Genomic DNA, 115343 nt, shown 5'->3' on the forward strand with positions numbered 1-115343 from the left:
GGAGTCGACCCGAGTCGAGAACCGTGCCGGATCCGAAGACCCTGCCGTCGTCGACTCCGCTGATCGCGATGGCCGCCGCGGTCACGATGTCGACGGGATTGCTGACGAACAGCAGTACCGCGTCCGGAGATTCCGCCAGTAGCCGGGGAGTCACCGACTGCGTGATCGCGACGTTCGCGGCGGCGAGATCGAGCCGGGACTGGCCGGGCTGCTGTTTTGCACCCGCCGTGATGACGACGAGGTCGGACTTGGCGGTCACCGCGATTTCGTCGCTGCCTTCGATACGGCACGCCGGGGTGAACTGGGTGCCGTGGTTGAGGTCGAGCACCTCGGCGCGCACCCGTTGGGCATTGGTGTCGAACAGGGCGATCGTATTCGCGGTTCCGCGGAGCAGGCACGCGTACGCCACGGCGGCGCCGACACTGCCCGCCCCGACGATGGAGATCTTTGCCGTACCGATCCGGGGCCCGCTCCGCACTGTCGCCATGAGCCGATCATCGCCCCATTGCCACCGCCGCGCCAGTCGGCCGGCCGGGAGCCCAGCGGGGGCGCCGGTGAGTCGTTAGCCTCGGGACATGAGCGCACGACCGTTCGACGCCGTTCTCTTCGACTTCTCCGGCACACTGTTCCGGCTCGAAGAGGACGAGAGCTGGATGGCCGGAATCACCGATGGGCGGGGCCACGCGTTCGATGTGAGCCGGCAGGCCGAACTGATGCGGCGGCTGACCGCGCCCACGGGGCAGCCGGTCGAGATGGATGCCGAGGAACATCACGCGTGGACCAACCGCGACCGCGACCCGAAGTGGCATCGGGAGGCGTATCTGACGGTGCTGTGCCGGTCCGGCGTCGAAGATCCGGACCAGGCGGAAAGGTTGTACGGCAAGGTGGTGGACCCGTCGAGCTGGACGGTCTACCCGGACACGGTGCCGGTGATCGAGGCACTGGCCGGCGACGACATCGAGGTCGGGGTGCTCAGCAACATCGCCTTCGATATCCGGCCCGCGTTCGCCGAACTCGGCATCGACGACAAGGTCTCGGTGTTCGCGCTGTCCTTCGAGATCGGTGCGGTCAAACCGGAACCCGAAATCTTCCGCTATGCCGTCGAAGCGCTCGGGGTCGAACCCCACCGCACGCTGATGATCGGCGACAGCGCCGCAGCGGACGGTGCAGCCGTGGAGATCGGGTGCGCCTTCCAGCTCGTCGAGCCGCTCCCGACCACGGAGCGACCCGACGGGCTGTGGCAGGCGTTGGAGGCTGCCGGAGTTACGTTGTCGGAACCAGGCGCAGGGATATCGAATTGATGCAGTAGCGCTGGTCGGTGGGCGTGGGATAACCCTCGCCCTCGAAAACGTGGCCGAGGTGGCTGCGGCACGACGCGCACACCACTTCCACCCGGCGCATCCCGAGCGAGTCGTCGGCCCGCAGGATCACGGCGTCGGAATCGGCGGGGTCGAAGAACGACGGCCAACCGCAGTGCGACGGGAACTTCTCGCTGCTGCGGAACAGTTCGGCGCCGCACGCCCGGCACTCGTAGACACCTTCGGTCTCGGTATCGGTGTACTCGCCGGTGAAGGGTCGTTCCGTGCCGGCCTGACGCAGCACCGCGTACTCGGCGGGCGTGAGCTTGTCGCGCCACTCGTCCTCGCTGAGCACGACCTTGGGTGCGGGTTCGGATCGGGGAGTGGAAGTCATGTCCTCACGCTAGTCGCGCTCCGGGACCGCCGCCACGACCGGCCCTCCCGACGACACGGGAATGCGCCCCGACCTCACGCTGGTGCGGGTGTCTCCTCGGTCTTCGTGGCGGGCGGCAGCAGGTGCGACGGCTCGATGCCGTCGGACAGCCGTCCTTCCCGTCGCGCCGCGAGGTAGCGATCGAGCAGGACGGCGAAGATCACGATGATGAGCAGCGACCACCCGAAGGTCGTCTTCATGTACTCGGCGGCGCGGCCCGCTTCGACCCAGCGTCCCGACAACCAGGAGTCGTAGCTCATGAAGCCGTACACCGCCAGCCACGCCGGCCAGTTCCGCATCACGGAGTTGGGCAGCAGCACCGTCATGAGCAGCGGGAACAGCATCATCGAGTAGTACATCTGGCCGAGCGAGCCGAGCAGGAACGACGCGCTCAGCAGCACACCGGTGGAGGTGCACACGAAGAACACTTCGTCGTCGCGGCAGTACCGGTAGAGCAGCCAGAGCGAGACCGCCACGAGAACGGCGAGGACGCCGCGCAGACCCAGGATCAGCCAGCCGGGCAGCCCGAAGTACATCCCGTTGCCGACGATCGCGCTGTTGAAGTAGTCGCGCGACTCGAGCAAATACGGCACGGTGTGTTCGACGAATTGCCACGCGTCGACCGACAACGGCCACGCGATGATGTTGAGCAGAATCGGGACACCGGCGGCAGGGATGAACACTTTCCACTGCCCTCGCACCAACGGAAGGAACAGCAGCGGCGCGAGGATCGGTTTGACCGCGAACGTGAGTCCCAGCATCACGCCCGCCCACAGATCTCGCCGTTTGAGCAGGAGCACGAGGAAGGCGACTTCTCCCAGCAGCACCAGTCCGTTGATATTGGTGAAGACCAGAGTGTTCGTCACGGTCTCGGAGGCGAACGCACCCAGCACGAGTATCGGGGCGATGGGGGAGTCGAGCCGCAAACCGAACATGCGCAGCAGCAGATACAGCGCGATCAGGATGGCGATGGCATTCGCGAGGATGAACAACCACCGCGAACGCTCGGGGTCGATCACGGCGATGGGGGAGATCAGCAGGGTCCCGGACGGCGGATACAGATAGTGCGGGTCGACCCATTGGAAGTTCGCGGTGTAGACGGGTTGCCGGTTGAGGAACGCGAGCGCCGCGTTGTACACGGGGGTGAAGTCATCGGTCCGGAAACCGTTGACCGCTTTGATCACCACCCGGTGCAGAACGGTCAATACGGCCAGAGGCCACACCACGGCCTTGACCACATCTGCCGTGGTACGGGCCGTCCGAGGTTCGAGACTGCTGAGGAACACTACGGCACGGTACCTTGCCCGAGATCGAGACCGTGCACGTCCCCCGAGCGGCGCTTCGGGTGTCACGCCGGGCAGAGGCTGCCGTTCGGGGGCAGTTCTCCCGTGCCGAGGTATCGCTCCACACGTCCTTGAATGCACGTCGAATGCAGCGAGGCCGAGTAGCCGGCGCCCTGCCACGACACCGTCGACCACGCGATCGCGCCGGCTGTGAGTGCTCCGGTGACCGACTCGACTCCCGCGCTGCCGACGATCGGATCCGCGGCACCGCCCAGGACGAGGACTGGCGTGTCGAGGGCTGCGGGCAGAGGCGGGGCAGGCAGTGTGGGCCACGAGGCGCAGGCCGTGGTCGCCGCGGCCGCGTCCGCACCGAACAGCGGGTACAGGCTTTCCCACGTGCGCTGGAGATCGGCCGCCCGCGTCGGGGTCGGCCAGCGCTGCCCGTCACTGCACCGCGACACGAACTGGCCGTCCGATCCGAGCATCTGCTCGGCGGTGCCGACCATATCGAGCAGCGGCAGCACGTCACCGTCCCGCGCGGCGGCGAGCGCGTCCGACAGTTCGCGGATCCGGCTCTGAAGATCGCCGCGAGGTGTACCCAGATATGCGGTGACAACCGTGAGCAGCGAATTCGAGGACACCGGTGCCAGCGCACCGCTCGCTGCCTCGGCGTGGAGGTCTTCGAGTGCCTGCCGCGGGTCGTCGCCGAGTGAGCACTCGAGTGCTGCGCACTGTCGCGAGAACGCGTCGACGGCGGATTCGGCGCCCCGGGCGCGCGATTCGGCCATTTGTTCCGCATCCCCGGATGCGGCCACAGGGGAGTCGAGTACGAGACGGCCCACCGCGCCCGGATACGCCGCGGCGTATGCGAGTGCGACCGTCGCACCGTTCCCGATGCCCAGCAGGCCGAGGCGGTCCACATTCCAGGCCTGACGGAGCCGGTCCAGATCGCCGGCGGCGTGCGAGGCGCTGAACATCAACTCCTGGGGCTGGAGGTAATCCGTGCAGGAGATCGTCGCCTGGCGGCCGAGTTCCGCGACTCGCTCCGGCGCGGATCCGCTGCGGCCGAACTGCCCGAGATCGCCGAGCGCACGACGATCGGCGCCGAATACACAGTCGATCGCCAGCGACATCCCGATGCCGCGACGGTCGACCGCGACGATCGGGCGGGTGGAAAGGACGCCGGAGAGCGGTCCGGTCGCGAGGGCCGCGAGTGCGCGCGTCGACGGCATGTCGCTGCCGGTCGTGAGGACCACCGGCGCTACGTCGGACGGGGTATCGGGCAATTGCGCGCGGAGCACGGCCAGCGGGAACGTGCCGGGGACGGATCCGGACGTGTCGATCGGTGTGGCGACTTCGGCGCATTCGAGTCGCAGCCCCGAGGGCCCCGACGGAAGGGAGAAGGAGGACACGGTGTCGGCGGTGCAGTCACGCCATGCCAGATCGGACTGCGGAACGGGAAGTTCGGGAGCGGCCGCTTCGTCTTCTCGAGTGGTGGGTTCGCCGGCTCCGACGCCTTCACGCACCACGGCGACGTCCGGCCGGACCGACGGTCCTGCGCCACACGCGGCGACCACCGCAACCACTGCGATCCATCCCACCGCGAGCACACCGGTTCTGCGCATGGGGACAGCCTGCCAGGTTGCGCCGCCGGGGTCGTGCACAGGTATCACCGTGTGCCGTCGGCGCGGTGACTGCTGTGCACCGGAGGAGACCCGTTTCGGGGGTGTCCGCATTGTCCCCCGGTGCTGTGAATACTTTGTGAACGGCTTGTGAAGTAGGTCGCATTCCGCCTCCGCAGCTCTGTTGCCTCATGAGGCGGCCTTAGGCTGAGTGAATGCACGAACGCCTCGTCGACCGCAATCCGGTGGTACCCGCAGATCAGTTGGTGGGACAGCTGGTACCGCCCGCGATGTTCGACGAGGTGAGTTTCGCGTCGTACATCCCGGATCCTGCCGAGCCGAGCCAGGCCGCAGCGGTGAAGGCGGCCGAGGAGTTCGTCGGCAAGGTCTCGAAGATCCGGGGTGGCAAACGAGGTCTGTTCGGCCGCAAGGCGCCCGCCCAGGGTGCCGGTCTCTACCTCGACGGTGGCTTCGGTGTGGGTAAGACCCACCTGCTCGCCTCGATCTTCCACAGCGCGCCCGCACCGAAGGCCTTCGGCACGTTCGTCGAGCTGACCCATGTGGTCGGCGCGCTCGGATTCAACAAGGCCGTCGAGGAACTGTCGAATCACAGTGTGCTGTGCATCGACGAGTTCGAACTCGACGATCCGGGCGACACAATGCTCATCTCGCGGCTGCTCACGGAGTTGTCGGCCCGGGGCGTCTCGATCGTCGCCACCTCGAACACTCTGCCCGGGCAGCTCGGCGAGGGCCGGTTCGCCGCCCAGGACTTCCTGCGTGAAATCAAGAAGCTCGCGTCGATCTTCGAGACGATCCGCGTCGACGGGCCCGACTACCGGCACCGCGACCTGCCGCCGGCACCCGAGCCCATCGGTTCGGAGGAGCTCATCGAGCGCGCCGACCAGGTGGCCGGCGCGACTCTCGACGACTTCGACGAACTGTGCGATCACCTGAGCACCTTGCATCCCTCGCGATACGGCAAGCTCGTCGAGGGAGTGCCCGCGGTGTTCATCAACGGAGTGCATCCCGCGCGCGACCAGTCGGTCGCCTTGCGTCTGGTGGTCTTCGCAGACCGCCTCTACGACGCGAGCATCCCGGTGACGGTTGCCGGGGCACGGCTCGACGAGATCTTCACGCCCGAGATGCTCGCCGGCGGCTACCGCAAGAAGTATCTGCGTGCCACCTCGCGCCTGCTCGCGCTGTCTCGTTTCGAGGTCGCAGCGGGCTGAGCGGTCGCATCGAGCTGACCGGCGGCACGGTCACAACACGCGCTGCATGAGGAAGTCGTCGTGTGTCTGTGAGCCCACGACGAAGGTGCGTGTCCCGACCACCTCGAAGCCGTGTTTGGCGTAGAACCGGCGGGCGCGTTCGTTCTCCTGGTTGACCCCCAGCCACAGCCCGGCGCGTTTGCGCTCCACCGCGCGTTCGACGATTGCCTCCATCAGCGCCGCGGAAACTCCTGCGCCGTGATGCCCCGGAAGTACGTACAGCTTGCTGACCTCGATGGCGGGCAGTGCGGTGATCGTCTCGGGTACCGCGTCCGGCACGGTGTTCCCGGTCGTCGACTCCGTCGCGCTGTCACCGGTGGCGTCGGCTGAGCCGTCGCTGTAGGGATCCACCGCCATCAGGTAACCGACGATCTCGTCGCCGACGCTCGCCTTCAATACGATGCGCTGCGGATCGGCGAGGTACCGGCTGAAGTTCTCCGCGCTCAGGGTCTCGTCGACGAATGCCGCGATGTCCTGGGATCCGGCCCCGGGAGGGCACGCGAGGGGGAAAGTGGCCGCAGCGACTCCGGCGATGGTCTCGGCATCCCAGATTCCTGCCGGACCTACGGAGACAGCTTCTTCGAGTGACGACGTGGACATGGATCCAGTGAAGCACCGAGCCGTCGGGCCGGGAAGTTCCGGGTGGAGAAATGGCTGGACCCCAGCCTTGGATGGGGGGTCATGGCTGGGGTCCAATACCATCGGGGGGGATGGCATGTTCCACGCTACCCGAGGGTTTTCCGCACTTCCACGTGCAGCGGTCACGTTTCCATCACATCGTGCACAACTCATTGTTGCGGAATGTTCACAAACGCTTTAGGGTCGGCGGTTATGAAGCGCGTACTCGTAGTTCGCCGCCGTAGCGGGGTCTGATTCGGACCGACCCCTCGCTGCGGGTCTTCGAGCTACGCGTCGGTCCTTCCTTCTCGCGGAAGACCCCACGAAATGAACGCCTTCACTGCACTTCTCCCCTCCGGTTTCGATTCTTCGGCCACCGCGTCGGATTCGTCCCGTCGAGCCACTTTCCGTGCCGCAACCGCGTGCACCACCGCCAGCGCTGCACCCCTCGATCCTTTCGCAGCGCGTTACGGACGCTCCCTTCCGCTCCCGCTGCGCTCCGAAGCAGCCGGAATGTCGTGGCCCGAGTTCCTCGCCGTGTACGCCGACCAGCGCGGTCCGCTCCGTCTGGGTGACTGGTCCGCCACGAGGCTGCCCGCCGGACGGGCGGCGTTCGAAGCGACCATCTCGGTGGGAGACACCGTCCATACGGCTGCCGCCCTCGCGTGCGGTCCGGTGGCAGCGATGACCGCGATGTTGCATGACCTCGGTTTCGGCCTCGAAATCCACTCGTTCCACCGGCACGATCTGGGCGATACCCACGTGACGTTCCTGCACTGCGGTTCCGGCGAGCACCGGACGTGGGTGATGGGCACGGGGGAGACCGGCGCCGAGTCGACGCTGCGCGCGATGATCGCCGGCATCAACCGGATCCATACGTCGGCGCGGAGCGGTGCAGCGGCGAGCGGAACCGCCCACCGATAGCGAATACGACGAAGGCCCCCTTCGAAATGAAGGGGGCCTTCGTCGTTTCTGGTGCGCGATACTGGGATTGAACCAGTGACCTCTTCCGTGTCAGGGAAGCGCTCTCCCGCTGAGCTAATCGCGCCGGCTGTTGGGGCCGGAATGGAGCGGATGACGGGATTCGAACCCGCGACCCTCACCTTGGCAAGGTGATGCGCTACCAGCTGCGCTACATCCGCATACACGTTGACTGTACATCTAACACGATTCGACCCACGTGCTGGTCGAACCTGGTGCGCGATACTGGGATTGAACCAGTGACCTCTTCCGTGTCAGGGAAGCGCTCTCCCGCTGAGCTAATCGCGCGAGGTGGAGACGGGAATCGAACCCGTGTGCACGGCTTTGCAGGCCGTTGCCTCACCACTCGGCCACTCCACCATAAAAGGTCGAGTCCAACCTCTCGAGCGGATGACGGGATTCGAACCCGCGACCCTCACCTTGGCAAGGTGATGCGCTACCAGCTGCGCTACATCCGCATTCGCACCGTTCGGCGTCTTGCTCTCCGTGGCGCGCTCCAGAACAGTAACCGACCACCGTCGAAACTTACAAATCTGCAGGTCGCGCCACGGAAAGGCGCTTCAGGGGTGTTCGGGTCGGTGGGAACGCAACGGACTGGCGGCCTACCGGAACCAAGTTCGTAGCGCCGGACGTCCTTTGGTGGGGGAGAGGCGGGCCCGAACGGGTTCGTTGGTGTGGGGAGACGGGCGCTCCCACAAGAGGGGCGTGATTCGGGGAGGGTCCGCACGGCTTGCCTCCCTTGTTGTGCGTGCCCACTGCTGTGTGGTGTCCATGCGTCTTGGCGCTCGTGTGGAGACTCGACTCCCTCCCGGTGCGACGGTTGCCTGGAGGGGGCCATCCTGCGTCGCCGGGAGGACTCTTGTTGTGACCGATGCACGGCTGTGACCTGCTGATTCGTGTTCGGGACGAGAGAGTGTTAATGTTCCTTTCCGTTCGAGCCGCAGCGATGCGGCCCGGTCCCGTGGCTCAGTGGAAGAGCGTCCCGTTCACACCGGGAAGGTCGCTGGTTCGATCCCAGCCGGGACCACCGAAAGTTTGCTGGTCAACGCCCTTTATTGCGTTCCTACTTAGCTGCCGTGCGGAATACGTGCAGAATCACTTGCCGGAACAGCGCCGCGACTAGGTAATTCGCTCCGGATGAAACCGTGAGCAAGGCCACATCTCGGCCGTCGATTCCCCGAGGCTGTAGGCCGTACGCTCACGTTCCGTGAGCAACTCGGAAGATGCTTCGCTGGACGCTGCCGCCCGCGCCAAGGGATTGGTGCTCGCCTGGAGTAATGGCAACGGCACACGTCAGGCGGAATACGTCCTGTGGAAGGGGAACCGCCGTCCGGACGAGCTGGTCCTCGTCGCGTCCTATATGAGCGAGGACGAGGTTCGCCGCCACGTGGATGAGTACGCCCCTGAAGCCTAGCGGCCGCAAGATGCGCCACCCAGCCTTGTTCATCGAGTAGCGGCGCCCAATCGCGGTCTGTAGTGCGGTCCTCAGGTCCCTGTGAAGGCGCCTGCGAGCGTCGTGAAGCCGCAATTGGACTAATGACGCTTGTAGAGGATGCACCGCAGGATGGCCCGTGACGGTTAACCAGCCGAAGGCGGAGGGCCTCCCCACTCTAAGGGGAATGTCAGGCAGGTGCCTTTCGGGCTTACAAGGCTCCTCTGGGACGTTAGGAATCATCCGTAGGGGTCGATGACCGCCGCACGTACGGGGTGTCGTTCGTGGCGATGTGTGGTGGCTGGTGGCGTACCCGCCGTGGCGTACCCGCCGTCGACGCGTAGCGGATCTTCGAGGGGCACACGCCGCATGGCGCTACGGACGACTTGGCGGAGGATCACCAAAGAACCCTGAATTGCTACAATTAGGGGTACATAGTCGAGGAACCCATCACACTACTGCCTAGGTGACTAGCGGAAACGCCACGTGGCCGCCGAAGGGTGTCGGGGTCGGGCGCTAATCTGATCCCGTGAGCGAATGGACTATCCACAACGGCAACGCCCTCGATGTCTACTCAACTTGGGATACGCCCAACACGATTGTGAGCGACGGGGCCTACGGCGTTGGGGGTTTCCACGGCGATCCGAGAACCCCAGAAGACCTTGGGGAGTGGTATCGCGACCACATCAAAGCTTGGAGTGCGCGCGCCAGCCTTGGCACGACGTTGTGGTTCTGGAATACCGAAGTCGGTTGGGCAAATGTTCACCCGGTCCTGGTTGAGAACGGCTGGCAGTACGAATTCTGCAATACGTGGAATAAGGGTGTCGGACAGATTGCCGGCAACGTAAACAGCCGAACGATCCGCCGGTTTCCAGTCGTCACAGAGGTGTGCGTGTTTTACACCCGCACTCCCCAGCTTCCCGAACGACCAGGCTCCGATCACATTATCCACATGAAGCAATGGCTTCGCGACGAGTGGCGCCGGACCGGGTTGCCCCAAAAGAAGGCGAATGAAGCATGTGGGGTCAAAGATGCCGCGACTCGCAAGTATTTTGACCAGGGATGGCTGTGGTATTGGCCACCAGTCGATGTGATGATGAAACTCGTCGCGTTCGCCAATGAACACGGCAAACCAGATGGGGCGCCGTACTACAGTTTTGACGGCATCCGACCCGTCACCGCCGAGGAATGGGCGAGTACGCGAAGCCCCTGGAATTATGAACACGGCGTCACCAATGTCTGGGACCACCCGTCGCTGCGCGGTTCCGAACGCTACCGCGGAAACATGGAGCGTTCCGCTCCGAGAACGTATAAGCCCACTGCCATGAGCGCGAGCCACCTCAATCAGAAGCCACTCGCGCTCATGGAGCGAATCATCAAAGCCTCAACGAACCCGGGCAATGTTGTATGGGAGCCGTTTGGCGGACTTTGTACCGCGTCCCTTGCGGCAGTCAACCTTGGTCGCCGAGCTTTCGCATCCGAAGTTGATGAAGGATTCCACGCCCTTGCTACTGAGCGCCTGGAGACTCAACAGCGACTTCTGTTTTAGGCTCTGCCCGGAGCATGTCACCGTAGAGGTTCACGATAACTTCCTCCGCAGCGATACGTGCGGAGTCATTCTTCAGGTCGTTGAGATCCCTGAAGATTCTTTTCCACTGCGTAAAGGTCTTACCTAGGTAGCGCTCGCTTAAGATCGCCGCCTTGAATCTCTCAACATCTGGATTCGCAACCCTGTCGATCTTCGCGAAATTTGTGTCCAGTCGGTATGTGAGCTTGTTCATCAGATCGAGCGCTTGGGCCTGACTCGCTGGCGTATGAGGTTCATCGCGCACCGGGCTCGCCTCAAGCTCTCGACGTATGCGCTCCAACACCACGGGGTCGCTATCGGATATTTGAAGTTTGTACCCATTGACGTTGCTCTGTTGAAGGTTGGCCGTACGGGCGGTCGTATCCTGTGGTTCGATCGTCAAATACTCCGGAGGCTTGTGGTAATGGCGATCGCGGCTCGCAGCGAGCTCGCTACCTGAAACATTCAAGACTCCGAGAATCTTTGGCTTTCCGAAGATCAAATGACTCATGCACCAGGCTACGATGACGACATTGACATTTTTGCCCGTAAGAAGATTCTGCGACTCCTTGAAACGGCCAGTGATTTCCGTGCTGAGCACATACCAGGCCTTGATCTCGAAGCCAGTATGAGTATCACCCTGGCCTTGGTGTCGGAGTATCGCGTCAGGGAATCCTGGGTCCTGGCGATGCCAGGAGAAACCATCGGGACTTCCCTGGTCAAGGACTTCAACTATGCGCTGCTCCATCAAGTTGCCAACCATCGGACTCAGCTTGCTCACAATCTTCGCAAGGAAGGGCGCTTCCTCCGTTCTGACGCTCTTCACATCAATCGCGTCGACATCTTCTCCGGCGAGGTCAAGGAGCTGCTGGGCCGCGCGATCCTGTTCGTTCGCATAGGCATCGTTTATCTGCACCGCCAAAACGTACCGGTTGGCTTTGTATGAACGGTGTACGGCTCGCCATCGTCGAACGGGCGTCTCACTTCGGGAACGGCGTGTAGATCAATGATGCGAGGCCGGATTCGACGGAGAGCCAGCCGTGCAATTCCAGGTGCCTCAGGACGCGCCGTGTCTGACGCTCGGAGAGTCCCGCCCAGCGCGCCAGCACCCCCTGGCGCTCCGGCGCGAACCGGTCCGGAATCTCACACGTACGGTTGTCCGCGCGCCTCAGCAACGCGTGCATGACCGCCCGCTCTCCAGGCTTGAGCGGAGATTGCTCGACAAGCCTCTCGGCTGCGTTGCGCGTCATTCCGGGGTGTCGCACGACGCCGATATCGTCAGGTGCAGCGCGCAGTCCGGCAGCTGGGCCGACGTCGCCGGGGATGCTCCCCCCGGCGGCGTCTCTCGTTGCAGTCACGATCTTGTCCTGTTCCCGGCGGCTGTCCCCCGCGCAGATATCTCGCGGCCTCCCGAGAGGTGGGGTTATCAGCGGACGGGACGCATCACCGCGTCGACGTCCGTGATACGGAGTCGGATCGCGTTCCGGACTCGGAACGCGGGTAGGTCGCCGGACCGAATGAGCCGTCGAATGGTGTCCGTCGAAACCCCGAGGTGATCGGCGGCCTCGGCGATGGACACATAGCGGCGGGCGGTGGAGTGGGAGGACGTTCGGCGGGCCATGGGAGTGCTCCTTTGTCGGCTGCGATAAGCAGGTTGGAGCCAGCATGAGCTAGTGGGGTGCAACGGCTTGGGGCGGCGAGAGGTGCTGACACGGCGAAGTCGGTGTCAGTGCAGTGTCGGGAGCGGGTTGCCATCGCTGGGCGGTCCGTCGTCCGACGTGTGATATAAACACTGCCGCAACAAGTTTGGTGCTACAGCGCAGCGCCTTGGTATCACGCGCGGGCATCTTGTGCGCCTCGTCGGAAGCGGATACGCACCTTCACGCTCCAGTTGAGGAACACCACCCGAATCAGGAATCAGGAAAGTTGCGACATCTGTTCGGCGATCTGCTCGGCACGGCCCGCTGCGAGCCGCTGGTACCGCATTGCGGCGGCTGCCGTCTTATGTCCCAGGCGGTCCTGCACCTCGCGCAGCGTGCCGCCCGCCTGCGCAGCCATCGTGCCGCCGAAATGCCGTAGCTCGTGCATCCGCAATCCTGGCCGTCCTATCGCGGCACAAGCGGCGTTCCACCGCTTCCGGTAGGACCACTCCGGCAGATGCTCCCCAGTCCGTGGATCGGGGAACAGAAGGGCGTTCTGTGCCTTTCCGGTATACGTGTCCAGGTGCTCAGCGACGGCCTCCCGGATGTGCGGGGGAATCACGACCTGCCGCACGGATCCGGCTTTGGGGCGCGCTACGACGGTGGTCCCGTTTCGGGTCGTGACGGCCCGGGAGACGGACAGAACAGCGCGGTCGGGGGACACGTCGCGGCGGCGCAGTTCGAACGTCTCCGACCGCCTGAGGCCGCACCAGGCAGTGATCAGTACCGACAGGGCGAGTTCGGGTGGCATGGCGGCGCTCAGGGCGGCGACCTCGGCGGGCGAGGGCATGCTGGCGTCGTGTGCGGGGGAGAGTCTCGTCGCTGCCTTGATCCGGCAGGGGTTGGACGGAATGAAGTCGTCCTCGACGGCCACGTTCAGCACCATTCGCAGAACTTCGTACGCCCGGACGCGCGCGGTGGGAATCGCTGGCGCGTCTGCGTGGCGCACACCGCGAACGATGCCCCACCAGGCCCGCACGAGCGCGGGGGTGATCTGGTCTAGGGGGACGGCGCCGAAGGTCGGCTCCAGATGTTCCCGAAGCAGGTAGCGGTAACTGTCCTTCGTCCGTGGCGCGAGGTCGCGTTCGTCGATCACTTGGGCGGCGTACTTCCCGAATGTGGGCGGGCGGTGTGCGGCAGCGGCCTCGGCGACAGCGGCGCGCTCGGCGGGCGGAGTCCAGGCTCCGAGGTCGATCAGTTTGCGCTCGGAGTCGATCCACGCGACGGCCGCGTCGTGGGTGTGAAATGTGCCACATGGTGCTTTGTGAATCTTGAGGTCGGGTCCGGTGTAGTTCGCCTGGAACCGACCGGACGGGAGTTTCCTGATTGCGCCGAACCCACGGCGTGTTCGGTGCGTGGGCATCTTCTTCGATGTCATGGCGACCTCGGTTCGTGCTGAATCCGTGCAGAATGGCAGCCCGGTCGTGCATATCCCAGCGTACTCTGGCGCACGTGGGGAGCGGAAGAAAAAGCAGGTCAGAGCGGCATACTCCAAGGCTGGATGCGATTCCCGTACTGTGGTTCCCGCTGGTTCGATCCCAGCCGGGACCACTCTTTTCCGGATTCCGCCCACGACATCTTCGGTGGGTTTCACATCCTCACCTCGCACCGCCGCTTCGATCGGCCAGTGCCCTCTGCATCATCGCTCATCCGTCTTCCCCGCCCGGTTCGTTCGGTCGGGGCGGTCGTGTTGCTTCGTATCCATCCTGGTTCCCGTGCGTCCGTTCACGCCGGTTTCCTTCACGGCATGCCGGCCGGCACCGAGGCGAGAAATCTCCCAGTGAGACTCTCCGGATCTGCGGCGACCTGCGCGGGGGTGCCCGTAGCGACGATTCGACCGCCGGCAGTGCCTCCGCCGGGACCGAGATCGATGATGTGGTCGGCATTGGCGATCATGTCGAGATCGTGTTCGATGACGATCACTGTCGCGCCGGTGGCGAGCAGTCGGTCGAGGACCCCCAGGAGCGTCCGGATATCGAGAGGGTGGAGCCCGACGGAGGGCTCGTCGAAGACGAACAGGGTGCCGGTATGGGTGCGGCCCAACTCGGCGGCGAGTTTCAACCGCTGTGCCTCACCGCCGGAGAGCGCGGGGGTGTCCTCCCCGAGGGTGAGGTAGCCCAGGCCGAGGTCGATCAGGGTCTGCAACCGTTTCCGTACGCGGGGAGGCCCCTCGAGCAGTCGCGCCGCGTCGGCCACCGTCGTGCCGAGCAGTTCGGGCAGGGCGATCTCTCCGTCCGTGGTGGCGAGGCGGATCCGGGTCGCGTCCGGCCCGTACCGGCTGCCGCCGCAGTCGGGGCAGGGGATGTCGACGTCGGGCAGGAACTGCACGTCGAGCACGATCTGCCCGGTGCCGTCGCAACGCGGGCACTTGAGCGAGCCCGTGTTGTAGGAGAAGTCCCCGGCTCCGAGTCCCCGTTCCTGTGCGGCGGGAGTGCGGGCGTAGGTGCGCCGGAGGTCGTCGAGGACGCCGCTGTAGGTAGCCACGGTGGAGCGCACGTTCGTGCCGATCGGGGTGGCGTCGACCACGTCTGCGCGGGTCATTCCGGCGGCGTCCAGGGACGCCACGTGCGCGGGCAGGGGCTCACCCCGGTGCGCGGCGGTCAGGGCGGGGACCAGGCTGTCGAGGACGAGGGTGGTCTTCCCCGATCCCGACATCCCGGTGACGGCGGTCAGCCGTCCCTTGGGAATCGAGACGTCGAGGGCGTGGACCGTGTGGATCGGGGTCGTCGCGAGCCGGATCGCTCCGTTGGCGAACACCTCGGATTCGGCGGCGCGGTCGCGCACGACGACCGGTTCGCTGCCGGTGAGAAAGCCGCCGATCAGCGACGCCGGGTTCTGCCGGACGTCCTCGAGGGTGCCCTGAGCGAGCACCGTGCCACCGCTCGAGCCCGAACCCGGGCCGATCTCGATCATCCAGTCGGCCTCGCGCAGCACCTGCACGTCGTGGTCCACGAGCGCCACGGAGTTGCCGTCGGCGAGTAGATCGCGCATGACGCTGATCAGGCCTTCGATGTTGGCCGGGTGCAGGCCGATGGACGGCTCGTCGAGAACGTACAGAACCCCGGTGGTCCGGTTGCGTACCGCGCGGGCGAGTTGCACGCGCTGCCGCTCGCCGGTGGACAGTGTGGCGCCGGCGCGGTCGAGGCTGAGGTAGCCGAGTCCGAGTTCCACGAGCCTGCGGCCCATCTCGGTGAACTGCCCGGTGATCATCTCGGCCATCTGCCGCATGTCCGCGGGGAGAGTGGCCGGCACGTGTGGCACCCACGCCATGGTGTCGGCGAGCGTGAGGGCGCTGACCTCTGCCAGGTTCAGCCCGTCCACCCGGGTTCCGAGCGCGGCGTCGGACAGGCGGGTCCCGCGACATGCCGGGCAGGTGTGCGCCGTGATGAACCGGTCCACGCGGGCGAGGCCCTTCTCGCTGCTCGCGTTCTTCATCGCCTCGCGGACGGCTTGGCGGGCGCTGCGGTAGGTGAAGTTCAGATCGAACAGCTTCCCCGACTTCGACGGCACCCGGATCCGGCGTTTTTCCGACGGGCCGTCCAGCACGATCTCCCGCTCCCGGGCGCTCAGTTCGGCGTAGGGCACGTCGGTGCGGACGCCGAATTCCGCGACGACCTGCGGCATGACCGCGAGGCCGAACATCCCCCACGGCGCGACCGCGCCGGCCTCGATCGTCTTCGAGGGGTCCGGGATCAACGCAGCGTCGTCGATGTCGCGCACCACTCCCGTGCCCGCGCAGATGGGGCATGCGCCGTCGGAATTGAATGCGAGCGACTCGGCGCCCGGGGGACGGAACACCGCGCCGCATTCCGGGCAGACGAGTTCTCTGTCCGCGGCCACGTCGATGGTCGGCTCCAGGCGGTGCCCGTTGGGGCACAGGTGCGAACCGAGCCGGGAGAACATCACCCGCAGCACGTTCAGCAACTCGGTCGAGGTCCCGAACGTCGAGCGCACGCCGGGAACCCCGGGACGCTGGCGTAACGCCAGCGCCGCCGGGACGTGCCGCACGGAATCGACCGCGGCCCGTGCCGCGTGCGACATGCGTCGGCGCGTGTACGTCGACAGGGCCTCGATATAGCGGCGCGAACCCTCGGCGTAGAGCACGCCCATCGCGAGTGAGGACTTGCCGGAACCCGACACGCCCGCGACAGCGACCAGTTGCTGCAGGGGAACGTCGATGTCGATGTCCTTCAGGTTGTGCACGCGTGCGCCGCGCACCTCGATCGCGGGAGGCGTCGCGGAAACTGCCGGCGTGACGGGGATGTTCGTCAACAAGTCCTCCTGGCGATACCTGCGAAAGGGCCCGGAGCCCGAACACCGGGGTGGTGGCAGCGACGCCGGATGCTGCCCTGATCGCTTTCATCATCTCGCCGCGCACTACTTCCGCGTCTGTTTCGGACTCGGCCGGTGTTCGAGAGCCCGGTGCGAGTCCGCGCGGACAGTGACGAAGGGCACCCCCTCGGTGGTGCCCTGTTCGTATTGTTGCGTGTAACAGTTGGGCATGATGCGGCCGATGGTGCTGGAGGGTGCTTACTTTCCATGCTTGTCGGCGGAGTCCCGCTTTCGCGGCCACCGGCGCCCGCACGAGCGTTTGATGGCAGGATTGACCTCGTCCCAGGAGGGGGTGCTCCCTAGATGAGTGTTGCGGACGGTGAATGGCCGGTCGTCGGGGCCACCGGTGCCAGGTTCGGCTCGGCTCGGTCCCGGCAGCGCCGGAACAGGACCGGCGCCGAACTCGCTCAGCGCGGTCGGCCGGCGGACGTACCGGATCCGGGTGAGGTTTCCGGACCGGTCGAGGTGGGGGACGGTATTCCTGCCGCGCGATCGGCAGTGTCCGGTGGCAACAGGGGATCCGAGATCGATGTGGGAAACGAGGACATGGACCAGCCAGAGACGTCGTCGTTCGTGCGGCCGTTCGTGCGGATCGGCGGACGCACCCGTGCAGAGGTCGAGCTTCCGCTCGAAGCGCTCGTGTCCGCGGTGCCCTCCGCGCAGGGAAGCGAACGAGGATTCGCACTCCAGGAGCACCGGACGGTACTGGACCTGTGCGCGCAGCCACGCTCCATCATGGAGGTGGCAGCCCTCGCCGGGATCCCGCTCGGAGTCGCGCGGGTCCTCGTGGGCGATCTCGCCGCAACAGGAGAACTCACGGTGCATCGCACGGTCGATCAGGTGGGCCCCAATGTCGATCTGCTCGAGCGCGTACTCGTCGGCCTGCACGGGATCTGACGTTCGTCGCTCCGGGGGCGTCCGCGGTCCGTGACGCCCTGTGTTCGTCGGCGGAGTGAATGTCGATAGCATGTAGGGGTTGCCGTCGCGCACGTCTTCGCGCGGGCGACACCCTGTATCAGGCATCGAGCCGAGGAGTTCACCACCGTGACCACGCCCGCATCCGCGAAATCAGCCACGCTCGTCCGGGTGCCGGCTGGAACCAGTGCGGGCGCCGCCGTACGTGAGGCGGGATTGCCGCTCAAGGGACCCGACATGGTGGTCGTCGTCCGCGACGCCGACGGTGCACTGCGCGATCTCGCGTGGGTGCCGGACCAGGACGTCGAGGTCGAAGCCGTCGGCGCGGACACCGAAGACGGACGCAGCGTCATCCGGCACTCCGCAGCCCACGTCCTCGCGCAGGCCGTCCAGCAGGAGTTCCCGGAGGCGAAACTCGGCATCGGACCGCCCATCAAGGACGGCTTCTACTACGACTTCAAGGTCGATCGCCCCTTCACGCCCGAGGATCTCGCCAAGCTCGAGAAGCGCATGAAGAAGATCGTCAAGGACGCGCAGCGCTTCTCCCGTCGCGTCGTTGCCGACATCGCCGACGCCCGTGAAGAACTCGCCGACGAGCCTTTCAAGCTCGAACTCATCGACGACAAGTCCGGAATCGACGATCCCGAGATCATGGAGGTCGGCGGTAACGAGCTGACGATCTACGACAACCTCAACCCGCGCACCGGCGAACTCGTCTGGAAGGACCTCTGCCGGGGTCCGCATCTGCCGACCACCAAGTACATCCCGGCGTTCAAGCTCACCCGCAGTTCCGCCGCGTACTGGCGCGGCGACCAGGACAACGCCGACCTGCAGCGCATCTACGGCACCGCGTGGGAATCCACCGAAGCCCTCGACCGGCACCTCGAACTGCTCGCCGAGGCAGAACGGCGCGACCACCGCAAGCTCGGCGCCGAATTGGACCTGTTCTCGTTCCCCGACGAACTCGGTTCGGGCCTGCCCGTGTTCCACCCCAAGGGCGGCATCATCCGGCAGGAAATGGAGAACTACTCCCGCGAACGCCACGTCGCCGCCGGATACGACTTCGTCAACACCCCGCACATCACCAAGGGCCATCTTTTCGAGGTCTCCGGTCACCTCGACTGGTACCGCGACGGCATGTTCCCGGCGATGCACATCGACGAGGAACTCAACGACGACGGCACGATCCGCAAGCCCGGCCAGGACTACTACCTCAAGCCGATGAACTGCCCGATGCACAACCTGGTCTTCCGGTCCCGCGGGCGGTCGTACCGTGAGCTTCCGCTGCGAATGTTCGAGTTCGGCTCCGTATACCGCTACGAGAAGTCGGGCGTCGTCCACGGCCTGACCCGCGTGCGGGGAATGACGCAGGACGACGCGCACATCTTCTGCACGCCGGAGCAGATGCGCGACGAACTCACCACGGTGCTGAACTTCATCCTCGACGTGCTCCGGGACTACGGACTCGACGACTACTACCTCGAGTTGTCGACGAAGAACCCGAAGAAGTTCGTCGGTAGCGACGAGCTGTGGGAGACCGCCACCGACACGCTGCGCGAGGTCGCGGAAGCCTCCGGTCTGCACCTCGTCCCCGATCCGGGCGGCGCCGCGTTCTACGGCCCGAAGATCTCGGTGCAGGTCACCGATGCGCTCGGGCGCAACTGGCAGATGTCCACCATCCAGCTCGACTTCAACCTGCCGGAACGGTTCGAGCTCGAGTACACCGGATCCGACGGCGCCAAGCACCGTCCCGTGATGATCCACCGTGCTCTGTTCGGCTCGATCGAGCGGTTCTTCGGTGTCCTCACCGAGCACTATGCGGGTGCCTTCCCGGCGTGGCTCTCCCCGGTGCAGGTCGTCGGCATCCCCGTCGCCGCCGACTTCGAGGACCACCTCTTCGCCGTCGTCGCCGCGCTGAAGTCCGAGGGCATCCGCGCCGAGGTCGACATCTCGGACGACCGGATGCAGAAGAAGATCCGCACGCACACCACCCAGAAGGTGCCGTTCATGCTCCTCGCCGGGGAGCGCGACGTCGCGGCCGGCGCGGTGAGCTTCCGGTTCCGCGACGGCACCCAGATCAACGGAGTGCCCGTCGACGAGGCCGTGCGGACCGTCGTCGAGTGGGTGCGCCGCCGGGAGAACGCCTCGCCGACGGCCGAGCTGGTGCAGCCGGTCGGGGCGGACGGGCAGCCGTGACCGGCGACCGTACCGACGAGCAGGGTGAGCAGACCGAGCAGGCGTCAGGAGCGGAGGACACCACCGACTCCCTCGTCGACCGCGGAGTAGGCGAGCGCGACCACCTGCAGCGACTGTGGTCTCCGCACCGCATGTCGTACATCACCGAGTCGCCCCGTGCGAGCGGCGAACCGTACGAACCGTTCACCGACATCCCCAAGATGCCGGACGAGGAAGGGCTCGTCGTCGCCCGTGGTGAGCACGTGTACGCGGTGCTCAACCTGTATCCGTACAACCCCGGACACCTGATGGTCGTGCCGTACCGGAGGGTGGCGAACCTCGAGGATCTGACCCCCGAGGAGAGCGCCGAACTGATGGCGTTCGCGCAGCGCGCCCTCCAGGTGATCAAGAAGGTGTCCCGGCCGCACGGCTTCAACGTCGGTCTCAACCTCGGTGCCGCCGCGGGAGGCTCCCTGTCCGAGCACCTGCATCTGCATGTGGTGCCGCGCTGGGGCGGCGACGCCAACTTCATCACCGTGCTCGGCGGTTCCAAGGTGATGGTGCAATTGCTGCGCGACACCCGAGCACTCCTGGCGTCGGCCTGGGACGAGTGAGAAACTCACTCTCACTGCAGGTGCCCGCACCTGTCGGCGGTTGCGTCGACCACCGGCTTCCCGGCCGTGGCAGGATCGTGTCCCGGACACACCGGTCGAATCGAAAAACGGGGGTCGAGCAATGCTGAGCTTCTTCGGGCGCGCGTCGGTGTCGAAGGCCACCGCGCCGCTCGGCAAGGCGTTGATCCGAACCGGACTGACGCCCGATGCCGTCACCGTCATCGGAACGATCGCGACGATCGTCGCGGCGGTCACCCTCTTCCCGATCGGCCAGTTGTTCTGGGGTGCGCTGGCGATCTGGATCTTCGTCATGTTCGACATGCTCGACGGGGCAATGGCGCGCGCACGTGGTGGCGGCACCCGCTTCGGAGCGGTCCTCGACGCGACGTGCGACCGCGTCGCCGACGGCGCGATCTTCGCAGGTCTGGCGTGGTGGGCGGTCTATCACGAGGAAAGCCGCCCGTTGTTCGTGGCGACGCTGATCTGCCTGGTGTGCTCCCAGGTCATCTCCTACGCGAAGGCAAGAGCAGAGGCGAGCGGCCTCTCGGCCGACGGCGGGTTGATCGAACGCCCCGACCGTCTCGTCATCGTCCTCGTCGGTGCGGGATTCACCGGTCTGGGTCTGGACTGGGCGATCCACATCGCCATGTGGCTGCTCGCGGCAGGCTCGGTGATCACGGTCTTCCAGCGTGTTCTCGCGGTCCGCAACTCGCCCAGCGCGCGGGAATTGCTTCCGATAGCTCCCGCGACTTCCGCCGGCCCAGCAGAGTCCACCGGCCCGGAGGACTCCGGCCCTGCGGCGTCCTCCGGCACGGAGGACGACCGATGAGGCTCGCCGATCGCGGCGCGGACCTCGGGTACGCAGCAGGGTGGCGGGTCGTGCGCGCGCTCCCCGAGCGGGTCGCCCAGCGTCTGTTCGACACCGGTGCCGATTACTTCGCGCGCCGCGGTGGGGGACCAGAACAACTGCGCCGCAACCTGGCCCGGGTGCTGGCAACGACTCCGGAGCAGGTGCCGGACGAACTCGTCCGCGCGTCGCTGAGGTCCTATGCCCGCTACTGGCGGGAAGCTTTCCGGTTGCCGTCGATGAATCTCGACGAGATGGCCTCGGCGATCGATCACGTCATCGAAGGACGCGAGCACCTCGACGCAGCGCTCGCCTCGGGGCGAGGCGCGATCCTGGCCCTGCCGCACAGCGGTAACTGGGACCTCGCCGGAGTGTGGTGCGTGCGGCATACCGGGAGCCTGGCGACTGTGGCCGAGCGATTGCGCCCCGAAGCGCTGTACAAACGGTTTGTCGAATACCGCGAGGGGCTGGGCTTCGAAATCTTTCCGCTGACCGGCGGGGAGACTCCGCCGTTCGTCGAACTCGCCGAACGGCTTCGCGAGAACAAGGTGGTCTGCTTGCTCGGCGAACGCGACCTCGCCAGGAAGGGCGTCCCGGTCACCTTCTTCGGCGAACCGACACGGATGCCTGCCGGGCCTGCGAAGCTCGCACTCGACACCGGCGCGGCGTTGCTGCCCGTCCATTGCTGGTTCACCGACGACGGATGGGGATTCCGCGTGCATCCGGAGCTCGACGTGACCGGCGGGGTGGAGGAGGCGACCCAGGCTCTCGCCGACCGGTTCGCCGCCGACATCGCCGACCACCCGGCAGACTGGCACATGCTGCAGCCGTTGTGGCTCGACGACTTGTCCGAGGCTCGCCGCGCCCGAATGGAGGCGTAAGTGAAGATCGGAATGGTCTGCCCCTACTCGTTCGACGTACCCGGAGGCGTGCAGGCGCACGTCGCCGACCTCGCCGAGGTGCTCATCGCACGCGGCCACGACGTCAGCGTCCTCGCGCCGGCATCGGAAGAGACGGTGCTGCCGGACTTCGTGACCTCCGCGGGGCGCGCAGTGGGAATTCCCTACAACGGGTCGGTGGCACGGCTGAGCTTCGGGCCCGTCTCGTACGCGCGAGTGCGGCGCTGGATCAACGAGAACAACTTCGACGTCCTGCACATCCACGAGCCCAACGCACCGAGCCTGTCCATGCTCGCCCTCAAGATCGCGGAGGGCCCGATCGTCGCGACGTTCCACACGTCCACAACCAAATCGCTGGCGCTGAGCGCATTCCAGGGAGTGCTGCAGCCCTACCTCGAGAAGATCACCGGTCGCATCGCCGTGTCCGAACTGGCGCGTCGCTGGCAGGTCAACTCGCTCGGCGCGGACGCGGTGGAGATCCCCAACGGTGTGGACGTCCCGTTCTTCCGGCACACTCCGCCGCTGCCCGGCTACCCGCGCGCGGGCCGAACGGTGCTGTTCCTCGGCAGATACGACGAACCCCGCAAGGGCATGGAAGTGCTTCTCGGAGCCCTTCCCACGCTCGTCGCGCGCTATCCCGACATCGAGATCCTGGTGGTGGGCCGCGGCGACGAGGACAAACTGCGCAAGGACGCCGGGCCGAACGCGCGTCACCTCCGCCTGCTCGGACAGGTCGACGACGACGAGAAGGCCGCCGCGATGCGCGCCGCCGACGTGTACTGCGCCCCGAACCTCGGCGGGGAGAGTTTCGGCATCGTCCTCGTGGAGGCGCTCGCGGCGGGCACCGCTGTCGTCGCCTCCGAACTGGACGCATTCCGTCGTGTGCTGCGCGACGGACGCGCCGGTGTCCTCGTCCCCGTAGGGGATTCGCATGCGCTCGCGCAGGGGATCCTCGAGGTTCTCGACGACGACGCGCGTCGTGACGCACTCGTGGAGGCGGGCTCGGAGATCGTCGGCTGTTACGACTGGCCGGTGGTCGCCGAACAGATCCTGCGCGTCTACGAGACGGTCACGGTCGGCGCCGGACGCGTACGCGAGGTGCGCTCATGACACTCAGTGCACTGACGATCCTCGTTCTCGCCCTCGTGGCGGCGCTCGTTCTGGCCGTGGGGTTTTGGGCGTATTCCGTCGCGAACCGACTCGACCGGCTCCACGTGCGCTCGGACCTGTCGTGGTTCGCGCTCGATGCCGCGCTGGCACGACGCGCCGTGGTGGCGAGGAGTATCGCCGCGTCCATCTCGGCCGCGGAAGGCCGCAGTCTGGCGCATCTCGCCGACGTGGCCGAACGCGCCGATCACACCCACCGGGAAGCCGCGGAGAACGCATTGTCCGCGGCCCTGGCCAAGGTCGACACCGATCGGCTGCGGTCCCCGCTCGTCGCCGAACTCGCCGACGCCGAAGCCCGCGTGCTGATCGCCCGCCGATTCCACAACGACGCGGTGCGCGACACGCTGGCGCTGCGAACCCGTCGCACGGTGCAGTGGCTGCACCTCGGAGGCACGGCCCCGTTGCCGACCTACTTCGAAATCGCCGAGCGCGCGGGCACATCCGTCCCGGTGTCCGCTCAGCCCGCCGCGGTGCGCCCCCAGCCGTCCGAGCCGGCGCCGGTTCCCGACCGCCTGCGTACGTCGGCGCGGGTGGTGCTGCTCGACGAGGCGGGACGGGTGCTGCTCCTGCGTGGACACGACCCGGCGACCCCCGACTCGCATTTCTGGTTCACGGTCGGCGGGGCGGTGGAGCCGGGGGAAAGCCTGCTGGACGCGGCCATTCGGGAAATCACCGAGGAGACCGGACTTCACGTCGAACCCGAGCAGGTGTTCGGCCCCATGTGGCGGCGCGTCGCGGTGTTCCCGTTCGACGGGGAGGTACTCCACTCGGAGGAACTGTTCTTCGCCGTGCAGGTTCCGGCTTTCGAGCCCGGCGCGGACGGTTTCACCGAACTCGAGCGCCGGATGCACCTGGAGCACAGGTGGTTCGACCCGGCCGGCGTGCGCGAACTCGTCCGGGCGGGAGAGTCCGTGTATCCCCAGGACCTGCCGCAGTTGCTCGACGAAGCGCGTGCGGTCGCAGCCCGGCACCGCGAACCGGAAGTGCGCGCCATCCGCTGACGTTCAGGGACGAACGGCAAGGCCAGCGTCCCGTGACTGGCTATGGGCGGCAGGGGTGCCCGTCCATAGACTCGCCGTATCGCGCAGGCCGATTCCGTGCCAATGCGTGTCGATGTCGACCTCTTCGAGGAGTCCCGCAGTGAGCACCCCAGAATCCACCTCCGTCACCGGCACCTCCCGCGTCAAGCGCGGCATGGCCGAAATGCTCAAGGGCGGGGTGATCATGGACGTTGTCACGCCCGAGCAGGCCAAGATCGCGGAGGACGCCGGAGCCGTCGCGGTCATGGCCCTCGAGCGGGTTCCCGCGGACATCCGCTCGCAGGGCGGGGTCTCCCGCATGAGCGACCCCGACATGATCGACGGGATCATCGATGCCGTTTCCATCCCGGTGATGGCCAAGGCGCGAATCGGTCATTTCGTGGAGGCGCAGATCCTGCAGTCCCTCGGAGTCGACTACATCGACGAGTCGGAGGTGCTCACACCGGCCGACTACGCGCACCACATCGACAAGTTCGCTTTCACTGTGCCGTTCGTCTGTGGTGCCACCGACCTCGGCGAGGCATTGCGGCGGATCAACGAGGGTGCCGCCATGATCCGCTCGAAGGGCGAGGCGGGAACGGGCGACGTCTCGAACGCCACCACCCACATGCGGCGGATCCGCCAGGACATCCGGCGGCTCGGCTCCCTTCCCGAAGACGAACTGTTCGTCGCCGCGAAGGAACTACAGGCGCCCTACGATCTCGTCGTCGAGGTTGCGAAGGCAGGAAAGCTGCCGGTCACCCTGTTCACCGCCGGTGGTATCGCCACCCCCGCCGATGCGGCGATGATGATGCAACTCGGCGCGGAGGGCGTCTTCGTCGGGTCCGGCATCTTCAAGTCCGGGAATCCGGCGCAGCGTGCGGCCGCGATCGTCAAGGCCACCACCTTCCACGACGACCCCGATGTGCTGGCGAAGGTGTCGCGCGGCCTCGGCGAGGCGATGGTCGGCATCAACGTCGACGAGATCCCGGAGCCCCATCGGCTTGCCGAACGCGGCTGGTGATCGCCTCCGCCGCGTAGCGTCGCCCGTCCGGACGGCACACAGGGTCCGGCGGCGCGATGCGCGTTATCTGGAGTAGTCCCGCAACGTGAACACGAATCCCACGGCGATCACCGCGACAGCGAGGATGTAGACCACGATCCGGAGCCACACCGGGCCGTAGAAACTCACCGCGATGGCGGCCGCGAGCGCCACGATGATCATCAGGACGCCGTACAGCGGCGTTCGTTGCGGATCGTCGCGGTGATGGCGGTTATGTCCCGGATCGGCCATGGCTGCATTCTGCTCGCTCCGCACGGGGGTCGGCAGCAGAACCGGCCTACCGGTCCAGTTTGTCTAGATCGCTGCGGTGCTGGGGCGGGGTGCGTGGATTGCCATCACCGCGACGTCGTCCTGGACACCGGATCCGAGTTCGCCGAGCAGATTCCGCACCGCGGCGACGGCATCGGTGGCGGTCGTCGGCGCGCTCGCCCGGACGAAGTCGAGAAACAACTCCTCGCCGAATCGGTCCTGGACGGTCTCGGGCACCCGGGCCTCGGTGATTCCGTCGGTGTAGAGCAGCAGCGTGTCACCCGGGTCGAGCCTCACCTGCGCGGTGACGAACCGTGGATCGTCGAGCATGCCGACCGGGTGTCCTCCGACGGTCGGCAGATAATCGGCGGTGCCGTCGGCTCGCATCAGCACGGCCGGAGGGTGGCCCCCCGTCGCCAGCGAGACGACGAAGCTCCCTCGGCGTTCGTCGGGAACGATCGTGCCGAACACTATGGTGCAGAACGGCGCTCGGGGTTCGCCGTCGCGACTTTCGCGTCCGCGTTCCTCCAGGAACGCGGTGTTGAGTGTGGTGAGAACCGCGGTCGGGTCGGGTTCGTGTACCGCAGCGGCCCGCAGTGTGTACCGGACCATCGACGTTGCGACCGCCGCCCGCGACCCCTTGCCGCACACATCGCCCAGGTACAGGCCCCACGAAACGGAGCCCAGTGGGAACAGGTCGTAGAAATCGCCGCCGACCTCGTCCGGCGACGCGATGTGGTAGTGGGCGGCGACCCCCAGTCCGGGTACCTCGGGCAGTGCCGGTGGCAGCAGGGTGGTCTGCAGGACCGCGGTGATGCGCTGAAGTCGTTCGCGTTCCTTGTCGGCTTCACGCCTGGCCCGCAGCAACTCCACTTCGTACGCACGCCGCTCCCGCGCGTCGAACAGCGTCGTCCGGACGAGCACGGGCCGTCCCGACGAGTCCCGCTCGAGGTTCGACGTCACCAGAACGGGAAGTCTCGATCCGCTCGCCGTCGTCAATTCCAGTGCGATGCCGCCGATTTCCCCGTGGAGCAGGAGCAGGGGCGCGAAATGGGTCTCGTGGTAGATGCGTCCACCCACCGACAGCAGGTCGGAGAAGTATCGCCGCCCCACCAGGTCGTCACGCGGGTAGCCCAGCCAGCCCAGAAGTGTGGTGTTGATCTTGACGATCCGCCCGTCGGGCAGGGTCGTCATGTATCCGCACGGAGCGTTCTCGTACAGGCTCTCCGCGCTCTCCGCGAGATTCCCCGCGCTCTCCGCGAGACTCTCCGCGGACGTCGCGGCGAGGGGATCGTCGGGATCAGGTGCGTTCGTCATCCGACACGTGACGTGAACTCGGCGATCGCGGCCGCCGTCTCCTCCGGCGCGCTGAGCTGGGGGCAATGGCCGGTCGCGTCGAGGGTGACGAGTTCGCTGCCTTCGATGCCGGCGTGGACGAACTCTCCGACCTCCCGGGGTGCGATGGCGTCGCGCGAGCACTGCACGATCAGGCTGGGCACCGTGACCGCGCCCAGATCGTCGCGGTTGTCGGACAGGAAGGTCACTCGCGCGAAGACGCGGGCGATCTCGGGGTCGGTCCGGCAGAAGAGGTCGGTGAGTTCGTCGCCGAGAACCGGACGGTCCGGATTCCCCATGATCACCGGGGCCATCGCGCCCGACCAACCCAGGTAGTTCGCTTCCAGGGCCTCGAGGAGTTCGTCGATGTCCGCGGCGCTGAATCCGCCTCGGTATCCCGTTGCCGGGTCGTCGATGAAGCACGGCGACGGCACGAGCAGAACCAGGCCGGCGAAGAGATCGGGCTCGCGCGCGGCGGCCAGGACCCCCATCATGGCGCTGACGGAATGCCCCACGAAGACAACGGGTCCGAGGTCGAGGGCGCGGCACACCTCGAGCACGTCCTCGGCGTAACTGTCCATGGTCGAGTAACGCGACGCGCTCCACGCCGAGGTATCCGAGCGACCCGAACCGACGTGATCGAACCGCACCACCGTGAAGTCCTGTTCGAGGGTGGGGACGACGAGACACCACAGGCTCTGATCGCACCCGAAACCGTGCGCCAGCACGATGACCGGCGCGCCTCGGCGTCCGGTCACGGTGACGTGGTTCCTGCTGAGCGTGCGCACGTCGTTACCCATGTTCCCCTCCCTCGGAGAGAGACTGCCACAGATCGCGTCTCGGCCGGAGCACGCATGTGCGCCGATCGACGGAGTCGACCTGCATCGCCTCGTTCGCCCCCGGCTAGCCTTCAACGGTACGCAGCGGAGAAGGGGCCCACATGGCGAAGATCGAAGACATCCTGGCACTGGAACAGATCGAGAACGACATCTTCCGGGGTATCGCCACCGAGACGTTGCTGCAGCGGACATTCGGCGGTCAGGTGGCCGGTCAATCGCTTGTGTCGGCTGTGCGCACGGTCGACCCGACATTCGGCGTCCATTCTCTGCACGGCTACTTTCTGCGGCCGGGAAACCCCGAGAAGAGCATCGTCTACCAGGTCGAACGCATGCGGGACGGACGCTCGTTCGCCACGCGGCGGGTCACCGCGATCCAGGACGGCAAGGCGATCTTCACCATGTCGGCGTCGTTCCACATCGAGGACCACGGCATCGAGCATCAGGATGCGATGCCGGCGGTGCCGATGCCCGGCGACCTGACCGACGCGATGGATTCGCCCGATCCCGAGTACCGCTGGGTGCACCGCGAATGGTCGGAATGGGAATTCCGGTTCGTGCCGCAGGATCGCATCGTGCGGCGCGACGGGTCGGCGTCCCAGCAGCAGTTGTGGTTCCGATCGCGTCTCCCGCTCCCGGACGACCCGGTTCTGCACGTGTGCACGCTCGCGTACATGAGCGACATGACGTTGCTCGGTTCGTCGATGGTCATCCACCGCGACGAGGACATCCAGGGCGCCTCACTCGACCACGCCATGTGGTTCCTGCGCCCCTTCCGTGCCGACGACTGGCTGCTCTACGACCAGACCTCCCCGGCAGCGGGATTCGGGCGCGCGCTGACACAGGGCAGAATCTTCGACAGCCGTGGGCAATTCGTCGCCGCCGTGGTGCAGGAAGGCCTGAGCCGCACCCCGCGGCCGTAGGCGGCTTCCCACGAGAGGGGACGACATGACCACCACGCCGACCATCGGTGTTCTGGCTCTGCAGGGCGACGTGCGGGAGCATCGCGCGGCACTCGAATCCGCCGGTGCCCGCACGATCGCGCTGCGCCGGGAGAGCGAACTCGACGCCGTCGACGCGGTGGTGATCCCGGGCGGGGAGTCCACGACGATGAGCCGGTTGCTGCGGGTGTTCGACCTGCTCGACCCGCTGCGGTCGCGACTGGCGGCGGGCATGCCCGCGTACGGTTCGTGCGCCGGGATGATCCTGCTCGCTTCCGAGGTGCTCGACACGAGGCCGGACGCCGAGCACCTTGACGCACTCGACATCACGGTGCGCCGCAACGCCTTCGGGCGGCAGGTCGATTCCTTCGAGGAGAACCTCGACATGACGGGCATCGAGGGTGGCCCGGTGCGGGCCGTGTTCATCCGGGCTCCGTGGGTGGAGCGAACCGGACCGGGGGTCGAAGTCCTCGCCACGGTGCCCACCGGACCCGCTGCCGGGCGGGCCGTGGCGGTACGCCAGGGCGCGGTGTTCGCCACGTCGTTCCACCCGGAGGTGGGTGGTGATCTGCGGGTGCACCGGCTCTTCGTCGACGCGGTGCGCGTACACGCGTGATCCGGCAGGTAGAATCGACTCTCCGAACAGTCGGTAGCGATCCGACGTCACCTCGCCGGAAGGGGCTCCAAGCGAATGAGCGGCCACTCCAAATGGGCCACCACCAAGCACAAGAAGGCGGTCATCGACGCCAAGCGCGGGAAGATGTTCGCAAAACTCATCAAGAACATCGAGGTGGCAGCCCGGACGGGTGGTGGTGACCCCGCCGGTAATCCGACGTTGTTCGACGCCATCCAGAAGGCGAAGAAGAGCTCGGTCCCGAACGACAACATCGAGCGTGCCCGTAAGCGCGGCGGCGGCGAAGAAGCCGGCGGCGCCGACTGGCAGACCATCATGTACGAGGGCTACGGCCCCAACGGTGTCGCGGTGCTGATCGAGTGCCTGACCGACAACCGGAACCGCGCCGCGGGCGAGGTCCGTACCGCCATGACCCGCAACGGTGGGAACATGGCCGATCCCGGCTCGGTGGCCTACCTGTTCACCCGTAAGGGTGTCGTCGTGCTCGACAAGGGCGAACATTCCGAGGACGAGATCCTCGAAATCGTGCTCGACGCGGGTGCCGAGGAGATCAACGACCTGGGCGACCAGTTCGAGATCGTCTCCGAAGCCGGCGACCTCATCCCCGTGCGGACCGCGCTGGTGGACGCAGGCGTCGACTACGACTCGGCCGACCCGGATTTCCGTGCGTCCGTCGAGGTGCCCGTCGACGCCGAGGGCGCCCGCAAGGTGTTCAAGCTCGTCGACGCGCTCGAAGACTGCGACGACGTGCAGAACGTCTACACCAACGTCGACGTCTCCGACGAGGTCCTCGCCGAACTCGAGGACTGAACCCGTACGTCCGCCGGCCCGATCGCGTGTCGGACCGGCGGACGTCGGAGCCCTTCCGATACGCTATCGAACAACTGTTCGTAGTGCGTGAGGGGTATGACGGGTGCGTGTGATGGGTGTCGACCCGGGGCTGACGAGGTGCGGATTCGGGGTCGTGGACACAGGCCGGGGCCGCGAGGTCACCGCCGTGGCCGTCGACGTGATCCGGACCCCCACCGACCTCGACCTCGCCGCACGCTTGCTGCAGATCTCCGACGCGGCCGAAACCTGGCTCGACCGGTACCGGCCCGAGGTCGTCGCCGTCGAACGGGTCTTCTCCCAGAACAATGTGCGTACGGCGATGGGCACGGCGCAGGCCGGGGGAGTGGTCGCACTCTCGGCGGCGCGACGCGGAATACCCGTCATGTTCCACACGCCCAGCCAGGTGAAGTCCGCGGTCACCGGCAACGGCGGAGCCGACAAGAAACAGGTGACCGCGATGGTCACCCGGATTCTCGGACTGGCGCAGGCACCCAAACCCGCCGACGCCGCCGACGCCCTGGCCCTGGCGATCTGCCATTGCTGGCGAGCACCGATGATGGCTCGGATGGCCGCGGCGGAAGCGGCTGCGGCAGAACAGAAACGACGTTACGAGGCACGGTTGCGGGAGCAGACCGCAGCCCGGAAGGCAGGAACACGGTGATCTCCTCCGTCCGCGGCGAGGTCCTCGAGATCGCACTCGACCACGTCGTCATCGAGTCCGCGGGGCTGGGCTATCGCGTCAACGCGACGCCCGCGACCCTCGCGACCATGCGACGAGGCGAGCACACGCGACTGATGACCGCGATGATCGTGCGGGAAGACTCTATGACACTGTTCGGATTCGCCGATCCCGATGCACGCGATCTGTTCGGGCTCCTGCTGACGGTGTCCGGTGTGGGTCCCCGGCTGGCGATGGCGACCCTCGCCGTCCTCGAACCCGATGCGCTGCGCGCGGCGCTCTCCGAGGGCAACACCGCCGCGCTCACCCGCGTTCCCGGCATCGGCAAACGCGGCGCGGAACGGATGATCGTCGAACTGCGCGACAAGGTCGCGGCATTCGGCGGCAACGGCACCGCGCAGTTGTCCACGGTGCCGGCTTCGCCGATGCGCGAGCAGGTCGTCGAAGCGCTCGTCGGACTCGGTTTCCCGCTCAAGCAGGCGGAGCAGTCCACCGACACGGTGCTGACCGACACGCCGGACGCCGATACGCCGACCGCGCTGCGGGCGGCCCTGTCGCTGTTGGGTAAGTCGCGGTGACCGGCGACGACCTCGCCGACGAGGGCACGCCGTACGACGATCCGCACGACTCTCCCGTCACCGCCGCATTCACCGCTCCCGACGGGGACATCGAAGCGAGCCTGCGCCCCAAGAGCCTCGACGACTTCATCGGGCAGCCCAGAGTGCGCGAACAACTCCAACTCGTGCTGCGGGGCGCGACCATGCGTGGCGGCACGCCCGACCACATCCTGCTGTCGGGCCCACCCGGGCTGGGCAAGACGTCCATGGCGATGATCATCGCCGCGGAACTGGGATCGTCGCTGCGGCTGACCTCGGGGCCGGCTCTCGAGCGTGCGGGCGACCTCGCCGCGATGCTGTCGAACCTCGTCGAGGGCGACGTCCTGTTCATCGACGAGATCCACCGGATCGCGCGCCCCGCCGAGGAGATGCTCTACCTCGCCATGGAGGACTTCCGGGTCGACGTCGTCGTGGGCAAGGGGCCCGGAGCCACCTCCATTCCGCTCGAGGTCGCCCCGTTCACCCTCGTCGGCGCGACGACCCGCTCCGGCGCCCTCACCGGTCCGTTGCGCGACCGGTTCGGGTTCACCGCCCACATGGATTTCTACGAACCCGCCGAGTTGCAGCTGATCCTGCGGCGCTCGGCCACGATCCTCGGTATCGAGTTGCACGACGACGCGAGCGCCGAGATCGCCGGACGTTCACGCGGCACACCGCGTATCGCCAACCGGTTGCTGCGCCGGGTGCGTGACTACGCCGAAGTCCGGGCCGACGGCATCGTCACGCGCGACATCGCCCGCGCGGCCCTCGAGGTGTACGACGTCGACCCCATCGGACTCGACCGTCTCGACCGCGCGGTGCTCGGCGCACTGGTCCGCAGCTTCGGTGGTGGGCCGGTCGGCGTGTCGACACTGGCCGTGGCGGTCGGTGAGGAGCCCGGCACCGTCGAGGAGGTCTGCGAGCCGTTCCTCGTGCGTGCCGGAATGATCGCCCGAACACCCCGCGGGCGCGTCGCCACCGCGGCGGCCTGGCTGCAGCTCGGACTGACGCCACCGCCGGAGGCTGCCACCGGAGGGATCGAGGTGCGCGCCCGCGAGCCGCAGCTCGATCGATCCGGTGAGCATCCGGGGCCACCCGGGGTGTAGTGCCCCGTCCGCGTGGTCGTAGGGTCTGCGGCGAGGTAATGGCACACTGGTTCATTGCATCGGTCCGTGGAGGCCGATTCCGACGTCGAGCCGGCCGCGCTGCCGCCACGACACTGGCTACAACCGAGGACTGACTTCAACGATGGAACTGCTATTCCCGCTCCTGATTCTCGCCCTGCTCGTCCCGACCTTCCTGGGCGTGCGGCGTCAGAAGAAGGAAATGGCCAAGGTAGCGGAGCTCCAGGACTCCCTGGGCATCGGCGACCGCGTGATGACCACCGCAGGTCTGCATGCCACCGTCGTCTCGCTCGGCGACGACACCGTCGAACTCGAGATCGCACCGGGAGTGGTGACCACCTGGTCACGCCTGGTCGTTCGTGAGCGCGTCGTGCCCGCGCAGAACCCGGTCGACGACAGCGGCCAGATCTCGCTCGGCAAGGACGACGCGTCCGACGGGCGCCCCACCGAGCACTGACGCCTTCGCGCCGGCGCACCGAGACCTTGTCGGCGCCGATGCGGTTGCGTGGCCGCCGCGCGTGCGCATCGCGCCTGTGAGAGCTGCCTTCACCGATTCCACTCACTCGTATCGAGGAGACTGACACACCGTGGCACCTTCCAACGGATCGGTGCATCCCGCGCGTTCGCTCGCCCTGTTCGGGGTGATCCTGGTAGCGCTGTATGCATTGGTCTTCTTCACCGGGGACAAGTCGCCGACTCCCAAACTCGGCATCGATCTGCAGGGCGGCACCCGGGTGACGCTCACAGCGCGCACCCCGGACGGCAGCAGCCCGAGCTCGGAAAGCCTGAAGCAGGCCCAGCAGATCATCGAGACCCGCGTGAACGGGCTCGGTGTATCGGGTTCGGAGGTTGTCGTCGACGGCGACAACCTGGTGATCACGGTGCCCGGTGACGACAGCTCGCAGGCGAAGACCCTCGGACAGACCGCGCGGCTGTATATCCGCCCGGTTCTCGGGGGCCCGATCGCGAGCTCGAACTCCGCGGCTCAGCAGCCCACCGAGGAGGATGCGCCCGCCGACGGCGCCACCGCCCCGGAATCGGAGACGGACGCACCTGCGGAAGCCCCGACCACGGACGGCGAGCAGTCACCTGCCCCGGACAGCGAGCAGGCACCAGCTACGGACGGTGCGGAGCCGCAGGGCCGCCCGTTCCCGGCGCAGAACCCCACCGACGCTCCCGCCGAACCGGGTGAGCCCACGGACGCGCCCGCGCCGGCCGAGTCTCCGGACACCGAGGCGCCCGCCGAAACTCCGGCTACCGAGGCACCGGCCGAGTCCCCGGCTACCGACGCGCCCGCCGAGTCCACGTCGCCCGACGCCGTTCCCGGCAGCCCGCAGGCCGAAGCAGCCGATCAGATCGCCGCGGCCAAGGCTTCCCGTCAGAGCTCCGATCCGGTCGTCCAGCAGGAAGCGGCTCTCGCGCTCGACTGCTCTGCGGCCGACCCGCTCGCAGGCAACGACGATCCGGCGCTGCCGCTCGTGGCCTGCTCGACGGACGACACTTCCGTCTACCTGCTCGGTCCGAGCATCATCGACGGTCAGCAGATCGCCGACGCGAGCTCGGGATTCAACTCCCAGCAGTCGCGTTACGAGGTCAGCCTGACCTTCGACACCGCGGGCAGCAACACGTGGGCGCAGTTCACCGCCGCCAACATCGGTAAGCAGGCCGCGTTCACCCTCGACTCGCAGGTGGTCAGCGCCCCGGTCATCCAGGGTGCAACTCCCGCCGGTAGCGCCACCTCGATCACCGGCAACTTCACCAACACTCAGGCGAGCGAACTCGCGAACACTCTCAAGTACGGTTCGCTGCCGCTGTCGTTCGTGTCTTCCGAAGCGGAGACCGTGTCGGCGACCCTCGGGTTCGCGTCGCTCGAAGCCGGTCTGATCGCCGGTGCCGTCGGCCTCGTCCTGGTGTTCCTGTTCTGCCTGGTGTACTACCGGATGCTCGGGGTCCTCACCGCGCTGTCGCTCGTCCTGTCCGGTCTCGCGGTCTACGCCGTGATGGTCCTCCTCGGCCGGTACATCGGATTCACCCTCGACCTCGCGGGTATCGCCGGCCTGATCATCGGTATCGGCATGACCGCGGACTCGTTCGTGGTCTTCTTCGAACGCATCAAGGACGAGATCCGGGAAGGCCGGAGCTTCCGCTCCGCCGTTCCGCGCGGCTGGGCACGCGCCCGTCGCACCATCCTGTCCGGTAACGCGGTGAGCTTCATCGCCGCCGCGGTGCTGTACGTCCTCGCGGTCGGTCAGGTGCGCGGCTTCGCGTTCACCCTCGGCCTGACCACGATCCTGGACGTCGTGGTGGTCTTCCTCGTGACCTGGCCGCTCGTCCACATGGCATCGAGGTCGAAGTTCTGGTCCAAGCCGAGCGTGAACGGTCTGGGAGCAATTCAGCAGGTGGCGCACGAGCGCCAGGTCGCTGCCACAGCGGCGAAGGAGGCGTGATCATGACCGGCACGACGACAGCGGAACGACCCACCAAGCGACGCGGAACACTCGCGGGGCTCTACACGGGTACCGGCGCGTTCGAGATCGTGGGGCAGCGCAAGCGCTGGTACATCGTGACAGCGGTGATCGTGCTGCTCGCGCTGGTGAGCATGCTCGTGCGCGGGTTCACGTGGGGTATCGACTTCGAGGGTGGCACCCGCATCCAGATGCCGGCCGTCGCCGACGCGAGCACCGAAGAAGTCGAAACGGTGTTCAGCGACACCCTCGGGTTCGAGCCGGAGGCGGTCCAGACCGTCGGCGCCGGCTCGGGCGCGACGTTCCAGATCCGGTCCGAGGCACTCGACCAGGGACAGGTCGCCGCCGTGCAGTCGGCACTGTTCGACGAGTTCCAGCCGGCCGGGAGCGACGGACAACCGTCGATCAACTCGATCAGCGTCGCCGACGTGAGCGAGACGTGGGGCAGCCAGATCACCGAGAAGGCGCTCATCGCGCTGGTGGTGTTCCTGATGATCGTCAGCGTCTACATCGCGGTGCGCTACGAACGCGACATGGCGGTCGCCGCGATCGCCGCCTTGTTCTTCGACATGATCGTCACGGCGGGGGTGTACTCGCTCGTCGGATTCGAGGTCACACCCGCAACCGTCATCGGTTTGCTGACGATCCTCGGTTTCTCGCTCTACGACACCGTGGTCGTGTTCGACAAGGTGGAGGAGAACACGCGCGGCATTCTGCACCTGCACCGGCGGACCTACGCCGAGCAGGCGAATCTCGCCGTGAACCAGACGCTGATGCGTTCGATCAACACCACCGTCATCTCCGTGCTGCCCGTCATCGCCCTGATGGTGGTCGCGGTATGGCTGCTCGGGGTCGGCACCCTCAAGGATCTGGCGCTGATCCAGCTCGTGGGCATCATCGTCGGCGCCTTCTCGTCGATCTTCTTCGCCACCCCGCTGCTCGTTACCCTGAAGGAATGGCGCGGACCGATCGCCAAGCACACCCGCAAGGTGCTGGCCAAGCGCGAAGAGGCAGCAGCGCGCGCCGCAGCCCCCGAAAGCGGACAGTTCGCCGAGACTGCACCGGCATCGGCTCCCACCGCGGTGGATCCGTCGGCCGTCCGTTATCCGCCTGCCCAGCGGGCCCCGAGGCCAGGGGCCCGGCCGACCGGAAAGCGCGCCAAGAGAAAGTCCTGATATGCCGGTGACCGAGTGGTTTCAGCGAACGCACGCCTCCAGCCGTGGGGGCCGGCCACGACGCGCGGCCGTCGGGCTCACCCTCGCGGTGGTCGCCGCTGCGACGCTGTCGTGCGGCACCGAGGAAGAACGCGTGCACTCGATCGGCTACGCCATCGACAACACGGTGACGAGCTACAACGCCAACACCGTCGACGGTGCCGCATCGGGAGCCCGGCAGGCATTCACCAGGGTGCTGCCGGGCTTCGGGTACGTCGCCCCGTCCGGTGAAGTCGTGTCCGACACGGACATCGGCACCGCCACCGCCACCGCGGTACCGGGTGATCCGTTCACGGTGCAGTACCGGCTCTCACCCGACTCCGTGTACTCGGACGGCGTGCCGATGTCGTGCGACGATTTCGTGCTCACGTGGGCAGCGGGCAGCGGCCGGTTCGTCGCGCCCGACGAGTCCGGCGCCGAGGTCAACGTCTTCGACTCCTCCCTGCGCGGCGGGTACGCCGACATCGACCGGGTCGACTGCCAGCCCGGATCGAAGGAAGCAACGGTCGTGTTCAAGGGTGGTCGTGGCGACACGGACTGGAACACCCTGTTCGGCGCCACCGAACTGATGCCGGCGCACATCGCCGCGCGGCAGGCGGGCGTCGGCGACCTCGTCGGCGCGATCAACGGCAACAACCTCGACGAGGTCCGCCGCATCGCCGACTTCTGGAACACCGGATGGGCGCTCGACCCCGGCGAGTTCGATGCGGCCCTGTTCCCCTCCGCCGGTCCGTATCGCATCGAGTCCTACAGCACCGAGGAAGGTCTCGTGCTGGTGGCGAACGAGCGGTGGTGGGGCAACGCTCCGGGCACCGACCGGATCGTCGTCTGGCCGCGTGGGACCGAGATGACGCCGGCAGCCGAGAGCGGACGCATCCAGGTAGTGGATGTCGGTGCCGGATCGATGAGCGACGCGCCGGCCGTGGTCGGGGCGGTCGAGTCGTCCACTGTCGTCTCCCGCAATCTCGAACAGATCGTGTTCGCCACCCGAGGAGTGTTCGAAAACCCCGCCGCGCGCCGCGCTTTCGCGCTGTGCGTTCCGCGCACCCAGTTGTTCGACGAACTCGGTGCCTCCGGTGAGGGAGCGGGCTTTGCGACCGGACCGGTCTCCTCACGCCTGCTGCCCACCGATTCACCGCTGTACCCGCAGACGGCAGGGGCCGCCGAGCGGTATCTGCAGCCGGATCTGGATGCAGCGCGCGGGGAACGCGACGCGTCCGGGCAGGAACGCATGGAGGTACGCATCGGATACCTCGCACCGGACGACAGGCGGGCCCGCACCGTCGAACTGATCGCGGAGTCCTGCCGTGAGGCGGGGATCGACGTCGTCGACGCCGGATCGGATTCGTTCGTCCCCTCGCGGCTGGGATCCGACGTCGATGCGGTGCTCGCGGGCACGGCCGCAGCGGCGGGTTCCGGGGGGACCGCCGCGATGGATCTCGCGCGCGCCGCACTGCACTCGGGAACCGGCAGCAACATCGGTGGGTTCGCGAACGGACGGCTCGACGAGATTCTCGACGGGCTGCTGACGGCGGGTGACCTGCAGGCCGTCTCGGGTCTTGTCGCCGACGGCGAGAGGATCCTGTGGGACGAGATGCCCACCCTGCCGCTGTTCGTGCAGCCCCGGTCGATCGGATTCGCGTCCGGTTTGACGGCCGGAGTGCCGAACGCCACCACCGCGGGTTCGGGCTGGAACATGGACCGGTGGATACTTACAGAATGAACGTTTCCCGGACCGATTCCTCCGATCTGATCGACCAGGCCGCTGCTGCCGTCACCACGCACACGCGGTGGGTCGACGATTTCCCGACCCCGGGTGTCCGATTCGCCGATCTCACGCCGGTGTTCGCCGACGGTCCGGCGTTCTCCTCGATCATCACCGCTCTCTCGTCGGTCGCTCCGGGCGCAGAACTGGTTGCCGGGATCGACGCCCGCGGCTTCCTGCTCGGCGGCGGCATCGCCCGCGACCTCGCTGTCGGCGTGCTGGCGGTCCGTAAAGCCGGCAAGCTCCCCCCTCCGGTGCAGACCTGCGAATACACGCTCGAGTACGGCACCGCCGCCATCGAGATCCCGGGTGATTCGAAGATCCTGCGCGGACGCCGGGTGCTGATCGTCGACGACGTGCTCGCCACCGGCGGCACTCTCGGCGCGACCGTCGAACTGCTCGAGCGGGCGGGTGCCGACATCGTCGGCGTGACCGTGGTGACCGAGATCGAGGCGCTGGGCGGACGCGCGCGGCTCGCAGACTACCCACTGACCTCGCTCGTCCGGATCTGAGTACTACAGTTGCGACAGGTACCGGTGGATCGGCCGTGGCCGTCGGGTGCGGACAGGATCTGTCCGGGCTTCCGGCACGCGGCCGAGATGGGAGGGTGACATGACCCAGAATCTTGATCGGTCCCAAGGTTCCGGACCGACGCCGACCCCGGCGTCGACGTCCGCGTCCCGGCGTGTGCGCGCCCGGCTGGCGCGGCGGATCACCGGCCAGCGGGGCACCACCCTCAAGCCGGTCCTCGAGCCGCTCGTCACCATTCACCGAGAGCTGTATCCGAAAGCCGACCTGTCGCAGCTCCAGCACGCCTACGACGTCGCCGAAGAGCGCCACGCGAACCAGAAACGCAAGTCCGGCGACCCGTACATCACCCACCCGCTCGCCGTCTCGACGATTCTCGCCGAACTGGGTATGGACACCACGACGCTCGTGGCGGCACTGTTGCACGACACCGTCGAAGACACCGGCTACGCCCTCGAAGACCTGACCGCGGACTTCGGGGAGGAAGTCGCACACCTCGTCGACGGGGTGACCAAGCTCGACAAGGTGGTGCTCGGCAACGCCGCCGAAGGCGAGACCATCCGCAAGATGATCATCGCGATGGCGCGTGATCCCCGGGTGCTCGTCATCAAGGTCGCGGACCGGCTGCACAACATGCGCACGATGCGGTTCCTGCCGCCGGAGAAACAAGCACGCAAGGCGCGGGAGACCCTCGAGGTCATCGCGCCCCTCGCACACCGGCTCGGGATGGCGACGGTCAAGTGGGAACTCGAGGATCTGTCCTTCGCGATCCTGCACCCGAAGAAGTACGAGGAGATCGTCCGCCTCGTCGCCACGCGGGCACCCTCGCGCGACACCTACCTGGCGAAGGTGCGCGCCGAGATCAACCAGACGCTCACCGCGTCGCGGATCGACGCCGTCGTCGAAGGCCGACCCAAGCACTACTGGTCGATCTACCAGAAGATGATCGTCAAGGGCCGCGACTTCGACGACATCCACGATCTGGTGGGTGTGCGCATCCTGTGCGACGAGATCCGTGACTGCTACGCCGCGGTCGGTGTCGTCCACTCGCTCTGGCAGCCCATGGCCGGCCGGTTCAAGGACTACATCGCCCAGCCGCGGTACGGGGTGTACCAGTCGCTCCACACGACGGTGATCGGCCCGGAGGGCAAGCCGCTCGAGGTGCAGATCCGCACCCACGAGATGCACCGGACCGCCGAGTTCGGCATCGCCGCGCACTGGCGGTACAAGGAAACCAAGGGACGCCACTCCGGCGACGTCGGCGAACTCGACGACATGGCGTGGATGCGGCAACTCCTCGACTGGCAGCGGGAAGCGGCGGACCCCGGGGAGTTCCTCGAGTCGTTGCGGTACGACCTCGCCGTCAAGGAGATCTTCGTCTTCACCCCGAAGGGTGACGTCATCACGCTGCCGTCGGGATCGACACCGGTGGACTTCGCGTACGCCGTCCACACCGAGGTGGGGCACCGCTGCATCGGGGCACGGGTCAACGGCCGTCTCGTCGCACTCGAGCGGAAACTCGAGAACGGCGAGGTCGTCGAGGTGTTCACCTCGAAGGATCCCAACGCCGGCCCGAGCCGCGACTGGCAGTCGTTCGTGGTGTCGCCGCGGGCGAAGGCGAAGATCCGCCAGTGGTTCGCGAAGGAACGCCGCGAAGAGGCGCTCGAGTCCGGCAAGGACGCGATCGGCAAGGAAGTCCGCCGCGTCGGATTGCCGCTCCAGCGGTTGATGAACGCGGATCTGATGCTCGGTGTGGCGCGGGAACTGAAGTACTCCGACGTGTCTGCCCTGTACACCGCCGTGGGCGAACACCACGTCTCGGCGCACCACGTTGTGCAGCGTCTCGTAGCGCTGCTCGGCGGCGTCGGTGGGGTAGAGGAGGAGTTGGCCGAGCGGTCCACCCCGTCGACCATCCCGACCCGGTCGCGGCAGAGCGGCGATTCGGGTGTGCTGGTACCCGGCGCACCGGGCACCGTCTCGAAGCTCGCGAAGTGCTGTACTCCGGTGCCGGGTGACGAGATCATGGGCTTCGTGACCCGCACCGGTGCGGTGAGCGTGCACCGCACGGACTGCACCAACGCCGGTTCGCTGCGGGAACAGGCGGAGCGGATCATCGACGTCGAGTGGGCGCCGTCGCCGTCGTCGGTGTTCCTCGTCGCGATCCAGATCGAGGCACTCGACCGGCACCGGCTGTTGTCGGATGTGACGAAGGCGCTGGCCGACGAGAAGGTCAACATCCTGTCCGCCTCCGTCACGACGACCGGCGACCGAGTTGCCGTGAGCCGCTTCACGTTCGAGATGGGTGATCCCAAGCATCTCGGTCACGTGCTGAACGTGGTCCGCAATGTCGAGGGTGTCTACGACGTATACCGGGTGACGTCCGCGTCCTGACCGGTCACGAGCGGGACTCGGTTACCGAGACTCGCTTACCGAACAAAGGTGTCGTCGGCGCGTCAGCGCACCGCGCCGATGACGACCGGCGTGATCGGCGCGCCGCCGCCGAGTGGATTGGTGCCGTCGTTGCCGCTCGCGGCGGCTGCGTCGAGTACCGGCAGGCCGGCGTCGGCGACGCGCCCGAACACGGAATAGTCCGGGCGTAGGAGCGAGTCGCCGAGGAGCAGGAAGAACTGGCTGCCGTTGGTGTCCGCGACGCCGGTGTTGGCCATCGCGACCGTGCCCCGTGGGTAGACGACCGCGAGGGGACGATACGGCTCCCCGTCGTAGGACTTGACCGGATACTCGTCCTCGAACGTGTATCCGGGTCCGCCCGTACCGGTTCCGCTCGGATCACCACATTGGTAGAGGTGACTGCCCGGGTCGTTGGACAGGCGATGGCACGAAGTTCCCGTGTAGAACCCTCGTTCGGCGAGACTCACGAAACTGTTGACGGTGCACGGCGCCAGCGCGCGATCGAGAACCAGTGGAACCGGCCCGGCCGAGGTGTCCAGCGTCAGATTCACGACGCCGGCTGTGGAGGCGGTCGGCGGTGGTGGTGTGACAGCGTTCTCCTCCCGTTCGGTGTAGGTGCAGGCGACCGTCGGCGCTGCGGGTGGCGGTACCGCCGGGAGCGGGGGGAAGACGGACATGTCGCGCGGCGCTCCCCGTGTGCTCGACTCTCCGGCTGCGAGCGACGGGGACGTCCTGCCGTCGTCGGCAGCACACCCGGTCGCCAGAACTGGCACCGCGGCAACGCATGCCGCCAGAAGGAGGCGGAGCAGAAACGGGCGCACGGAAGTGTCGAGGGTCACAATTCGGGGAGCGTAGCCTACGTCGTCCCGAACGGATAGAGACCACGTGTCGTCTCGACGGACGACAGACAAGCGCCGAAAGATCGCCGATGAGTTCTTGCCGCCGAGCGGGTCTGTACGGGGGACATCCGGCTACGTCAGGAGGCGCGATGCGCACGCTCGCCGTCACCCAGAACATCACCCTCGACGGCTCGATCGAGATGCTGGACGGATGGTTCACCCCGCCCGCCGACGTCGACAACGCGGACCTGCTCGAAGAATCGCGTAGACAGGACGCCGCCGCCGACGCGTTGCTGCTCGGGCGGCAGACGTTCGAGGATTTCCGGGGCTACTGGCCGTTGCAGCGCGATGATCCGGCCGGGATCGCCGCCTACCTCGACCGGGTGGACAAGTATGTGGTCTCGTCGACCCTCACCGAGCCTGCCTGGCGCAACACCACGATCCTGGACGGGGATCCGGTCGCATGTTCGCGCACTCAGGCAGCGTCCCGGTCTCGACATCGTGGCGGCGGGCAGTATCACGTTGTGCCACAGCCTGATCCGAGCCGGTCTGGTCGACGAGTTCCGCTTGTTCGTGTACCCCGCCGTGCAGGGGCGCGGCCGTCGGCTGTTCCCCGAGGGATACACCCGAGGGGGACTGCGCCTGCTGGAGTCCACCGCGTTCCGCGGCGACATCCTTTTCACCCGTTACGCAGCGGCGTGACCGGCCCCGGACGAGACGGTCGCCCGCCCCGAAGTGGGGGGCGGGCGACCGGTTCTTTCCTGGAACAGTCGGATCAGCTCGAGACGGTCACCGATTCGATCTGCACACCGCGGTTCGGAGCGCCACCGCCGGCTGCCATCGAGCCGTCGTCACCCTCGGCTGCCACTTCCTCGATCACGGCGAGTCCGGCTTCGTCCACGGTGCCGAACACCGTGTACGACGGCGGAAGCTGCGAATCCGCGTACACCAGGAAGAACTGGCTGCCGTTGCTGCCGGGACGGCCCGTGTTCGCCATCGCGACGGTGCCACGCGGGTAGATCACCGGCTGCCGAAGCTGGGCGTCACCCTGCTGGTACAGGTTCTCGGGGTACTCGGTGTCGAACCCGTATCCCGGTCCGCCCGTGCCGGTGCCGGTGGGATCTCCGCACTGCAGCACCTGCAGACCGGGAGAGGTCACCAGCCGATGGCACGGTGTGTCGTCGAAGTAACCCTGCTCGGCCAGCGAGACGAAGCTGTTGACCGTGCACGGAGCTTCCGCCCGGTCGAGTTCGAGGCCGATCGGCCCGACGCCGGTGGTGAGCGACACGCCGACGGTTCCGTCGGCGGGTACGTCGGTCGCTGAGGGAGCGTTCACGTCGCGGGCAGGATCACCCGACGGGGTGTACGTGCACGACACCGGATCCCCGCCCGTGGGACGCTCGGGCAGCGTGCCGGTGTACTCCGGCGACTGCGTCGCACCGCTCGCCGCCGTGGCGGATCCGGACGTGGCGGCGGCGTTGTCGTCACCTCCGTCGTCGGAGCATCCGGTCAGGATCAGTGCGAGACCCGCGCCGACGGCGAGGGTGGTACGGAATCGAGTCATCAGTCCATCCTGACCGAGGTGAGTGTCGTGGCTGCGGCGGGGGCACCATCGGCCGCCCCACCGGAGACGCCCGCCTCGGCGATCTTGTCCAGCGTCGCCAGTCCGGTCTCGTCGATCGTGCCGAACACCGTGTACTGCGGCGGAAGCACCGAATCGCCGTACACCAGGAAGAACTGGCTGCCGTTCGTGCCGGGGCCGGCGTTGGCCATCGCCACCGTCCCGCGCGGGTAGATCACCGGTTCCTGGGATGCCGGGTCGTCCGCCGCGTACTGGTCGGTGGGGAACTCGTTCGCGAACTGGTAGCCCGGTCCGCCCGCGCCGCTGCCCGTCGGGTCGCCGCACTGCAGAACCGCCAGTGACGGCGACGTGGTCAGGCGATGGCACGTCGTGTCGTCGAAATAGCCCTGGCTCGCGAGGGACAGGAAGTTGTTGACCGTGCACGGCGAATCGCTGTTGTGCAGCATCAGCCCTATGTTGCCCTGCGACGTCTCCATGCTCACGCTGATATCGGTGTTGCTCTCACCGGTGGTCATGATGCCCTCGGTGCGCGGCGGCTCGACCGGCTTCGCCGGTTCGCCTCCGTCGGCGGGGTACTCGCAGTTCACCGTCTCGGGCAGCGGCTCGGAGCGGCCCGCGGGCAGTGCCGGGTATTCGCTGTCGGCCTCGGTCGTCGTGTCGGCTGCGGACGCGTCCGTTGCGGTGTCGTCGCCACTTCCCGCGACACCCCAGAGTGCGAAGCCTGCCGCGACGACCACCACGACCCCGAGCGCAGAGAGCGCGATCGTCGTGCGGCGGCGCTTGCGCTCGCGTTCGGCCCTGCGCTCGAGCTGCCGTTCGAGTTTGCGTTTCGCAGCATTACGCCGCTGTGCGTTGCTCGGCACTGCAGTTGTCCTCCCGTGACCCGATCGATGGTGTGCCCGCGCTCCGGGGCCGAGTCGAGTTTGCCACCCCAACCTGAGAGCGAAAGGACGGGGCGCTGCGCCTACTCTGTAGGAGACCGCGAATACCCACACCCGTAGGAGCGATGCTCGTGCTCGTGACCGGATTCCCTGCCGGGATGTTCCAGACCAACTGCTACATCCTCGCGCAGGACAACGCGAAGGAGTGCGTCGTCGTCGATCCCGGGCAGGATGCCGCCGAGCCACTGGTGGAATTCCTCATCGGGTCCGATCTCGCTCCGCGCGCCGTACTGCTCACCCACGGCCACCTCGACCACATGTGGTCCGCGCAGACCGTCGCCGATCGCTACGAGATCCCGGTCTACATCCATCCCGGCGACCGCATGATGCTCACCGACCCGCTGCAGGGGATGGGATCGAGCCTCGCGCCCTTCCTCGACGGGGTCGAGTTCGTGGAGCCTCAGCAGGTCGTCGAGTTCACCGACGGTGACGAGATCGAGCACGCAGGTATCGAGTTCGTCGTCGACCACACTCCCGGGCACACCCAGGGCTCGGTGGTTCTGCGCACCCGCACCACCACCCCGGACGGTGCCGAGTTGCAGGTCGCGGTCACCGGCGACACCCTGTTCCAGGGCTCGATCGGCCGCACCGACCTCCCCGGCGGCAACCACGAGCAACTCCTGGATTCGATCGCCCGCAAGTTGCTCGTCCTCGACGACGCCACCGCGATCCTTCCCGGACACGGCGGGTCGAGCACGATCGGCCAGGAACGTACGTCGAACCAGTTCCTCGTCGGCCTCCCGCAATCGCGCTGACGGCTCCGCGCCGCCGGCACCACCGAACCCCCCTCGAGAGAAAGCAGTACCAGTGAGCAAGGCCTCCACGTTCTCGGCGCCCAAGGGTGTGCCCGATTACGTTCCCCCGCAGTCCGCGGAGTTCGTCGCGGTGCGCGACGGCTTGACCCGCGCTGCGCGACTCGCGGGGTACGGACACATCGAGTTGCCGATCTTCGAGGACACCGGCCTGTTCGCACGTGGTGTCGGTGAATCGACCGACGTCGTCTCCAAGGAGATGTACACCTTCGCCGACCGGGGTGACCGCTCCGTCACCCTGCGGCCGGAAGGCACCGCCGGCGTGATGCGCGCGGTGATCGAGCACGGTCTCGACCGCGGGCAGTTGCCCGTCAAACTGTCGTATGCAGGTCCGTTCTTCCGGTACGAACGGCCGCAGGCCGGCCGATACCGTCAGCTTCAGCAGGTGGGCGTCGAGGCGATCGGGGTGGACGATCCGGCGCTCGACGCCGAGGTCATCGCCATCGCCGACGCCGGATTCCGAAGCCTCGGTCTCGACGGGTTCCGGCTCGAGATCACCTCGCTCGGCGACCACACCTGCCGTCCCCAGTACCGGGAACTGTTGCAGCAGTTCCTGTTCGGCCTCCCGCTCGATGAGGAGACCCGCCGGCGCGCCGAGATCAACCCGCTGCGCGTGCTCGACGACAAGCGGCCCGACGTCAGAGCGATGACCGCGGATGCCCCGCTCATGCTCGACCACCTCTCCGACAGCGCGAAGGCCCATTTCGACGAGGTGCTCGGACATCTCGACGCGCTCGGCGTCCCGTACGTGGTCAACCCCCGCATGGTCCGCGGACTCGACTACTACACGAAGACGACGTTCGAGTTCGTCCACGACGGACTGGGCGCCCAGTCGGGCATCGGTGGCGGCGGCCGGTACGACGGTCTGATGGAGCAACTCGGCGGGCAGGCGCTGTCCGGCATCGGATTCGGGCTCGGCGTCGACCGCACGATCCTCGCGCTCGCAGCCGAGGGCAAGACCGCCGGCAACCCGGCCCGGTGCGAGGTGTACGGCGTGCCGATGGGTGACGCGGCGAAGGCTGCGCTCGTTCCGGTCGCCCACAGCCTGCGCGCGGCGGGCATTCGCGTCGACCTCGCCTACGGCGGTCGCGGTGTCAAGGGCGCGATGAAGGCGGCGGACAAGTCCGGCGCCGTGGTCGCGTTGGTGCTGGGGGAGCGCGAACTCGAGGCCGGAGAGATCGTCGTCAAGGACCTCCGCAACGGTGAACAGCAGACCGTCGCGCTCGCCGACGTGGTCGCACGCGTGGGTGAGGTCGTTGCCGGCGGATGACGGGCGAGGCGACTCGGCCGCGAGGGGCCGGGGTGGTTCGCCCGCAGCGGTATCGCTCGATCTGATTCCCGCACGGTTGCTGCGGCCCCGCGTCCGGAAGGTCGCGCTGGCGGCGCTCGCCGTCGGAATCCTCGCGGGTTTTCTCGTCTACCTCGTCGCCCCGTTGTGGGCCGCGGTGCTGGTGGGTGTGCTCGTCGCGGGCCCGCCGACGGTCGGAGCGTTCGCCGCGACCCACCGTCATCTGCGGATCGAGGGCACCGTCGTCACGGTCTCGGGCTTGCTCCGTTCGCGCAGCGTGGATCTCCGGCAACTGGCCGGGGTAGAACTCCTCGTGCGGGTGGGCAGCGTGTCGCAGGCCGTGTTGCGCGTCAACGACGGAAACCACGGATTGGTGACCGTCCCACTCGCGCTGTACGCGGGCGAGGGAGGACGTGAACTCGAGGTGCTCGCACTGCGCACCCTCGCCAACGCGCTCGCCGCGAGCGAACTCGCTCCGGCCGCAGCGATCTCGTCGGTACTGGTGGAACAACTTCGAGCCGAAGCCCGGGGTGCGGGCCTCGCGGAACGCCCACTCTTCCGGGCGATCTCACTCGCGCGGGACGCGGGCCGGGTCCCACAGACCACCCTCACCGACCACGAGGTGGCCTCGCTCGTCGACTGAGCGGCTCATCACTCGGGAGGTTCGAGAATCCAGGTGTCCTTGGTTCCGCCTCCGCGGGCGGAATCGACGACCGTACTTCCCGTCGGGGCCACCCGGGTGAGCAGCGCCGGCGCAACCTGGGCACCGACCGACGCACCGTTGGGGCGCAGATGCACGAATGCCCGCAGGTCGACGGATCGGGGCTGTAGCACCTCGCCGTCGAAAGTGGGATGAGTGGACATCGGCACCACCTCGTGCGCGATGAAACGCTCGGGGTGGGTGAGCAATTCGAGGTGACGCCGGTCGAGTTCGGCAGCGTCGGCCTCGGGTCCCACCGTGATCTCCGCTTCGTCGCCGCCTTCGACGGGCCGGACGACGAGTTCGTCGAGATGGGCGAGGACGTGGTCGCGCTGGGCGCGATCGGCACACACCCACGTGAAGACCTGGTCGAGCAGCGGTCGCTGACCGAGGTAGTACTCGATCATCGCGGGCACGTACCGGTAGACGGACTTGTCGTCACCGACGCCGTTGCCCAGGGCATTGGCCAGGGTGAGAGTGCCCGCACGTACCGCGCCGAGCAGACCGGAACGTAGCGGACGCCCGTCGTAACCGGCCGACGACAGTAGCGTGTCCTCGTCGACCCGGCTGTAGAGCACGTCCACCCGCGTGAACGACGGTCCGTGCTGGACGTACACGACGTCGTCGCGCACGACGAGTTCGCCCGTCTGCACCAGTTCGATCCCGGCGCGGTCGGCGAGCATCGCGTGTTCGAACCATGCCGGATCGTGGCCGCCGGCACTCAGTACGGCAACGTTGATGTCGTCACCCGCTGCCGGGGGCGCAGCGTCCACGAGGGTGCGGAAGACCAGATCGGAGGTGCTGTCGACATCCACGATCCCGGTGGCAGGCCAGAGGTCGCCGAGGAAACGCCGGGTCATCGACCGGTGCGCCATCGCATATCCGGCCCCGGTGGGACGGCGGAGGTGATCTTCGAGCACGACGAAGCGATCCGGGCCCGTACACGCTACGTCGACCGCGGAGATGTGCGCGCGAACGGCACGCCCGAGCGAGGCGTCTCCGGTGCTCCGGTAGCCGCGGGCGAGATCGAGAACGCCCGGTGGAATCACGCCCGCCGCGACGATCTCCCTCCGGCCGTAGATGTCGACGAGAAAAGCGTTCAAGGCGATGGCACGCTGTTCGAGCCCGCGTTGGAGGTCCTGCCATGCCTGTGCTGTGAGGATCCGGGGCACCACGTCCATCGGGAACGGCTGCGGACTGCCCTCACCCCGGGGACGGAAGGTGACCATCTCCGCACTCTGGGTGTGCGCGATCGCGTCCTGCGACATGCGTAGCGCGGTGGCGCCGAGACGCGCGAGCGATTCCAGCGGACGCAGGTAATGCGCCCGCGGCGCACCGTCGCTGCCGATGGCTTCGTCGTACGGCGCCTCGTCACGCGCCGGCGGGTACCCGTGGAGCAGCGCACACGGTGATTCGGTGCCGGTGTCGGCCTGCTCGACGTCACCGGCCGTCTCGGCGAGAAGATGATCGACGGCGTCGGTCAGCTTGCCGCGGCGACGCAGCGCCCTGCGCTGCCGAGCGGACGAACTTCCGAGCGCGGCAGCGTCGCTCGCGAGTTCCGTCACGAGTTCCCAATCGCCGTTGTCTTCGAGTTGCGGCCGCAGGGTGCCGACGAAGCGCGAGAGAATGTCGGCGGCGGGGCGAGGGAGTGCGGCACCGAGGTCGACGAGGTCGCCTTCCATGCCGCTTCTCGCCGCGCGCCACATCGCTGCCCGGACGAGGGTCGGCGACGGCACCGGCGGCGGATCTCCTGCGCGCAACACCGCGATCTCACGATCGACGAGGGCGCGGTACAGGCCGGTGATCAGCGTGATGGTGTCGACCGAGGGGCAGCTGTCGCACACGCGCAGTTCGAGGGTGGGTACGTGCGAGGACGGACGCACATCGAAGTACACCATTCCCGGATCGGTGATCACTCCGCTCGATACCAGATCGGCGACCAGCCGGTCGTACTCGGCGGCCGACGACACCGGCGCGGCGGGCCCGGTGGTGGGCCAGCGGATCCACATCAGTGGCCGGACGCTCGCGTATCCGGTGTCGGAACCGTCCGGCCAGAACGGGGAACTCGCGCTGAGTGCGAGGAACAGTGGCAGGTGCGGAGTGATCCGATGGGCCACCCGAACCGCCTCGTCGCGGTCGAAGATCTCGACGTGGACCTGGGTGCCGCAGATGAGCTGTTCGCGTGCGAGCAGTTGGTACTCGGTGAGCATGCGGTGGAACCGGGGAGTCTCGCTGACGCGGATTTCCTCCGGCACAGCCAGAGGCGCCGATCCCGCCGCCGCCACCCCCAGACCCATCGTCGCGGCAGTCGACACCAGCAGTGCGCGCTTGGCCCGGAGGTCTGATCGCAGGGCTGCGAGATCGGTGTGGACCGCACTGTTCGCTTCCACGACGCACCGTTGCATCTCCTCGACGAAACCGGCGTCGGAGAGGCGGGCGAGCAGTTCGGGTGCTCGCGGCACGAGACGTCTCGTCCTCACGTCGATGAGCTGAAACTCCTCTTCGACCCCGATCTGCCTCGGATGCACATCGACCACCCTCACGACGGTACGCGCGAGGAGCTTCGTCCCGGCGGCGCTTCGGAAACCGGTCGGTCACGAACGGAACGGCCCGTTACACTGCCCGTCACCAGGAGGGATCTCCGCCGATCACGGCGGGCGTGACCAGCGGCAGGTGTCCCACGACATCCGTGGTCGTCGCCGCGGCGACGAGGAATCCGGGGGTGGTACGGGACGAGGCCTCGGCGTCCTGACGCGTCCCACCGGTCATCGGGAGGGCGCCGACCCCCGGTCCGCGTCCTGCACTGCCCCCCGCGCCCGTCCCGCCCGTGCCCGCCGCCGCCGCGGCGGACGGAACCGGCGCGATCGGGACGGCCGAATGCAAGCCGGCGGGGCTCGAGCCGGAGACTCCGTACCCGACCGGTGCCCCGAAGCCGGACGAGACACCACTCCCGGCAGCAGCGCTCGGCATCGTCTGCGCGAGGACGTGTGCCGCAGGGGCCGACGGTGCGTAGGCCGTCGGGATGGTGGACGCCTCGGCACCCGGGACGCCAGCGGAACCCGCCATCGCGGAGACCGCGCCCGTGACCGTCGACACGGCGTCGGTTGCGGCGCCGGAGATCGCCCGAGGGTCGGCGAGCGCAGTGGCCACCGGGGCGGGTACCGGAATCGGCGTGGTCAGGGCACTCATCGCACCGGTATGTACCGCGAGTTCCCCCCGGGTCCGCGCGACGACGGCGAGTGCAGCGTGCAGATGCTCGACCGCGGACGCGAGGAGGGCAGCCTGGCCGACCGGCGTGATCGCCACGGGTGCCGCAGCAATCGCAATCGAGACGAAAGAGCTTGCGATGCCGGTCAACTCGATGTTTCCTCGCTCCACCGTGGCGGTGGCTGCGCGGGTCACGTCGCCGATCCGGTCGCCGCGGTCGGTGAGTTCGACCGTCGCCTGCCGGGCGCGGAGACCGTGGTCGGCGGCAGCATCGGCGGTGGTCCCCTCCCACGATTCGGGAAGAGCGTGAAGTGCGCTGCGCCCCAGGGCAGTCGCGGTTTCCAGCAACCGTGATGCCTGCTGCAGCACCGTGGAGGGATCGAGGGCCTCGACGATCCCGGTGCCGAAGAGCGACCCCAGTTCGGTCAACGGGCGCAGGATCTCCTGGATCTCGGGCAGGACCGGTACCGGAATCGAGTGCAGGAGTTCGGTGAGCGCGTTCGTGTCGGGCAACTGCGGGAACTCGCCGGAGAACGGTACGGGCCCTGCGATCACCGGCAGCGGTGCGTCCAGGAGCGGTCCGGCCGGAGACGCGCGGAGGGCGTCGAGCACGGTCGGGGGCGTCGGGGGAGCGGCTTGCACAACCTGGTTCACAGCGCCCCCGTTGCGTGCGTGAGTGCGTGAGCCGTTGCGCCATCGGCGATTTCGTAACCTGCCGCCGCCTCGTGCGCCGCGACCCCGCAGGATCCGTATGCGAGAGCGAGCTGAGCGACGGCCCGGCTGTGTTCGGATTGCGCCGCACCGAAGACGGCGAGGAACTCTGCGCCGATCAGCCCCAGAGCCGGGCTGAGCGAAGCGATGTTGGCGTGCAGGTCGATCGCACCGGCGTGCGCGACACTTTCGGCAGCCTGCAGATTCGTGGTGCCGAATGCCCTGATTCCATCGGGCACCACCCGGATTTCGGCACCCGGAAACAAACCGCTCATCGAACCCCCCTCGAAGATCAGTGTGCCGAGCACTGTAGCTCGAGGTGCCGACGTCGGCGAGACGACGTGGCGAGCGTCCGGCCGTCACGAATTTCGGGACCTCGATGCACCTCCCGGGCTCGACCGGATTCGTTGCGGACCTGTCACAACGACGGGTTGGGACGGATGAACCGTTCGTCGATGTCCCCGATCGACCGCGCGCCCGTCAGGGCCATCGTGAGGTCGAGCTCGGCGACCACGTTGCGGATGACCTCTTCGACGCCCCGCTGTCCCGCGATCGCCAGCCCGTACATGTACGGGCGGCCGAGCAGTACCGCGTCGGCGCCGAGTGCGAGCGCCACGACCACATCGGCTCCGGTTCGTATTCCGCTGTCCAGCAACAGGGTCGGTTCTCGCCCCACGGCAGCGCGGATCTCGATCAGGGCGTCGAGGGACGCGATCGCCCCGTCGATCTGGCGTCCGCCGTGGTTCGACACGACCATCGCGTCGACACCGAGATCGACGGCGCGGCGAGCATCGTCGGGATGCAGAATCCCTTTGAGCACGATCGGAAGTTTCGTGCGGTCGCGCAGCGTCGCCAGATGTTCCCAGCTCAGACCGGGATTGGAGTAGATGTCGAGGAATGTCTCTGCGGCAGCGCGCGGCACCGGCGAACGCAGGTTGTCGAGGAATCCGCCCGGATGGTTGCGGGTCATCGAGAGCAGCGTGCGGATCGCGCCCACCGTCACGTCCGGTCGTTCCGCGACCGCGTTCCGGGCGGCCTCGATCCGCTGCCGGACGATTTCCCGGAAACGAGGATCGGAGGTGTACTGGGCGATGCCTTCCCCTCGCGCGAACGGCAACGAACCGAGTGTCAGGTCCTGGGGGCGCCACCCGAGCATCGTCGTGTCCAGAGTGACGACGACGGCTTCGGCTCCGGCCGCTTCGGCCCGCCCGAGGAGGCTGTCGACGAGATCCTCGTCGGAACTCCAGTACAGCTGGAACCAGCGTGGTGCCGTGCCCATCGCGGCGGCGCACTCCTCCATCGGACTGCAACCCTGATTGGAGAAGATGTACGGCACTCCCGTCGCGGCTGCGGCCCGGGCAATCTGCAGGTCACTGTTCCGCGCCATCAGTGCTCCGGCGCCTACCGGGGCGAGCAGCAGCGGCGACGACAACGACGTGCCCATCACTGTCGTAGCCAGATCGCGCTCGGTCACCCCGTGCGCCATGCGCGGGATGATCGCCCACCGGTCGAATGCGCGCCGGTTGTTGCGCATCGTGCGTCCTTCACCGGCGCCGCCGGCCACATAGGCCCAGGCTCGTTTCGAACTGGCGCTCCGCGCAGCGCGTTCGAGGTCGCCGAATGCGGTGGGCACCGCGGGGCGCCGGCCGAGTGCGCCGTTGCGGTAGACCACGCCTTGACGGTCTCGGCCGGGGCCTGCGGTCGCGGGAACGGCGGTGTCGGTCACGGGTTTCCTTTCTCGAGGACGGTGGTGCACAGATCCTTCCCCACATCGGGGAATCAGGAAACCGCGGCGATCGCGCTGAGCTGATCCTGTAGGGCCACGGCAATACCGTGGATCTCGGGAACGAGGTCGGGATCGGCGATGATCGTCACCGTCAGTACACCCGCGTACGACAGTGCCGCGAAAGCGACGCCGACGTTCCCCGTCCCGACGATCATCGGCGCGATCGACGTGACCGGGAGATCGCCGACCGTCAGTGGTGAGGGCGGACCGGGCAGGTCGGACAGAAACGAATTGACCAGGTGCTGGCGGTCCACGAAGAACCGGAACACCCCGAGAGCCGCCAGAGTCCGGAACCACGGGCCCGTCAACGCGGCAGACCGACCCCGGACACCCGGTTTCTGCATGCGGGTGCTGCGCGAGACGGACTCCAGTCGCTGCCCCGGTGTTCCCGTCAGCGGCACCCGCACGGGCATGACGCCGACCTGATTGCCCAATTGCCCACCGGCGTCGGCGCCACGCGCGGAAACCGGTACCGAGATCACCAGGTCGGCCGGGAACTCGCCGCGTTCGTGCAGAACCGTGGCCAGAGCGCCGCCTACGGCGACCAGCAGCACATCGTTGACCGTCGCATTCCAGCGTCGGCCCGCGCGGCGAAGCGTGTCCAGTTCCGCCTCCACCGACGCGACCGCACGACGAGGACCGGTGGGCGCGTTCAAAGAACACCTCGGGGCGCGCCCGCCGGTACCCCGTCCGAGTTCTGCCCACGCGGCCGGCAGACCCGCGACGGTCCGCGGAAGTCGCCGAAGTGCATCGAGACGTCCGACGATGTTGTCGGCAAGCAGTTCTCGGGTTCGGGGCCGTACGGCAGCCAGGTGGTCGTGCGTGAGTGCCGGCGCGTTCGGACCGTCGACGAGACGCGCCAGGATCGCCAGGCCTCCGATGCCGTCGGCCAGCACGTGGTGCATCACCATCACCAGCGCCTGCCGACAGTAGGGATCCGTGATGTCCGTGACGACGATCGCTCGCCACAGCGGCCGGGCGCGCGGCAACGGCCGCGTGAGTGCGTCCACTCCGACGGACATCGCGGCATTCCGGTCACCGGGGGCGGGGCACCGCACCTGCGACAGGTGCGTTTCGAGGTCGAACTGCTCGTCGTCGAACCAGTAGGGGCGCCCGAGGCCGCGGACCGGTTCGATCAGGCGTTCCCGCAAGCGCCGGATCCGAACGAGTCGGTCGGCGATGGTGGATCGCAGGCTCTCCGGGCCCGGCACATCACCGCCGGCGAGGAAGATCACCGCACCGACGTGCAGAGGCGCCGGTCCGACGTCCGAGACGAGTTCGGTCAGGTCGCCGGATCCGATGCGGTCTATCCGTCTCGACTCCGCCATTGTTCGAGGATTGCAGATGTCGCTGCCTGATGCGCTTCACGCGGGTCGGCAAGTCCAGGTCCGGGTCGGCGCGACGGCGGTGAATTCGTTTCGGTACCTGCTCCGATCACCGCGTCGAGCAGCCACTCGGCACGGTCGAGCGTTGACACGTGATCGCACGTATGTTCGACTGTAGCGATGCGGTGGGCAGCTCAGGCGGTGGACGCGGATGACGGTGCTCTCCCCGGTCTCGACCGGGCGGGCCTCGTGCGAAGCGTGCAGACACCGGAGTTCGAGGGCATCACCTTCCACGAGGTGCTGTGCAAAAGCGCCCTGAACAAGACGCCCGAGGCGTCCCGGCTGCCCTTCCGGTACACGGTGAACACGTTCCGGGGTTGCAGTCACGCGTGCCGTTACTGCTTCGCGCGGCCCACGCACGAGTATCTCGATCTCGACGCCGGGCACGACTTCGACAGCCAACTTGTGGTCAAGACGAACGTGGGTGCGGTGTTGCGCCGGGAACTCTCGCGCCGGTCCTGGACCCGAGAGCACGTCGCGCTGGGGACCAACACCGATCCGTATCAGCGCGCCGAAGGTCGCTACCGGCTCATGCCGGGCGTCATCCGGGCACTCGCCGAATCGGGCACACCGTTCTCGATTCTCACCAAAGGCACCTTGCTTCGTCGCGATCTGCCGCTGTTGTCGGCGGCCGCCCGGCAGGTCGACGTGCGGGCCGCGGTGTCCCTCCCGATCGGCGACCACGATCTGCAGCAGCAGATCGAGCCCGGAACTCCCTCTCCCAGAGCGCGCCTGGATCTGATCCGCGCGCTCACCGACAGTGGGCTGCCGTGTCACGTGATGGTCGCGCCGGTCATCCCGTTCCTCACCGATTCGAACCGGCACCTCGACGAGCTCTTCGCGTCCATCGCCGCCGCCGGTGCGTCATCCGTCACCGTGATACCGATGCATCTGCGCGGTTCCACCCGAGGATGGTTCCTGTCCTGGCTGTCGGAACACCACCCGGCCCTGGTGCGGCGGTATCGCGCTCTCTACGGACGCGGCGCGTACGTGTCGCCGGAATACTCTCGCTGGCTCGACGCCCGGGTCGCGCCGCTGATCCAGCGCTACGGCCTCGGTGGCAAGCCCTCGGAGCACCGAGATATTCCGAGTGCCTCCCACACTCGTGATCGCGAGCCGGTGGACGCTGTGGGCGCTCCCACCCTGTTCTGACGCTTCTCCCGCCGGAAAGCGTCGTCCCGTCCGTTGTTGCGGTGTACCCTCGTCCGCGTGAACACCGGGCCGGCATCATGCCACACACGGATTGGTGATCCGGTGGAGTTCTGAACAACGTCGCGGCCCCGAATCGGCGCTGCAGCAACGCTGTTCGGGCACCACCTCGTTTCGTGAAGCGAGCACAATTTCTCCACTCCACGAATCGAAAGCGAGATCCCACATGTCCGTCACGTTCAATCACACGATTATCGCGTCGAAGGACCGCGCCCGGTCGGCGGCGTTCTTCCGCGATCTGCTCGAACTCGGTGAAGCACCGTCATGGGGTGTATTCACCAATGTTCTCCTCGACGACGGTGTCCTCCTCCAGTTCGCCGAACCGCCGGTCACCATCCAGATGCAGCACTACGCCTTTCTGATCGACGACGACCTGTTCGATCGCGCATATGCGAGATTGGTCGAAGCCGAAATCGACCATTGGGCCGATCCACAGATGCGCCGCAAAGGCGAATGCAATTCCGGGCACGGCGGACGAGGCGTGTATTTCTTCGATCCTTCGGGCCACGCCATCGAACTGATCACCCGTCCGTATCTGTAACGTCTGGGAGCGTACCGAGCCGGATCCGTCCGAAATGGAGAGTCTGATGACCGAAGCGAATGTGGCAGGAGAAATACCTCTCCGGATCATCGATGTCGTCGACCTCCCCGCGTCGGCGCTCGAGGAGTTCTACGACGACATTCTGACCCCGTCGTTCCCGGACGAAGAACTGCTCACGTCCGACGATCTGGCGGACGCTCTTGCCGATCCAGGCAAAGGCATGTTCGCATCGGTCGCGCTGACCGATCGGAACGAGGTCGTCGGTGGCGCAGTGGGCCAATGGTTCCCGGAATGCAGGGTGCTCCTCACGGTCTACCTTGCGACGCACCCGGGGCGGCGGGGCGGCGGAATCGGCCGGCGAATACTGCGCACGGTGACGGAGGACTGGAGGCGTCGCTTCGATCCGCTCCTCGTTCTCGGCGAGGTGGAGGATCCACGTCACCATCACGACCGGGGGTTCGGAGATCCCGGACGACGGCTGGCCTTCTACGCGAGTGAGGGCGCTCGCGTGATCGACGTCCCCTACTTCCAGCCGCGCTTGCGGCCCGAGGAGGTGCGGGTCCCCGATCTGCTGCTGATGACGTTCGCCGTCCACGAGCAGTTCGGGCTCGGCTCCACCGTGGATTCGGCGCCGGTCCGATGCTTCCTGGAGAAGAATCTGCTGTCGAGCGAAGGAAGAATCAGCGACGACGCCGAAACCGAGGCGCTCTGGGAGGCCCTCAGCGATCCGGTCGTCGCGCTCCTCGATCCCGACGACGTGCTCTCCGAGCCCTGAGAAGGTGTTGTCTACCCGGGAAGGTCGAGCTGGAACTTCTCCAGCACGGTACGCGCTTCATCGGTGATCGGGCGGCTGCCGCCACTGATCGCGGTGCTCACGTCGACCGAATCCGCGAGCGCGACACACCGGTCGTGCTGGAAGAGCGCTGAGCCCACGACCAGCGACGATGTCCCGACGCGGAGGATTCCCGTCGCCACGACGACCTCGTGGGGATAGAAGACCTCGGCGAGATAGTCGATCTCGATGCGTGCGAGAACCGCACGTTCGAACAGGGGACTGCCGTGCGACGGTGCGACCGCTTCCACGATCATCACGCGGGCCTGTTCGAAATAGCGCGCGATCGAGATGTTGTTGATGTGCCCGAGCGCGTCGGTGTCGCTGAACAGCGGCGTGAGGGTGCGCGTGATGGGGTAGAGGTCGAGCGAGGTGCGTCGCGGATCGGGTACCGCCTTCAGGTATTCGGTTCTCTGGCGGTACCCAACCTAGCGGCCCGTGCGGTAGGGGCTTTCAGGCGAGTCGGCGACGTTCGAGCAGGCGAGTCCGCATTTCGGTGAAGGCGTTGCCCATCGCCGAGACCTCCTCGGGGGTGAGCACGTCGAACATCGCTTTGCGCACTGCCGCGACGTGCCCCGGGCTCGCCTCGGTGAGGACGGCCGAACCGTCGTCGGACAACTCCGCCCAGGCGCCGCGTTTGTCGGACTCGCACCCGACACGACGTACCCATCCCGCCTTCTCCATCCGCGAGATCGCACGCGTGATCCCGCTGCGGGTGGTCGTGCTCGCGTCGGCGAGATCGCTCATCCTCATCCGCATGCCGGGAGCCTCGGAGAGAAGGACGAGAATCTCGAAGTCGGCGAAGGAGACGCCCGCATCGCAGAGCAGTTGTTTGTCCAGTTCGCGGAACAACATGCGCGTGACGTCCAGGTAGGACCGCCACAACATCTGTTCCTCGTCGCTCAGCCATTTGGTCGCCATGACCCGAGTCTAACGCAAGTAGTTGACTACGCAACGAAATTTATGTCACGCTGGCTGTGGAATCAACGAAGTGCCCCGGCGCAGCATCGCCGTGGACGGAGGAGGTCGGGATGACCGGCAACGACAACATCGATGCGGCGGGGGAGTTCGAACGCCGACGCGACCGAATCCGCTCCCGTTACCTCGCACCCGCGGCCACCAGGCCGGAGTCCTCGGCGCGGGGCCTGCATCACACCGCCCTGCTGAGCAGCGACGTGGAACGCACGGTGCAGTTCTACCAAGGCCTGCTCGAATTTCCGCTCACCGAACTGATCGAGAACCGGGACTATGCGGGGTCCTCACACTTCTTCTTCGACATCGGACATCGAAACCTGCTGGCATTCTTCGATTTCCCCGGTCTCGACCTCGGCCCGTACCGGGAAGTCCTCGGAGGGCTTCACCATGTGGCGATCAGCGTGGAACCCGATCGCTGGAACTACCTGCGCGGCAAACTGATCGATGCCGGCGTCGAACTCGCCGAACACTCCGAGGTCTCGCTCTACTTCCGGGACCCGGACGGAGCACGACTCGAACTGATCGCCGACCCGCTCGGAGAAATGTACGGATCGACGGTGCTCTGACCGGTGCCGTCGTCCAGCCCAAGCTCTCGCCCGTCCTCGATCGGAGGCACCTGACCCCATGAGTAACCTCGACGCAGACCCTACCGAGATCCGTTGTCGTGCCGACGATCTCCCCGTCGGTGACGCACGGCATCCCCACGTCGAAATCATCACCTCGCGTGAGGTCCCACTCGGTGGTCCCCGCGCCATGCCCGTCCGCCGCACGCTCCCGCAGCGTCAGCGCTCTCTGATCGGCGCATGGTGCTTCGTGGACCACTACGGACCCGACGATGTCGCCGCGACCGGCGGTATGGACGTCGCACCGCACCCGCATACCGGCCTGCAGACCGTCTCGTGGCTGTTCACCGGCGAGATAGAACACCGCGACAGCCTCGGTGTGCACGCGATCGTCCGTCCCGGGGAGGTCAACCTCATGACGGGCGGTCACGGCATCTGCCATTCGGAGGTCTCGACGCCGTCCACGTCGACCCTGCACGGCGTCCAACTGTGGGTAGCCCTGCCCGACGCCGCACGGAACACCGAGCGCGACTTCCAGCATTACGTGCCACCCGCCACCGAACTCGGCGGCGCGAGGGCACGGGTGTTCCTCGGCACACTGGCGGGTGCAACCTCGCCGGTGACCACGTTCACGCCTCTACTGGGGGCGGAAATCGTCCTCGACCCGGGATCGACGGTCGTTCTCGACATCGATCCCGGCTTCGAACACGGGGTCCTCGTCGACACCGGATCGGTCGCGCTGTTCGGCACGCCGTTGTCGCGCGCCGACCTCGGATATGTGGGGACCGGTGTTCCCTCGCTGACGATGACCAATACCGGCGACGAACCCGCGCGACTGATCCTGCTCGGCGGTACGCCGTTCGGCGAGGAAATCGTCATGTGGTGGAACTTCGTCGGCCGCGACCACGACGAGATCGCCGCCTTCCGGGACGAATGGGAACACGAATCCGAACGCTTCGGCACGGTGGAGGGCTACGTGGGCGCCGTCCCGCGCCTTCCCGCACCGAAGTTGCCGCAGGCCCGCATCCGCCCGCGCCGCAATCCGCCCACTGCGAACCCACTCCGCTCCACCCAGGAAGAGAAACGATGAGTACCACAACGCACGGCCCCGTTCTCGACGTCCGACGCGCGGACGCCCGTGACAAGACCAGGATCGGGTGGCTCGACTCCAAGCACTCGTTCTCGTTCGGTCACCACTACGACCCGGCCAACACCCACCACGGGGTGCTCATGGTCAACAACGACGACATCGTCGCGGCGGGAACGGGTTTCGATACCCACCCGCACCAGGACATGGAAATCGTGACGTGGGTACTCGAAGGCTCACTCGTCCACCAGGATTCGACCGGTAACTCCGGGGTCCTCTACCCGGGCCTGGCCCAGCGCATGAGCGCGGGCACGGGAATCCTGCATTCCGAGAAGAACGATTCGTGGCGTATCGACACTGCCGCCGACCGCCACGACAACCCGGTCCATTTCGTCCAGATGTGGGTACTGCCCGACGAATCCGGCATCACCCCGGGCTACGAGCAACTCGAGATCGACAACGAACTTCTCTCGGGCGGACTGGTTCCGGTCGCATCGGGCATGAAGGCGTACGCCGATCACTCGGCCATCCGCATCCGCAACAAATATGCCGCGATGCATGTCGCACGAGTGCAGCCCGGACACCCCGTCGTTCTTCCGGACGCGCCGTACCTGCACGTCTTCGTCGCGCGCGGTGAGGCGGCACTCGAGGGTGTGGGGCCACTGGCAGAAGGGGACGCCGTGCGGATCAGCGGTGGTGGAGGACAGCAGGTCACCACAGCCACCGGCGCAGAGGTCCTCGTGTGGGAAATGCACGCCACCCTGGGGCAGCCCGGAGCCTAGGTATTCTCGCCCGGCGCCCTCACCCCTGCGAGCCGGGGGAGGACCGCTGATAGGTCAGCTCCCAAGCGCGGGTTCCGCAGCCCACCCGGCGCCAACCGTCCCCGTCGATCCGGTGGGTCAAGTCGGTAAGGCTCTCGGTCATTCCGGGAGCCCATTGCTCCTGCGGCGGTTCCGGTCCCCACACGCGCGGCACGGGAAAGGTCCGGCCGTAGTAGCGCGGTTCGCCGTCGACGATCCCCACGAACCGCATGTAGGCGTTGCCGGACTGTGAGGGCAGGGTGGCGAGAAGCGCAGCCCACCACCGTCGGGCGCCTACCTCTTCGAGTTCGACTCGCAAGGTCTCCGTGACGTCTGGCATCAGATCCCGGTCCCTCCGGCTGGGGTTTTCGCAAGCTATCACTCGGGGCCTTCCGGCGCGCCCGAAGCGAGACGGTCACGCCGAAGCGGTCGTACGCGGGGTCGTAGGCTCGTGTGGTGAACGAACCGTCGACCGACCTTGTTGCCGCCGCAGTCGCCTTGCTCGAGGAACGGGGCGCGTTGACGGGAGACCAACTGGCCGCCGCGCTGTCGGCGGACGGATTCGGGGACGCGGCGATGCTCGCGACGGCCCTCGAACTGGGCGACGCCCTCGATGATCCACGCGTCATGCACCTCGCCGACGGCAGGTTCGTCACGCCCCGGAACCTGCTCGAAGGACGCATCTGGACACACCGACTCACCGCCGGGGAGATCTCCGCGGACGCCGTCGAACTGTTCGATGTGATGCTGCCGGTCTGCCTGCCGAGCGCCGATCCGGAGATACGCGTCGCGATGCCCGGTGAGGAGTCCTTCGACGAGCGGGGATTGCCCGGCGTGTCCTGGGCAAACTTCGGGGTTCTGATGTTCCCCGAAGGGTTCCTCGCCGACACCACCGTCGGTGACCTGATCGCGGTGACATGCGTCGGCGGAGAACTCGTCGTCGATCCGCATCCGAATCAGAACGCCGGCCGCGGGAGCCTGGGGCACTGGATGATCGACCGGGCCGCGCTGTCGGCGGACCCGGACGACGCACTGTATCCGGACACCGATCTCTTCGTGGCCCTCGCGGACGACAACGACCTGGTGCGCGACGAGTGCCTGCCCCTCGGAGAGCAACTCGAAGGCGCGGGACTCGTGCGCGACGGCTACCGGCTGGTGCGGTCCGGAACGGTCACCGCGAGCCCGACCGGTGGATACCTCGTCGAAGTCGCCACCGAATCCTTCTCCAGGGCATTCGGGCTCGACAACCGTTCCGCGCGAGGCGCAATGGCGTTCCTCGCTCTCGCGGGCTCGCTCGCCGTCGGCAGTGACAGTGCCGCCACCGTCGACTCTCATTTCGCCGAGCCGGGAGACTTCGCCGGCCTGGCAGAGCCGCAGGTCGCGCGGCTGTGTGTGGACGAGGCACTCGGGCGGTTGGATTTCGATCCGCGCGTAGTAGCAGAAGCCGCCGAGCAGGTCGCCCGCCGTGGACCGCGGGACACGCTCGCCGGTGCGCTGTGGATCGGTGGCCGGGCCGCACAGGCTCACGGTGAGATCGGCGAGGCCGAACGACGCTACGAACTCGCCGTCGCCGCGAAATCGGACTTCGGGCCGGCGCTCGAAGACCTCGCGACGATCGCCGCGGTGAAAGGTGATGCAGCGGGTGGACTTCGCCTCCTCGAACGTGCCGACGGAGGCACCGAGCACAGCATGTATCCGTTTCTCCGGCGCTTCGAGCCGGCCGAGCATCCGGAACCGGGACGCAACGACCCGTGCTGGTGCGGATCCGGCCGCAAGTACAAGATGTGCCACCTCGGCCGGGCCGACGCCACCCTGAGCGAGCGGGCGGTGTGGCTGTACGCGAAGGCGAGTCTCGTGCTCGACGAACCGCGGTGGACAACGGTGCGCGCGGAACTCGACCGCGTGGCCGGGACGAGCGCGGACGAATCGGAGACGAGCCAGCTCGTCGCCGATGTCACGCTGTTCGAGGCGGGCGCATTCGCAGAGTTCGTCGACAACTGGTCGGCGCTGCTCCCGGCGGACGAACGCGAGCTGGCGCAGACGTGGAAGGGTGCGGCCCTCGAGGGTTTCGTCGTCGACGCGACGCGGCCGGGCGAGGGACTGACGGTCCGGAATCTGCGCACCGGAGAAACTCTCGATGTCCAGGATCGCACCGTCTCGGAGATTCTCGACGGTGCCACCGTGGTCGTGCGGGTGCTGCCGGTGGGGTCGGAACGGCACAGTTACGGTGGCGTGCACGTCGTACCCCGGGAGCGCCGGGAGAAGGTGCTCGAACTTGTCGCGGACCCGAATCCGGCTGCGGACGATCTGATCCGAGCACTGACCTCCGGGTGAAAACGGAGGCGTGTCTACTTCGCCGAGGCGAACAGGTCGCTCACGGCATCGGTAGCGCTGGCGCAGCGAACGTCGTCGGCATGCAATTGGTGCATGAGAGTCGCTTCGGTCGGCGAGCAGATCCCGTCGAGCACGTTCTCGGACACCACGGCACAGGTGATGCAGCCGGGCGCATATCTGCGGGTCGTCTGCCAACCCTGTTGAACTGCCATCGCACGCACGGCCGCCCATTGGGAAATCTCCGAAGCATCGGGAAATCCCACGAACAACAGGCGTCGCTGGGATGTCTGCATGTGTCGAGCCCCTGTCATGTGCTGTATCTCAGAGCGGTGCGGTATGTGCAGTGATCGGAAAGTGACGTTCCGCACATGCCGTACCCGTGTGAAAACTATGACAGACCCGAACCCCTACTCGCCGGTACGGCGTGTCGTGTCCGGGAACTCAGCGAACGAACAGGTGGGCGACATCGGGAGACACGACGAGGGGCCACCGTGCCGGTGTTTCCGGTCGGTGGCCCCTCGTGGCGTTCGGAGTCGAACGTGTCCGTCGGTCAGGCGGGCACGGCGTCGGTCGGCAGCAGTCTGGCGAGCACGTCGGCGAGAGTGATCAAGCCGACCACGCGGCCGTCCGCTGTGACCGTGGCCAAATGGTTGCGCGTCTCCCGCATCGTGCGGAGCGCTTCGTACACCGCGACGGACGAGTCCAGTGTCAGGGCCGGACGCATCAGATCGGCAGCGGTGACGCCCTCTGCCGCCTGCAGACTGTCGCGCACGTGCACGACTCCGTCGACATGCCCGTTACCGCGCACGAGCAGTCTCAGGTGGCCTGTGCTGCGCGCCTTCTCCTGGATCTCGGGCGCGGTGGCCTCGGGCCGCACGCTGCTCGGCGGCGAAGGCGTGACGATGTCGCCGAGGGTGAGCGCTTCGAGTTCGAGCGCGCTGGTCAGGTGACCGTGGTAACGCTCGTCGAGCGTGCCGACAGTGGCGGAATGCTCCACCAGATGCCGTAGCGCGTCGGAGTCCTGGCCCGTACTCACCTGATCGACCGCGTCGACACCGACCTTGCGCAGGCACCAGTTCGCCAGGTGGTTCAGCTGGACGATGACGGGCCGGGTCAGCCACATGAACGCGCGCATCGGGATGGCGAGCATGGTCGCCGACTTCTCGGGATGTGCGATAGCCCAGGACTTCGGCGCCATTTCGCCGACCACCAGGTGCAGGAACGTCACGATGATCAACGCGAGCACGAACCCTGCGACATCGGCGAGCCACAGGGGCGCACCCCATGTCTCGAACAGGGGAGTGAGCCAATGGTGCACGGCAGGCTTGGTCGCCGCACCGAGCGCCAGGGTGCACACCGTGATACCGAGTTGCGAACCTGCGAGCAGCACCGACAGTTCCGACGCACTCCTCAGGGCGGCGCGGGCCGAGCGGCTGTCCGGTGCCGCGTCCTCGAGCCGATGGCGCCGTGCGGCGATCAGCGCGAACTCGACGGCGACGAAGAACGCACTGGCCGCGATCAATCCGACTGTGACGGCCAGAACCACCCACGGATTACTCATCGTCCGTCGCCTCCTCGTTCTTGACGGTCACGTGCAGTGAGGCAGGCACGTGCTTGTCGATGCCGCGAACCTGCGCGACGAGCGTGCGACGCGGTGGCCGCTCCTCGTGCACCAGGTCGGCGGGATCGGGATCGAGAGGGATTTCGACGGTGTCGCCGACTTCGGGCAACCCGCCGAACTCGGTGATGACCAATCCGGCAAGCGTCTCGTAGTCACCTTCCGGCAGTTCGTGTTCGAGCGTGCGGCTCACCTCGTCGAGGTGGGCATCGCCGCGGATCAGCCAGCCGTCGCCGTCACGAACGATGACCTCGGCGGAGACCGCCGGATCGTGCTCGTCAGCGATCTCGCCCACGAGTTCCTCGGCGATGTCCTCGATCGTGACCACGCCGGCGAAACCGCCGTATTCGTCGATCACCAGAGCCATCTCGTCGTTCGCGGCGGTCAATTCCTTCAGAACGTCCGGCAGGGGCAGCGTCGCGGGGACGATGACCGGCGAGCGGCACACCGATGCGGCTGTTCCCGCCTGGGCATGCACGTCGAGAAGGTCGTGCAGGTGCACCACGCCGCGCAGATCGTCGGACGATGTGCCGACCACCGGATACCGCGTGTGCCCCGTGCTCATCTTGGCGAGGATGTCGCTCACAGGTTCGTCGAGGTCGACGACGTCCACGTGAGCGCGCGGGATCATCGCGTGTTCGGCGGTCCGGGTGGGGAAGTCGAGGATGCGATCGAGCAGCGTCGACAGTTCCTTGGGGAGTTCGCCGGCGTCACGCGATTCGGCGACGATGTGCTCGAGGTCGCGCGGTGTCGCCGAATGCTCCACGTCGTGGACGGGTTCGATGCGCAGCGCGCGCAGCAGCAGATTGGACGATGCGTCGAACAGGCGGATCAGCCAGCCGAACAGCTTGAGATAGATGGTGGTCGACAGCGCCAGCCACCGGGCGACCGGTTCGGGCCGCGCGATGGCGAGGTTCTTCGGTACGAGTTCACCGAAAACCATCTGGACGACTGTGGAGAAGAGCACGGCGAGGACTGTGCCGAATGCCACGCCTACCGCTGTGGGGATGCCGATTCCGCCGAATGCTTCGCCGAGTCCCTTACCGATGAGGGGTTCTGCGACGTAGCCGACGAGAAGGCCGGTGACGGTGATACCGAGTTGCGCACCCGACAACATGAAGGAGGTGCGTCGTGTGACGGACAAGGCGCGGGCCGCGGCGGTGTCGCCGCTTTCGGCGCGGGATTTCAAACGCGACCGGTCGACCGCCATGTAGGCGAATTCCTGGGCTACGAAGTAGCCGGTCACGGCGGTGATGGCCAGAACGACGGCGATACCGAACGCGATTCCGAGGGCGGTCAACACGGGAGGATCCGGTGCTCGGTGACGGGGTGATCGTCACTCTTGGGCGGGATGGGTCTTCGAGGTTTGCGCTTGGCGCGACTCATGGCTCTCTCTGGTAACTCGCGGACAAAGGGTACTCACAGAATATGACGGATGCCCCGTCCGCAAAGTTCCCTCCGTGCCGCAAATGCGATCTCCCGCACACCGGTGCGCCACCGTCGGCCGTGCTCTGTGCCGGGACCCGACGACATCGCCCGCCCGGGCCACATCAGGGGTGTGAACAGAGTCAGGGCTGTGAACAGAGTCAGGGCTGGGAGGAGAACAACCCTTCGTACTCCGGCGCCGACGGCGGTGGGGTCTGGGGCACCGATTCCGGCGTCGGGTCGTCGTTCGGGTTGCCCGGCTGCAGGAAGAGCGGTCCGGTGAACTCGGAGTCGTTGCTCATGCCGTCCTTCTTTCGGTGCTTCGGCCCTACCGGCCGGTTGATCGTCACCCACGGTGAGAGGTGTGGGCGAGGGGCCGGGACGGTGCGGGATCACTACGACCGCGATCCGCGGATGTGGCTGTGGAGCATCGGTGTTGCTCGGTCGCAGCGGGGCGTGGGAGCACCTTCCGATGCGGCACACCATATACGCCGGGGCGGACAGCGGCGGCGTGACACGGCGGCCGCGATCGGCCCGCCTAGACTCTTTCGGTGCAAACCGTGTCAGAAACCCTCCGATCACCGCGACGCCTCACCACCGAGGTTCTCGCCGGTTTGGTGACCGCGTTGGCGTTGATTCCTGAAGTGGTGTCGTTCGCCGTCATCGCCGGAGTGGATCCGAAGGTCGCGCTCTACACCTCGTGCATCATGGCGATGACCATCGCATTCGTCGGGGGGCGGCCCGCGATGATCTCCGCCGCCGCCGGAGCGACGGCATTGGTGATCGCGCCGCTCGTGGCCTCGCACGGGCTCGACTACCTCATCGCCGCGGTGTGGCTCGCCGGTGCCCTGCAGATCGTGCTCGCCGTCGCAGGGGTGGCGAAACTGATGCGGTTCATACCCCGCTCGGTGATGATCGGGTTCGTCAACGCGCTCGCAATTCTCATCTTCACGGCGCAACTGCGGCACCTCTTCGGGGTGCCGTGGCTCGTGTACCCCATGGTCGCGATCGGGATCGTCATGATCGTGGTCATCCCGAAACTGACGACTGCGGTGCCGGCCGCGCTGATCTCGATCGTCGTTCTCACCGGCGCAGTGATCCTGTTCGGACTCGACGTGCCGGATGTGGCCGACCAGGGCGATCTTCCCGGCGGTTTTCCCACGTGGATGATCCCCGACGTTCCATTCACCACGGAAACGCTCGCGATCATCGCGCCGTACGCGGTGGGTCTGGCGCTCGTAGGACTCATGGAGTCGTTGATGACCGCCAAACTGGTCGACGAGATCACCGACAGCCGGTCCGACAAAACCCGCGAAGCATGGGGCCAGGGCGTCGCGAACTGGGCCGGCGCACTGTTCGGGGGCATGGGCGGCTGCGCGATGATCGGGCAGACCATGATCAACGTCAAGGAGGGACGCGCACGGACCCGGATATCGACGTTCCTCGCGGGCCTGTTCCTGCTGCTGCTGTGTGTGACCGTCGGGGACGTGGTCGGGGCCATCCCGATGGCCGCGCTGGTGGCGGTGATGTTGGTGATCGCCGTGACGACGCTCGACTGGCACAGCATCGCGCCCCGGACACTGCGACTGATGCCCCGGAGCGAAACCCTGGTGATGCTCGTCACCGTGGGCGCAACGCTGGCCACCGACAATCTCGCGATCGGTGTCGTCTCGGGTGTGCTCACCGCGATGGTCGCCTTCGCGCGGAGGGTCGCTCACATGATTCGCGTCGAGACGGTGGACGAAAGCCCGGGGACCCGCACCTACCGGGTGTCGGGTGAGTTGTTCTGGGCGTCGAGCAATGACCTGGTCCACAGTTTCGATTACGCGGGCGACCCCGAGCATGTGGTCATCGATCTCACCGATGCGGAGGTGTGGGACGCCTCGACCGTGGCGACGTTCGATTCCGTGCAGCACAAGTACGCGGAGAAAGGGAAGCGTGTGGAGATCGTCGGGCTCGACGGTGCGAGTATGGAACGCCTCGAGCGACTCTCGGGAAACCTCGACTGAAGAATCGGGCAAATGCCGTAATAACCACTGCCCGTGTCGATCTCGGCGCGCTCATGCTGCGAGAGCGGGGGAATGCGGTAACAATGGGAATGCAGTGACAGACGTTACTGGTCTGACCGATGTACACCGCCTGATAGGAGAAGCACCATAATCGATTTGGCCTTCCTCGCAGAGTTCTTCAGCAACGCCTCCTCACTCTTCGCTGCCTTGGACTTCTTCTCCGGTTCGGCTGAGGCCGCCGGTCTGTAGCAGGCTCGTATGGCAAGGGCCCGTGGGTTTCGACCCACGGGCCCTCGCCGTTCAGCCACCGGCTGTCCGGTCATCCCCCCAGGTGTGCGACGGTCGCGTCGAGGGTGCTCGCCACGAGTTCGAGGTCGGTCTCGGTGTGCTCCCGGTCCTGCGGCAACTGCTGCCGAAGTTCATCCCGCGTCACGACGACGAACGCCCGAGTCCGCTCGTCGGTGTCCGCGCTGTCGACGGTATGGAACCGGCCCTCGTCGAGAACGAGCACGGGGTCCGGGGAAGTGGCGTCGAGCAGGTCGCGCAGATCCGCGGCCGTCAGATGGGTTGACACATCGTCCTCCTGAATCGAATTGGCAGTACTTTCGGGCGTACCCGAAGACGCACCGAGCGAATCGGAGGACGCAACAAGGGGTGGGCGCCACTCGCTTCGGCTGAAACCGCTCCGCACCGCGACACTTCGGTTTACATTTTGCGGAACTGTTGGAATTCGACCCGGCAACGACCGCAGGGGGATCCAATGGGTACAGCTTCGCGACACGCCACCCGGTTCGCCGTCACCGCGGCGTGCATCGCCGCTGTTGCTGTCGGAGGTGCCGCAACCGCGGCGGCGGATGAATGGCCTCCGATGCCGGACTATTCCACGCCGTTCGTGCCGTACGAGACCAAGAACTTCCTGACCCCGACCGATCCGGCCTACTGGAATCCACTCGTCGCGGCGGAACGACTCACCTCGCCTTTCGGCACGAGTACCCGCATCGTGTGTACCGCGTTCAACGGCGTCACCTATGACTGCTGGCAAGCCGACGAACGCGGCAACCCGCACAAGCTCGTGCGACTGCCTGTCAATTTGGTCAAGTCCCCAGAAGTGGTGTAGCGCTGCGTGACCCCGTCAGTCTCAGGCGCTGAGTGCAGGCATGGTGTCCGCTCCCATCTCGCTGTCGGTGTCGGTGACGGTGTTCAGACGGCATCGAGCCAGCACGTCGAGGCCGAGATAACGTCGGCCTTCGAGCCATTCGTCGGTCTGTTCGGCCAACACCGCACCGACCAGACGGACGATCGCGTCCCGATTCGGGAAGATCCCGACCGCGTCGGTGCGGCGCCGGATCTCCTTGTTCAGCCTCTCGGTGGGGTTGTTGGACCAGATCTGACTCCACACGTCCTTCGGAAAGGCGGTGAACGCCAGGATGTCTTCTCGGGCCTGCCCGAGATGCTCGGCCACCGCGGGGAGTTTGTCGTCGACGTAGTCGAGCAGCCGGCCGAACTGGGCATGCACCGAGGCGGCGTCGGGCTGGTCGTAGACCGAATGCAACATCGCCTTCACTGCCGGCCACATGCTCTTCGGACAGATCGACATGAGATTGGCTGCGTAGTGCGTCCGGCAGCGTTGCCACACCGTGCCGGGCAGATTCGCCGCGATCGCCTCCCGCAGACCGACATGCGCATCGGAGGTCACCAGCCGGACCCCACCCAGGCCCCGGGCGACCAGGTCGGCGAAGAACTCGTTCCACGCCGGTCCGGTCTCACTGGTGGCCACCCGCATACCGAGCACTTCACGGTGACCGTCCCCGTTCACACCGGTGGCCAGCAGCACGACGGCCCCCACGACACGGCCGCCTTCGCGCACCTTCATCGTCAGCGCATCGGCGGCGACGAAGGTGAACGGCCCGGCGGTGTCCAGGCGCCGATGCCGAAAATCGTCGACGATCTCGTCGAGCTCGGTGGCCATGCGCGAGACCTGCGATTTCGACAACGAGTCGATGCCGAGGGTCTTGACGAGTTTGTCCATCCGGCGGGTCGACACGCCTGCGAGGTAGCAGTCGGCAACCACGGTGATCAGGGCGGATTCGGCACGCTTGCGGCGTTCGAGCAGCCATTCGGGAAAGTAGGTGCCCGTGCGCAGTTTGGGGATCGCGACGTCGACGGTGCCGACGCGGGTATCGAGGCTGCGGTGGCGGTAGCCGTTACGCCGGGTGGTGCGCTCCGATGAGCGCTGTCCCCATTCGGCGCCGACGACCGCGTCGGCATCGGCCGAGAGCAGGGCGTTGATGATGGTCTGCAGCAACGTGCGCATCAGATCCGGGGAGGCTTCGGCCAAGGCCTCGCCAAGCAGGCCGGCAGGGTCGACAATGTTCGGTGCGGTCATCGTGATGCTCCGATCGAGAGTGCTGTGGAAGGTTCACTCGAAAGGATCACGCGGTGGCCGTGTCTCGTGGAGGCGAATCCGCCAACGAGACGAGGACCGCGTTACACCACTATCCGGGACTCAACTGTCAATTTTCCCAGCGTGACCGGCAGTTCGATGCCGGGCGGCGGCCCCGGGCACTACGTCTATCCGGGCTTCATCCCCGGTATCTGAACCACGGTCGCCGATCGTCGGCGTTCGACTGCGCCCGCGCGCGGCGGGCGATTACCGTCGAAGGCATTGCGACGAAGGGCGGCCGGTCATGACGTCGAGCAGCGAGTCTCCGCGGGTGGTGGTGGGCGTCGACGGGTCCGATCCGTCGATCAATGCGCTTCGATGGGCAGCGCGACTTGCACCCGGCCTGGGCGCGAGTATCGATGCGGTCGCCGCGTGGCAATTGCCGAACACATACGGCTTCGCGGCTTATCCCGAGGGGTACCGCCCCGACGATGACGCGGCGTCCGTCCTGAAAACGGCTCTCGTCGAGGCGTTCGGAGAGAATCGTCCTCCGGGGTTACGCGAGCGAGTCGTCGCGGGGAATCCGGCACAGGTTCTCACCGAAGCGAGTAGGGACGCGACGATGGTCGTGGTGGGCAGCAGAGGACACGGTGGGTTTGCTGGGCTGCTGATCGGTTCGGTCAGTTCGTATGTCGCCGAGCACGCGGCGTGTCCCGTGTTGGTGATCCGCCGAGGTGCCCGCGGCCTGGGAGAGCCCGTCGATAAGCCGACCGCCGATCGATGAACTCGAAATGGCCCCGTCCCGATGTTTCGGCTCCACGCCAAACCGCCGTGTACGCGAACCCGGTGACGAACCCGCTGCCCAGACCGAACGTGAGGTTCGTGTCCATGGTCGCGTGCAGGTCCAGCCACGGACGTCCGTCGGTGTCCTTCACCAGGAACCGGGTTTCGCCCGGAACTTCCATCGGGGTGCCGTACGGCGTCGGTTCGGGTGTGTCGCGCAGACTCACCACCTCGAACGACACGTCCTCGAACCGGGTGCCGTAGCGGTCGCGGGACCGGTGCAGCGCGGTCGTCATCAGCGGAGCACCACCGATCGAGTACCGGCTCAGCAAGATCTGGTTGTCGGCGTCGAGATTGACGATCTGATACACGAAGTAATCGAGGGGCGCTTTGACCGACGAGGGAAGTGGGGCGTCGCGCAGCAGGTACGGACTCGGGCACGCGCCGTACTCGAACGAGCACAACCCTTCGACGTCGACCGTGTTGCCGCCGTGGGTGATCGTGCCCGCATATTCGGTGAGCAGACCGAAGTGTTTGTAGACCGGATTGCGGAAGAACCACGACACCTTGTCGGTGTTGGTCAGGCGCAACGAGATGTCGACGCTACCGAGGCGACCTTCGAGAAGGAAGTGCGGATACCCGCCCGTGAGGGTCAAGTCGTCGCCGAACCGCAGCATCGAGCCGTCGGAAGCCGCGACGAACGTGTCGTCGAAGGCGTAGTTGCCGAAGTGTGCGGGGTGTGACGCCGCGGTACCGGCGACGACGGACGCGTTGCGGCGGGGACTGCCGGCGAGGGCGTGGTCGTTGTCGAACGCCGTCGAGCCGGTGGCGCCGATCAGGGACATCATCGAGAAGAACCGGTGCGGTTCCGGGAGGTCGGGGATCATGACCCCGTAGTGGGTCCATCCCACACGCCGGGACTGCGTGTGCGGCACCAGGATCTCCGGCTCCGAAAACGGTTGCCCATCCGACGATTCGGCGGAATCGACGAGGCGAAGTGCCGAACGCAGGACGCGGTGGACGGCTCTCGAGGCGGCGCGATTCATGGCCGGGATCCTGCCACGTCATTCGCGCCGAACACGTCTGGCGTGAGTGCTCAGGCGTTCGCTCGCTCGGACCCGATCTGCGATTGCGCGAAGCGCAGCAACTCGTCGAGGGCGGTTCGGCTGCGCGTCAGACACGCGATGCGGCTGTCGAGGTCTTCGATCTCGCTCCCGAGCATGTCGGCGAACACCCGGTCGCAGTTGCGTGTCCATCGGCCTTCGAGGCCGTCTCGTTGATCGAGAACCGCCGGGATCAGACGCGTGGGCACGCCCGAGCGGACGAGGTCGCGAATCAATATCGCGCGAGCGGCGTCGTTCTCGCTGTAATCGCGGTAGCCGTTCGCGGTCCGCTCCGGGTGGAGCAGGCCCTCTTGTTCGTAGTAGCGCAGCATCCGGGAAGAGAGTCCGGTTTTGCGGGACAAGTCACCGATCCGCATATTTCTTCCTTGACCTTGACGTTGATGTCAAAGTTTAGCGTCGTGACATGACAGACGTCGACCGTTCGACCACATCCGAAAATTCCCCCACATCGATGGATTCGGCAGTATCGACGGATTCCGCGATATCGACGAATCCCGCAACGCAAGGCGGTGCCCGATCTCCGACGAAGCCGTCGCTGCCCTGGACGAAACTGATCGCGGTGACCTTCGCCGCGTTCGCCACGGTGACCATGGAGATGCTGCCGTCAGGTCTCCTCCCGCAGATCGGCCGCGGGCTGAGCGTCGAACCGGCGGTGGCCGGAACGCTGGTGACGGCCTGGGCACTGACGGTCGCGCTGACCAGCATTCCCTTGGTGCGCGCCACGATGCGTGTGCGCCGTACGCTGCTGATTCCGGCGGCACTCGGTGTGGTCGCGGTGGCGGGGATGGTGACCGCATTCGCGCCGACCTTCGAAGTCGCCCTCCTCGGACGGGTGGTCGCGGCGGCCGGGCACGGAGTGTTCTGGGCGGTGATCGTCGTGTACGTCTCCGGCATCGTCGCCTCCGATCAAATCGGACGCGCGTTGGCAATCGTGTTGTCCGGCCCGACGATCGCGGGATTCGTCGGACTCCCACTCGGTGCCGCACTCGTCGACGTCGCGGGATGGCGCGCGATATTCGGCGGTGCGGCAGTCGTGCTGGCCCTCACCGCGGGCGTCCTCGTACCGATACTCACCGATGCTCGCGATGCGACTGCTCCCGATGCGACGGACGCTGCCGGCACCGCCACGGGAGCGCGCTGGGACCGCAGCGCGATCCTGTCCGTCGGTACCGCGGTCGCTGCGGCACTCGTGCTCGTCGCGCACTTCGTGCTGTTCACCTACGTCACGCTGCTGATCACCGAGGTCGCAGAATGGGACGCCGGTGCCGTAGCGGTGTTGCTGACAGTGTTCGGCGTGGCCAGTGCCGTCGGGGTTGTGCTGTCGGGTTGGCTGTCGGATCGCTGGCCCCGGGCGACCCTGCCTGCCTCCGCCCTCGCGGCGCTTGCCGCCTTCACCATGCTGTGGGTCGCACCCGCGGTGCCAGCGGTGTTCATGGCCGCGATCGTGGTCTGGGGAGGGTTCATCGGCCTGTTTCCGCCTGCGATGCAGGTCCGGGTTCTCCGAGTTGCTTCGCCGCAATTCCGCCCGGCGGCGGGCAGTGTCGTCGTCACCGTTCTCAGTCTCGGCGTTGCGGGCGGCGCCGCGCTCGGGGGATTGATCGTCGGGTCTGGAGTCGCCGCGTCCGGAGTCGAGGGACTCGCTCCGGTCGCCCTGCTGGTGGCGGCTTTCGGTGCGATCGGACTGTTGCTGCTGTCGAGTCGTACGTGAAGGGAGGATCGCCGGCGACCGGACCACCGAAGGCGGGCCCGAGGACCTGTGACGGAAGATCTGTACGGGTGGCCCTGCAAGGGCAGGGGATCGGTGGTTCCGGTGCAGGCGAAGCCGTAGGCCTGCGTACACGCTCACGCGGGCCTACGTGGTGAAGACCGTCGCCCATGGCGCGGGGTCGTGCGGACCGGATTCGGGGACCGCGAGAACGGTCACCACGGGAACGTGTCGGGCGTGTCGGACGCCGGTGCGTCGAGAAGCTTGTCGAGCCACAACACCGCTTCGACGAGCATTTCGAGGCGGCTCATCCAGTCCATGCCCAATCCGACGGGCCCCAACTTCACCCGCGCTTCGGATGCGCCGCCGGCGAGTACCGCGGCGACGGCCTTCATGACGCTCGATTCGGGTTCCGCGACACTGCTCAGGTCGACAACCCCGCCGCCCATGGTGCGGATCGTGAGAGAGACACCCTCGCCGCCACGGACTTCCGGTCCGCACTTACTGACCAAGACGTCCGCGATGGCGCTGACGACCCACCGGAACACGCCGTTGTAGGGAGGGGGGTGCGAGTCGGTGCTGGAGATCAGCATCCCGACGGCTTCGGTCAGTTCGTTGTACGCCTTATCGTCCGCCAGGGCGAGCAGATAGCCGCCGATCTCCGCGTCGGTTAGCGTTGTGCCGGGTGATTCGTCGTTCATCCCGTTCGGGTGCCCGGGACGGTGCGATGTCACACATCTCACTTCCGCACTAGGTGCACGTCCGTTCGTAAGAGTAGTGGTCCACATCACAGGCGCCTCGTACCCTGAGGTGATGAAACACGTCAGCACCGGCCCACGCGATCTGACCGTCGATGTGGGAGACATGATCGAACTGCGCGTGGAGGAGAACACTTCCCGCGACTACTGCTGGTTCGTCAACCGGGTGGGCGCGGGCCTTGTGCTGCACGACGTCCGGTTCGTGCCGTCGAAGAACCCGTTTCCCGGGGCGGCCAGCGAGCGGGTCTTCTATCTCCACGCGAGGCGCGCGGGAAGTTGGCCGGTATCGCTGCGCATGCGGCGACTGGCGGACCTCGACGCAGACCGGGCGAACATGACCGTCACCGTGACCTGACCGGGGGTCAGCGCAACGCGTCCGGAGCGTCCAGGTTGCGTGCCGAGTAGGTGTCGCAGGCCGAGACCTGACCGGTGCGGTAGCCGGCGAGGAACCATTTCTGTCGCTGCTCGGACGAGCCGTGCGTCCACGCTTCCGGGTTGACGCGACCCGACGCGGCCGACTGGATCCGGTCGTCGCCGACCGCGGACGCCGCGGAGAGCGCGTCGCGGATGTCGGTGTCGCTGAGGGGGGTGAGGAACGGCTGCCCGGTGGACGGGTCGGGCATCTTGTCCGCGTGGTACGCCCAGACCCCGGCATAGCAGTCGGCCTGAAGTTCGGTGCGGACCGCGCCGGACTCCGGTCCGCGCGGATCTGCCTGCGCGCGCCCGAGGTCGCCGAGCTGGTTCTGGATGTGATGCCCCACCTCGTGCGCGACCACGTATTCCTGCGCGAGCGGTCCTGCACTTGCTCCGAAGCGCGTCACGAGTTCGTCGAAGAAGCTGGTGTCGAAGTACGCGGTCTCGTCGGGTGGGCAGTAGAACGGGCCGATATCGCTGGTCGCGTTGCCGCAGCCCGTCGAGGTCGCGCCGTTGAAGAGCTCGACGCCGGGCTGCACGTACGCCACTCCGGTCTGGCGTGCGAGGTTCTCCTCCCACACCAGGTCGAGGCTCGCCACCGTGCCCACGATGCGGCAGTCGACGTTCGCGTTGGCGTCGGCTCCCGTCTCACATCCTTCGACAGTCCCCTCGGTCCCGTATTCGGTGGACCGGCCGGGGTCGCCGGCGCCGAGCAGCGACGCGGGATCTCCGCCGAACAACAACGCGAGAATCAGGATCAGGATGCCGCCGGTTCCGCCGCCGAGGGCGATCTTGCCGCCGCGTCCCCCGCTTCCGGTGCGGACTCGGCCGGGGTTCATCCGTGCGCCCTCGTTGAAGGTCATCGCATCGCTTTCTCGTCGCAGTGCCCAGAAGTCGCACAAGCTTGTCACGACGCTATTCGGCATGCGTGTGCCCACCCTGTTCTCGTCTTTCGTAGGATTGGACCGACGAACCCGTCGCTGATCGTTTCGAAAGGACTTCCGTGCTGCGCACCCATCTCGCCGGCTCGTTGCGAGCCGAGCACGCCGAGCAGACTGTCACCCTCACCGGTTGGGTCGCTCGACGCCGCGACCACGGCGGGGTCATCTTCATCGACCTGCGCGACGCGTCGGGGGTGGCGCAGGTGGTCTTCCGCGACCCGGGAGTGCTCGAACAGGCGCACCGTCTGCGCGCCGAATACTGTGTCAAGGTCACCGGCGTGGTCGAGATGCGGCCCGAGGGAAACCAGAACTTCGAGATTCCCACCGGTGCCATCGAGGTCAACGCCACCGAACTCGAGGTGCTGAACGAGTCCGCTCCGCTGCCGTTCCAGCTCGACGACCAGGCAGGCGAAGAAGCCCGCCTCAAGTACCGCTACCTCGACCTGCGACGTGAAGGTCCGGGTAAGGCCATTCGGCTGCGCAGCAAGGTCAACGCCGCTGCTCGTGCGGTGCTGGCCCAGCACGAGTTCGTCGAGGTCGAAACTCCCACGCTGACGCGTTCCACCCCGGAAGGCGCCCGTGACTTCCTGGTGCCCGCGCGCCTTCAGCCCGGCAGCTTCTACGCGCTGCCGCAGTCGCCGCAGCTGTTCAAGCAGCTGCTGATGGTCGGCGGTATCGAGCGGTACTTCCAGATCGCCCGGTGCTACCGCGACGAGGATTTCCGCGCCGACCGGCAGCCCGAGTTCACCCAGCTCGACATCGAGATGGCGTTCGTGACCCAGGACGACGTCATGCTGCTCGCCGAAGACGTGCTCGAAGCGTTGTGGCGGCTCGTCGGATACGAACTCCAGACCCCGATCCCGCGCATGACGTACGCCGAGGCGATGCGCCGATTCGGTTCCGACAAGCCGGACCTGCGGTTCGGCGTCGAACTCGTCGAGTGCAAGGAGTTCTTCAAGGACACCACCTTCCGCGTCTTCCAGGCGGAGTACGTGGGTGCGGTCGTGATGGAGGGTGGCGCGAGCCAGCCGCGGCGCCAGCTCGATGCATGGCAGGAATGGGCCAAGCAGCGCGGAGCCAAGGGCCTGGCGTACGTCCTCGTGGGGGAGGACGGCGAACTCACCGGTCCGGTCGCCAAGAATCTCACCGACGCCGAGCGTGCCGGCCTCGCCGACCACGTCGGCGCGAAGCCCGGGGACTGCATCTTCTTCGCCGCCGGCGCGACGAAGCCGATGCGTGCGCTGCTCGGCGCCGCGCGCGGCGAAATCGCCCGCAAGCTCGATCTCATCGACCCGAACGCGTGGGCGTTCGTGTGGATCGTCGATGCTCCGCTGTTCGAGCCCGCCGCAGATGCCACCGCGAGCGGCGACGTGGCACTCGGACATTCGGCGTGGACGGCGGTGCACCACGCGTTCACCTCGCCCAAGCCCGAGTTCATGGACACGTTCGACACCGATCCCGGTTCGGCTCTCGCCTACGCGTACGACATCGTCTGCAACGGCAACGAGATCGGCGGTGGCTCGATCCGTATCCACCGTCCCGACATCCAGGAACGCGTGTTCAAGGTGATGGGCATCTCGGAGGAGGAAGCGAACGACAAGTTCGGCTTCCTGCTCGACGCCTTCAAGTACGGCGCGCCCCCGCACGGCGGCATCGCGTTCGGCTGGGATCGCATCACCGCGCTGCTCGCCGGAATGGATTCCATCCGCGAGGTCATCGCGTTCCCGAAGTCGGGCGGCGGCGTCGATCCGCTGACCGATGCGCCCGGCCCCATCACGCCGGAGCAGCGCAAGGAATCGGGTATCGACTTCAAGCCCGAACCCGAGACGAAGGCTCCGCCCGCCGAGGCCTGATCTCCCACTACAACGAGGCCGCACGTCCGAGGACGTGCGGCCTCGTTGTATCTCCGGGCAGAACCGATTTCGAACGCGACGGAAACGAGTGAAAAACCGAACGCTGCACCACCGTCGTGATGCAACAACCCCGCCTGTTCGACGACCACCTCGTTTGTCCTCGGCAGGAGCGGGTACCTCGGTCGGGAGATCGCGGCGCCACCCCTGGGCGCTGAAACGAAGGAGGAACCACCAGATGCCCGACGCACGCTTGATGGTCTACAAGCCCCTCGCTATGGCAGCGAGTATCGGGGGAGGTGTGATCGCGGGAGCGGTCTTCAGGCAGGTATGGAAGCGGGTGGGTTCGAACCGTCCGAAGCCGGAACCACAGGACCTGGCACAGAGCACCCGCGACGTACTCATCGCGGCCGCGCTGCAAGGTTTGATCTTCGGCGTGGTGAAAGCCGGCGTGAACCGTGCCACCGCGAAGGGATTCAAGAAGGCCACCCACGTCTCGCCGGAGTAGTCCCGACCGAGACCCAGCGCAGTGATGTGCGGCACCCCTTGCGCCGCCCTCCGGTCCACGAATACCCGTTGAGCAACTTCACCTGGCAGAGTTGACCCGGTCGCCGGTGCGACGGTCGAGCGGGTCGTGAAAGACGGTGCGCCGACGAACAGGATCGAGAGGGCGGCGCTTCATGCAGCATGTGGCCGAGGCGGATCCGATAGGGGAGTTCGGCACTCCGCTGGGTCTGCCCTACGACGAACTCCACAGTGCTCCAGGCGAGATCCGGGACCACTGGAACGAGCTCGCCGGAGTACTCGAGGGGCGCTCGCCCGCGGTGCTCGAACGGTACCGCCGTCGTGTACGCACGCTCGTCGACAACCACGGCATCACCTACAACCCGGTCGACGCCGACGGTGAGGTGACCGGTCCCGGGCGCTGGGAGATCGACGCCCTTCCTCTGGTCCTCGCAGCGGACGACTGGGAGATTCTCGAACGCGGGCTCGTGCAGAGATCGCGTGTCCTGGACGCGTTGCTGGCAGATCTGTACGGCCCGCAGCGGACACTCACCTCGGGCCTGATCCCCCCGGAGCTGGTGTTCGGCCACCCCGGGTACCTCCGAGTCGCCCACGGGGTCACCCTTCCGGGCCCGCACCAACTCTTCATCCACGCGGTCGACGTCGCGCGGCATCGCGACGGCAGCTTCCGTGCGATCCGCGACCACACCCAGGCGCCTTCCGGCCTCGGCTATGCCATGGCAGACCGGAGAGTCGTCGCCCACGCGATGCCGGAGATCTACACCACCGCCGGGCCGCGGCCTCTCGCTCCGTTCGGTCACGCGCTCAGGCTTGCCCTGCGGGATGTCGCACCCAGCGGTGTCGAAGATCCCTTCGTGGTGGTCCTCAGCCCGGGCGCGCAGTCCGAAACCGCCTTCGACCAGGCGCATCTCGCGAGCGTCCTGGGGGTGCCGCTCGTCGAATCCGCAGACCTGACCGTGCGCGAGGGGCGGTTGTGGATGCGTTCGCTGGGTTCGCTCACGCGCGTCGACGTGGTGATGCGCCGGATCGACGCGGATTACGCCGACCCCCTCGATCTCCGGCGGGATTCGCGCCTCGGAGTGGTCGGGCTCGTCGAGGTCGTCCGGCGCGGCGGGGTCTCCCTCGTCAATCCCCTCGGCAGCGGCGTGCTCGAGAACCCCGCGCTCACGGGATACCTCGGGGCCGTTTCCCGGGCGTTGCTCGACGAGGACCTTCTGCTCGAGTCGGAGGAGACCCACTGGGGTGGCACCGACTCGGGGCTCTCGGTGCTCACCTCGCGCCTGCCCGAACTGATCCTGCGATCCACGGTCACCTCGGAAACCGTCGTGGGCGAAGCCTTGACGGTCGCGCAGCGCGAAGCGCTGCTGGCCCGGGTGAAGGCGCAACCCTCGAACTGGGTCGCGCAGGAACGTGTCGAGTACTCGCACGCGCCCAGCCTCGACGGAACGAATGTCACCGCGTCGCCCGTGAGCCTGCGGTTGTTCACCGTGGCGCAGCGGGTGGGATACACCCCGATGCCCGGTGGTCTCTGTGAGGTTCTGGTGCCGGGTGTGGCGCCGGAGACGAATCCGAGAGTCGCGGCGAAGGACGTGTGGGTCCGCACCGTGGCCGGCGGTGCGACAACCGATGCGGCCGGACCGGCCGTGCCGGAATCGTTGCCGCGTTTCGCCGTGCCCCGGTCCGACGTGGTGGCCTCGCCACGTGTGCTCAACGACATGTTCTGGATCGGCCGCTACAGCGAGCGTGCAGAAGATACTGCGCGCCTTCTCATTTCGATGCGCGAGCGGTACCAGGACTACCGGAACCGCCCGTGGCTCGAGGGGAGCGACTGCTTGCCGGTGCTGCTCGGCACACTCGTGGCGACGTCGCAGTTGCGCGAAGGTGTGTCGATGGTCGACGACCATCGCAACGTCGCGGCCGAATTCCGCGCGCTCACCGAGGACCGCACACGGCCGGGCTCGCTGGCACAATCGTTCGCCGGTCTCGAACGCGCTGCCCGCGCCGTGCGCGACCAGCTTTCCCACGACACCTGGACGGTGCTGGCCGACGTACAGCGCGCGCTCGACGATCTCGCGGTGGACCCGGAGGACGACGGAGCGCAGCTGGGCGCAACACAGGCGGCGGTGCTCAACGGGATGCTCGCCCTCTCGGGTCTCGGTGCGGAGTCGATGGTCCGCGATCTCGGCTGGCATGTGATGGACATCGGCAAACGGATCGAGCGCGGCCTCGCGCTGGTGTCGCTGCTGTCGGCGACTCTCACGCGTGAGCACGCCCGTCCCACCGAACGCGCGCTCATGGAGTCGGTGCTCGCGGCAGCCGAGAGTTCGGTGACCTTCCGGCGGCGCAACACCACCGTGCGCGTCGCCGCCGTCGCGCAACTGCTCCTGTTCGACCCCGGTAATCCGCGCTCGCTGGCATACGTCCTCGACCGCTTGCGCGAGAACCTCTCCGCATTGCCGCATTCGTCGGGATCGTCCCTGCCGGAGCGCCTCGTCGACGACCTGGTCGCCACCCTGCGTCGCTGCGATCCGTCCGATCTCGAGTCCGTCACCGACGGTGTACGAGTGGAGTTCGCGCGTCTTCTGGACTCGACGCACGACGGTCTGACCGAACTCGCGGTCGTGTTGATGAAGGGGCCGTTGTCGTTGCCCGGTGGAACTCGTCCCCTCTGGGGCGGCACAGAGCGGAGAGACCTGCCATGACCGTCGCCGACGGATCCGTCGAGACCGGCGTGCGCCGGTACCGGATCGTGCACCGCACCACCTACCGGTATTCGGCCGCGGTGACCTCCTCCTACGGGCGTGGATACCTGCTGCCCCGCGAGACCGACCGGCAACGGGTGCTCACCAGTGAGGTCACCGTGAGTCCCGAGCCCGCCGACATGTCCACCGGGGTGGACCTGTGGGGCAACCGCGACCTGTTCTTCCACGTCACCGACACCCACGAGGTACTGGAAGTGATCGGCCGCTCCGAGGTCGCGGTCTCGCCTCCGGACCCCGGCCGGTTACGGACCCCGGCGTGTCTGGCCCCGTGGGAGACCGCGCGGCCGGCGGGATCTGCCGGCGCACTCGCAGTCGATTTCGTGCTCGACGTCAACCCGCCGGAGATCGACGACGACGTGCGTGCCTACGCGGAGAAGACGTTCACCGCCGGGCGACCGCTGGCCGAGTCGATCATCGACCTGACGCACCGGATCTTCACGGACTTCACCTACCGCTCCGGGTCGACGTCCGTGTCCACCCGGGTCGCGGAAGTGCTCGACGCCCGGTCGGGGGTGTGTCAGGACTTCGCGCGCCTGGCCATCGCATGTCTGCGTTCCCAGGGCCTGGCGGCGCGCTACGTCTCCGGATATCTGGCGACCGATCCTCCTCCCGGCAAGGAACGGATGGTCGGGGTGGACGCGACGCATGCGTGGGCGTCGGTGTGGCTGCCCGACGGCACCTGGCTGGACTTCGACCCGACGAACGACCAACTCGGCGACGAGCGGTACACGACCGTGGCATGGGGCCGCGACTACGCCGACGTGTCACCGCTGCGCGGCGTGATCTACACCGAGGCACAGGACAGCACCATCGAGGTGTCGGTCGACGTCGCGCCGATCGACGAAGAATTCCAGGCTCCGGGAGGGCATTCCGATCGGGGTGAGTGAAAGTCCGGAGCGGCCCGCAAACGTCGGTCCGTTCCCGGCAGCGGGATGCCGGGATACGCCGGAACCTTGCCGCAACTCCGCAGTTCGGGACGAATCGGGGGTGCTCGTCCGGGCGTGACCGGCGAAGGTCCTCGGTGGCCGAGGTCTTGTGCGAGCCCATTTTGTGACCGAGAACCTGTAGATTGGTTCGTGATGACTGCAACATTGGCGGACCCCGTGTCAGAGGTAGTGCAGGCAGCCGAACAGCTGCTCACTCGTCGTACTGGAGCGCCGGTCAAGCTGGCGGACCCCGTCGACCTCGGAGGCAGTGGCCGGTCCGTCGTGCTCCGGGTGCGAGTCGCCGCGAATCCGTTCTCGTTGCCCCGCACCCTCGTTCTCAAGCAGGTGCCGCCGTCGCGCGGAGCGGGACACGTCGACCTCCACGGGTCCGCAACCGACGAGCAGATCGCATTCCTGCGCGAAGCGGTCTCGTATCAATTCGCGACCGCACTCGCGAAAGACCACCGCCCGGGTGCGGAACTGCTCGCCTACGACTTCGCGACCCGGTTGCTGGTCCTCAGCGACCTCGGCGACGCGACGCCTCTGGCGACTCTGATGCGCAGTGGCGACACCGAGACTGTCGGCAACACGCTGATGGCGCTTGCACAGGCTCTCGGCCGGATGCATGCCGCGACCGTGGGACGAGAAGAGGACTTCGCGGCGTTGCTGCGCCGCGCCGACGTCTCGCATGTCACCGACATGGTGTCGGAACAGGCGATCGACGCGGTCCGCGGTGTGCCCGAACTTCTGGCCTCCGACTTCGATCTCACCGTGCCCGAGTCGGTCCGGGACCGGGCCGAGCGTGCGGCCAAGCTGTTCACCGGTGGTCGCCACCGCGCGTTCAGCCCGTCCGACCTGTGCCCGGACAACATCGTCGTCGGCGACGACGGCGTGCAGTTCCTCGACTACGAGTGGGGAGGCTTCCGGGACGCGACCCTCGATATCGCATTCGCGCTGACGTCCTTCCCCCTGTGCGTGTGTGCCGTTCCCATGACCGTGGAGCGGATGCGCGAGATGGCCGACGCGTGGCGCGCCGAAGTGGTCGGTATGTGGCCGCATCTGGCGTACGACGAGGTGCTGGCCGAACGTCTTCTCGACGCGCTCCTGGCGTGCGTGTGGCTCAGCACCTATCTGTTCCTGCCCGAGGACCATGCCCGAATAGCGTCGGTGCGCGAGCACGAACTGTCCGTGCCGCGCATCGAGGCGTTGCGTTCGCGCTGGATGCTGCTCGCCGATTTCGCCGCCGACGCCGGCCACGACGACGTCGCCGGACATGCGCGCGAGGTGCTCGAACAGCTCGAGGCACGCGAAGCCGCCTGACGCCCACCTGCCGGGGGCCGGCGCCGTCCGGGTCACACCGGCGGCGCGGGTTCGACGCGCGCGCTTCCGTCGGCCACCTTGAAGCCCGCCGCTCGTCGTGCGGCGGTCGCCGGGTCGGTGCGATCGTCGAGAAAGAACCACTCCATCTGCGCCGCCTCCGGGGTGACTTCGAGGACTCCGAACCCGTGGGAATCGAGTTCCACGAACCGGACGTGCCGGTTGGTGGACCGAACGACCTCTTCCAGCGCCGGCGACGCCGTGCGCGGCGGGATCCCGAGCAACTCGTCGATATTGGCCGACGTCACGGACGGCACCACGAACTCGGTGGCGACGGTGCCCGCACCGGGATAGCCGGCGGGGTCGACGGGGATCTCGGACGCCCACGACGTGTGGATGTCACCGGTCAGGAACACGACGTTGCGACGTCCCGCCCGGACGATCGCGTCGAGCAGACGCTGCCGGTCCGCCGGGTACCCGTCCCACTGGTCGGTGCTGAAAGGCACTCCGCTCGACGGCACACCGAGAAGCGCGGTCAGTGCACCGGTCGTGCGCACGTCGAGGGGAGGCAGCAGAAGCGGCGCGAGCATCACCGAGTTGCCGACCAGTTGCCAACGCGTCGGGGAACTCGCCAGGCCCGCGGTGAGCCAGGCCATCTGCTCTTTGCCGGTGATGGTGCGGCCGGGGTCGTCGATCTCTCGTCCGTCCACCGGCCGGGGCTGTCGACTGCGATACGTGCGAAGATCGAGCATCGACAGTTCGGCGAGGTCGCCGAAGCGAAGACGCCGGAACAGCCGGTCGCCCTGCCTGCGGACGGGCATCCACTCGTCGTAGGCACGCACCGAGGCGGCCTTGCGCGCAGCCCAATCGCCCTCGGTCGCCGGATCGTGGTTCTCCGCGCCGCCGGCCCAGGAATCGTTCGCCGACTCGTGGTCGTCCCACACGACGATCCACGGCACGAGTGCATGCAGACGCTGTAGGTCCGGGTCGGTCTTGTACTGGCCGTGCCGCATTCGGTAGTCGGCGAGGGTGACGATCTCGTGTGCCGGAACATGCGTGCGCACTTCGGATCCGGCCGATACCGGGAACTGTCCCGCCGCGTACTCGTACAGGTAGTCGCCGAGATGGACCATCGCGTCCAGGTCGCCGCGGTCGGCGAGATGCCGATACGACGCGAAAAATCCACCCTCCCAGTCCGCACAGGACACGACACCGAGCCGAAGCCGGTCGACGTGCGCATCGGCACTCGGGGCGGTGTGTGTGCGACCGGTCGGGGAAACCGCGCCGCCCGCGTCGAAGCGGTAGTAGTAGTCCGTGCCGGAGGCCAGGCCGGTCGCATCGACCTTCACGGTGTGGTCGGTGTCCGCTGTCGCCGACACCGATCCCGACGCCACCGTGTCGGCGAACGCGGCGTCCCGGGCGATCTGCCATCGGACGGTCGTGGCGGGCCCGGCGCCGGACCCGGGCACCGCCTCGGGAACGGGGGTCACGCGAGTCCAGAGGATCACGGCGTCGGGCAGTGGGTCGCCCGAGGCGACGCCGTGGGCGAACACGACCGGGGCGGCGGACGCACCGGGAGCGGTCGCGGCGGCGAGAGCGGAGGTACCGGCGGCGAGGGCCCCGGCACGAAGAAGTGTTCGACGCGTCACACGAGGAAGGGTCACGGCGTCGATCCGACCACGACGTAGGCCGCCATTTGGGGCAAACGGCAGATATGCACCCGAATGTCACCGTTTGTTCGCCGCGGTCCGCGCCCGCGACGGTCGGCGCGGGCTTGTAGCGTCGGAGTCGTGAGTGACGTATTCGGGACGGATGATCCTTCGGCAGCACCCGACGCCCTCTTCGAGACACCCCGCGAGGCGGAACCCGAACCGGAACCCGAGATCCGCCGTGCGCCTGCCGCGCCGACCGGCCCGGGAGCCCCGCTTGCCGCGCGGATGCGGCCGGCGGGCCTGGACGAGGTGGTCGGCCAGCAACATCTGCTGGAACCCGGCGCTCCGTTGCGGCGACTCGTGGAGGGCTCCGGAGCGGCGTCGGTGGTGCTGTACGGGCCACCCGGCACCGGCAAGACCACCCTGGCGTCGTTGATCTCCGGGGCGACCGGCCGCCGGTTCGAGGCGTTGTCGGCGCTGTCCGCCGGGGTGAAGGATGTGCGCGCGGTCATCGACGTGGCACGCCGCCGCCTCACCCACGGCGAGCAGACGGTGCTGTTCATCGACGAGGTCCACCGGTTCTCGAAAACCCAGCAGGATGCGCTGCTCGCGGCCGTCGAGAACCGGATCGTGCTGCTCGTCGCGGCCACGACGGAGAACCCCTCCTTCTCCGTCGTCGCGCCGCTGTTGTCGCGCTCGCTGGTACTCCAGTTGCAACCGCTGGGCAGCGACGACATCCGCAAACTCCTCGAGCGAGCACGGGTCGACGAGCGGGGACTCGGTGGCACGGTGGACATCACCGACGACGCGCTCGATCATCTCGTGCGCCTCGCCGGCGGCGATGCGCGTCGCGCACTGACCGCGCTCGAAGCGTCCGCCGAGACCGCGGTGGACCGCGCCGGCGACGGTGGCGCCGTCATCGATCTCGCCACGGTCGAGTCGAGCATCGACAAGGCCGCGGTCCGGTACGACCGCGACGGCGACCAGCACTACGACGTCGCGAGTGCGTTCATCAAGTCCCTGCGCGGCTCCGATGTCGATGCCGCCCTCCACTACCTGGCGCGCATGATCGTCGCGGGGGAGGACCCGCGCTTCATCGCACGGCGCCTGATGATCCAGGCCAGCGAAGAGGTGGGTATGGCGGATCCCACCGCGTTGCAGACTGCGGTGGCGGCAGCCCAGGTCGTACAGCAGGTGGGGATGCCCGAGGCGCAACTGGCTCTCGCCCAGGCCACCATCCACATCGCGACCGCCCCGAAGTCGGGTGCGGTCACGGCCGCGCTGGGCGCGGCGATCGCCGACGTCAAAGCGGGCAAGGCAGGGATGGTGCCCCCGCATCTGCGCGACGGGCACTACCAGGGCGCGCAGAAACTCGGCAACGCCGTCGGATACCGCTATCCCCACGACCATCCCGACGGTGTGCTCGCCCAGCAGTACGCGCCCGACGAACTGGTCGGAATCGACTACTTCGCGCCGACCAACCACGGCGCCGAACGGGAGCTGGCGTCGCGCGTCCCGAAGCTGCGCCGCATCGTGCGGGGGCAGCGGTAGACGGAAGCGACCCCCGTCGGACCGACCGGAAGTCGATTGCATCGGCGCGTTAGGCTTAACGATGGCCGTTTCACGCGGCCTGCAGGCCACACCGGGCAGTTCCCGGAAACCGTCACACGACAAAGGACCATCGACGTGCAGACCCACGAGATCCGTAGGCGCTTTCTCGATCACTTCGTGAAGGCCGGCCACACCGAGGTGCCCAGCGCGTCGCTGATCCTCGCCGATCCGAATCTTCTGTTCGTCAACGCCGGCATGGTTCCCTTTGTGCCCTTCTTCCTCGGGCAGCAGACCCCGCCCTACAACCGGGCGACGTCGGTGCAGAAGTGCGTGCGCACGCTCGACATCGAAGAGGTCGGCAAGACGACCCGGCACAACACGTTCTTCCAGATGGCCGGCAACTTCTCGTTCGGCGACTACTTCAAGGAAGAGGCCATCGCCTTCGCGTGGTCGCTGCTCACCGGGTCCGTCGAGGACGGCGGATACGGCATCGATCCGGAAAAGCTCTGGGTCACCGTCTATCTCGACGACGACGACGCTTACGCGATCTGGCGCGACAAGATGAACGTGCCCGAGTCGCGCATCCAGCGGCGAGGCATGAAGGACAACTACTGGTCCATGGGAATCCCGGGACCGTGTGGCCCGTGCTCCGAGATCTTCTACGACCGCGGCCCCGACTACGGCGTCGAAGGCGGCCCGGAGGCCGACGAGGACCGCTACATCGAGATCTGGAATCTCGTGTTCATGCAGAACGAGCGCGGCGAGGGGACCTCGAAGGACGACTACCCGATCCTCGGTCCGCTGCCGAAGAAAAACATCGACACCGGTATGGGTGTCGAGCGTGTGGCGTTCCTGCTCCAGGGCGTCGAGAACGTGTACGAAACCGATCTGCTCCGGCCCGTGATCGACAAGGCAGCTGAACTGACGGGTGCCGTGTACGGCGCCAAGCACGAGGACGACGTCCACTTCCGGGTGATCGCCGACCACGCCCGCACGGCCGCGATGCTCATCGTCGACGGCGTCAACCCCGGCAACGACGGCCGTGGCTACGTCCTGCGGCGTCTGCTGCGCCGGATCGTGCGCTCGGCGCGACTGCTCGGCGCCGACCGGCCCACGATGGCCGAGTTCATGGCCGTCGTCCGAGACACCATGGCGCCCTCGTACCCCGAACTGGCCACGTCCTTCTCCCGCATCGAGACCGTTGCGGTGGGCGAGGAGACCGCATTCCTCAAGACGCTCGGCACCGGCAGCAAACTCTTCGAGGGTGCTGTCGACGCCGCGAAGGCGGAGGGGCGCACCGTCCTCGGAGGCACCGCCGCATTCACGCTGCACGACACGTACGGCTTCCCGATCGACCTCACACTCGAGATGGCGTCCGAGGCCGGACTGAGCGTGGACGAAGACGGCTTCCGCTCGCTCATGGCCGAGCAGCGCCAGCGTGCGAAGGATGACGCGCGGGCCCGCAAGCACGCGCACGCCGATCTGACGGTCTACAAGGAACTCCTCGATCGTGGCCCCACCGAGTTCACCGGCTTCGGTGAACTCGTGACCGAGGCGCACGTGCTCGCGGTGATCACCGGTGGCGAACGCCTCCACACCGCAACTGCCGGGCAGAAGGTCGAGCTGATCCTCGACCGCAGCCCCCTCTATGCGGAGTCGGGCGGCCAGATCGCCGACGTGGGCACGATTACCGGACCGGGCCTGAAGATCAAGGTCGACGATGTCCAGAAGATCGCCAAGCAGTTGTGGACGCACAAGGTCACGGTCCTCGAAGGACAGGTGACCGAAGGCGATCCGGTGCTCGTGCAGGTCGACGCCGAATGGCGCAAGGGCGCGACCCAGGGCCACTCGGGCACGCACCTCGTACACGCCGCGCTGCGTGAGGTCCTCGGCCCGAACGCCGTGCAGGCCGGCTCGCTCAACAAGCCCGGTTATCTGCGGTTCGACTTCTCCTGGCCGGGCGCGTTGTCGGAGCAGCAGAAGCACGACATCGAGGTCGTCACCAACGAGGCCGTCGCGGCGAACTATCCCGTCAACACGTTCGTCACCGACCTCGACAAGGCCAAGAAGATGGGCGCGATGGCGCTCTTCGGCGAGAACTACGGCGACGAGGTACGTGTCGTCGAGATCGGCGGCCCGTTCTCGATGGAGCTGTGCGGCGGTACCCACGTGCAGCATTCGTCGCACGTCGGCACCGTGACCCTGCTCGGCGAGCAGTCCGTCGGATCGGGTGTCCGCCGTGTCGAGGCCTACGTCGGACTCGACTCCTACCGGCACCTCGCGAAGGAACGTGCGCTGCTTGCAGGGCTGTCCTCGACGCTCAAGGTCCCCTCGGAAGAGGTGCCCGGACGCGTGGAGTCGCTCATCGAGCGGCTGAAGGCGGCCGAGAAGGAACTCGAGAAGACGCGTGCGGCCAACGTGGCTGCTGCCGCCGCCGGTTACGTCGGCAAGGCGCAGCGGATCGGTGACCTCCTCGTGGTGGCGGACACGGCGCCCGAGGGAGTGGCGGGCAACGAACTGCGCACCCTGGCGTCCGATGTGCGGGGCCGACTGGGCTCCGAGCCCGCCGTGGTGCTGCTCCTCGGGAACACCGACGGCAAGGTGCCCTTCGTCGTGGCGACCACCAAGACCGCACAGTCGATGGGCATCAAGGCCGGTGACCTCGTGGCGAGCTTCGGGCCCGCGATCGGCGGTCGCGGCGGTGGCAAGCCCGATATGGCACAGGGGAGCGGATCGAACCCGGCCGGCATCCCTGCCGCGATCGACGCGGTTCGTGCCCGGCTCAGCGAGCTGGCCGGCTGAGCGTGGCTGGCCTGCCGGGCCCGGACCGACCCGGGGCCGACGACCCCGGCCGGGGACGACGAATCGGAATCGACGTCGGCAGCGTGCGGATCGGCGTCGCCTCGAGCGACCCCGATTGCATCCTCGCCACGCCCGTCGAAACGGTGCCGCGGTCGAAGGAGCGCGGTCCCGACGCGCCGGATATCCGGCGCATTGTCCAAATTGTTATGGAATACGAGGCGGTGGAGGTTATCGTCGGGCTGCCGCAGACGCTGCGCGGCGAGCCCGGCAAAGCCGCGAAACTGGCGAGCGACTTCGCTCGGCGCATTCGTCGGCAGCTACCGGATGTTCCCGTGCGCATGGCCGACGAACGTTTCACCACGGTCACTGCGGCGCGTGCCCTCCGCGAGAGCGGGGTGAGCGCGAGGGGCGCGCGGCCGGTGATCGACCAGGCCGCGGCCGTGGCCATTTTGCAGGGTTGGTTGGACGAGCGGAGCGCAGCAGTGAACGAAGCCGACGGAGACCGCGGGGGAAGCCGGTGAACCGACACGGGCAGTCCGACGACCGTTCCGACAACACACGGCAGGGGTTGTTCTCCGATCCGTACGCCGGCAACTACGGCGGATCCGCCGAGCGGGGCGCACAGGGCGGCTACCGCTATGACGGGCCACCACCGCCGCAGCCCCGTCCGTCACGTTCGCCGGACGACGACGAGACGAACGTGCTGCATTTCGAGGAGGGCGTCTTCGACGGTCCACCTCCCGGTCAGGCGCCCGGCCCGAGGTACGCGCCCGACCCGAGGTACGCGCCCGACCAGGGCTACGCACCCGATCAGGGGTACGCACCCGATCAGGGTTACGTAGCCGATCAGGGCCGGGGCGGGCCCGCCTACGCCGACGACGAGTACGCCGAGGGCTACTCCTACGCGCAGCGTGAGGGGTACCGCTACGACGACACCGGCGACGAGTACGACCGCTACGACGACACCGCCGACGGCTACGACACGTCCGACGGCTACGACACCTCCGACGGGTATGCCGCCGCAGACGACGACGTCGACTCGGACCGTTACGAGGACGAGGATCCCTCCGAGACACGGGCAACGCCCGCTGTGGTCGGAGCAAAGGACGGCCGGGGCAAACGCGCCGGGGGTGCGGACGCCCGCAAGAAGCGTGGACGCATCGTCGGGTCGCTGGCCGCGGCTATGGTGCTCGTCGTCGTGCTGGCTGGTGGTTACTTCGCCTACACGAAGCTGACCGGACCCGATCCGGCACCCGACTTCACCGGTCCCGCCGGCCCGGAAGTGGTGGTGCAGGTGCAGCCCGGCGACACAGCCCAGGAAATCGGCACCGAATTCGTCGAGAAGGGTGTCGTCGCCAGCTCTGCGGCGTTCTACGAAGCGGCCGTGCAGAACTCCGGCATGAACGCCCTGCACCCGGGCTACTACCGGGTGCCGACCAACGTCCCGGCGGTCGACGCGGTGGCGGCGCTGGTGAGTGACACCAGCCGCGTCGGTGCATTCGTCGTCTCCGAGGGCCGGCAGCTCCACGACATCCGCGACGTCAACACCGGCGCGGTGCGCAAGGGCATCTACACCCTCATCTCCGAAGCGAGCTGTTACGACGACGGTGGCACGCCGAGCTGTCTGACCTACGAGGAACTCGAAGCAGCGGGCGCGAGCCCCGACCTCGACGCACTCGGAGTGCCGGAGTGGGCACGCGACGCGGTCGCGAACGTTCCCGATCGGGCACGCCAGCTCGAAGGGCTGATCGCGGCAGGAAGCTGGGATATCGATCCGAGCGCGGAACCGATCGAGGTCCTGCGCAGCCTCGTCTCCGCGAGTGCCGCCAAGTACGACGAGACCGGCATCACCGCGGCTGCCGCCAAGGTCGGTCTGACGCCGTACGAACTGCTCGTCGCCGCGTCGCTCGTCGAGCGGGAAGCACTGCCGGCGGACTTCTCGAAAGTCGCGCGCGTGATCCTCAACCGCCTGGAGATCGGGCAGATGCTGCAGTTCGACTCCACGGTGAACTATGCACTCGACGAAACGGAACTCGCCACCACCGACGCGGACCGCGCGCTCGTCACCCCGTGGAACACCTACGCGAGCGTGGGCCTGCCCGCGACACCCATCTCGTCGCCGAGTATCGGTGCCCTGCAGGCGGTGGAGAACCCCGAACCGGGGGAGTGGACCTACTTCGTGACGATCGACGACAAGGGCACGACCCTGTTCGCGAACAACTACGAAGAACATCTCGTCAACACCGAAAAAGCTCTGGAAAGCGGAATTCTCAACAGTGGTAGATGACCCGAACCCGGGCGTCCGCAAGGCAGCGGTCCTCGGAAAACCGATCGAGCATTCCAAGTCACCGCTGCTGCACCTCGCGGCGTACCGGGCACTCGGGTTGACGGGGTGGACCTACGACCGGATCGAGTGCACCGGTGAGGAACTGGCTGATCTGGTCGGGGGACTCGGTGACGAGTGGGTCGGTGTGTCGGTCACGATGCCCGGCAAGTTCGCGGCTCTCGAGTTCGCGTCCGAGCGCACCGAGCGTGCGGTGACCATCGGGTCGGCCAACACCCTCGTGCGGGTGCCCGGAGGGTGGCGGGCGGACTGCACCGACGTCGACGGCGTCACCGGAGCACTGCGCTCCGGTGGCGTGCGCGACCTGCGCGACGGGTCCGCGGTGGTCGTCGGTTCCGGGGGCACGTCGCGTCCTGCGCTCGTGGGGCTCACCGATCTCGGCGTCCGCCACGTCACGGTCGTCGCGCGGGACGAAGGTCGTGCGCGGGCCACGTTCGACTGCCTCGGCGACGACGTCGAGGCGCGGTGGCTTTCGTTCGACGCTCCCGGCCTCGGGCAGGTGTGCGCGGAGGCAGACGTCATGGTCAGCACCGTGCCCGCGGCGGCGGCAGCGCCGTATGCGGATGCGCTCGCGCGGGCGCCGTTCATCCTCGACGCGATCTACGATCCGTGGCCGACTCCACTGGCCACCGCGGCGAAGACCCGCGGCGGCGTGGTCGTCAGTGGACTGCACATGCTCCTCAACCAGGCGTTCGGACAGGTCGAGCAGTTCACCGGCCTGCCCGCGCCGCGGGAGGCGATGGCACGCGCGGTGGGTCTCGACTACGTCTGAAACAGGGCCGTTCGGCAGCCTCCGGCTAGCCTCGCGGAGGCGCGGTCGAGGCCCCCGGAGACCCGGTTCCGTGTGACTCGGGAGTCCGGATCGTCATGATCCGGGTGATCTCCTCGCGGTCGGCGGGGCTCGGCAATCCCCACCCCTCGCGGTAGTCGTAGAGTTCGGCGAGGGTCACCGACCGGCGATTGCCGTCGGCGACTTCGACGTCCTCGGCGCCGATCAGACCGGGGTGCACGACCCCGCAGGCTTCCGCCACCTTGAACACGTCCCGCCGCAGTGCCCGCAGGTAATCCTCGACTCGTGCGGCCTTGGACGGAACGTCGAGTCCTCGTTCCAGCCAGCGGTTGTGGGTGGCCACACCGGTCGGGCAGGTGTCGGTGTGGCACTTCTGGGCCTGGATGCAGCCCAGCGCAAACATCGGTTCGCGCGCGACGTTGAGCATGTCGCAGCCGAGGGCGAATGCCGCGACGGCATTGTCGGGCAGACCGAGTTTGCCGGACCCGATGAAGGTGACACGATCGGCGAGTTCTGCTTCGGCGAACTGCCGGTAGACCCGCGCGAACGCACTGCGGAACGGCAACGAGACCGCATCCGTGAACACGAGCGGAGCAGCACCGGTGCCACCTTCACCGCCGTCGATCGTCACGAAGTCCACGCCGCGTTCGCCGCTGCGCATCGACTCCACCAGCGACTGCCAGAACGTCGGATCTCCCACAGCCGATTTGATTCCCACGGGAAGTCCGGTCTCCGCGGCGACGAGTTCGACGAAATCGAGCATGCTGCCGACGTCGTGGAAGGCCGTGTGCCGGGACGGGCTCACCACGTCCCGTCCCACCGGCACGCCACGGATTTCGGCGATCTCCGGCGTGACCTTGGCCGCGGGCAGCAGACCTCCCAATCCGGGTTTCGCGCCCTGGCTGAGCTTGATCTCGATGGCCCTGACAGGCGCCGACTCGGTCAGTGCGACAAGCCGGTCCAGGTCGAATCGGCCCTCCTCGTCACGACACCCGAAATACGCGGTGCCGATTTGGAAGATCAGATCGGCGCCCTGCCGGTGATACGGCGACAGGCCACCCTCACCGGTGTTGTGCATACAACCGGCGGCGGCAGCGCCCTTGTCGAGTGCGGTCACCGCGGCCGAGGACAGGGATCCGAAGCTCATCCCCGAGATGTTGGCGAACGAACGCGGTCGGAAGGCTTTCGCCCGGCCCAGCGGTCCGCCCAGAATCTTCGCCGACGGCACCTCGAGCCCCTCCCCGCTGTGCGGGGCGCCGGATGCGGGGACCTGCGAAAAGGTGCGGTGCTTGATGATGGTGTACCCATCGGTGTGTTCGACGTCGTTGTCGGTGCCGAATCCGAAGGTGTTGTTCTCCTGCTTCGATGACGCATAGACCCATCGGCGCTGGTCGCGGGTGAACGGACGCTCCTCGTCGTTGCGGGTGATGATGTATTGCCGCAACTCCGGTCCGACAGTCTCGAGCAGATGCCGTGCGTGTCCGACGACGGGAAAGTTCCGTAACAGCGAGTGCTTGCGCTGAAGCAGGTCGTAGGACGCCACCGCGGCCAGAGCCGCAGCCGGGATGCCGAGGGCCTTCGACCAGTCCATGACCTCACGGTAGGCGGAGTGCGGCGCCTCCGTGCCCGGTTGTCTCCTTCGCACCGGTGGATGTCGAATCTGCCGCCTATCGTTCGTGTAGTAGATGAGCGGCCGGAACAGCCGGCCACCGCAGAGAAGGAAACGGCAATGGTCCAGTACCTGCTCAGCATCTATCAACCCGACGGAGACCCGCCGCCGCCCGAGGAACTCGAGCCGATCATGCGGAAGCTGGAGGTCCTCCAGCACGAGATGCGTGAAGCCGGAGCGTGGGTTTTCTCCGGAGGCCTCCACGCGGCAAGCACGTCGACCGTCCTCCGGGCAGGCAGTCAGGGCGTCGTGACGACCGACGGGCCCTACATCGAAGGCAAGGAACACCTCGGGGGCTTCGACGTCATCGAGGCGCCGGATCTCGACGCTGCGCTCGTCTGGGGACGCAAGCTCTCCGAGGCCACCACCTTGCCGATCGAGGTGCGGCCCCTGCAGTGGGTGTCGCGCGGCTGAATCCGATGTCGGTCACGTCGACGCAGATCGAGCGGATCTTCCGCGACGAGTACGGGCGTGCGGTGTCGGTGCTCACCCGCGTCTTCGGCGACCTCGACCTCGCCGAAGACGCGGTGCAGGAGGCGTTCACCGTCGCGGTGGACCGCTGGCCCGGCGAGGGGATCCCACCGAGCCCTGCGGGGTGGATCATCACCACTGCACGGCGACGCGCCATCGATCGCACCCGGCGCGAGAACGTGCGGGACGCCAAACACGCCGACGCGGCGCGACTGCTGCGCCTACCCGGAGACAGCACACCGGACTTCACCGCCCTCGACGAGCCCGGCCTGCCCGACGACCGCCTGCGGCTCATCTTCACGTGCTGCCATCCCGCCCTCGCGCCGGCCACGCGGGTGGCGCTCACCCTCAGGCTTCTCGGAGGTCTCGGTACCGCACAGATCGCCCGGGCGTTCCTTGTTCCCGAATCGACGATGGCGCAACGCATCTCACGAGCAAAGGCGAAGATTCGCGACGCCGGGATTCCGTTCCGCACGCCGTCCGCGACCGACCTTCCCGAACGGCTGGGTGCGGTGCACGCGGTCCTGTACCTGATCTACACCGAATCCCACACCACCAGCGGCGGGGTGGATCTCGGCGATACCGACCTCGGCGCCGAGGCACTGCGGCTCGTGCGGCAACTGCGCGAACTCCTCCCCGACGACCTCGAGACGGCGGGGCTGCTCGCACTGATGCTCTTCGGCGAATCGCGCCGGCCGGCCCGGACCGCTGCGGACGGTCGGATGGTGCTGCTCGCGGACCAGGATCGGTCCATCTGGGATCGGACCCTCATCCGCGAAGGTCAGGATCTCGTGCGGCACTGCCTGCGCGAGAACCGGCCGGGTCCGTATCAACTCCAGGCGGCGATCGCTGCCGTGCACGCCGACGCGGCGACCGTGTCGGCGACGGACTGGGCTCAGATCGTGCAGCTCTACGATCATCTGCTCGTCCTTCACCCCACGCCCGTCGTGGCGCTGCACCGGGCCGTCGCACTCGCCGAGGTGGAAGGACCGGAGGTGGCGCTGGGACTCGTCGGCGAACTGGATCTCGACCGCTACCACGTCTTCCACGCCGCGCGTGCGGATCTGCTGCGCCGCCTGGGCCGTTCACGCGACGCGGCGGACGCGTACGAAACGGCCGCCGACCGTGCGGCCAACGACGTCGAGCGTGCCTTCCTGCTGAGCCGACGCGACGAACTCACCGGTGGCGCGCCCACGTGATTCCCGAGTCCCTCGTCCGACGCGGAGGTCAAGAAGCCGGGGGCGCCGCGGGCGTCTCAGGCGCTGTACGTCGTTGCCAGGGCCACCGACCGTCGATCTCGAGTTGGAGCGACCAGCTCAGGAATGTCCTGATCAGCACGATCAGCGCGAGGACCCCGACCGAGGTGAATGTCGGGGTGACCGCCACGGTCTTGATGATGTCCGCCGCCACCAGGAATTCGAGACCGAGCAGGATCGATCGTCCCAGACTGCGCCGATACTGCTCGTAGACCGCGATCCCCGGCGAGCGCACGCGAGCCGCCACCGCGGTCCAGGTGGCGAGCGCGGCTCCCAGGACGATGGCCGCGACACCCACGACGTCGATGGCGGAACCGACGTGCTCGAGGACCGACGAAAGCTCCATGTCTCCAGCGTTCCTTCCGGTGAGCGGCAAGACCTCCCGTCGATGCTCGCAGAGTCCGTCGATTCTGGGCCGGAATCGTGCTCTGTCCACAGGGCGCGTGTTTCTCCACCGAACGCGGCGGAGGACGCCGATGGGAGCCGGACGTGCTGCGCGCAGCGGCACGCTGGCATCCGTGATGATCGTGGGGGGAGTGGTCGCGGGGGCCGCGGCGGGTTCGGCGGTGCACGCGCTGGCAGCCCGATCGGCGGGCAGGGTGCCCGCGTCCGGGATGTGTGAGATCGCGTGCGCGCTGATCGGCGCCGTGGCGACATTCGGTGCCACGCCGAGCGCAGCCCTCGGATTCGCAGCCCTCGGCTGGTGGTGCGTCGCACTGGCCACCGTCGACATCCTCGTGCGGCGGCTGCCGAACGTCCTCACCCTCGGCGGCGGAGTTTCGGTGCTCTCCGTCGCCGCGATCACCGGTCACGGCGCTGCGGCGCTGGTCGGTGCCGTGATGATGACGGCGCCCATGCTCGTCGTGCACCTGGCGTCGCCGCGGTCACTGGGAGCCGGCGACGTCAAACTTGCGTTCGCGCTCGGCGGCGTCACCGCTGTGGTGGGCGCGCGGGCGTGGCTGGTGGCGGCACTGCTCCCGTCGGTGCTGACCGTGCTGGTCGTCGCGATGCTCGGGGTCGTGCGCCGCCGGGTTCCCCGTGCCGGGCCCACGCCGCCCGGGGTGCCGCACGGGCCGTCGATGTGTGCCGCCGCGTTGCTGGGATTCTGCCTGGAGGGGTGACCAGGGGTGGCGTCACCGCACGGGCGGCGCGCGTGGAAGGATATCGGTGTGCTGCGTTGGATAACTGCTGGAGAATCCCATGGTCCCGCCCTCGTCGCGATGCTCGAGGGGATGATTTCCGCTGTCGAGGTGACATCGGACGACATCGCGGAGCAGCTCGCGCGCCGCCGGCTCGGTTACGGTCGCGGCGCCCGCATGAAGTTCGAGGCCGACAAGGTCACCATCATCGGGGGCGTCCGGCACGGACGCACGCTCGGCGGTCCGATCGCCATCGAGATCGGCAACACCGAATGGCCGAAGTGGGAAACCATCATGTCGGCCGACCCGGTCGCGCCGGAGTTGCTCGACGGCCAGGCGCGTAACGCGCCGCTCACGCGTCCCCGCCCCGGACATGCGGACTTCTCGGGCATGCTCAAGTATGGATTCGACGACGCCCGACCGGTGCTCGAACGCGCGAGTGCACGAGAAACGGCGGCGCGCGTCGCGGCCGGAACCGTGGCCCGCAACTTCCTCCGGCAGGCATTCGGCGCCGAGGTCGTCTCCCACGTGATCTCCATCGGGGCATCCGACCCGTACGTCGGACCGGAACCCGGTGCCGACGACCTCGCGGCGATCGACGCGAGCCCGGTGCGCGCGTTCGGCAAGGCCGCCGAAGAGTCGATGATCGCCGAGATCGAAGCCGCCAAGCGCGACGGCGACACCCTCGGCGGCATCGTCGAGGTCGTCGTCCACGGACTGCCCGTCGGGCTCGGCTCGTTCGTCAGTGGCGCCGACCGCCTCGACTCGCGACTTGCCGCGGCGCTCATGGGAATTCAGGCGATCAAGGGTGTCGAGGTCGGCGACGGGTTCGAGACCGCGCGGCGACGCGGCAGCGCCGCTCACGACGAGATGCGACCCGGCCCCGACGGTGTGCTCCGCTCCACCAACCGCGCAGGCGGTATCGAAGGCGGCATGACGAACGGCGAGACCCTGCGGGTCCGTGCCGCGATGAAGCCGATCTCGACCGTTCCCCGCGCACTGTCGACCGTGGACATGACCACCGGCGACGAGGCCGTCGCCATCCATCAGCGGTCCGACGTGTGCGCGGTGCCCGCTGCGGGCGTCGTGGCGGAAGCGATGGTCGCGCTCGTCGTCGCACAGGCCGCTCTCGAAAAGTTCGGCGGCGACTCGCTTCCCGAAACGGTGAGCAACATCGACCACTACCTGAAAGGTATTGCGGCGCGTCCGCCGCGGTAGAGGTATGGCGCCGCGCGCAGTACTCATCGGTCCGCCCGGGGCGGGCAAGTCGACCATCGGCCGGCGAGTCGCCCAGGCGCTCGAACTGTCGTTGCTCGACACCGACGCGGAGATCGAGCGGACCACGGGGCGCACCATCCCGGAGATCTTCGAGCAGGACGGCGAACCGGTGTTCCGCGAGATCGAAGAACGCGTGGTCGCCGAGGCGCTGGACCGGCACGACGGGATCGTCTCGCTCGGCGGCGGGGCCATCCTGTCGGACCGGACGCGACAGCGTCTGGCCGGGCACAACGTCGTCTACCTCGAACTCAGTGTCGCCGAGGGACTGCGGCGCACGGGTAACAACACTTCGCGGCCCTTGCTCAACGGGGGAGACCCCGCCCAGAAATACCGCGACCTGATGCGTCGCCGCCGCCCCTTGTATCGGCAGTCGGCGACCATCCGGGTGCGGACCGACGGCCGCAGCCCCGGCCGTGTCGTCCAGCAGGTCCTTGCCAAACTCGGTGCGGTGGAAGACGCCGCCGCCGTTCAGACCTCTCCAGAGAATCGGAGCACCACACCGTGACCGAACCGGTACGCATCGATGTCAACACCGCCGATCCCTATCCCGTCGTCATCGGACGGGGCCTCCTGGGCGACCTCGTCGAGGCGCTGTCCGGCACCCGGACCGTCGCGATTTTCCACCAGCCCACGCTCACGGCGACCGCGGAGGCGGTGCGGGAGGCGCTCGCCGACACCGGGATCGACGCCCACCGCATCGAAATCCCCGACGCGGAGGACGGCAAGGAACTTGCCGTCGCGGGGTTCTGCTGGGAAGTGCTCGGCAGGATCGGCCTGACGCGCTCCGACGCGATCATCAGTCTCGGTGGTGGCGCCGCCACCGATCTCGCGGGGTTCGTCGCCGCGACCTGGATGCGGGGAGTGCGGGTCTATCACGTTCCGACCACCCTGCTGGCGATGGTCGACGCAGCCGTGGGCGGCAAGACCGGCATCAACACCGAGGCGGGCAAGAACCTCGTCGGGGCCTTCCACGAACCGTCCGCCGTGTTCGTCGATCTCGCGACGCTCGAAACGGTGCCGCGCAACGAGATCATCGCCGGTCTCGCGGAGGTCATCAAGACCGGATTCATCGCGGACCCGGTCATCCTCGACCTCATCGAGGCCGATCCGGCGGCCGCCCTCGATCCGCAGGGCGACGTGCTGCCCGAGCTGATCCGTCGGTCCGTGGAGGTCAAGGCGAAGGTCGTCGCCGCCGACCTCAAGGAATCGAACCTGCGCGAAATCCTCAACTACGGGCACACTCTCGGCCACGCGATCGAGCGCCGCGAGCGGTACCGCTGGCGTCACGGTGCGGCCGTGTCGGTGGGTCTGGTGTTCGCGGCGGAACTCGGTCGGCTCGCGGGTCGGCTCGACGACGCCACTGCGGACCGTCATCGCGCGATCCTCGAATCCGTGGGCCTGCCCACCACATACGCTCCGGACGCCTTCGCCGATCTTCTCAAGGGAATGCAGAGCGACAAGAAGAACCGTGCGGGGTTGCTGCGCTTCGTCGTGCTCGACGGCCTCGCGAAGCCGGGCCGGCTCGAAGGACCGGATCCGGCGCTGCTGGCGGCCGCATATTCCGAGGTCGCGAGCCAGGGTTCTGCGGACGCGGGCACCGTTCTGCTGTAGCGGTTCTGCGTCCGGCGGGACCGGGTGACAGGATCGTGTCATGAAACGTGAAGTCGCCTCCGTACTCGAGTTCGAAGTTACCGAAGCCACCCGGGTCGAGATGAAGATCGCCGTCGCGAACCCGGGCGACGCCGAGGTTCGTGAGTCGATGCGCGTGGTCCACAACGACGACGAGATCACGCCGCGCGAGATCGTGGTCGAGCACGGCACCCGTATCCACATGCTCGACTGTGCACCCGGCAAGGTGAAGGTCGAATACTCGGCGACGGTGCACGGTTCGTTTCCGGTCACACCGGTCACCGACGCCGACCTGTCGATGTACCTGCGTCCGAGCCGATACGCGGAAGCGGACAGGTTCTTCGGTTTCGCGGCGTCGCGTTTCGGGTCCCCGGAACCGGACGCCGAGACGCTCGCGCGGATCGTCGAGTTCGTCGAGCAGCACCTGGTGTACACGCCGGGAACCAGTCGCGGCACGGACAGCGCCACCGACACGCTGCTCACCGGTGCCGGAGTGTGCCGCGACTACGCGCATCTGACGATCGCGCTGTTGCGGGCGGTGAACATTCCTGCACGCCTGGTCTCCGTCTTCGCTCCCGGCTGCAGCCCGATGGATTTCCATGCCGTCACCGAGGCGTACGTCGACGGTGCCTGGCACGTGGTGGACCCGACACGGCTGGCCCCGCGCTCGTCCCTCGTGCGGATCGCCACCGGCCGGGACGCCGCCGACACGGCGTTCCTCGACAACCACGGTGGCAGTCTCACCTTGAGGAGTTCGAGAGTGACCGCTGTCGTCGTCGGCGACCTGCCGGTCGACGACTACGCGTCGCAGATCTCGCTCGGCTGAGGTCCCGCTCGGCTGGGCTCTCGTTCAGCCGAGCGGAGCCCAGGACGGATTGCGGCCGGTGAGACCGAGCAACCTGTGCATGGCGGGTGCGTCGCTCGGTACCGCGACCGCGGGCCCGAAAAGCCCGCCCTCCGTTCGCTGTTCGGCGGACACGGATTCGGCGAACGCCATGCACGCCGCGATCTCCGTCGGCGCGCACCCGTAGGGCTGGCCGGTGGCGGCGGCGAGATCCCAGCCGTGCACGACCAGTTCGTCGAGTGCGACGAGTCCGGCGATGTCACCCGGGAGATCGATGCCGCCGGCGCGGGTCGTGCCCGTCCACGCGCCGGGATCACGCCACGCATCGGCGAGGTCGTCGAGCAGTCCCGGAGCACCCGAGCGCCAATCACCCCGACCCGGCCCTGTGGAGGGCAATGGCGGGTTCGCAGAGGTGACTTCGCCCAGCTCCTTGCGGGCCGCCGAGGTGAAGGCGACTGTCAGGCCGAGTACGTGATCGACGAGGGCCCCGACATCCGCCCCGGTACATGGTGTGGGCGCCGTCAGATGCTCGTCGCCGATCCCGGCGAGAACTCGCTCCATCCGGCGGGTCGCGGTGGACAGATCCGGCATGTCGGTCATCGGTGGCTCCTTGGTACGAGGGTTCACCTGTATCGACCGGCAGCGTGCCGGGAACTCAGCGCGGATCGGTCCGCGAGCGGTTCAGGAACTCGAGGACCCGGTCGGTCTGCCCGAGGATCGCGTGACCGGCCTCGGGCAGAACCTGCACGTCCGCGCCGGGGAAGCAGCGCTGCGCGCGCTCCGCGGTCTCGCCCGAATCGAACATGACGTCCCGCGTGCCCACGATCACCAGGACCGGTGCGGTCACGGTTCCGAGCGCGTCGTCCGGAAACACCGGGAGTTTTTCCGTCCGGGGCCGGAATGCTCCGAACGTGTGTGCCACGTCGTCGAGCACGGGGGCGGCTTCGGGGCCGGTCAGTCCCGTGACCCGCGCGACGGCGCGCCGGCGGCCCCACCGCCCGAAGGGCAGCGTCGCCATTGCGGGCAGTGTGCGCAGGGGCGTCTGCCGGCCGATGCCGCCGGGGCAGAGCAGGACGAGGCGTGTCACGCGTGCGGGGCGCCGGATCGCGTAGTCCAGGGCGCTCCATCCGCCGAGCGACATGCCGGCCAGTGCACATGTGGTGACACCCAGTCCGTCGAGTACCTGATCGAGCCACCGGGCGGGCTCGTCGGTGTCCAGGCGCGGCCGCGTCGGCGCGCTGAAGCCGGGTTCGCCGACCAGGTCGACGGCGTAGGTGCGGAAACTCCCTGCCCACGAGGCGATGTCACCGAGCCACGTCGAACTGTTCGCGCCGGCCCCGTGCAGCAACACGAGGGGCGGCGCATCGGACGGACCGGACGCCACCACGAAGGTCTCGCCTGCGTCGGTGGGGATGCGTCGGTGTTCGGAGGGGACCGGCCACGACTCGAGGTGCTGCCGATAGCGGTGCTGGATTTCCTGCGCGACGGTTGCGGACTTGTAGATGGAGTTCACGACTGGAGGATCCCTTCGATGTAGTCGAGTAGCCGGGCGGTGTCGGCGAGCCCACCGAGGACGACGACTTTCATGCGGCCGCGTTCCTCGTCGTAGACGGTGTCGATCCGCAGTCGCGGTCCGCCGCCACGGGTGCCCGCCGCGGCGGTCAGGACCGTGGTGAGGCGATGCGCGGTGTTCGGGTCCACGGCGTCGATCTCGACGATGCTCGAGACGTCGGCATGTCGTTGCCTCCGCACGGTTTCGCGGGGCGGTGCGGGAACCGCTCTGCCGGTGAACGCGTCGAGGTCGGTCTGCGCTATCCGGTACTGCTTGCCGATGCGCACCGCCGGCAGCTTTCCGTCGCGTACGTAGTTGCGCACGGTGCGGACATGCAGTCCGAGGCGTTCGGCGACCTGCTCGACGGAGAACAACGCTTCTTCCATAAAAGAACCGTACCGCTCCCTATTGTGATGTCAATAGGGAGCGATACGGTAATTTGAGGAATTGGAGGAGCGGGGCGATCAGGTGGTGAGTACCAGGAGGAATCCGCCGCCACCGGCGTTGATCCGTGTCGTGACCGACAGCCCCGGTGCGAGTCGCGACAACCGGTCCACGAGCCAGTCGCCGGCCTCGACCGCATCGGCCTTGCTCGGGCACCGGGCGACGGCGACCCGGCCACCCTTGCGCGTGAGTTGCTCGACCACACCGATGATCGGGGCGGGATCGACGACGAACAGCCGATCGGGCCACGGCACAACGGGCTTGACCGCGCCCTTCTTGGTGTTGCACGCGCGGTGGGCGAGTCGTTCCTGCCCGCCCTTGGCGCCCTTCTTCGCGGTCGTGATGCTGTCGACACTCGGGCCGCGCGGATCGTTGACCGACATGGCGGGATCCACCGGCTCGTCACACAGCCAGCAACGCCACCCGTCGCGTTCGCCCACTTCGTCCAGCTTGCTCATGGTGTCGACGCTACAGCGGGCGGAACCCTGGCTACGTATCTCTCGGGTCGAACGCTACCGGGAGGTTCAGCGCTCGGGGCGCGGTCCGTGCGGGTCCACAGCGGGGAACACCTCGGTCGGTGCGTCGTCGTTGCGCCACGCGGAGTCGGCGGCCGGTGCGCTCGCCACCGCCGCGGGTTCCGGCTGCTGCCGACGGGACGGCCGGTCGCCCGCGTCGGGCTCGGACTGGCCTCGGCCCGCGAGGAAACGACCTGCGGTAACCGCTGCCATCGCCGGCAGGAACACCAGCAGCACCGTGAAGGCCGCGCCCGAGGTCAGCTCGAAGAGCAGGGACTTCACGCCGATCGGAAGGTCGGTGAGCGTGTCGACGAGCCACGTCAGGAAACCGGCGACGAGTCCGGTGACCGCGCCCGCGGCGAGCCACCGCATCGTCAGGTCCTCCCCGTCGTCGGGGTCGGGGTAGGCCCGCCGGTCCCGGACACCGTCGATTCCGGCCCACACGATTGCCGCCAGAATGACGACGGCCAGGCCCATCCAGCGCAGGATCGAACCCTGCAACGGCCACTGCATGAGGGCGACACCGAGCAATGCGCGCACGATCACGTGGACGAGGGAAAGTCCCAGTCCGCGAACCAACCACGGTTTCATGTAGCCGAGGGTAACGGCTGTCGGCCGGAAAGTGTGTCTCGTCCCACACGTGCATGCGGGGTAAGTTGGTCGGATGCCTGCAGATCACGCCTCCCGTCGTCGCGCACTGCGTGCCCTGCTCGCCGAGCGCGACCTCGATGCCCTGCTCGTGACCGATCTTCTCAACATCCGGTATCTCACCGGATTCACCGGATCCAACGCCGCTCTGCTCGTCACCGCCGACGACGACGCGAACGAGGGTCGCACCGTGATCAGTACCGACGGCCGGTACGTCACCCAGGTCGCCGCACAGGTGCCCGATCTCCGTGCGGAGATCGCCCGTGCCTCCGCAGCACATCTCGTCGCGGCAGCGAGCACGAACCCCGCCACGTGGGGCTTCGAAAGCCACGTCGTCACCGTCGACGAACGCTTCCGCTGGGACGGGCTGGGAAGCGCCGCCCGGTTCGTCCCGTCGCCCGGCCTCGTCGAGGAACTGCGGATGGTCAAGGACGAGCACGAGGTGGGCCTGCTGCGCGAGGCCTGCGCGGTCGCCGATCGTGCGCTGGCCGATCTCGTCGCAGCGGGCGGGCTGCGTCCCGGGCGTACCGAGAAGGAAGTCGCGCGGGACCTCGAGTGGCGCATGTTCGAGCACGGTGCCGACGGCATCTCGTTCGAGACGATCGTCGCGGCGGGGGAGAACTCCGCGATTCCGCACCACCGCCCCACAGGCGCCGTGCTCGCCGACGGAGACTTCGTCAAACTCGACTTCGGTGCCCAGGTGGGCGGGTACCACTCCGACATGACCCGAACCCTGGTGCTGGGTCGCGCGGCGGACTGGCAACGCGATCTGTACGAGGTGGTGCTGTCGGCGCAGCGCGCCGGGCGCGAGGCGCTCGCACCGGGCGTGGAGTGCGCTGCCGTGGACGCCGCGGCGCGCGATGTCGTCGCCGCCGCGGGGCATGCGGATCTGTTTCTCCACGGCCTCGGTCACGGCGTCGGACTCGAGATCCATGAAGCGCCGGGAATCGGCGCAGCGGCGACCGGTACACTAGTCGCCGGTGCGGCGGTGACCGTCGAGCCGGGTGTGTACTTCTCGGGGCGCGGAGGCGTGCGGATCGAGGACACGCTCGTGGTGCGGGAGCAGACTCCGGAATTGCTCACGCTCACCGACAAGACATTGACCGTCGTTTGAGGCGGTTTTTCCCCGACTCTAGGAGACGCGAAGTAAGTGGCTGACACCAGTGATTTCAAGAACGGACTCGTTCTGAAGATCGACGGCCAGCTCTGGCAGATCATCGAGTTCCAGCACGTCAAGCCGGGCAAGGGCCCCGCCTTCGTGCGTACGAAGCTCAAGAATGTGACGTCGGGCAAGACCGTGGACAAGACCTGGAACGCCGGTGTCAAGGTCGAAACGGCGACGGTCGACCGCCGCGACATGACGTACCTGTACAACGACGGCACCGACTACGTGTTCATGGACTCGCAGACGTTCGACCAGATCTCGATCAGCCCCGAGCTGCTCGGCGATGCGGCGAAGTTCCTGCTCGAGAACATGGCCGTGCAGGTCGCGACGCACGACGACACCCCGCTGTTCGTCGAACTGCCCGTCACGATCGAGCTCGTCGTCAAGCACACCGACCCGGGCCTGCAGGGTGACCGCTCCACCGGCGGCACCAAGCCCGCGACCCTCGAGACCGGCGCCGAGATCCAGGTGCCGCTGTTCATCAACACCGGTGACAAGCTCAAGGTCGATTCCCGTGACGGCAACTACCTGGGGCGAGTGAACTCCTGAGTGTCCGGTACCCAGAAGAAGCTCGGGGCCCGTCACAAGGCCCGTAAGCGCGCTGTCGACCTGCTCTTCGAGGCAGAGGCACGTGACGTCCATCCCGTCGACCTCGCCGCCGACCGAGTCGAACTCGCCGTCGCCGACGACCAGGTCGCGCCGGTGCCGCCCTACGCGCAGACCATCATCAACGGTGTCGCCGACAACCTCGACGAGACCGATCGCGTCATCGCCGATCACCTGCACGAGTGGACACTCGATCGACTGCCCGCAGTCGACCGGGCGATCCTGCGCATCGCGGTGTGGGAACTCTTCCACGCCACCGATGTGCCGCCGGTCGTCGCGGTCGACGAAGCCGTCGAACTCGCCAAGCAGTTGTCGACCGACGATTCGCCGGCCTTCGTCAACGGTGTTCTCGGCCAGATCGTGACCGTTGCGGACCAGGTGCGCGCGGCTGCGGCGGCCACCCTGGTGCGGCCGCCCACCGAGGCACCCACCAAGGACTCCGACGAGTCCTGACCGGACCGTACCGGTTCCACTTCGTCGAGCGGGTTCCCGTGGGTGTCGTCCCATCGGAGCCCGCTCGCGTGCTTTCCCCGTGTTTTCCGTAGCCGGGGATGTCTCGACTTTCTGTGTTGCGCTTCACCCGCGCACCGCGCTTTCGGGCAGGTGCACGCTGATAGGCTCGACGACTGTCAGACATCCTTTAACGATCCGTCCAGTGAGGCGGAGAAGGAGGTCGCTGCATGACCGTGTCCGAGGACGGGTCCACAGCTTCTACCGATTCAGCGTCTTCTGCCAATTCGGCGCCCCCCACCGACGCACCCGCGCGTGAGCTTCTCTCCGCGGCGGATGTGCACCGCACCATCGCGCGAATCGCGCATCAGATCATCGAGAAGACCGCGCTCGACACCCCCGAGGAAGCGCGGCGGGTGGTCCTGCTGGGAATCCCCACCCGCGGCATCACGCTCGCGAACCGCATCGCCGACCGCGTCGAAGAGTTCTCCGGTGTCCGCGTACCCGTCGGCTCCCTCGACATCACCCTGTATCGCGACGACCTGCGTACCAAGCCGCACCGCCCGCTCGAACGCACGTCGGTACCCGACGGTGGCGTCGACAACACACTCGTCGTGCTCGTCGACGACGTCCTCTTCTCGGGCCGTTCCGTCCGCGCCGCCCTCGACGCGCTGCGCGACCTCGGCCGCCCGGAGGCAGTGCAACTCGCCGTGCTCGTCGACCGTGGCCACCGCGAACTCCCGTTGCGCGCCGACTACGTCGGCAAGAACGTGCCGACCGCGCGCAGCGAGGACGTCAGCGTGCTGCTCACCGAACAGGACGGCCGCGACGCCGTGGAGATCTCGGGAGGCAAGTCCCAGTGAAACACCTGCTCACCATCGCGGATCTGGACAAGGATTCCGCGACAGGGCTTCTCGACGAAGCCGAACGCTTCGAGCAGGCACTGCTCGGCCGTGAGGTCCGCAAGCTCCCGACGCTGCGCGGCCGCACCGTCATGACGGTGTTCTACGAGAACTCGACCCGCACCCGCGTCTCCTTCGAAGTTGCCGGCAAGTGGATGAGCGCGGACGTGATCAACGTCTCGGCGTCCAGTTCGTCGGTGCAGAAGGGCGAGTCGTTGCGCGATACCGCGCTGACACTGCACGCCGCCGGCGCGGACGCGCTGATCGTCCGCCACCCGGCCTCCGGGGCGGCCCACCGGATTGCGCAGTGGACCAACGAATCCGGCTCCGGCCCGGCCGTGATCAACGCCGGTGACGGAACACACGAACACCCGACCCAGGCCCTGCTCGACGCGCTCACCCTGCGTCAGCGGCTCGGCGGGATCGAAGGACGCCGCATCGCGATCGTCGGCGACGTGCTGCACAGCCGGGTCGCCCGGTCCAACGCCCTGCTGCTGAGCATGCTCGGCGCGGAGGTCGTGCTCGTCGCGCCGCGCACCCTGCTGCCGGTCGGCGTGGAGACCTGGCCGGTGCGTGTCGCGGATTCGCTCGACGCCGAACTGCCCGGTCTCGACGCGGTCCTGGTACTGCGTGTGCAGGCGGAACGGATGAACGGCGGGTTCTTCCCGTCGGCCCGCGAGTACTCCATCCGATACGGCCTCAGCGCCAAGCGCGCCGCGTTGCTCCCCGAGCATGCCGTGGTCCTGCACCCGGGGCCGATGCTGCGCGGTATGGAAATCGGGTTCCCGGTCGCCGATGCACCGCAGTCGGCAGTCCTGCAACAGGTCAGCAACGGTGTGCACGTGCGTATGGCGGTGCTCTTCCGGCTGCTCGTCGGTACAGAAGGAAGTCTGTCGTGAACGCGGCTTCGGAACCAACACAGGGAAGAGGAGATGCCCCGGTGACGCCGCAGGTGCTCATCCGCAACGTCCGGCTCTACGGCGAAGGGGATCCGGTCGACGTGCTGCTCGGCGACGAGCAGATCCTCGCCATCGGCTCCGGGCTCGAGGCCGCGGACGCGGAGGTCCTCGACGGCACCGGCCGCATCCTGCTGCCCGGTTTCGTCGACCTGCACACCCACCTGCGTGAGCCGGGTCGCGAAGACACCGAGACCATCGACTCGGGCTCCGCTGCGGCGGCCCGCGGCGGTTACACCGTGGTCTTCGCGATGGCCAACACCGATCCGGTAGCCGACTCCGCGGTCGTCACCGATCACGTGTGGCGTCGCGGCCAGGAAGTCGGGCTCGTCGACGTGCACCCGGTCGGGGCTGTGACCGTCGGACTCGAAGGCAAGCAACTCGCCGAGATGGGCACGATGGCCGCCGGTGTCGGCCAGGTCAAGATGTTCTCCGACGACGGCAAGTGTGTCTACGATCCGCTGCTCATGCGCCGCGCGCTGGAGTACTCGTCGTCACTCGGAGTGCTCATCGCTCAGCACGCCGAGGAGCCCAGGCTGACGGTCGGGGCGGTCGCGCACGAGGGTCCCACGGCCGCGCGCCTCGGTCTCGCCGGGTGGCCGCGCGCCGCCGAGGAGTCCATCGTCGCCCGTGACGCGCTGCTCGCTCGTGACGCCGGTGCCCGTGTGCACATCTGTCACGCGTCGACCGCCGGCACCGTATCGCTCGTGGAATGGGCTCGCGCACAGGGGATTTCGATCACCGCAGAGGTCACCCCGCACCACCTTCTGCTCGACGACTCCCGGCTCGAGACCTACGACGGCATCAATCGCGTCAACCCGCCGCTGCGGGAACGCTCCGATGTCGAGGCGCTGCGCCGCGGGCTCGCCTCCGGCGTGATCGACTGTGTCGCGACAGACCATGCACCGCACGCCGAGCAGGACAAGTGCTGCGAGTTCTCCCAGGCCCGCCCCGGAATGCTCGGCCTGGAAACAGCGTTGTCCATCGTGATCGAGACGATGGTGCGTCCCGGTCTGCTCGACTGGCGCGGCGTGGCGAAGGTGATGAGCGAGCGACCCGCGGAGATCGTCGGGCTCGACGACCAGGGACGCCCGCTCGAGGTGGGAGAACCCGCCAACGTGGTGCTCGTCGACCCCGACACCGAATGGACGGTGCACGGCCCCGACCTGGCGAGCATCGCAGAGAACACCCCGTACGAGGACATGACCTTGCCGGGACGGGTCACCGCGACAGTGCTTCGCGGCAGGATCACCGCGCGTGACGGCGCGGTGTACCCCCGGACCGACGGAAAGTAGGCAGACGAGATGGACCGGATAGTGCTCACCGTCGGATTCCTGGCGCTGTGGGTGGTGCTCGTACTGTTGATGTGGAAGGGCTGGCGCGGCCGGGCCCGACGACAGCAGGACGCCATCGGGGAACTGCCGGTGGTGCCCGCAGAACTGGGGGAGCGGCTCATCGAGCCGAGCACCGGTCTGTACGTCGGCAGCACGATCGCACCGAGTTGGCAGGACCGCGTGGCCGTGGGAGACCTGGGCTACCGGGCAAGCGCCGAACTGAGCCGGTACCGGACGGGAGTGCTCCTGGAACGGCACGGCGAGTCGCCGATCTGGATTCCCCAGGAGTCGATCCGGGCGATCCGGACCGAACGCGGCCTGGCGGGCAAGGTCATGACGAAGGACGGCGTGCTCGTGATCCGGTGGCAGCTGCCGTCGGGGACCGAGGTCGACACGGGCTTCCGTGGGGACGACAAGTCGATCTATCCGCAATGGACTCGGGAACAGACTCGGGACGAGAACGAAGAGTGACGATCACAACGACGATGACGATCACAGCGACGACGAACATGACGAACACGACACGCGAGATTTCCGCCCGTACGGCCGGTTCTGGTGCGGTCGAGAAGAACGGAGACAACGCATGAGCGGCGGAACATTCGGCGCCGGCACCGCGGTGCTGGTCCTCGAGGACGGACGCGTGTTCCGTGGCACGCCTTTCGGAGCGGTCGGACAGACCCTCGGTGAGGCCGTGTTCAGCACGGGCATGACCGGCTACCAGGAGACACTCACCGATCCCAGCTACCACCGTCAGATCGTGGTGGCCACGGCGCCGCAGATCGGCAACACCGGGTGGAACCACGAGGACAACGAGTCGGTAGGGCCCGACGGTGACTCCTCCGGGTCCAAGATCTGGGTGGCCGGATTCGTGGTGCGCGACCCCTCGCGACGCGTGTCCAGCTGGCGCGCGACCGGCTCGTTGCAGGACGAGCTGGCACGGCAGAACGTCGTCGGTCTCGCGGGCATCGACACCCGCGCCCTGGTGCGCCACCTCCGCACCCGCGGCTCGATGCGCGCCGGCGTCTTCTCCGGCGACGCGCTCGCCTGGAAGGGCGACGACCTCGACATCGACACGCTGCTCGACCGCGTCAAGAGCCAGCCGTCGATGCTCGGCGCGGATCTCGCCGGAGAAGTGAGCACCACCAGCGGATACGTGGTCGAACCCACCGGCGGCGACCCGCGCTTCACCGTCGCGGCGATCGACCTCGGCATCAAGACCAACACGCCGCGCATGTTCGCCGAACGCGGCATCCGCGTCCACGTGCTGCCCTCCAGCGCCACGCTCCACGACATCCTCGACCTGAAGGCCGACGGAGTGTTCCTCTCGAACGGCCCCGGTGACCCGGCGACCGCCGACGGAGCGGTGCACCTGACCAAGGAGGTGCTCGGCCAGGGACTGCCCCTGTTCGGCATCTGCTTCGGCAACCAGATCCTCGGCCGCGCGCTGGGCCTGAACACCTACAAGATGAAGTTCGGTCACCGCGGGATCAACATCCCCGTCGTCGAACACGAGACCGGTCGCATCGCCATCACGGCGCAGAACCACGGTTTCGCGCTCGAGGGTGAGGCCGGCCAGGAGTTCGACACTCCGTTCGGCCGCGCCGTGATCAGCCACACGTGCGCCAACGACGGTGCCGTCGAAGGCGTCAAGCTCGCCGACGGTTCCGCGTTCTCGGTGCAGTACCACCCGGAGGCCGCGGCGGGGCCGCACGACGCCTCCTACCTGTTCGACCGTTTCACCCGCATGCTCGAGGGAGAGAAGAACTGATGCCACGCCGTACCGATCTCTCCCACATCCTGGTCATCGGCTCCGGCCCGATCGTCATCGGTCAGGCCTGCGAGTTCGACTACTCCGGCACCCAGGCGTGCCGGGTCCTCCGCGAGGAGGGCATGCGCGTCTCGCTCGTCAACTCCAACCCGGCGACGATCATGACCGATCCGGAGTTCGCCGACGCGACCTACATCGAGCCCATCACCGCCGAATACGTCGAGAAGGTCATCGCCGCGGAAGCCGCGAACGGCACCCCGATCGACGCGGTGCTCGCGACGCTCGGTGGCCAGACCGCGCTGAATACCGCCGTCGCGCTGTCCGAGCAGGGCATCCTCGACAAGTACGACATCGAGCTGATCGGCGCCGACTTCGACGCGATCCAGCGCGGTGAGGACCGGCAGAAGTTCAAGGACATCGTCGCCAAGTGCGGTGGCGAATCCGCCCGCTCCGCCGTGTGTTACACGATGGACGAGGTCCGCGCGACCGTCGCCGAACTCGGGTACCCCGTCGTGGTCCGGCCGTCGTTCACCATGGGCGGGCTCGGCTCCGGCATGGCCTACAACGAAGCCGACCTCGAGCGCATCGCCGGTGGCGGTCTCGCCGCGTCGCCGACCGCGAACGTGCTCATCGAGGAGTCGATCCTCGGCTGGAAGGAATACGAGCTCGAGCTCATGCGCGACGGTCGCGACAACGTCGTGATCGTGTGCTCCATCGAGAACGTCGACCCGGTCGGTGTGCACACCGGTGACTCGATCACCGTGGCGCCGGCGATGACGCTGACCGACCGCGAGTACCAGAAGATGCGCGACCTCTCGATCGCCATCCTCCGCGAGGTGGGCGTCGAGACGGGTGGCTGCAACATCCAGTTCGCGATGGACCCGAGCGACGGCCGTCTGGTCGTCATCGAGATGAACCCTCGCGTGTCGCGGTCGTCGGCGCTCGCGTCGAAGGCGACGGGTTACCCGATCGCGAAGATGGCCGCCAAGCTCGCCATCGGCTACACGCTCGACGAGATCATCAACGACATCACCGGGGAAACGCCGGCGTGCTTCGAGCCGACGCTCGACTACGTCGTGGTCAAGGCGCCGCGCTTCGCATTCGAGAAGTTCCCGGGTGCCGACGGCACGCTCACCACCACCATGAAGTCGGTCGGTGAAGCGATGTCGATCGGCCGCAACTTCGCCGAGGCGTTCGGCAAGGTGCTGCGCTCGCTCGAAACCAAGCGCGCCGGTTTCTGGACCGGCCCGGAGGTCGAGGGCTCGCTCGACGAACTGCTGAAGGCGATCGAGACGCCCACCGACGGCCGGATCTACCAGGTCGCGCAGGCGTTCGAGCTCGGCGCGAGCCTCGAGCAGGTCTTCGACGCCACCAAGATCGACCCGTGGTTCCTCGAGGAGATCGCACAGATCGTCGGGTTGGGCGAGAAGGTTCGAAGCGCCGAGACGTTCGGCGCCGACGAACTCCGGTACGTCAAGCACCACGGCTTCTCCGACCGCCAGATCGCAGCACTGCGTCCGAACCAGTTCGCGGACGAGGACGCGGTCCGTGCGCTGCGCGGCGAGCTGGGTGTGCACCCGGTGTACAAGACGGTCGACACGTGCGCTGCCGAGTTCGAGGCGAAGACCCCGTACCACTACTCGACGTACGAGCTGGATCCGGGCGCGGAGACCGAGGTCTCGGCGCAGCCCGACCAGCCGAAGGTTCTCATCCTGGGTTCGGGTCCGAACCGCATCGGCCAGGGCATCGAGTTCGACTACTCGTGCGTGCACGCCGCGCTGACCCTGTCGGACGCCGGGTACGAGACCGTGATGGTCAACTGCAACCCCGAGACGGTGTCGACCGACTACGACACCGCCGACCGCCTGTACTTCGAGCCGCTCACGTTCGAGGACGTGCTCGAGGTGTACCGCGCCGAATGCGAGTCCGGCACGGTCGCCGGTGTCATCGTGCAACTCGGCGGCCAGACCCCGCTGGGTCTGGCGCGACGGCTGAAGGCTGCGGGAGTTCCGATAGTCGGCACCAGCCCCGAGGCGATCGATCTCGCCGAGGACCGTGGTGAGTTCGGCCGTGTCCTCGACGAGGCGGGGCTGCCCGCCGCGAAGTACGGCACCGCCACCACCTTCGAGGGCGCGCGCGACATCGCCGCCGAGATCGGCTACCCGGTGCTGGTGCGGCCGTCGTACGTCCTGGGCGGACGCGGCATGGAGATCGTCTACGACGAGAAGGCGCTCGAGAACTACATCTCCCGCGCCACGGAGATCTCCGACGACCGCCCCGTGCTCGTCGACCGCTTCCTCGACGACGCCGTCGAGATCGACGTCGACGCACTGTGCGACGGCACCGATGTCTACATCGGCGGGATCATGGAGCACATCGAGGAGGCCGGCATCCACTCCGGCGACTCCGCGTGCGCGCTGCCGCCGATCACCCTCGGCCGCTCCGACATCGAGAACGTTCGTCGTTCGACGGCTGCGCTCGCTGCCGGCATCGGCGTCAAGGGCCTGCTCAACGTGCAGTACGCGCTCAAGGACGACATCCTCTACGTCCTCGAGGCCAATCCCCGGGCGAGCCGCACCGTGCCGTTCGTGTCCAAGGCGACGGCCGTTCAGCTCGCGAAGGCGTGTGCTCGGGTGATGCTCGGCGAGTCCATCGCCGAACTTCGCGCCTCCGGAATCCTGCCCGCCGAGGGCGACGGCAGCGAGATCCCGCTGGATGCGCCGGTCGCGGTGAAGGAAGCGGTGCTGCCGTTCAACCGGTTCCGCCGCGCCGACGGAACCGGAATCGACACGCTGCTCAGCCCGGAGATGAAGTCCACCGGTGAGGTGATGGGCATCGACGACGATTTCGGTACGGCCTTCGCCAAGAGCCAGACCGCGGCGTACGGCTCGCTGCCCACCTCGGGCACCGTGTTCGTGTCGCTGGCGAACAAGGACAAGCGGTCGATGATCTTCCCGGTCAAGCACCTCGCCGACCTCGGGTTCCATATCGCCGCCACCGTCGGCACCGCAGAAGTGCTGCGCCGCAACGGTGTTCCTTGTGAGCACGTGTACAAGGTGTCCGAGGAGGAACGCCCCGAGGGTGCGCTCGACGTGGTCGACCGCATTCGTGCGGGCGACATCGCGATGGTGATCAACACGCCGTGGGGCAACTCCGGCCCGCGCGTCGACGGTTACGAGATCCGTAGTGCGGCAGTCGCGGCGAACATTCCGTGCATCACCACGGTGCAGGGTGCGTCGGCGGCCGTGCAGGGCATCGAGGCCGCGATCCGCGGGGACATCGGTGTCAGCTCCATCCAGCGGTTGCACGCGCGGATGCGTGGAGCCGTCGCCGCCGGACAGTCGTGAGCACTTTCGGTGAACGGCTCGCGGATGCACTCGCGAGCCGTGGACCGCTCTGTGTCGGCATCGATCCTCACCCTCAACTGCTCACCGCGTGGGGACTCGGTGCCGACACGGACGGCCTCGAGAAGTTCAGCGAGCTGTGCGTGGAGGCGTTCGACGGAGTCGTCGCCGTCGTCAAGCCCCAGGTCGCGTTCTTCGAGGCGTTCGGTTCGAAGGGTCTCGAAGTGCTCGAGCGCACCGTGGCCGTGCTGCGCGGTTCCGGGACCCTCGTGCTGGCCGATGCCAAGCGCGGTGACATCGGTTCCACAATGGATGCGTACGCGCGCACTTGGCTCGCTGACGGCTCGCCTCTGTGCTCGGACGCGGTGACGGTCTCTCCCTACCTGGGTTTCGGTGCCCTCGCTCCTGCGCTGGATCTGGGGGAGCGGACGGGCCGTGGGGTCTTCGTGCTGGCCGCGACCTCGAACCCGGAGGGCGGGCAGGTGCAGAATGCCCGGCTCGAGGACGGTCGCACCGTCGCCCAGGCGATGGTCGACGAGGCCGCCACGCGGAATGCCGGGGCCGGCCGTCTCGGTTCGGTGGGTGTCGTCGTCGGAGCAACGTTGTCCCAGGCGCCCGACCTGAGCGGGCTGAACGGCCCCGTCCTGATGCCGGGAGTGGGTGCGCAGGGGGGAACCGCCTCCGACGTCCGCCGCTTGGCAGCAGGGAATCTGAAGGCCGTGGTGCCCAACGTCTCGCGCGAGGTGCTGCGCGCGGGACCGTCCGTACCGGCGCTGCGTGACGCCGTCGCCCGCACGGTCGAGCAATTCGCGTTCCTGCAGGACTGAACGGTCCGAACGGTCGGGGACCGTACATGCGTGTGTACGGTCCTTGACCTGCGGATCCGCGCGCCGCGACACGCGGAACCGCGAGATTTTTTTCCGGGGTCCGCGACGAGGTTCCCGGCGGGTGCCGGTGATCTTGCCCGCAAACGGCGCGTGAGCTGCCGTTTTCGCCGTCAAGGGCCCGTGACCTGCACCTTTCCTCTGTTCCGGCAGGTCGGGACGGCAAATTCCGCCGTTCCGGCCGTGTCGTTTTCGCCCCGGAATCCGGGCGCACTACCGCACGGATTTTCGAGCGCCACGGCGGGGGGCCGGTTCGCATTCGTCGGAAGTCGTGAGTACGGTCGCTATCGCCGCTGGTTACAGCGGTGAAGACTGAATTCCAACGATGAGACGGAGGAACCGTGGCCCTTCCCCAGCTGACCGATGAGCAGCGCGCCGC

The 115343-nt window shown here is 67.4% G+C and carries 110 protein-coding genes, 6 tRNA genes and 1 pseudogene (2 of these 117 only partly in view); 70 read left to right on the forward strand and 47 right to left on the reverse strand.

What is annotated here, in order from left to right:
* Positions 1-487, reverse strand: partial view of an L-lactate dehydrogenase gene (locus tag AC0B44_RS03930; protein ID WP_471901614.1) — the 5' portion only. Its footprint begins 485 nt before the window's first position; 487 of the gene's 972 nt are visible here — the first part of the coding sequence; the start codon lies at positions 485-487; its stop codon lies off the left edge, out of view.
* Between the two features lie 88 nt (positions 488-575).
* Here AC0B44_RS03930 and AC0B44_RS03935 point away from each other — a divergent pair, with 88 nt between their 5' ends.
* Complete coding sequence (locus AC0B44_RS03935; RefSeq protein ID WP_471901615.1) at positions 576-1301, forward strand: HAD family hydrolase; 726 nt, start codon at positions 576-578, stop codon at positions 1299-1301.
* Here the strand turns inward: AC0B44_RS03935 and msrB are convergent.
* From msrB to AC0B44_RS03950, 3 genes are all read right to left on the reverse strand, one after another.
* Positions 1264-1692, reverse strand: a complete 429-nt coding sequence (msrB, locus tag AC0B44_RS03940) for a peptide-methionine (R)-S-oxide reductase MsrB (protein ID WP_471901616.1) — start codon at positions 1690-1692, stop codon at positions 1264-1266. The genes AC0B44_RS03935 and msrB overlap by 38 nt on opposite strands.
* 74 nt (positions 1693-1766) lie before the next feature.
* Positions 1767-3017 (reverse strand): glycosyltransferase family 87 protein, encoded by a 1251-nt coding sequence (locus AC0B44_RS03945; RefSeq protein ID WP_471901617.1) that lies wholly within the window; start codon positions 3015-3017, stop codon positions 1767-1769.
* A 62-nt stretch (positions 3018-3079) separates the two neighbouring features.
* Positions 3080-4639 carry an alpha/beta fold hydrolase gene (locus AC0B44_RS03950; protein WP_471901618.1) on the reverse strand — a complete coding sequence of 520 codons (1560 nt, stop codon included), beginning with the start codon at positions 4637-4639 and terminating at the stop codon, positions 3080-3082.
* Positions 4640-4851: 212 nt separating this feature from the next.
* Here AC0B44_RS03950 and zapE point away from each other — a divergent pair, with 212 nt between their 5' ends.
* The gene (gene zapE, locus AC0B44_RS03955) at positions 4852-5865 is read left to right on the forward strand and encodes a cell division protein ZapE (RefSeq protein ID WP_471901619.1); all 1014 of its coding nucleotides are present in this window, start codon (positions 4852-4854) and stop codon (positions 5863-5865) included.
* 30 nt (positions 5866-5895) lie between these two features.
* Here the strand turns inward: zapE and AC0B44_RS03960 are convergent, their stop codons facing one another.
* Entirely contained in the window at positions 5896-6504 is a 609-nt protein-coding gene (locus AC0B44_RS03960; RefSeq protein WP_471901620.1) for a GNAT family N-acetyltransferase, read from the reverse strand.
* 345 nt (positions 6505-6849) lie between these two features.
* Here AC0B44_RS03960 and AC0B44_RS03965 point away from each other — a divergent pair, with 345 nt between their 5' ends.
* Positions 6850-7446 (forward strand): 2-isopropylmalate synthase, encoded by a 597-nt coding sequence (locus AC0B44_RS03965; RefSeq protein ID WP_471901621.1) that lies wholly within the window; start codon positions 6850-6852, stop codon positions 7444-7446.
* 49 nt (positions 7447-7495) lie between these two features.
* On the opposite strand, the gene AC0B44_RS03970 is transcribed toward AC0B44_RS03965, so the two are convergent.
* The 5 genes from AC0B44_RS03970 to AC0B44_RS03990 all read right to left on the reverse strand — a co-directional run bounded on the left by AC0B44_RS03970 (position 7496) and on the right by AC0B44_RS03990 (position 7961).
* Positions 7496-7570, reverse strand: a tRNA-Val gene (locus tag AC0B44_RS03970).
* An 18-nt stretch (positions 7571-7588) separates the two neighbouring features.
* A tRNA-Gly gene (locus AC0B44_RS03975) sits at positions 7589-7664 on the reverse strand.
* A 52-nt stretch (positions 7665-7716) separates the two neighbouring features.
* Positions 7717-7791 (reverse strand) — tRNA-Val (locus AC0B44_RS03980).
* Between the two features lies 1 nt (position 7792).
* Positions 7793-7863: transfer RNA gene (locus AC0B44_RS03985), tRNA-Cys, on the reverse strand.
* A 25-nt stretch (positions 7864-7888) separates the two neighbouring features.
* Positions 7889-7961: transfer RNA gene (locus AC0B44_RS03990), tRNA-Gly, on the reverse strand.
* 497 nt (positions 7962-8458) lie between these two features.
* Between AC0B44_RS03990 and AC0B44_RS03995 the strand changes: the two genes are divergently transcribed.
* The 3 genes from AC0B44_RS03995 to AC0B44_RS04005 all read left to right on the forward strand — a co-directional run bounded on the left by AC0B44_RS03995 (position 8459) and on the right by AC0B44_RS04005 (position 10484).
* Positions 8459-8530: transfer RNA gene (locus AC0B44_RS03995), tRNA-Val, on the forward strand.
* Between the two features lie 180 nt (positions 8531-8710).
* The gene (locus AC0B44_RS04000) at positions 8711-8917 is read left to right on the forward strand and encodes a hypothetical protein (RefSeq protein ID WP_471901622.1); all 207 of its coding nucleotides are present in this window, start codon (positions 8711-8713) and stop codon (positions 8915-8917) included.
* A 547-nt stretch (positions 8918-9464) separates the two neighbouring features.
* Positions 9465-10484, forward strand: coding sequence for a DNA methyltransferase (locus tag AC0B44_RS04005; protein ID WP_471901623.1), 1020 nt, complete (start codon positions 9465-9467; stop codon positions 10482-10484).
* Here the strand turns inward: AC0B44_RS04005 and AC0B44_RS04010 are convergent.
* The 5 genes from AC0B44_RS04010 to AC0B44_RS04030 form a co-directional block, all read right to left on the reverse strand.
* Positions 10444-11418 carry a hypothetical protein gene (locus AC0B44_RS04010; protein WP_471901624.1) on the reverse strand — a complete coding sequence of 325 codons (975 nt, stop codon included), beginning with the start codon at positions 11416-11418 and terminating at the stop codon, positions 10444-10446. The genes AC0B44_RS04005 and AC0B44_RS04010 overlap by 41 nt on opposite strands.
* A gap of 64 nt (positions 11419-11482) precedes the next feature.
* Positions 11483-11860, reverse strand: coding sequence for a helix-turn-helix domain-containing protein (locus AC0B44_RS04015; RefSeq protein WP_471901625.1), 378 nt, complete (start codon positions 11858-11860; stop codon positions 11483-11485).
* Between the two features lie 68 nt (positions 11861-11928).
* Positions 11929-12123 (reverse strand): helix-turn-helix domain-containing protein, encoded by a 195-nt coding sequence (locus AC0B44_RS04020; RefSeq protein WP_471901626.1) that lies wholly within the window; start codon positions 12121-12123, stop codon positions 11929-11931.
* Between the two features lie 296 nt (positions 12124-12419).
* On the reverse strand, positions 12420-13580 hold the full coding sequence (locus AC0B44_RS04025; RefSeq protein ID WP_471901627.1) for a tyrosine-type recombinase/integrase: 1161 nt from the start codon (positions 13578-13580) through the stop codon (positions 12420-12422).
* 362 nt (positions 13581-13942) lie between these two features.
* The gene (locus AC0B44_RS04030) at positions 13943-16465 is read right to left on the reverse strand and encodes an excinuclease ABC subunit UvrA (protein WP_471901747.1); all 2523 of its coding nucleotides are present in this window, start codon (positions 16463-16465) and stop codon (positions 13943-13945) included.
* 372 nt (positions 16466-16837) lie between these two features.
* Here AC0B44_RS04030 and AC0B44_RS04035 point away from each other — a divergent pair, with 372 nt between their 5' ends.
* From AC0B44_RS04035 to pdxS, 8 genes are all read left to right on the forward strand, one after another.
* Positions 16838-17431 (forward strand): DUF742 domain-containing protein, encoded by a 594-nt coding sequence (locus AC0B44_RS04035; protein WP_471901628.1) that lies wholly within the window; start codon positions 16838-16840, stop codon positions 17429-17431.
* Positions 17432-17578: 147 nt separating this feature from the next.
* Entirely contained in the window at positions 17579-19645 is a 2067-nt protein-coding gene (gene thrS / locus AC0B44_RS04040; RefSeq protein ID WP_471901629.1) for a threonine--tRNA ligase, read from the forward strand.
* Entirely contained in the window at positions 19642-20238 is a 597-nt protein-coding gene (locus AC0B44_RS04045) for an ATP adenylyltransferase (protein WP_471901630.1), read from the forward strand. Before thrS ends, AC0B44_RS04045 begins: the two co-directional genes overlap by 4 nt.
* Before the next feature lie 121 nt (positions 20239-20359).
* On the forward strand, positions 20360-21067 hold the full coding sequence (pgsA, locus tag AC0B44_RS04050) for a phosphatidylinositol phosphate synthase (RefSeq protein WP_471901631.1): 708 nt from the start codon (positions 20360-20362) through the stop codon (positions 21065-21067).
* On the forward strand, positions 21064-21966 hold the full coding sequence (locus tag AC0B44_RS04055) for a phosphatidylinositol mannoside acyltransferase (protein ID WP_471901632.1): 903 nt from the start codon (positions 21064-21066) through the stop codon (positions 21964-21966). The genes pgsA and AC0B44_RS04055 overlap by 4 nt, the downstream gene beginning before the upstream one ends.
* Positions 21967-23094 carry a glycosyltransferase family 4 protein gene (locus AC0B44_RS04060; RefSeq protein ID WP_471901633.1) on the forward strand — a complete coding sequence of 376 codons (1128 nt, stop codon included), beginning with the start codon at positions 21967-21969 and terminating at the stop codon, positions 23092-23094. It abuts the gene before it with no gap.
* Complete coding sequence (locus tag AC0B44_RS04065; RefSeq protein ID WP_471901634.1) at positions 23091-24152, forward strand: NUDIX hydrolase; 1062 nt, start codon at positions 23091-23093, stop codon at positions 24150-24152. Before AC0B44_RS04060 ends, AC0B44_RS04065 begins: the two co-directional genes overlap by 4 nt.
* 139 nt (positions 24153-24291) lie before the next feature.
* The gene (gene pdxS, locus AC0B44_RS04070) at positions 24292-25194 is read left to right on the forward strand and encodes a pyridoxal 5'-phosphate synthase lyase subunit PdxS (RefSeq protein ID WP_471901635.1); all 903 of its coding nucleotides are present in this window, start codon (positions 24292-24294) and stop codon (positions 25192-25194) included.
* Positions 25195-25257: 63 nt separating this feature from the next.
* Here the strand turns inward: pdxS and AC0B44_RS04075 are convergent, their stop codons facing one another.
* The 3 genes from AC0B44_RS04075 to AC0B44_RS04085 form a co-directional block, all read right to left on the reverse strand.
* Positions 25258-25464, reverse strand: a complete 207-nt coding sequence (locus AC0B44_RS04075; RefSeq protein ID WP_471901636.1) for a hypothetical protein — start codon at positions 25462-25464, stop codon at positions 25258-25260.
* A 63-nt stretch (positions 25465-25527) separates the two neighbouring features.
* A complete protein-coding gene (locus AC0B44_RS04080) occupies positions 25528-26799 on the reverse strand; it encodes a SpoIIE family protein phosphatase (RefSeq protein WP_471901637.1) in 1272 nt (423 codons plus the stop codon).
* Positions 26796-27617, reverse strand: a complete 822-nt coding sequence (locus tag AC0B44_RS04085) for an alpha/beta fold hydrolase (RefSeq protein WP_471901638.1) — start codon at positions 27615-27617, stop codon at positions 26796-26798. The genes AC0B44_RS04080 and AC0B44_RS04085 overlap by 4 nt, the downstream gene beginning before the upstream one ends.
* A gap of 140 nt (positions 27618-27757) precedes the next feature.
* Between AC0B44_RS04085 and AC0B44_RS04090 the strand changes: the two genes are divergently transcribed.
* The 12 genes from AC0B44_RS04090 to AC0B44_RS04145 all read left to right on the forward strand — a co-directional run bounded on the left by AC0B44_RS04090 (position 27758) and on the right by AC0B44_RS04145 (position 40821).
* The gene (locus AC0B44_RS04090; RefSeq protein ID WP_471901639.1) at positions 27758-28576 is read left to right on the forward strand and encodes an acyl-CoA thioesterase; all 819 of its coding nucleotides are present in this window, start codon (positions 27758-27760) and stop codon (positions 28574-28576) included.
* Positions 28577-28601: 25 nt separating this feature from the next.
* On the forward strand, positions 28602-29210 hold the full coding sequence (gene pdxT, locus AC0B44_RS04095) for a pyridoxal 5'-phosphate synthase glutaminase subunit PdxT (RefSeq protein ID WP_471901640.1): 609 nt from the start codon (positions 28602-28604) through the stop codon (positions 29208-29210).
* A 75-nt stretch (positions 29211-29285) separates the two neighbouring features.
* Positions 29286-30038 (forward strand): YebC/PmpR family DNA-binding transcriptional regulator, encoded by a 753-nt coding sequence (locus AC0B44_RS04100; protein WP_471901641.1) that lies wholly within the window; start codon positions 29286-29288, stop codon positions 30036-30038.
* 103 nt (positions 30039-30141) lie between these two features.
* Positions 30142-30720: a crossover junction endodeoxyribonuclease RuvC gene (gene ruvC, locus AC0B44_RS04105; RefSeq protein ID WP_471901642.1), complete on the forward strand. Its 579-nt coding sequence runs from the start codon at positions 30142-30144 to the stop codon at positions 30718-30720.
* The gene (ruvA, locus tag AC0B44_RS04110) at positions 30717-31316 is read left to right on the forward strand and encodes a Holliday junction branch migration protein RuvA (protein ID WP_471901643.1); all 600 of its coding nucleotides are present in this window, start codon (positions 30717-30719) and stop codon (positions 31314-31316) included. The genes ruvC and ruvA overlap by 4 nt, the downstream gene beginning before the upstream one ends.
* Positions 31313-32440 (forward strand): Holliday junction branch migration DNA helicase RuvB, encoded by a 1128-nt coding sequence (gene ruvB, locus AC0B44_RS04115; RefSeq protein ID WP_471901644.1) that lies wholly within the window; start codon positions 31313-31315, stop codon positions 32438-32440. Before ruvA ends, ruvB begins: the two co-directional genes overlap by 4 nt.
* A gap of 142 nt (positions 32441-32582) precedes the next feature.
* A complete protein-coding gene (gene yajC / locus AC0B44_RS04120; RefSeq protein WP_471901645.1) occupies positions 32583-32915 on the forward strand; it encodes a preprotein translocase subunit YajC in 333 nt (110 codons plus the stop codon).
* Between the two features lie 130 nt (positions 32916-33045).
* Positions 33046-34905 carry a protein translocase subunit SecD gene (gene secD / locus AC0B44_RS04125; protein WP_471901646.1) on the forward strand — a complete coding sequence of 620 codons (1860 nt, stop codon included), beginning with the start codon at positions 33046-33048 and terminating at the stop codon, positions 34903-34905.
* Between the two features lie 2 nt (positions 34906-34907).
* On the forward strand, positions 34908-36098 hold the full coding sequence (secF, locus tag AC0B44_RS04130) for a protein translocase subunit SecF (protein ID WP_471901647.1): 1191 nt from the start codon (positions 34908-34910) through the stop codon (positions 36096-36098).
* A 1-nt stretch (position 36099) separates the two neighbouring features.
* Positions 36100-37860 carry an ABC transporter substrate-binding protein gene (locus AC0B44_RS04135; RefSeq protein WP_471901648.1) on the forward strand — a complete coding sequence of 587 codons (1761 nt, stop codon included), beginning with the start codon at positions 36100-36102 and terminating at the stop codon, positions 37858-37860.
* 26 nt (positions 37861-37886) lie between these two features.
* Entirely contained in the window at positions 37887-38414 is a 528-nt protein-coding gene (locus tag AC0B44_RS04140) for an adenine phosphoribosyltransferase (protein ID WP_471901748.1), read from the forward strand.
* 100 nt (positions 38415-38514) lie between these two features.
* A complete protein-coding gene (locus AC0B44_RS04145; protein ID WP_471901649.1) occupies positions 38515-40821 on the forward strand; it encodes a RelA/SpoT family protein in 2307 nt (768 codons plus the stop codon).
* A gap of 62 nt (positions 40822-40883) precedes the next feature.
* Here AC0B44_RS04145 and AC0B44_RS04150 read toward each other — a convergent pair whose 3' ends face one another.
* Positions 40884-41678, reverse strand: a complete 795-nt coding sequence (locus AC0B44_RS04150) for a peptidylprolyl isomerase (RefSeq protein ID WP_471901650.1) — start codon at positions 41676-41678, stop codon at positions 40884-40886.
* 149 nt (positions 41679-41827) lie between these two features.
* Between AC0B44_RS04150 and AC0B44_RS04155 the strand changes: the two are divergent.
* A pseudogene (locus AC0B44_RS04155) lies at positions 41828-42380 on the forward strand (dihydrofolate reductase family protein).
* A 73-nt stretch (positions 42381-42453) separates the two neighbouring features.
* Here the strand turns inward: AC0B44_RS04155 and AC0B44_RS04160 are convergent.
* On the reverse strand, positions 42454-43242 hold the full coding sequence (locus AC0B44_RS04160; protein WP_471901651.1) for a peptidylprolyl isomerase: 789 nt from the start codon (positions 43240-43242) through the stop codon (positions 42454-42456).
* Complete coding sequence (locus AC0B44_RS04165; protein WP_471901652.1) at positions 43242-44123, reverse strand: peptidylprolyl isomerase; 882 nt, start codon at positions 44121-44123, stop codon at positions 43242-43244. Before AC0B44_RS04165 ends, AC0B44_RS04160 begins: the two co-directional genes overlap by 1 nt.
* A 149-nt stretch (positions 44124-44272) precedes the next feature.
* Here AC0B44_RS04165 and AC0B44_RS04170 point away from each other — a divergent pair, with 149 nt between their 5' ends.
* Genes AC0B44_RS04170 through AC0B44_RS04180 form a run of 3 tightly spaced genes read left to right on the forward strand, consistent with a single transcriptional unit; the run spans position 44273 to position 46944 of the window.
* Complete coding sequence (locus tag AC0B44_RS04170; protein ID WP_471901749.1) at positions 44273-44956, forward strand: MBL fold metallo-hydrolase; 684 nt, start codon at positions 44273-44275, stop codon at positions 44954-44956.
* Between the two features lie 52 nt (positions 44957-45008).
* On the forward strand, positions 45009-46283 hold the full coding sequence (hisS, locus tag AC0B44_RS04175; RefSeq protein ID WP_471901653.1) for a histidine--tRNA ligase: 1275 nt from the start codon (positions 45009-45011) through the stop codon (positions 46281-46283).
* On the forward strand, positions 46270-46944 hold the full coding sequence (locus tag AC0B44_RS04180; protein ID WP_471901654.1) for a hypothetical protein: 675 nt from the start codon (positions 46270-46272) through the stop codon (positions 46942-46944). Before hisS ends, AC0B44_RS04180 begins: the two co-directional genes overlap by 14 nt.
* A gap of 8 nt (positions 46945-46952) precedes the next feature.
* Here AC0B44_RS04180 and AC0B44_RS04185 read toward each other — a convergent pair whose 3' ends face one another.
* The 5 genes from AC0B44_RS04185 to AC0B44_RS04205 form a co-directional block, all read right to left on the reverse strand.
* Positions 46953-49538, reverse strand: a complete 2586-nt coding sequence (locus AC0B44_RS04185; RefSeq protein WP_471901655.1) for a glutamate--cysteine ligase — start codon at positions 49536-49538, stop codon at positions 46953-46955.
* An 88-nt stretch (positions 49539-49626) separates the two neighbouring features.
* The gene (locus AC0B44_RS04190; RefSeq protein WP_471901656.1) at positions 49627-50862 is read right to left on the reverse strand and encodes a hypothetical protein; all 1236 of its coding nucleotides are present in this window, start codon (positions 50860-50862) and stop codon (positions 49627-49629) included.
* A complete protein-coding gene (locus AC0B44_RS04195) occupies positions 50859-51194 on the reverse strand; it encodes a type VII secretion target (RefSeq protein ID WP_471901657.1) in 336 nt (111 codons plus the stop codon). The genes AC0B44_RS04190 and AC0B44_RS04195 overlap by 4 nt, the downstream gene beginning before the upstream one ends.
* Before the next feature lie 143 nt (positions 51195-51337).
* Entirely contained in the window at positions 51338-52645 is a 1308-nt protein-coding gene (locus AC0B44_RS04200; protein ID WP_471901658.1) for an alpha-hydroxy-acid oxidizing protein, read from the reverse strand.
* Between the two features lie 53 nt (positions 52646-52698).
* A complete protein-coding gene (locus AC0B44_RS04205) occupies positions 52699-54033 on the reverse strand; it encodes a wax ester/triacylglycerol synthase domain-containing protein (protein WP_471901659.1) in 1335 nt (444 codons plus the stop codon).
* 177 nt (positions 54034-54210) lie between these two features.
* Here AC0B44_RS04205 and AC0B44_RS04210 point away from each other — a divergent pair, with 177 nt between their 5' ends.
* From AC0B44_RS04210 to AC0B44_RS04220, 3 genes are all read left to right on the forward strand, one after another.
* Positions 54211-55242, forward strand: a complete 1032-nt coding sequence (locus AC0B44_RS04210; protein ID WP_471901660.1) for an Rv2578c family radical SAM protein — start codon at positions 54211-54213, stop codon at positions 55240-55242.
* Positions 55243-55465: 223 nt separating this feature from the next.
* Entirely contained in the window at positions 55466-55840 is a 375-nt protein-coding gene (locus AC0B44_RS04215) for a VOC family protein (RefSeq protein ID WP_471901661.1), read from the forward strand.
* A 46-nt stretch (positions 55841-55886) separates the two neighbouring features.
* Positions 55887-56615, forward strand: coding sequence for a GNAT family N-acetyltransferase (locus AC0B44_RS04220; RefSeq protein WP_471901662.1), 729 nt, complete (start codon positions 55887-55889; stop codon positions 56613-56615).
* A gap of 11 nt (positions 56616-56626) precedes the next feature.
* Here AC0B44_RS04220 and AC0B44_RS04225 read toward each other — a convergent pair whose 3' ends face one another.
* The gene (locus AC0B44_RS04225; protein ID WP_471901750.1) at positions 56627-57073 is read right to left on the reverse strand and encodes an acyl-CoA thioesterase; all 447 of its coding nucleotides are present in this window, start codon (positions 57071-57073) and stop codon (positions 56627-56629) included.
* A 52-nt stretch (positions 57074-57125) separates the two neighbouring features.
* Complete coding sequence (locus AC0B44_RS04230; protein ID WP_471901663.1) at positions 57126-57593, reverse strand: MarR family winged helix-turn-helix transcriptional regulator; 468 nt, start codon at positions 57591-57593, stop codon at positions 57126-57128.
* Positions 57594-57703: 110 nt separating this feature from the next.
* Here AC0B44_RS04230 and AC0B44_RS04235 point away from each other — a divergent pair, with 110 nt between their 5' ends.
* Genes AC0B44_RS04235 through AC0B44_RS04245 form a run of 3 tightly spaced genes read left to right on the forward strand, consistent with a single transcriptional unit; the run spans position 57704 to position 60079 of the window.
* Entirely contained in the window at positions 57704-58213 is a 510-nt protein-coding gene (locus tag AC0B44_RS04235) for a VOC family protein (protein ID WP_471901664.1), read from the forward strand.
* 58 nt (positions 58214-58271) lie between these two features.
* Positions 58272-59300 (forward strand): pirin family protein, encoded by a 1029-nt coding sequence (locus tag AC0B44_RS04240; RefSeq protein ID WP_471901665.1) that lies wholly within the window; start codon positions 58272-58274, stop codon positions 59298-59300.
* On the forward strand, positions 59297-60079 hold the full coding sequence (locus AC0B44_RS04245; protein WP_471901666.1) for a pirin family protein: 783 nt from the start codon (positions 59297-59299) through the stop codon (positions 60077-60079). The genes AC0B44_RS04240 and AC0B44_RS04245 overlap by 4 nt, the downstream gene beginning before the upstream one ends.
* 19 nt (positions 60080-60098) lie before the next feature.
* On the opposite strand, the gene AC0B44_RS04250 is transcribed toward AC0B44_RS04245, so the two are convergent.
* Complete coding sequence (locus AC0B44_RS04250) at positions 60099-60437, reverse strand: hypothetical protein (protein ID WP_471901667.1); 339 nt, start codon at positions 60435-60437, stop codon at positions 60099-60101.
* A 116-nt stretch (positions 60438-60553) separates the two neighbouring features.
* Between AC0B44_RS04250 and AC0B44_RS04255 the strand changes: the two genes are divergently transcribed.
* Complete coding sequence (locus AC0B44_RS04255; protein WP_471901668.1) at positions 60554-62431, forward strand: YecA family protein; 1878 nt, start codon at positions 60554-60556, stop codon at positions 62429-62431.
* A 14-nt stretch (positions 62432-62445) separates the two neighbouring features.
* Here AC0B44_RS04255 and AC0B44_RS04260 read toward each other — a convergent pair whose 3' ends face one another.
* The 4 genes from AC0B44_RS04260 to AC0B44_RS04275 all read right to left on the reverse strand — a co-directional run bounded on the left by AC0B44_RS04260 (position 62446) and on the right by AC0B44_RS04275 (position 65776).
* Positions 62446-62724 carry a hypothetical protein gene (locus tag AC0B44_RS04260; RefSeq protein WP_471901669.1) on the reverse strand — a complete coding sequence of 93 codons (279 nt, stop codon included), beginning with the start codon at positions 62722-62724 and terminating at the stop codon, positions 62446-62448.
* A gap of 257 nt (positions 62725-62981) precedes the next feature.
* Positions 62982-63992: a hemolysin family protein gene (locus AC0B44_RS04265; protein WP_471901670.1), complete on the reverse strand. Its 1011-nt coding sequence runs from the start codon at positions 63990-63992 to the stop codon at positions 62982-62984.
* A complete protein-coding gene (locus AC0B44_RS04270) occupies positions 63985-65352 on the reverse strand; it encodes a hemolysin family protein (RefSeq protein ID WP_471901671.1) in 1368 nt (455 codons plus the stop codon). Before AC0B44_RS04270 ends, AC0B44_RS04265 begins: the two co-directional genes overlap by 8 nt.
* A gap of 283 nt (positions 65353-65635) precedes the next feature.
* Complete coding sequence (locus AC0B44_RS04275; RefSeq protein WP_471901672.1) at positions 65636-65776, reverse strand: hypothetical protein; 141 nt, start codon at positions 65774-65776, stop codon at positions 65636-65638.
* Positions 65777-66025: 249 nt separating this feature from the next.
* Here AC0B44_RS04275 and AC0B44_RS04280 point away from each other — a divergent pair, with 249 nt between their 5' ends.
* Positions 66026-67483: a SulP family inorganic anion transporter gene (locus AC0B44_RS04280; RefSeq protein WP_471901673.1), complete on the forward strand. Its 1458-nt coding sequence runs from the start codon at positions 66026-66028 to the stop codon at positions 67481-67483.
* A 319-nt stretch (positions 67484-67802) separates the two neighbouring features.
* Here AC0B44_RS04280 and AC0B44_RS04285 read toward each other — a convergent pair whose 3' ends face one another.
* A complete protein-coding gene (locus AC0B44_RS04285; RefSeq protein ID WP_471901674.1) occupies positions 67803-68057 on the reverse strand; it encodes a hypothetical protein in 255 nt (84 codons plus the stop codon).
* Positions 68058-68243: 186 nt separating this feature from the next.
* Here AC0B44_RS04285 and AC0B44_RS04290 point away from each other — a divergent pair, with 186 nt between their 5' ends.
* Entirely contained in the window at positions 68244-68600 is a 357-nt protein-coding gene (locus tag AC0B44_RS04290) for a hypothetical protein (protein ID WP_471901675.1), read from the forward strand.
* 21 nt (positions 68601-68621) lie between these two features.
* On the opposite strand, the gene AC0B44_RS04295 is transcribed toward AC0B44_RS04290, so the two are convergent.
* A complete protein-coding gene (locus tag AC0B44_RS04295) occupies positions 68622-69869 on the reverse strand; it encodes an IS256 family transposase (protein WP_371054075.1) in 1248 nt (415 codons plus the stop codon).
* A 301-nt stretch (positions 69870-70170) separates the two neighbouring features.
* Between AC0B44_RS04295 and AC0B44_RS04300 the strand changes: the two genes are divergently transcribed.
* The gene (locus tag AC0B44_RS04300) at positions 70171-70650 is read left to right on the forward strand and encodes a universal stress protein (protein WP_471901676.1); all 480 of its coding nucleotides are present in this window, start codon (positions 70171-70173) and stop codon (positions 70648-70650) included.
* On the opposite strand, the gene AC0B44_RS04305 is transcribed toward AC0B44_RS04300, so the two are convergent.
* Entirely contained in the window at positions 70547-71695 is a 1149-nt protein-coding gene (locus AC0B44_RS04305) for a DUF6670 family protein (protein ID WP_471901677.1), read from the reverse strand. The genes AC0B44_RS04300 and AC0B44_RS04305 overlap by 104 nt on opposite strands.
* 50 nt (positions 71696-71745) lie before the next feature.
* Entirely contained in the window at positions 71746-72129 is a 384-nt protein-coding gene (locus AC0B44_RS04310) for a MerR family transcriptional regulator (RefSeq protein WP_471901678.1), read from the reverse strand.
* A gap of 47 nt (positions 72130-72176) precedes the next feature.
* Between AC0B44_RS04310 and AC0B44_RS04315 the strand changes: the two genes are divergently transcribed.
* The gene (locus AC0B44_RS04315) at positions 72177-73481 is read left to right on the forward strand and encodes an MFS transporter (protein WP_471901679.1); all 1305 of its coding nucleotides are present in this window, start codon (positions 72177-72179) and stop codon (positions 73479-73481) included.
* Between the two features lie 212 nt (positions 73482-73693).
* Here the strand turns inward: AC0B44_RS04315 and AC0B44_RS04320 are convergent, their stop codons facing one another.
* The gene (locus AC0B44_RS04320) at positions 73694-74179 is read right to left on the reverse strand and encodes a hypothetical protein (protein ID WP_471901680.1); all 486 of its coding nucleotides are present in this window, start codon (positions 74177-74179) and stop codon (positions 73694-73696) included.
* A gap of 112 nt (positions 74180-74291) precedes the next feature.
* Between AC0B44_RS04320 and AC0B44_RS04325 the strand changes: the two genes are divergently transcribed.
* A complete protein-coding gene (locus AC0B44_RS04325) occupies positions 74292-74591 on the forward strand; it encodes a protease inhibitor I42 family protein (RefSeq protein ID WP_471901681.1) in 300 nt (99 codons plus the stop codon).
* Positions 74592-74598: 7 nt separating this feature from the next.
* Here the strand turns inward: AC0B44_RS04325 and ypfJ are convergent, their stop codons facing one another.
* The gene (ypfJ, locus tag AC0B44_RS04330; protein ID WP_471901751.1) at positions 74599-75513 is read right to left on the reverse strand and encodes a KPN_02809 family neutral zinc metallopeptidase; all 915 of its coding nucleotides are present in this window, start codon (positions 75511-75513) and stop codon (positions 74599-74601) included.
* 140 nt (positions 75514-75653) lie between these two features.
* Here ypfJ and aspS point away from each other — a divergent pair, with 140 nt between their 5' ends.
* The 5 genes from aspS (at position 75654) to AC0B44_RS04355 (ending at position 82974) form a co-directional block, all read left to right on the forward strand.
* Positions 75654-77444 (forward strand): aspartate--tRNA ligase, encoded by a 1791-nt coding sequence (aspS, locus tag AC0B44_RS04335; protein WP_471901682.1) that lies wholly within the window; start codon positions 75654-75656, stop codon positions 77442-77444.
* A gap of 235 nt (positions 77445-77679) precedes the next feature.
* Positions 77680-77949 (forward strand): DUF4235 domain-containing protein, encoded by a 270-nt coding sequence (locus AC0B44_RS04340; RefSeq protein ID WP_471901683.1) that lies wholly within the window; start codon positions 77680-77682, stop codon positions 77947-77949.
* 172 nt (positions 77950-78121) lie between these two features.
* Positions 78122-80668, forward strand: a complete 2547-nt coding sequence (locus tag AC0B44_RS04345; protein ID WP_471901684.1) for a circularly permuted type 2 ATP-grasp protein — start codon at positions 78122-78124, stop codon at positions 80666-80668.
* Positions 80665-81615: a transglutaminase family protein gene (locus AC0B44_RS04350; RefSeq protein WP_471901685.1), complete on the forward strand. Its 951-nt coding sequence runs from the start codon at positions 80665-80667 to the stop codon at positions 81613-81615. The genes AC0B44_RS04345 and AC0B44_RS04350 overlap by 4 nt, the downstream gene beginning before the upstream one ends.
* A gap of 192 nt (positions 81616-81807) precedes the next feature.
* Entirely contained in the window at positions 81808-82974 is a 1167-nt protein-coding gene (locus AC0B44_RS04355; RefSeq protein ID WP_471901686.1) for a kinase, read from the forward strand.
* Positions 82975-83006: 32 nt separating this feature from the next.
* Here the strand turns inward: AC0B44_RS04355 and AC0B44_RS04360 are convergent, their stop codons facing one another.
* On the reverse strand, positions 83007-84620 hold the full coding sequence (locus AC0B44_RS04360; protein WP_471901687.1) for an alkaline phosphatase D family protein: 1614 nt from the start codon (positions 84618-84620) through the stop codon (positions 83007-83009).
* A 141-nt stretch (positions 84621-84761) separates the two neighbouring features.
* On the opposite strand from AC0B44_RS04360, the gene AC0B44_RS04365 reads away from it, so the two are divergent.
* From AC0B44_RS04365 to AC0B44_RS04385, 5 genes are all read left to right on the forward strand, one after another.
* Complete coding sequence (locus tag AC0B44_RS04365; RefSeq protein ID WP_471901688.1) at positions 84762-86174, forward strand: replication-associated recombination protein A; 1413 nt, start codon at positions 84762-84764, stop codon at positions 86172-86174.
* 135 nt (positions 86175-86309) lie between these two features.
* The gene (gene alaS / locus AC0B44_RS04370; protein WP_471901689.1) at positions 86310-88976 is read left to right on the forward strand and encodes an alanine--tRNA ligase; all 2667 of its coding nucleotides are present in this window, start codon (positions 86310-86312) and stop codon (positions 88974-88976) included.
* A 2-nt stretch (positions 88977-88978) separates the two neighbouring features.
* On the forward strand, positions 88979-89497 hold the full coding sequence (ruvX, locus tag AC0B44_RS04375; RefSeq protein WP_471901690.1) for a Holliday junction resolvase RuvX: 519 nt from the start codon (positions 88979-88981) through the stop codon (positions 89495-89497).
* Entirely contained in the window at positions 89494-91263 is a 1770-nt protein-coding gene (locus AC0B44_RS04380) for an endolytic transglycosylase MltG (RefSeq protein ID WP_471901691.1), read from the forward strand. Before ruvX ends, AC0B44_RS04380 begins: the two co-directional genes overlap by 4 nt.
* Positions 91253-92092, forward strand: a complete 840-nt coding sequence (locus AC0B44_RS04385) for a shikimate dehydrogenase (RefSeq protein WP_471901692.1) — start codon at positions 91253-91255, stop codon at positions 92090-92092. Before AC0B44_RS04380 ends, AC0B44_RS04385 begins: the two co-directional genes overlap by 11 nt.
* Before the next feature lie 25 nt (positions 92093-92117).
* Here AC0B44_RS04385 and AC0B44_RS04390 read toward each other — a convergent pair whose 3' ends face one another.
* Positions 92118-93701, reverse strand: coding sequence for a glutamate synthase-related protein (locus AC0B44_RS04390; protein WP_471901693.1), 1584 nt, complete (start codon positions 93699-93701; stop codon positions 92118-92120).
* A 138-nt stretch (positions 93702-93839) separates the two neighbouring features.
* Here AC0B44_RS04390 and AC0B44_RS04395 point away from each other — a divergent pair, with 138 nt between their 5' ends.
* Positions 93840-94193, forward strand: a complete 354-nt coding sequence (locus AC0B44_RS04395; protein WP_471901694.1) for a YciI family protein — start codon at positions 93840-93842, stop codon at positions 94191-94193.
* Between the two features lie 5 nt (positions 94194-94198).
* Positions 94199-95449: an RNA polymerase sigma factor gene (locus AC0B44_RS04400; protein WP_471901752.1), complete on the forward strand. Its 1251-nt coding sequence runs from the start codon at positions 94199-94201 to the stop codon at positions 95447-95449.
* Between the two features lie 28 nt (positions 95450-95477).
* Here the strand turns inward: AC0B44_RS04400 and AC0B44_RS04405 are convergent, their stop codons facing one another.
* Positions 95478-95852, reverse strand: a complete 375-nt coding sequence (locus AC0B44_RS04405; RefSeq protein WP_471901695.1) for a DUF1622 domain-containing protein — start codon at positions 95850-95852, stop codon at positions 95478-95480.
* A gap of 130 nt (positions 95853-95982) precedes the next feature.
* Between AC0B44_RS04405 and AC0B44_RS04410 the strand changes: the two genes are divergently transcribed.
* From AC0B44_RS04410 to AC0B44_RS04430, 5 genes are read left to right on the forward strand one after another with little or no spacing between them, the layout of a single operon-like run.
* Complete coding sequence (locus AC0B44_RS04410; protein ID WP_471901696.1) at positions 95983-96627, forward strand: prepilin peptidase; 645 nt, start codon at positions 95983-95985, stop codon at positions 96625-96627.
* Between the two features lie 48 nt (positions 96628-96675).
* The gene (gene aroC, locus AC0B44_RS04415; RefSeq protein ID WP_471901697.1) at positions 96676-97863 is read left to right on the forward strand and encodes a chorismate synthase; all 1188 of its coding nucleotides are present in this window, start codon (positions 96676-96678) and stop codon (positions 97861-97863) included.
* Positions 97864-97867: 4 nt separating this feature from the next.
* Entirely contained in the window at positions 97868-98428 is a 561-nt protein-coding gene (locus AC0B44_RS04420) for a shikimate kinase (protein ID WP_471901698.1), read from the forward strand.
* The gene (aroB, locus tag AC0B44_RS04425; protein WP_471901699.1) at positions 98425-99534 is read left to right on the forward strand and encodes a 3-dehydroquinate synthase; all 1110 of its coding nucleotides are present in this window, start codon (positions 98425-98427) and stop codon (positions 99532-99534) included. Before AC0B44_RS04420 ends, aroB begins: the two co-directional genes overlap by 4 nt.
* 40 nt (positions 99535-99574) lie before the next feature.
* The gene (locus AC0B44_RS04430) at positions 99575-100378 is read left to right on the forward strand and encodes a transglutaminase-like domain-containing protein (RefSeq protein WP_471901700.1); all 804 of its coding nucleotides are present in this window, start codon (positions 99575-99577) and stop codon (positions 100376-100378) included.
* 24 nt (positions 100379-100402) lie between these two features.
* Here AC0B44_RS04430 and AC0B44_RS04435 read toward each other — a convergent pair whose 3' ends face one another.
* The 5 genes from AC0B44_RS04435 to AC0B44_RS04455 form a co-directional block, all read right to left on the reverse strand.
* Positions 100403-100996 (reverse strand): TIGR03086 family metal-binding protein, encoded by a 594-nt coding sequence (locus tag AC0B44_RS04435; RefSeq protein WP_471901701.1) that lies wholly within the window; start codon positions 100994-100996, stop codon positions 100403-100405.
* A gap of 55 nt (positions 100997-101051) precedes the next feature.
* Positions 101052-101909, reverse strand: coding sequence for an alpha/beta fold hydrolase (locus AC0B44_RS04440; RefSeq protein WP_471901702.1), 858 nt, complete (start codon positions 101907-101909; stop codon positions 101052-101054).
* Positions 101906-102334, reverse strand: a complete 429-nt coding sequence (locus tag AC0B44_RS04445) for a helix-turn-helix domain-containing protein (protein ID WP_471901703.1) — start codon at positions 102332-102334, stop codon at positions 101906-101908. Before AC0B44_RS04445 ends, AC0B44_RS04440 begins: the two co-directional genes overlap by 4 nt.
* 78 nt (positions 102335-102412) lie before the next feature.
* Positions 102413-102850 (reverse strand): hypothetical protein, encoded by a 438-nt coding sequence (locus AC0B44_RS04450; RefSeq protein ID WP_471901704.1) that lies wholly within the window; start codon positions 102848-102850, stop codon positions 102413-102415.
* A 66-nt stretch (positions 102851-102916) separates the two neighbouring features.
* Positions 102917-103498, reverse strand: a complete 582-nt coding sequence (locus AC0B44_RS04455) for a B-4DMT family transporter (RefSeq protein ID WP_471901705.1) — start codon at positions 103496-103498, stop codon at positions 102917-102919.
* A gap of 73 nt (positions 103499-103571) precedes the next feature.
* Between AC0B44_RS04455 and AC0B44_RS04460 the strand changes: the two genes are divergently transcribed.
* The 11 genes from AC0B44_RS04460 to mihF all read left to right on the forward strand — a co-directional run.
* A complete protein-coding gene (locus tag AC0B44_RS04460; RefSeq protein ID WP_471901706.1) occupies positions 103572-104669 on the forward strand; it encodes a M24 family metallopeptidase in 1098 nt (365 codons plus the stop codon).
* Positions 104670-104705: 36 nt separating this feature from the next.
* Complete coding sequence (gene efp, locus AC0B44_RS04465) at positions 104706-105269, forward strand: elongation factor P (protein ID WP_471901707.1); 564 nt, start codon at positions 104706-104708, stop codon at positions 105267-105269.
* Entirely contained in the window at positions 105270-105779 is a 510-nt protein-coding gene (nusB, locus tag AC0B44_RS04470) for a transcription antitermination factor NusB (RefSeq protein ID WP_471901708.1), read from the forward strand.
* A 227-nt stretch (positions 105780-106006) separates the two neighbouring features.
* On the forward strand, positions 106007-106639 hold the full coding sequence (gene pyrR, locus AC0B44_RS04475) for a bifunctional pyr operon transcriptional regulator/uracil phosphoribosyltransferase PyrR (protein ID WP_471901709.1): 633 nt from the start codon (positions 106007-106009) through the stop codon (positions 106637-106639).
* Positions 106636-107577 carry an aspartate carbamoyltransferase catalytic subunit gene (locus tag AC0B44_RS04480; protein ID WP_471901710.1) on the forward strand — a complete coding sequence of 314 codons (942 nt, stop codon included), beginning with the start codon at positions 106636-106638 and terminating at the stop codon, positions 107575-107577. Before pyrR ends, AC0B44_RS04480 begins: the two co-directional genes overlap by 4 nt.
* A gap of 41 nt (positions 107578-107618) precedes the next feature.
* A complete protein-coding gene (locus tag AC0B44_RS04485; protein ID WP_471901711.1) occupies positions 107619-108929 on the forward strand; it encodes a dihydroorotase in 1311 nt (436 codons plus the stop codon).
* 9 nt (positions 108930-108938) lie between these two features.
* Positions 108939-109439: a PH-like domain-containing protein gene (locus tag AC0B44_RS04490; RefSeq protein ID WP_471901712.1), complete on the forward strand. Its 501-nt coding sequence runs from the start codon at positions 108939-108941 to the stop codon at positions 109437-109439.
* Between the two features lie 112 nt (positions 109440-109551).
* A complete protein-coding gene (gene carA, locus AC0B44_RS04495; protein WP_471901713.1) occupies positions 109552-110736 on the forward strand; it encodes a glutamine-hydrolyzing carbamoyl-phosphate synthase small subunit in 1185 nt (394 codons plus the stop codon).
* Entirely contained in the window at positions 110736-114083 is a 3348-nt protein-coding gene (carB, locus tag AC0B44_RS04500; protein ID WP_471901714.1) for a carbamoyl-phosphate synthase large subunit, read from the forward strand. Before carA ends, carB begins: the two co-directional genes overlap by 1 nt.
* Complete coding sequence (pyrF, locus tag AC0B44_RS04505; RefSeq protein ID WP_471901715.1) at positions 114080-114907, forward strand: orotidine-5'-phosphate decarboxylase; 828 nt, start codon at positions 114080-114082, stop codon at positions 114905-114907. Before carB ends, pyrF begins: the two co-directional genes overlap by 4 nt.
* A gap of 398 nt (positions 114908-115305) precedes the next feature.
* Positions 115306-115343, forward strand: the beginning of a protein-coding gene (mihF, locus tag AC0B44_RS04510) for an integration host factor, actinobacterial type (protein ID WP_006551450.1). It continues 283 nt past the right edge of the window; 38 of the gene's 321 nt are visible here — the first part of the coding sequence; its start codon is at positions 115306-115308; the stop codon falls past the right edge of the window.

It is taken from the genome of Rhodococcus sp. NPDC019050 (assembly GCF_055664235.1).

Bases quoted from the DNA above. Each gene is read 5' to 3' on its own strand.
- AC0B44_RS03935 (WP_471901615.1), top strand. From the start codon at position 576: ATGAGCGCACGACCGTTCGACGCCGTTCTCTTCGACTTCTCCGGCACA.
- msrB (WP_471901616.1), bottom strand. From the start codon at position 1,692: ATGACTTCCACTCCCCGATCCGAACCCGCACCCAAGGTCGTGCTCAGC.
- AC0B44_RS03950 (WP_471901618.1), bottom strand. From the start codon at position 4,639: ATGCGCAGAACCGGTGTGCTCGCGGTGGGATGGATCGCAGTGGTTGCG.
- zapE (WP_471901619.1), top strand. From the start codon at position 4,852: ATGCACGAACGCCTCGTCGACCGCAATCCGGTGGTACCCGCAGATCAG.
- AC0B44_RS03960 (WP_471901620.1), bottom strand. From the start codon at position 6,504: ATGTCCACGTCGTCACTCGAAGAAGCTGTCTCCGTAGGTCCGGCAGGA.
- AC0B44_RS03965 (WP_471901621.1), top strand. From the start codon at position 6,850: ATGAACGCCTTCACTGCACTTCTCCCCTCCGGTTTCGATTCTTCGGCC.
- AC0B44_RS04020 (WP_471901626.1), bottom strand. From the start codon at position 12,123: ATGGCCCGCCGAACGTCCTCCCACTCCACCGCCCGCCGCTATGTGTCC.
- AC0B44_RS04025 (WP_471901627.1), bottom strand. From the start codon at position 13,580: ATGACATCGAAGAAGATGCCCACGCACCGAACACGCCGTGGGTTCGGC.
- AC0B44_RS04035 (WP_471901628.1), top strand. From the start codon at position 16,838: ATGAGTGTTGCGGACGGTGAATGGCCGGTCGTCGGGGCCACCGGTGCC.
- pgsA (WP_471901631.1), top strand. From the start codon at position 20,360: ATGCTGAGCTTCTTCGGGCGCGCGTCGGTGTCGAAGGCCACCGCGCCG.
- AC0B44_RS04055 (WP_471901632.1), top strand. From the start codon at position 21,064: ATGAGGCTCGCCGATCGCGGCGCGGACCTCGGGTACGCAGCAGGGTGG.
- AC0B44_RS04065 (WP_471901634.1), top strand. From the start codon at position 23,091: ATGACACTCAGTGCACTGACGATCCTCGTTCTCGCCCTCGTGGCGGCG.
- AC0B44_RS04075 (WP_471901636.1), bottom strand. From the start codon at position 25,464: ATGGCCGATCCGGGACATAACCGCCATCACCGCGACGATCCGCAACGA.
- AC0B44_RS04080 (WP_471901637.1), bottom strand. From the start codon at position 26,799: ATGACGAACGCACCTGATCCCGACGATCCCCTCGCCGCGACGTCCGCG.
- AC0B44_RS04085 (WP_471901638.1), bottom strand. From the start codon at position 27,617: ATGGGTAACGACGTGCGCACGCTCAGCAGGAACCACGTCACCGTGACC.
- AC0B44_RS04090 (WP_471901639.1), top strand. From the start codon at position 27,758: ATGGCGAAGATCGAAGACATCCTGGCACTGGAACAGATCGAGAACGAC.
- pdxT (WP_471901640.1), top strand. From the start codon at position 28,602: ATGACCACCACGCCGACCATCGGTGTTCTGGCTCTGCAGGGCGACGTG.
- AC0B44_RS04100 (WP_471901641.1), top strand. From the start codon at position 29,286: ATGAGCGGCCACTCCAAATGGGCCACCACCAAGCACAAGAAGGCGGTC.
- yajC (WP_471901645.1), top strand. From the start codon at position 32,583: ATGGAACTGCTATTCCCGCTCCTGATTCTCGCCCTGCTCGTCCCGACC.
- secF (WP_471901647.1), top strand. From the start codon at position 34,908: ATGACCGGCACGACGACAGCGGAACGACCCACCAAGCGACGCGGAACA.
- AC0B44_RS04135 (WP_471901648.1), top strand. From the start codon at position 36,100: ATGCCGGTGACCGAGTGGTTTCAGCGAACGCACGCCTCCAGCCGTGGG.
- AC0B44_RS04145 (WP_471901649.1), top strand. From the start codon at position 38,515: ATGACCCAGAATCTTGATCGGTCCCAAGGTTCCGGACCGACGCCGACC.
- AC0B44_RS04160 (WP_471901651.1), bottom strand. From the start codon at position 43,242: ATGACTCGATTCCGTACCACCCTCGCCGTCGGCGCGGGTCTCGCACTG.
- AC0B44_RS04195 (WP_471901657.1), bottom strand. From the start codon at position 51,194: ATGAGCGGTTTGTTTCCGGGTGCCGAAATCCGGGTGGTGCCCGATGGA.
- AC0B44_RS04205 (WP_471901659.1), bottom strand. From the start codon at position 54,033: ATGGCGGAGTCGAGACGGATAGACCGCATCGGATCCGGCGACCTGACC.
- AC0B44_RS04210 (WP_471901660.1), top strand. From the start codon at position 54,211: ATGCGGTGGGCAGCTCAGGCGGTGGACGCGGATGACGGTGCTCTCCCC.
- AC0B44_RS04215 (WP_471901661.1), top strand. From the start codon at position 55,466: ATGTCCGTCACGTTCAATCACACGATTATCGCGTCGAAGGACCGCGCC.
- AC0B44_RS04220 (WP_471901662.1), top strand. From the start codon at position 55,887: ATGACCGAAGCGAATGTGGCAGGAGAAATACCTCTCCGGATCATCGAT.
- AC0B44_RS04230 (WP_471901663.1), bottom strand. From the start codon at position 57,593: ATGGCGACCAAATGGCTGAGCGACGAGGAACAGATGTTGTGGCGGTCC.
- AC0B44_RS04235 (WP_471901664.1), top strand. From the start codon at position 57,704: ATGACCGGCAACGACAACATCGATGCGGCGGGGGAGTTCGAACGCCGA.
- AC0B44_RS04240 (WP_471901665.1), top strand. From the start codon at position 58,272: ATGAGTAACCTCGACGCAGACCCTACCGAGATCCGTTGTCGTGCCGAC.
- AC0B44_RS04245 (WP_471901666.1), top strand. From the start codon at position 59,297: ATGAGTACCACAACGCACGGCCCCGTTCTCGACGTCCGACGCGCGGAC.
- AC0B44_RS04250 (WP_471901667.1), bottom strand. From the start codon at position 60,437: ATGCCAGACGTCACGGAGACCTTGCGAGTCGAACTCGAAGAGGTAGGC.
- AC0B44_RS04260 (WP_471901669.1), bottom strand. From the start codon at position 62,724: ATGCAGACATCCCAGCGACGCCTGTTGTTCGTGGGATTTCCCGATGCT.
- AC0B44_RS04265 (WP_471901670.1), bottom strand. From the start codon at position 63,992: ATGAGTAATCCGTGGGTGGTTCTGGCCGTCACAGTCGGATTGATCGCG.
- AC0B44_RS04275 (WP_471901672.1), bottom strand. From the start codon at position 65,776: ATGAGCAACGACTCCGAGTTCACCGGACCGCTCTTCCTGCAGCCGGGC.
- AC0B44_RS04290 (WP_471901675.1), top strand. From the start codon at position 68,244: ATGGGTACAGCTTCGCGACACGCCACCCGGTTCGCCGTCACCGCGGCG.
- AC0B44_RS04295 (WP_371054075.1), bottom strand. From the start codon at position 69,869: ATGACCGCACCGAACATTGTCGACCCTGCCGGCCTGCTTGGCGAGGCC.
- AC0B44_RS04300 (WP_471901676.1), top strand. From the start codon at position 70,171: ATGACGTCGAGCAGCGAGTCTCCGCGGGTGGTGGTGGGCGTCGACGGG.
- AC0B44_RS04305 (WP_471901677.1), bottom strand. From the start codon at position 71,695: ATGAATCGCGCCGCCTCGAGAGCCGTCCACCGCGTCCTGCGTTCGGCA.
- AC0B44_RS04310 (WP_471901678.1), bottom strand. From the start codon at position 72,129: ATGCGGATCGGTGACTTGTCCCGCAAAACCGGACTCTCTTCCCGGATG.
- AC0B44_RS04315 (WP_471901679.1), top strand. From the start codon at position 72,177: ATGACAGACGTCGACCGTTCGACCACATCCGAAAATTCCCCCACATCG.
- AC0B44_RS04320 (WP_471901680.1), bottom strand. From the start codon at position 74,179: ATGAACGACGAATCACCCGGCACAACGCTAACCGACGCGGAGATCGGC.
- AC0B44_RS04325 (WP_471901681.1), top strand. From the start codon at position 74,292: ATGAAACACGTCAGCACCGGCCCACGCGATCTGACCGTCGATGTGGGA.
- ypfJ (WP_471901751.1), bottom strand. From the start codon at position 75,513: ATGACCTTCAACGAGGGCGCACGGATGAACCCCGGCCGAGTCCGCACC.
- AC0B44_RS04340 (WP_471901683.1), top strand. From the start codon at position 77,680: ATGCCCGACGCACGCTTGATGGTCTACAAGCCCCTCGCTATGGCAGCG.
- AC0B44_RS04345 (WP_471901684.1), top strand. From the start codon at position 78,122: ATGCAGCATGTGGCCGAGGCGGATCCGATAGGGGAGTTCGGCACTCCG.
- AC0B44_RS04350 (WP_471901685.1), top strand. From the start codon at position 80,665: ATGACCGTCGCCGACGGATCCGTCGAGACCGGCGTGCGCCGGTACCGG.
- AC0B44_RS04355 (WP_471901686.1), top strand. From the start codon at position 81,808: ATGACTGCAACATTGGCGGACCCCGTGTCAGAGGTAGTGCAGGCAGCC.
- AC0B44_RS04390 (WP_471901693.1), bottom strand. From the start codon at position 93,701: ATGGACTGGTCGAAGGCCCTCGGCATCCCGGCTGCGGCTCTGGCCGCG.
- AC0B44_RS04395 (WP_471901694.1), top strand. From the start codon at position 93,840: ATGGTCCAGTACCTGCTCAGCATCTATCAACCCGACGGAGACCCGCCG.
- AC0B44_RS04400 (WP_471901752.1), top strand. From the start codon at position 94,199: ATGTCGGTCACGTCGACGCAGATCGAGCGGATCTTCCGCGACGAGTAC.
- AC0B44_RS04405 (WP_471901695.1), bottom strand. From the start codon at position 95,852: ATGGAGCTTTCGTCGGTCCTCGAGCACGTCGGTTCCGCCATCGACGTC.
- AC0B44_RS04410 (WP_471901696.1), top strand. From the start codon at position 95,983: ATGGGAGCCGGACGTGCTGCGCGCAGCGGCACGCTGGCATCCGTGATG.
- AC0B44_RS04420 (WP_471901698.1), top strand. From the start codon at position 97,868: ATGGCGCCGCGCGCAGTACTCATCGGTCCGCCCGGGGCGGGCAAGTCG.
- AC0B44_RS04430 (WP_471901700.1), top strand. From the start codon at position 99,575: ATGAAACGTGAAGTCGCCTCCGTACTCGAGTTCGAAGTTACCGAAGCC.
- AC0B44_RS04435 (WP_471901701.1), bottom strand. From the start codon at position 100,996: ATGACCGACATGCCGGATCTGTCCACCGCGACCCGCCGGATGGAGCGA.
- AC0B44_RS04445 (WP_471901703.1), bottom strand. From the start codon at position 102,334: ATGGAAGAAGCGTTGTTCTCCGTCGAGCAGGTCGCCGAACGCCTCGGA.
- AC0B44_RS04450 (WP_471901704.1), bottom strand. From the start codon at position 102,850: ATGAGCAAGCTGGACGAAGTGGGCGAACGCGACGGGTGGCGTTGCTGG.
- AC0B44_RS04455 (WP_471901705.1), bottom strand. From the start codon at position 103,498: ATGAAACCGTGGTTGGTTCGCGGACTGGGACTTTCCCTCGTCCACGTG.
- AC0B44_RS04460 (WP_471901706.1), top strand. From the start codon at position 103,572: ATGCCTGCAGATCACGCCTCCCGTCGTCGCGCACTGCGTGCCCTGCTC.
- pyrR (WP_471901709.1), top strand. From the start codon at position 106,007: ATGACCGTGTCCGAGGACGGGTCCACAGCTTCTACCGATTCAGCGTCT.
- AC0B44_RS04490 (WP_471901712.1), top strand. From the start codon at position 108,939: ATGGACCGGATAGTGCTCACCGTCGGATTCCTGGCGCTGTGGGTGGTG.
- carA (WP_471901713.1), top strand. From the start codon at position 109,552: ATGAGCGGCGGAACATTCGGCGCCGGCACCGCGGTGCTGGTCCTCGAG.
- carB (WP_471901714.1), top strand. From the start codon at position 110,736: ATGCCACGCCGTACCGATCTCTCCCACATCCTGGTCATCGGCTCCGGC.